General features: G+C 31.6%; 113 protein-coding genes, 5 tRNA genes and 1 other RNA gene (2 of these 119 cut by a window edge). 59 read left to right on the forward strand and 60 right to left on the reverse strand.

Going from position 1 to position 115343, the window contains the following annotated elements; translation table 11 throughout:
* Together folK and G0Q09_RS15120 are read left to right on the forward strand one after the other, a co-directional pair.
* Positions 1-9, forward strand: partial view of a 2-amino-4-hydroxy-6-hydroxymethyldihydropteridine diphosphokinase gene (gene folK, locus G0Q09_RS00610; RefSeq protein ID WP_019975839.1) — the 3' portion only. It extends 402 nt beyond the left edge of the window; the window shows 9 of its 411 coding nt (coding positions 403-411); the start codon falls outside the window, past its left edge; its stop codon occupies positions 7-9.
* Positions 10-91: 82 nt separating this feature from the next.
* Positions 92-1477: an OmpA family protein gene (locus tag G0Q09_RS15120; RefSeq protein WP_219033635.1), complete on the forward strand. Its 1386-nt coding sequence runs from the start codon at positions 92-94 to the stop codon at positions 1475-1477.
* Positions 1478-1546: 69 nt separating this feature from the next.
* Here the strand turns inward: G0Q09_RS15120 and G0Q09_RS00620 are convergent, their stop codons facing one another.
* The 8 genes from G0Q09_RS00620 to putP all read right to left on the reverse strand — a co-directional run bounded on the left by G0Q09_RS00620 (position 1547) and on the right by putP (position 11039).
* Positions 1547-2920 (reverse strand): exonuclease domain-containing protein, encoded by a 1374-nt coding sequence (locus G0Q09_RS00620; protein ID WP_219033636.1) that lies wholly within the window; start codon positions 2918-2920, stop codon positions 1547-1549.
* 4 nt (positions 2921-2924) lie between these two features.
* Entirely contained in the window at positions 2925-4454 is a 1530-nt protein-coding gene (locus tag G0Q09_RS00625; RefSeq protein ID WP_125348700.1) for a helicase HerA-like domain-containing protein, read from the reverse strand.
* A 33-nt stretch (positions 4455-4487) separates the two neighbouring features.
* Positions 4488-5528: an endonuclease/exonuclease/phosphatase family protein gene (locus G0Q09_RS00630; RefSeq protein WP_257467980.1), complete on the reverse strand. Its 1041-nt coding sequence runs from the start codon at positions 5526-5528 to the stop codon at positions 4488-4490.
* A 1-nt stretch (position 5529) separates the two neighbouring features.
* Positions 5530-6417, reverse strand: a complete 888-nt coding sequence (locus tag G0Q09_RS00635) for a rhomboid family intramembrane serine protease (RefSeq protein WP_219033637.1) — start codon at positions 6415-6417, stop codon at positions 5530-5532.
* A gap of 3 nt (positions 6418-6420) precedes the next feature.
* Complete coding sequence (locus G0Q09_RS00640; protein WP_219033638.1) at positions 6421-7164, reverse strand: rhomboid family intramembrane serine protease; 744 nt, start codon at positions 7162-7164, stop codon at positions 6421-6423.
* Positions 7165-7168: 4 nt separating this feature from the next.
* Complete coding sequence (gene mutL / locus G0Q09_RS00645) at positions 7169-8953, reverse strand: DNA mismatch repair endonuclease MutL (protein WP_219033639.1); 1785 nt, start codon at positions 8951-8953, stop codon at positions 7169-7171.
* A gap of 205 nt (positions 8954-9158) precedes the next feature.
* Positions 9159-9440, reverse strand: a complete 282-nt coding sequence (locus G0Q09_RS00650) for a DUF2750 domain-containing protein (protein ID WP_219033741.1) — start codon at positions 9438-9440, stop codon at positions 9159-9161.
* Between the two features lie 99 nt (positions 9441-9539).
* Positions 9540-11039: a sodium/proline symporter PutP gene (putP, locus tag G0Q09_RS00655; RefSeq protein WP_219033640.1), complete on the reverse strand. Its 1500-nt coding sequence runs from the start codon at positions 11037-11039 to the stop codon at positions 9540-9542.
* 76 nt (positions 11040-11115) lie between these two features.
* Between putP and G0Q09_RS00660 the strand changes: the two genes are divergently transcribed.
* Genes G0Q09_RS00660 through G0Q09_RS00670 form a run of 3 tightly spaced genes read left to right on the forward strand, consistent with a single transcriptional unit; the run spans position 11116 to position 14630 of the window.
* The gene (locus tag G0Q09_RS00660) at positions 11116-13119 is read left to right on the forward strand and encodes a thioredoxin domain-containing protein (RefSeq protein WP_219033641.1); all 2004 of its coding nucleotides are present in this window, start codon (positions 11116-11118) and stop codon (positions 13117-13119) included.
* A gap of 18 nt (positions 13120-13137) precedes the next feature.
* Positions 13138-13692 carry a DNA-3-methyladenine glycosylase I gene (locus tag G0Q09_RS00665; RefSeq protein ID WP_219033642.1) on the forward strand — a complete coding sequence of 185 codons (555 nt, stop codon included), beginning with the start codon at positions 13138-13140 and terminating at the stop codon, positions 13690-13692.
* Between the two features lie 50 nt (positions 13693-13742).
* The gene (locus G0Q09_RS00670; protein WP_219033643.1) at positions 13743-14630 is read left to right on the forward strand and encodes a DMT family transporter; all 888 of its coding nucleotides are present in this window, start codon (positions 13743-13745) and stop codon (positions 14628-14630) included.
* A gap of 60 nt (positions 14631-14690) precedes the next feature.
* On the opposite strand, the gene G0Q09_RS00675 is transcribed toward G0Q09_RS00670, so the two are convergent.
* From G0Q09_RS00675 to G0Q09_RS00690, 4 genes are read right to left on the reverse strand one after another with little or no spacing between them, the layout of a single operon-like run.
* Positions 14691-15629, reverse strand: coding sequence for a hypothetical protein (locus tag G0Q09_RS00675; RefSeq protein WP_219033644.1), 939 nt, complete (start codon positions 15627-15629; stop codon positions 14691-14693).
* A gap of 1 nt (position 15630) precedes the next feature.
* A complete protein-coding gene (locus G0Q09_RS00680; RefSeq protein WP_152606089.1) occupies positions 15631-16566 on the reverse strand; it encodes an SGNH/GDSL hydrolase family protein in 936 nt (311 codons plus the stop codon).
* Positions 16566-17018: a GNAT family N-acetyltransferase gene (locus G0Q09_RS00685; RefSeq protein WP_038331925.1), complete on the reverse strand. Its 453-nt coding sequence runs from the start codon at positions 17016-17018 to the stop codon at positions 16566-16568. Before G0Q09_RS00685 ends, G0Q09_RS00680 begins: the two co-directional genes overlap by 1 nt.
* 3 nt (positions 17019-17021) lie before the next feature.
* Positions 17022-17822: an SDR family NAD(P)-dependent oxidoreductase gene (locus tag G0Q09_RS00690; protein ID WP_219033645.1), complete on the reverse strand. Its 801-nt coding sequence runs from the start codon at positions 17820-17822 to the stop codon at positions 17022-17024.
* A 121-nt stretch (positions 17823-17943) separates the two neighbouring features.
* On the opposite strand from G0Q09_RS00690, the gene G0Q09_RS00695 reads away from it, so the two are divergent.
* From G0Q09_RS00695 to G0Q09_RS00725, 7 genes are all read left to right on the forward strand, one after another.
* Positions 17944-18837, forward strand: a complete 894-nt coding sequence (locus G0Q09_RS00695; RefSeq protein ID WP_219033646.1) for a lysylphosphatidylglycerol synthase transmembrane domain-containing protein — start codon at positions 17944-17946, stop codon at positions 18835-18837.
* Between the two features lie 126 nt (positions 18838-18963).
* Positions 18964-19038 (forward strand) — tRNA-Val (locus G0Q09_RS00700).
* Between the two features lie 43 nt (positions 19039-19081).
* Positions 19082-19156 (forward strand) — tRNA-Val (locus tag G0Q09_RS00705).
* A 41-nt stretch (positions 19157-19197) separates the two neighbouring features.
* Positions 19198-19272 (forward strand) — tRNA-Val (locus G0Q09_RS00710).
* Between the two features lie 43 nt (positions 19273-19315).
* Positions 19316-19390, forward strand: a tRNA-Val gene (locus G0Q09_RS00715).
* A 42-nt stretch (positions 19391-19432) separates the two neighbouring features.
* Positions 19433-19507 (forward strand) — tRNA-Val (locus G0Q09_RS00720).
* A gap of 120 nt (positions 19508-19627) precedes the next feature.
* Positions 19628-20119 carry a hypothetical protein gene (locus G0Q09_RS00725; RefSeq protein ID WP_219033647.1) on the forward strand — a complete coding sequence of 164 codons (492 nt, stop codon included), beginning with the start codon at positions 19628-19630 and terminating at the stop codon, positions 20117-20119.
* A gap of 112 nt (positions 20120-20231) precedes the next feature.
* On the opposite strand, the gene G0Q09_RS00730 is transcribed toward G0Q09_RS00725, so the two are convergent.
* From G0Q09_RS00730 to ileS, 4 genes are all read right to left on the reverse strand, one after another.
* Complete coding sequence (locus G0Q09_RS00730; protein WP_219033648.1) at positions 20232-20468, reverse strand: hypothetical protein; 237 nt, start codon at positions 20466-20468, stop codon at positions 20232-20234.
* A 69-nt stretch (positions 20469-20537) separates the two neighbouring features.
* The gene (locus G0Q09_RS00735; protein WP_038331916.1) at positions 20538-21182 is read right to left on the reverse strand and encodes a lipoprotein signal peptidase; all 645 of its coding nucleotides are present in this window, start codon (positions 21180-21182) and stop codon (positions 20538-20540) included.
* Between the two features lie 9 nt (positions 21183-21191).
* Positions 21192-21578 (reverse strand): TraR/DksA family transcriptional regulator, encoded by a 387-nt coding sequence (locus G0Q09_RS00740; RefSeq protein WP_038331914.1) that lies wholly within the window; start codon positions 21576-21578, stop codon positions 21192-21194.
* A gap of 4 nt (positions 21579-21582) precedes the next feature.
* Positions 21583-24990, reverse strand: coding sequence for an isoleucine--tRNA ligase (gene ileS, locus G0Q09_RS00745; protein WP_219033649.1), 3408 nt, complete (start codon positions 24988-24990; stop codon positions 21583-21585).
* Positions 24991-25203: 213 nt separating this feature from the next.
* Between ileS and G0Q09_RS00750 the strand changes: the two genes are divergently transcribed.
* Genes G0Q09_RS00750 through G0Q09_RS00760 form a run of 3 tightly spaced genes read left to right on the forward strand, consistent with a single transcriptional unit; the run spans position 25204 to position 28649 of the window.
* Positions 25204-26823 carry a DUF4836 family protein gene (locus G0Q09_RS00750; RefSeq protein WP_219033650.1) on the forward strand — a complete coding sequence of 540 codons (1620 nt, stop codon included), beginning with the start codon at positions 25204-25206 and terminating at the stop codon, positions 26821-26823.
* Positions 26813-27454, forward strand: coding sequence for an ATP-binding cassette domain-containing protein (locus tag G0Q09_RS00755; RefSeq protein ID WP_219033651.1), 642 nt, complete (start codon positions 26813-26815; stop codon positions 27452-27454). The genes G0Q09_RS00750 and G0Q09_RS00755 overlap by 11 nt, the downstream gene beginning before the upstream one ends.
* A complete protein-coding gene (locus G0Q09_RS00760; protein WP_219033652.1) occupies positions 27438-28649 on the forward strand; it encodes a transporter in 1212 nt (403 codons plus the stop codon). The genes G0Q09_RS00755 and G0Q09_RS00760 overlap by 17 nt, the downstream gene beginning before the upstream one ends.
* A gap of 76 nt (positions 28650-28725) precedes the next feature.
* On the opposite strand, the gene G0Q09_RS00765 is transcribed toward G0Q09_RS00760, so the two are convergent.
* The 3 genes from G0Q09_RS00765 to G0Q09_RS00775 all read right to left on the reverse strand — a co-directional run bounded on the left by G0Q09_RS00765 (position 28726) and on the right by G0Q09_RS00775 (position 33876).
* Positions 28726-29388, reverse strand: coding sequence for a porin family protein (locus tag G0Q09_RS00765; RefSeq protein WP_219033653.1), 663 nt, complete (start codon positions 29386-29388; stop codon positions 28726-28728).
* 203 nt (positions 29389-29591) lie between these two features.
* Entirely contained in the window at positions 29592-30101 is a 510-nt protein-coding gene (locus G0Q09_RS00770) for a hypothetical protein (RefSeq protein WP_219033654.1), read from the reverse strand.
* A gap of 190 nt (positions 30102-30291) precedes the next feature.
* Positions 30292-33876 (reverse strand): glycosyltransferase family 117 protein, encoded by a 3585-nt coding sequence (locus G0Q09_RS00775; RefSeq protein WP_219033655.1) that lies wholly within the window; start codon positions 33874-33876, stop codon positions 30292-30294.
* Positions 33877-34127: 251 nt separating this feature from the next.
* Here G0Q09_RS00775 and guaB point away from each other — a divergent pair, with 251 nt between their 5' ends.
* Positions 34128-35588, forward strand: coding sequence for an IMP dehydrogenase (gene guaB / locus G0Q09_RS00780; RefSeq protein ID WP_115002117.1), 1461 nt, complete (start codon positions 34128-34130; stop codon positions 35586-35588).
* Between the two features lie 64 nt (positions 35589-35652).
* On the opposite strand, the gene G0Q09_RS00785 is transcribed toward guaB, so the two are convergent.
* The 3 genes from G0Q09_RS00785 to G0Q09_RS00795 form a co-directional block, all read right to left on the reverse strand.
* The gene (locus tag G0Q09_RS00785) at positions 35653-36369 is read right to left on the reverse strand and encodes a hypothetical protein (RefSeq protein WP_219033656.1); all 717 of its coding nucleotides are present in this window, start codon (positions 36367-36369) and stop codon (positions 35653-35655) included.
* Positions 36370-36469: 100 nt separating this feature from the next.
* The gene (locus tag G0Q09_RS00790) at positions 36470-38068 is read right to left on the reverse strand and encodes a SusD/RagB family nutrient-binding outer membrane lipoprotein (protein ID WP_219033657.1); all 1599 of its coding nucleotides are present in this window, start codon (positions 38066-38068) and stop codon (positions 36470-36472) included.
* A 13-nt stretch (positions 38069-38081) separates the two neighbouring features.
* Entirely contained in the window at positions 38082-41225 is a 3144-nt protein-coding gene (locus G0Q09_RS00795; protein WP_219033658.1) for a SusC/RagA family TonB-linked outer membrane protein, read from the reverse strand.
* A 102-nt stretch (positions 41226-41327) separates the two neighbouring features.
* Between G0Q09_RS00795 and rnhB the strand changes: the two genes are divergently transcribed.
* Positions 41328-41924 (forward strand): ribonuclease HII, encoded by a 597-nt coding sequence (gene rnhB, locus G0Q09_RS00800; protein ID WP_219033659.1) that lies wholly within the window; start codon positions 41328-41330, stop codon positions 41922-41924.
* A 61-nt stretch (positions 41925-41985) separates the two neighbouring features.
* Here rnhB and coaD read toward each other — a convergent pair whose 3' ends face one another.
* Both coaD and G0Q09_RS00810 read right to left on the reverse strand, forming a co-directional pair.
* A complete protein-coding gene (gene coaD / locus G0Q09_RS00805; RefSeq protein ID WP_219033660.1) occupies positions 41986-42447 on the reverse strand; it encodes a pantetheine-phosphate adenylyltransferase in 462 nt (153 codons plus the stop codon).
* Positions 42435-43424: a D-alanine--D-alanine ligase gene (locus G0Q09_RS00810; protein WP_219033661.1), complete on the reverse strand. Its 990-nt coding sequence runs from the start codon at positions 43422-43424 to the stop codon at positions 42435-42437. Before G0Q09_RS00810 ends, coaD begins: the two co-directional genes overlap by 13 nt.
* A 91-nt stretch (positions 43425-43515) precedes the next feature.
* On the opposite strand from G0Q09_RS00810, the gene G0Q09_RS00815 reads away from it, so the two are divergent.
* From G0Q09_RS00815 to G0Q09_RS00825, 3 genes are all read left to right on the forward strand, one after another.
* Positions 43516-44484: a PASTA domain-containing protein gene (locus G0Q09_RS00815; protein ID WP_125348649.1), complete on the forward strand. Its 969-nt coding sequence runs from the start codon at positions 43516-43518 to the stop codon at positions 44482-44484.
* 11 nt (positions 44485-44495) lie between these two features.
* The gene (locus G0Q09_RS00820) at positions 44496-45587 is read left to right on the forward strand and encodes an RluA family pseudouridine synthase (RefSeq protein ID WP_115001543.1); all 1092 of its coding nucleotides are present in this window, start codon (positions 44496-44498) and stop codon (positions 45585-45587) included.
* 76 nt (positions 45588-45663) lie between these two features.
* Positions 45664-46899 (forward strand): DEAD/DEAH box helicase, encoded by a 1236-nt coding sequence (locus tag G0Q09_RS00825; protein WP_219033662.1) that lies wholly within the window; start codon positions 45664-45666, stop codon positions 46897-46899.
* A 62-nt stretch (positions 46900-46961) separates the two neighbouring features.
* Here G0Q09_RS00825 and G0Q09_RS00830 read toward each other — a convergent pair whose 3' ends face one another.
* The 6 genes from G0Q09_RS00830 to lipA form a co-directional block, all read right to left on the reverse strand.
* Positions 46962-48122 carry a dicarboxylate/amino acid:cation symporter gene (locus tag G0Q09_RS00830; protein WP_125348645.1) on the reverse strand — a complete coding sequence of 387 codons (1161 nt, stop codon included), beginning with the start codon at positions 48120-48122 and terminating at the stop codon, positions 46962-46964.
* Positions 48123-48294: 172 nt separating this feature from the next.
* Positions 48295-49554, reverse strand: a complete 1260-nt coding sequence (locus G0Q09_RS00835; RefSeq protein WP_219033663.1) for a CinA family nicotinamide mononucleotide deamidase-related protein — start codon at positions 49552-49554, stop codon at positions 48295-48297.
* 55 nt (positions 49555-49609) lie between these two features.
* Complete coding sequence (locus G0Q09_RS00840; protein WP_219033664.1) at positions 49610-49810, reverse strand: hypothetical protein; 201 nt, start codon at positions 49808-49810, stop codon at positions 49610-49612.
* Between the two features lie 48 nt (positions 49811-49858).
* Positions 49859-50368, reverse strand: coding sequence for a GLPGLI family protein (locus G0Q09_RS00845; protein WP_219033665.1), 510 nt, complete (start codon positions 50366-50368; stop codon positions 49859-49861).
* Between the two features lie 5 nt (positions 50369-50373).
* Entirely contained in the window at positions 50374-51147 is a 774-nt protein-coding gene (locus tag G0Q09_RS00850; RefSeq protein WP_115001555.1) for a GLPGLI family protein, read from the reverse strand.
* An 80-nt stretch (positions 51148-51227) separates the two neighbouring features.
* The gene (gene lipA, locus G0Q09_RS00855) at positions 51228-52097 is read right to left on the reverse strand and encodes a lipoyl synthase (RefSeq protein WP_038331870.1); all 870 of its coding nucleotides are present in this window, start codon (positions 52095-52097) and stop codon (positions 51228-51230) included.
* A 135-nt stretch (positions 52098-52232) separates the two neighbouring features.
* Here lipA and G0Q09_RS00860 point away from each other — a divergent pair, with 135 nt between their 5' ends.
* Positions 52233-52724: a copper resistance protein NlpE gene (locus G0Q09_RS00860; RefSeq protein ID WP_219033666.1), complete on the forward strand. Its 492-nt coding sequence runs from the start codon at positions 52233-52235 to the stop codon at positions 52722-52724.
* A 46-nt stretch (positions 52725-52770) separates the two neighbouring features.
* Here the strand turns inward: G0Q09_RS00860 and G0Q09_RS00865 are convergent, their stop codons facing one another.
* Positions 52771-53277, reverse strand: a complete 507-nt coding sequence (locus G0Q09_RS00865; RefSeq protein ID WP_219033667.1) for a methylated-DNA--[protein]-cysteine S-methyltransferase — start codon at positions 53275-53277, stop codon at positions 52771-52773.
* A gap of 85 nt (positions 53278-53362) precedes the next feature.
* Here G0Q09_RS00865 and G0Q09_RS00870 point away from each other — a divergent pair, with 85 nt between their 5' ends.
* Entirely contained in the window at positions 53363-53818 is a 456-nt protein-coding gene (locus G0Q09_RS00870; RefSeq protein WP_219033668.1) for a copper resistance protein NlpE, read from the forward strand.
* A gap of 54 nt (positions 53819-53872) precedes the next feature.
* Here the strand turns inward: G0Q09_RS00870 and G0Q09_RS00875 are convergent, their stop codons facing one another.
* From G0Q09_RS00875 to G0Q09_RS00885, 3 genes are all read right to left on the reverse strand, one after another.
* Positions 53873-54277, reverse strand: coding sequence for an NUDIX hydrolase (locus G0Q09_RS00875; RefSeq protein WP_219033669.1), 405 nt, complete (start codon positions 54275-54277; stop codon positions 53873-53875).
* Positions 54278-54280: 3 nt separating this feature from the next.
* Entirely contained in the window at positions 54281-55294 is a 1014-nt protein-coding gene (gene galE, locus G0Q09_RS00880; protein ID WP_219033670.1) for a UDP-glucose 4-epimerase GalE, read from the reverse strand.
* Between the two features lie 96 nt (positions 55295-55390).
* The gene (locus G0Q09_RS00885; protein WP_219033671.1) at positions 55391-56506 is read right to left on the reverse strand and encodes a DegT/DnrJ/EryC1/StrS family aminotransferase; all 1116 of its coding nucleotides are present in this window, start codon (positions 56504-56506) and stop codon (positions 55391-55393) included.
* Between the two features lie 100 nt (positions 56507-56606).
* Between G0Q09_RS00885 and G0Q09_RS00890 the strand changes: the two genes are divergently transcribed.
* The 9 genes from G0Q09_RS00890 to G0Q09_RS00930 all read left to right on the forward strand — a co-directional run bounded on the left by G0Q09_RS00890 (position 56607) and on the right by G0Q09_RS00930 (position 67601).
* Entirely contained in the window at positions 56607-57863 is a 1257-nt protein-coding gene (locus G0Q09_RS00890) for a 3-deoxy-D-manno-octulosonic acid transferase (protein WP_219033672.1), read from the forward strand.
* Between the two features lie 147 nt (positions 57864-58010).
* Positions 58011-58646 (forward strand): porin family protein, encoded by a 636-nt coding sequence (locus tag G0Q09_RS00895; protein WP_052217537.1) that lies wholly within the window; start codon positions 58011-58013, stop codon positions 58644-58646.
* Positions 58647-58780: 134 nt separating this feature from the next.
* Positions 58781-59158 (forward strand): BlaI/MecI/CopY family transcriptional regulator, encoded by a 378-nt coding sequence (locus tag G0Q09_RS00900; RefSeq protein ID WP_038331851.1) that lies wholly within the window; start codon positions 58781-58783, stop codon positions 59156-59158.
* Between the two features lie 84 nt (positions 59159-59242).
* On the forward strand, positions 59243-60877 hold the full coding sequence (locus tag G0Q09_RS00905; protein ID WP_219033673.1) for a M56 family metallopeptidase: 1635 nt from the start codon (positions 59243-59245) through the stop codon (positions 60875-60877).
* Between the two features lie 54 nt (positions 60878-60931).
* Positions 60932-61546, forward strand: a complete 615-nt coding sequence (locus tag G0Q09_RS00910) for a porin family protein (RefSeq protein WP_219033674.1) — start codon at positions 60932-60934, stop codon at positions 61544-61546.
* A 129-nt stretch (positions 61547-61675) separates the two neighbouring features.
* Complete coding sequence (locus G0Q09_RS00915) at positions 61676-64786, forward strand: UvrD-helicase domain-containing protein (RefSeq protein WP_219033675.1); 3111 nt, start codon at positions 61676-61678, stop codon at positions 64784-64786.
* Positions 64786-66594 carry an excinuclease ABC subunit UvrC gene (gene uvrC, locus G0Q09_RS00920; RefSeq protein WP_219033676.1) on the forward strand — a complete coding sequence of 603 codons (1809 nt, stop codon included), beginning with the start codon at positions 64786-64788 and terminating at the stop codon, positions 66592-66594. Before G0Q09_RS00915 ends, uvrC begins: the two co-directional genes overlap by 1 nt.
* Entirely contained in the window at positions 66575-67015 is a 441-nt protein-coding gene (locus G0Q09_RS00925) for a hypothetical protein (RefSeq protein ID WP_257467985.1), read from the forward strand. The genes uvrC and G0Q09_RS00925 overlap by 20 nt, the downstream gene beginning before the upstream one ends.
* Positions 67016-67103: 88 nt before the next feature.
* Positions 67104-67601 (forward strand): DinB family protein, encoded by a 498-nt coding sequence (locus G0Q09_RS00930; RefSeq protein WP_125348619.1) that lies wholly within the window; start codon positions 67104-67106, stop codon positions 67599-67601.
* 113 nt (positions 67602-67714) lie between these two features.
* Here G0Q09_RS00930 and G0Q09_RS00935 read toward each other — a convergent pair whose 3' ends face one another.
* The 3 genes from G0Q09_RS00935 to G0Q09_RS00945 form a co-directional block, all read right to left on the reverse strand.
* On the reverse strand, positions 67715-68593 hold the full coding sequence (locus tag G0Q09_RS00935; RefSeq protein ID WP_219033677.1) for an IS982 family transposase: 879 nt from the start codon (positions 68591-68593) through the stop codon (positions 67715-67717).
* A gap of 282 nt (positions 68594-68875) precedes the next feature.
* Positions 68876-69952 carry a glycine cleavage system aminomethyltransferase GcvT gene (gene gcvT, locus G0Q09_RS00940; protein ID WP_219033678.1) on the reverse strand — a complete coding sequence of 359 codons (1077 nt, stop codon included), beginning with the start codon at positions 69950-69952 and terminating at the stop codon, positions 68876-68878.
* A gap of 78 nt (positions 69953-70030) precedes the next feature.
* On the reverse strand, positions 70031-70393 hold the full coding sequence (locus G0Q09_RS00945; RefSeq protein ID WP_219033679.1) for a hypothetical protein: 363 nt from the start codon (positions 70391-70393) through the stop codon (positions 70031-70033).
* A gap of 43 nt (positions 70394-70436) precedes the next feature.
* On the opposite strand from G0Q09_RS00945, the gene G0Q09_RS00950 reads away from it, so the two are divergent.
* Together G0Q09_RS00950 and G0Q09_RS00955 are read left to right on the forward strand one after the other, a co-directional pair.
* Entirely contained in the window at positions 70437-71111 is a 675-nt protein-coding gene (locus tag G0Q09_RS00950) for a YiiX/YebB-like N1pC/P60 family cysteine hydrolase (RefSeq protein WP_257467987.1), read from the forward strand.
* A 75-nt stretch (positions 71112-71186) separates the two neighbouring features.
* Complete coding sequence (locus G0Q09_RS00955) at positions 71187-71369, forward strand: hypothetical protein (RefSeq protein ID WP_219033680.1); 183 nt, start codon at positions 71187-71189, stop codon at positions 71367-71369.
* Here G0Q09_RS00955 and G0Q09_RS00960 read toward each other — a convergent pair.
* From G0Q09_RS00960 to G0Q09_RS00975, 4 genes are read right to left on the reverse strand one after another with little or no spacing between them, the layout of a single operon-like run.
* On the reverse strand, positions 71366-71818 hold the full coding sequence (locus tag G0Q09_RS00960) for a peroxiredoxin (RefSeq protein ID WP_219033681.1): 453 nt from the start codon (positions 71816-71818) through the stop codon (positions 71366-71368). The genes G0Q09_RS00955 and G0Q09_RS00960 overlap by 4 nt on opposite strands.
* The gene (locus G0Q09_RS00965) at positions 71815-72225 is read right to left on the reverse strand and encodes a 6-pyruvoyl trahydropterin synthase family protein (protein WP_125350508.1); all 411 of its coding nucleotides are present in this window, start codon (positions 72223-72225) and stop codon (positions 71815-71817) included. Before G0Q09_RS00965 ends, G0Q09_RS00960 begins: the two co-directional genes overlap by 4 nt.
* A gap of 12 nt (positions 72226-72237) precedes the next feature.
* Complete coding sequence (idi, locus tag G0Q09_RS00970) at positions 72238-72753, reverse strand: isopentenyl-diphosphate Delta-isomerase (protein ID WP_115001587.1); 516 nt, start codon at positions 72751-72753, stop codon at positions 72238-72240.
* Between the two features lie 27 nt (positions 72754-72780).
* Positions 72781-73494 (reverse strand): biotin--[acetyl-CoA-carboxylase] ligase, encoded by a 714-nt coding sequence (locus G0Q09_RS00975; RefSeq protein WP_219033682.1) that lies wholly within the window; start codon positions 73492-73494, stop codon positions 72781-72783.
* Between the two features lie 93 nt (positions 73495-73587).
* Here G0Q09_RS00975 and rsfS point away from each other — a divergent pair, with 93 nt between their 5' ends.
* The 6 genes from rsfS (at position 73588) to G0Q09_RS01005 (ending at position 78572) form a co-directional block, all read left to right on the forward strand.
* Positions 73588-73956 (forward strand): ribosome silencing factor, encoded by a 369-nt coding sequence (gene rsfS, locus G0Q09_RS00980; protein WP_038331822.1) that lies wholly within the window; start codon positions 73588-73590, stop codon positions 73954-73956.
* A gap of 22 nt (positions 73957-73978) precedes the next feature.
* Positions 73979-75991 (forward strand): ATP-dependent zinc metalloprotease FtsH, encoded by a 2013-nt coding sequence (gene ftsH / locus G0Q09_RS00985; protein ID WP_219033683.1) that lies wholly within the window; start codon positions 73979-73981, stop codon positions 75989-75991.
* A gap of 130 nt (positions 75992-76121) precedes the next feature.
* A complete protein-coding gene (locus tag G0Q09_RS00990) occupies positions 76122-76727 on the forward strand; it encodes a hypothetical protein (RefSeq protein ID WP_219033684.1) in 606 nt (201 codons plus the stop codon).
* A gap of 2 nt (positions 76728-76729) precedes the next feature.
* Positions 76730-77578 (forward strand): phosphatidate cytidylyltransferase, encoded by an 849-nt coding sequence (locus G0Q09_RS00995; protein WP_219033685.1) that lies wholly within the window; start codon positions 76730-76732, stop codon positions 77576-77578.
* A complete protein-coding gene (locus G0Q09_RS01000; protein WP_219033686.1) occupies positions 77575-78225 on the forward strand; it encodes a phosphatidylserine decarboxylase family protein in 651 nt (216 codons plus the stop codon). The genes G0Q09_RS00995 and G0Q09_RS01000 overlap by 4 nt, the downstream gene beginning before the upstream one ends.
* 83 nt (positions 78226-78308) lie before the next feature.
* A complete protein-coding gene (locus tag G0Q09_RS01005; protein WP_219033687.1) occupies positions 78309-78572 on the forward strand; it encodes a hypothetical protein in 264 nt (87 codons plus the stop codon).
* Between the two features lie 19 nt (positions 78573-78591).
* On the opposite strand, the gene G0Q09_RS01010 is transcribed toward G0Q09_RS01005, so the two are convergent.
* Positions 78592-79662, reverse strand: coding sequence for a glycosyltransferase family 2 protein (locus G0Q09_RS01010; protein ID WP_181816328.1), 1071 nt, complete (start codon positions 79660-79662; stop codon positions 78592-78594).
* Between the two features lies 1 nt (position 79663).
* A complete protein-coding gene (gene recR / locus G0Q09_RS01015) occupies positions 79664-80278 on the reverse strand; it encodes a recombination mediator RecR (protein ID WP_180905071.1) in 615 nt (204 codons plus the stop codon).
* 107 nt (positions 80279-80385) lie between these two features.
* On the opposite strand from recR, the gene G0Q09_RS01020 reads away from it, so the two are divergent.
* The 8 genes from G0Q09_RS01020 to G0Q09_RS01055 all read left to right on the forward strand — a co-directional run bounded on the left by G0Q09_RS01020 (position 80386) and on the right by G0Q09_RS01055 (position 88090).
* Positions 80386-81924 carry a sodium:solute symporter gene (locus G0Q09_RS01020; RefSeq protein WP_219033688.1) on the forward strand — a complete coding sequence of 513 codons (1539 nt, stop codon included), beginning with the start codon at positions 80386-80388 and terminating at the stop codon, positions 81922-81924.
* 25 nt (positions 81925-81949) lie between these two features.
* Complete coding sequence (proC, locus tag G0Q09_RS01025) at positions 81950-82732, forward strand: pyrroline-5-carboxylate reductase (RefSeq protein WP_038331802.1); 783 nt, start codon at positions 81950-81952, stop codon at positions 82730-82732.
* A gap of 2 nt (positions 82733-82734) precedes the next feature.
* On the forward strand, positions 82735-82980 hold the full coding sequence (locus tag G0Q09_RS01030; RefSeq protein WP_038331800.1) for a hypothetical protein: 246 nt from the start codon (positions 82735-82737) through the stop codon (positions 82978-82980).
* Positions 82981-83125: 145 nt separating this feature from the next.
* Positions 83126-83971: a transketolase gene (locus G0Q09_RS01035; RefSeq protein ID WP_125350518.1), complete on the forward strand. Its 846-nt coding sequence runs from the start codon at positions 83126-83128 to the stop codon at positions 83969-83971.
* 24 nt (positions 83972-83995) lie between these two features.
* Positions 83996-85462, forward strand: coding sequence for a hypothetical protein (locus G0Q09_RS01040; protein ID WP_219033689.1), 1467 nt, complete (start codon positions 83996-83998; stop codon positions 85460-85462).
* A 22-nt stretch (positions 85463-85484) separates the two neighbouring features.
* Complete coding sequence (locus tag G0Q09_RS01045; protein WP_180905074.1) at positions 85485-86189, forward strand: hypothetical protein; 705 nt, start codon at positions 85485-85487, stop codon at positions 86187-86189.
* Positions 86189-87130, forward strand: a complete 942-nt coding sequence (locus G0Q09_RS01050) for a transketolase family protein (protein ID WP_219033743.1) — start codon at positions 86189-86191, stop codon at positions 87128-87130. Before G0Q09_RS01045 ends, G0Q09_RS01050 begins: the two co-directional genes overlap by 1 nt.
* A 186-nt stretch (positions 87131-87316) precedes the next feature.
* Complete coding sequence (locus tag G0Q09_RS01055; protein WP_219033690.1) at positions 87317-88090, forward strand: LuxR C-terminal-related transcriptional regulator; 774 nt, start codon at positions 87317-87319, stop codon at positions 88088-88090.
* On the opposite strand, the gene rnpB is transcribed toward G0Q09_RS01055, so the two are convergent.
* The 3 genes from rnpB to G0Q09_RS01070 form a co-directional block, all read right to left on the reverse strand.
* Positions 88090-88399, reverse strand: an RNA gene (gene rnpB / locus G0Q09_RS01060) — RNase P RNA component class A. The two genes, G0Q09_RS01055 and rnpB, sit on opposite strands and share 1 nt — an antisense overlap.
* Before the next feature lie 83 nt (positions 88400-88482).
* Positions 88483-91008 (reverse strand): ATP-dependent Clp protease ATP-binding subunit, encoded by a 2526-nt coding sequence (locus G0Q09_RS01065; protein WP_219033691.1) that lies wholly within the window; start codon positions 91006-91008, stop codon positions 88483-88485.
* A 119-nt stretch (positions 91009-91127) separates the two neighbouring features.
* Entirely contained in the window at positions 91128-91778 is a 651-nt protein-coding gene (locus tag G0Q09_RS01070) for an NRDE family protein (protein ID WP_115001619.1), read from the reverse strand.
* Positions 91779-91828: 50 nt separating this feature from the next.
* On the opposite strand from G0Q09_RS01070, the gene G0Q09_RS01075 reads away from it, so the two are divergent.
* The 3 genes from G0Q09_RS01075 to G0Q09_RS01085 are packed head-to-tail and all read left to right on the forward strand — an operon-like array spanning position 91829 to position 94156.
* Positions 91829-92326, forward strand: a complete 498-nt coding sequence (locus G0Q09_RS01075) for a hypothetical protein (RefSeq protein ID WP_125350525.1) — start codon at positions 91829-91831, stop codon at positions 92324-92326.
* A complete protein-coding gene (locus G0Q09_RS01080) occupies positions 92323-93303 on the forward strand; it encodes an ATP-grasp domain-containing protein (protein ID WP_219033692.1) in 981 nt (326 codons plus the stop codon). Before G0Q09_RS01075 ends, G0Q09_RS01080 begins: the two co-directional genes overlap by 4 nt.
* A gap of 46 nt (positions 93304-93349) precedes the next feature.
* Positions 93350-94156, forward strand: a complete 807-nt coding sequence (locus tag G0Q09_RS01085) for a rhomboid family intramembrane serine protease (RefSeq protein ID WP_219033693.1) — start codon at positions 93350-93352, stop codon at positions 94154-94156.
* Between the two features lie 31 nt (positions 94157-94187).
* On the opposite strand, the gene G0Q09_RS01090 is transcribed toward G0Q09_RS01085, so the two are convergent.
* Together G0Q09_RS01090 and obgE are read right to left on the reverse strand one after the other, a co-directional pair.
* Positions 94188-94508 (reverse strand): YbaB/EbfC family nucleoid-associated protein, encoded by a 321-nt coding sequence (locus G0Q09_RS01090; protein WP_219033694.1) that lies wholly within the window; start codon positions 94506-94508, stop codon positions 94188-94190.
* Positions 94509-94531: 23 nt separating this feature from the next.
* Entirely contained in the window at positions 94532-95518 is a 987-nt protein-coding gene (gene obgE, locus G0Q09_RS01095; RefSeq protein WP_115001628.1) for a GTPase ObgE, read from the reverse strand.
* A 209-nt stretch (positions 95519-95727) separates the two neighbouring features.
* Between obgE and G0Q09_RS01100 the strand changes: the two genes are divergently transcribed.
* Genes G0Q09_RS01100 through G0Q09_RS01110 form a run of 3 tightly spaced genes read left to right on the forward strand, consistent with a single transcriptional unit; the run spans position 95728 to position 97585 of the window.
* Complete coding sequence (locus G0Q09_RS01100; protein WP_181816329.1) at positions 95728-95904, forward strand: hypothetical protein; 177 nt, start codon at positions 95728-95730, stop codon at positions 95902-95904.
* 10 nt (positions 95905-95914) lie between these two features.
* Entirely contained in the window at positions 95915-96508 is a 594-nt protein-coding gene (locus tag G0Q09_RS01105; RefSeq protein ID WP_219033695.1) for a hypothetical protein, read from the forward strand.
* 45 nt (positions 96509-96553) lie between these two features.
* Entirely contained in the window at positions 96554-97585 is a 1032-nt protein-coding gene (locus G0Q09_RS01110) for a quinone-dependent dihydroorotate dehydrogenase (protein ID WP_219033696.1), read from the forward strand.
* Between the two features lie 118 nt (positions 97586-97703).
* Here G0Q09_RS01110 and G0Q09_RS14900 read toward each other — a convergent pair whose 3' ends face one another.
* From G0Q09_RS14900 to kdsA, 4 genes are all read right to left on the reverse strand, one after another.
* Positions 97704-98282 carry an adenylate kinase gene (locus G0Q09_RS14900; protein WP_125350758.1) on the reverse strand — a complete coding sequence of 193 codons (579 nt, stop codon included), beginning with the start codon at positions 98280-98282 and terminating at the stop codon, positions 97704-97706.
* Between the two features lie 6 nt (positions 98283-98288).
* Entirely contained in the window at positions 98289-98825 is a 537-nt protein-coding gene (hpt, locus tag G0Q09_RS14905) for a hypoxanthine phosphoribosyltransferase (RefSeq protein ID WP_038333090.1), read from the reverse strand.
* A gap of 60 nt (positions 98826-98885) precedes the next feature.
* On the reverse strand, positions 98886-100247 hold the full coding sequence (gene hemN, locus G0Q09_RS01120) for an oxygen-independent coproporphyrinogen III oxidase (RefSeq protein ID WP_219033697.1): 1362 nt from the start codon (positions 100245-100247) through the stop codon (positions 98886-98888).
* 73 nt (positions 100248-100320) lie between these two features.
* Positions 100321-101130: a 3-deoxy-8-phosphooctulonate synthase gene (kdsA, locus tag G0Q09_RS01125; protein WP_115001635.1), complete on the reverse strand. Its 810-nt coding sequence runs from the start codon at positions 101128-101130 to the stop codon at positions 100321-100323.
* A 76-nt stretch (positions 101131-101206) separates the two neighbouring features.
* Here kdsA and G0Q09_RS01130 point away from each other — a divergent pair, with 76 nt between their 5' ends.
* Together G0Q09_RS01130 and G0Q09_RS01135 are read left to right on the forward strand one after the other, a co-directional pair.
* Positions 101207-101440 carry a uroporphyrinogen decarboxylase gene (locus G0Q09_RS01130; RefSeq protein WP_219033698.1) on the forward strand — a complete coding sequence of 78 codons (234 nt, stop codon included), beginning with the start codon at positions 101207-101209 and terminating at the stop codon, positions 101438-101440.
* An 18-nt stretch (positions 101441-101458) separates the two neighbouring features.
* Positions 101459-102577, forward strand: coding sequence for a glycosyltransferase (locus G0Q09_RS01135; RefSeq protein ID WP_219033699.1), 1119 nt, complete (start codon positions 101459-101461; stop codon positions 102575-102577).
* A 21-nt stretch (positions 102578-102598) separates the two neighbouring features.
* On the opposite strand, the gene G0Q09_RS01140 is transcribed toward G0Q09_RS01135, so the two are convergent.
* The 4 genes from G0Q09_RS01140 to rpmH all read right to left on the reverse strand — a co-directional run bounded on the left by G0Q09_RS01140 (position 102599) and on the right by rpmH (position 105552).
* Positions 102599-103411 (reverse strand): 2OG-Fe(II) oxygenase, encoded by an 813-nt coding sequence (locus G0Q09_RS01140; protein WP_219033700.1) that lies wholly within the window; start codon positions 103409-103411, stop codon positions 102599-102601.
* A gap of 10 nt (positions 103412-103421) precedes the next feature.
* A complete protein-coding gene (locus G0Q09_RS01145; protein WP_219033701.1) occupies positions 103422-104504 on the reverse strand; it encodes a glycosyltransferase family protein in 1083 nt (360 codons plus the stop codon).
* A gap of 113 nt (positions 104505-104617) precedes the next feature.
* On the reverse strand, positions 104618-105310 hold the full coding sequence (locus G0Q09_RS01150) for a cell division ATP-binding protein FtsE (protein ID WP_038333079.1): 693 nt from the start codon (positions 105308-105310) through the stop codon (positions 104618-104620).
* A gap of 83 nt (positions 105311-105393) precedes the next feature.
* Positions 105394-105552 (reverse strand): 50S ribosomal protein L34, encoded by a 159-nt coding sequence (gene rpmH / locus G0Q09_RS01155; RefSeq protein WP_019974979.1) that lies wholly within the window; start codon positions 105550-105552, stop codon positions 105394-105396.
* Positions 105553-105916: 364 nt separating this feature from the next.
* Between rpmH and gyrA the strand changes: the two genes are divergently transcribed.
* Positions 105917-108490: a DNA gyrase subunit A gene (gene gyrA / locus G0Q09_RS01160; RefSeq protein ID WP_219033702.1), complete on the forward strand. Its 2574-nt coding sequence runs from the start codon at positions 105917-105919 to the stop codon at positions 108488-108490.
* 3 nt (positions 108491-108493) lie between these two features.
* Positions 108494-109690 (forward strand): tetratricopeptide repeat protein, encoded by a 1197-nt coding sequence (locus G0Q09_RS01165; RefSeq protein ID WP_219033703.1) that lies wholly within the window; start codon positions 108494-108496, stop codon positions 109688-109690.
* An 82-nt stretch (positions 109691-109772) separates the two neighbouring features.
* On the opposite strand, the gene surE is transcribed toward G0Q09_RS01165, so the two are convergent.
* Entirely contained in the window at positions 109773-110540 is a 768-nt protein-coding gene (surE, locus tag G0Q09_RS01170) for a 5'/3'-nucleotidase SurE (RefSeq protein ID WP_219033704.1), read from the reverse strand.
* 193 nt (positions 110541-110733) lie between these two features.
* Here surE and G0Q09_RS01175 point away from each other — a divergent pair, with 193 nt between their 5' ends.
* Entirely contained in the window at positions 110734-112806 is a 2073-nt protein-coding gene (locus G0Q09_RS01175) for a carboxy terminal-processing peptidase (RefSeq protein WP_219033705.1), read from the forward strand.
* Positions 112806-113918 carry an ABC transporter permease gene (locus G0Q09_RS01180; protein ID WP_219033706.1) on the forward strand — a complete coding sequence of 371 codons (1113 nt, stop codon included), beginning with the start codon at positions 112806-112808 and terminating at the stop codon, positions 113916-113918. Before G0Q09_RS01175 ends, G0Q09_RS01180 begins: the two co-directional genes overlap by 1 nt.
* 339 nt (positions 113919-114257) lie before the next feature.
* Here the strand turns inward: G0Q09_RS01180 and G0Q09_RS01185 are convergent, their stop codons facing one another.
* The 3 genes from G0Q09_RS01185 to G0Q09_RS01195 all read right to left on the reverse strand — a co-directional run.
* Positions 114258-114626: a GxxExxY protein gene (locus G0Q09_RS01185; RefSeq protein ID WP_219033707.1), complete on the reverse strand. Its 369-nt coding sequence runs from the start codon at positions 114624-114626 to the stop codon at positions 114258-114260.
* A 180-nt stretch (positions 114627-114806) separates the two neighbouring features.
* Positions 114807-115190, reverse strand: a complete 384-nt coding sequence (locus G0Q09_RS01190) for an HU family DNA-binding protein (protein ID WP_219033708.1) — start codon at positions 115188-115190, stop codon at positions 114807-114809.
* Between the two features lie 145 nt (positions 115191-115335).
* On the reverse strand, positions 115336-115343 hold the end of the coding sequence (locus G0Q09_RS01195; RefSeq protein ID WP_219033709.1) for a serine hydrolase domain-containing protein. Its footprint extends 1261 nt past the window's final position; the window shows 8 of its 1269 coding nt (coding positions 1262-1269); its start codon lies beyond the right edge, outside the window; its stop codon occupies positions 115336-115338.

Raw genomic sequence — 115343 nt, forward strand, 5'->3', positions numbered from 1 at the left:
TTTTTTTAAGATATTAATTATTAAATCATTAGTTTTGTAAAATATATTAGCAACGCTTTATATATTATTAGTTATAAAATAATTCTAACCTATGAAAAAACTTTTATATTTATTATTTTTGAGTTCAGTTACCTATACATCTGCTCAAAACAGTCAAAATGACTTAAGTAAAGAAAGAGAGTTCAACAGCTGGTCTGTATCTGTATTTGGAGGAGGAAATCTAATTCAAAATTCAGATTTAGTATCCTTTGATGGAGGATATTTAACACCTGGTTTTGATTTTCAGTTCCAAGTTAATAAACAATTAACTCATGCATTTGGTGTTAGTGCTCAATTTCAATTGGGTGAAACTAGACAAAAGGGAACTATTTATGATAATACTCCTTGGGGAAACGCATATTCTGGGAAAGTTCGAGGAATTACTCAGTATCATGGAGTTTCGTTACTAGCTGACATTAATGCTTCAAATCTTTTAAGAAGAACTGATAGTAAACATGAATTTAAATGGGCTGTACACTTATATGGTGGAGTTGGTATTTTAGGATATAAAGCTAAAAGAAATAATTGGTACGGTTCAGGTAATAACTATGAAGTTGTTACGGATCAAAAAATGGATGAAAAATCAGTTTATTCTCAAGTAGGTGCAGGTTTAAGATATAAATTAAATAGTAAATTTGATTTTGAATTAAGAGCTATGTATGTATTGACTGGTGATGAAGATTTTGATGGTTCAGGAAAACCAGAACCTGGTTACTGGACTGCTGCAGATACTCAACCAGATAGAAACGACAATATGATTACTCTATCTTTCGGTTTACATTATAAAATTGGAAAACATAAAGAAGCAGTACAATGGGTTTCACCTCTTTATAGACAACCACTTGTACCTAATGCATTTGAATGTATTGATGAAGATAATGATGGTGTATGTGATCAATGGGATAAATGTCCTGGAACACCTGAAGGTGTAAAAGTTGATGGAGCTGGTTGTCCATTAGATTCTGATGGTGATGGAATTCCGGACAGTGAAGATAAATGCCCTACAATTCCTGGCCCACCAACAAATGGAGGTTGTCCTGAAAAAGTTGTAAGAATATCTGGAGACGAAGTTGCAACTACAATTAATGCTTACTTAGAAGGTATCGAATTTGACTACGATTCTGATCGTATTAGAGAGCAATCGTATGAAAAATTAAATCATGCGGCAGAAGTATTATTAGCAAATCCTGACTTTAAATTTATGGTTGAAGGTCATACAGATGCTGCTGGAGGTGTTGATTATAACCAAAAATTATCTGAAAGACGTGCTGCTTCTGTTGTTCGTTATCTAGCAAATAAAGGGGTAGATACAACAAAATTATCTTCAGTAGGAAGAGGTAAATCTGATTTGAAATGGGCAGAATGTAATCCTGTTACAAATTGTCCGGCATGGAAAAATTTAGAAAACAGACGAGTTGTCTTCAAAGAAATTAAATAAATATTCCGTATATAATAAAAAAAGAGGTCCGTTTAGAACGGACCTCTTTTTTTATTATATTTTGTTTTTTTATAATTCATCTAATACGATAATTTGATTAGGATTAGATGAAACTTTGTAAAGGAAATATTTTAGCATATTTTTTATTTCATCTGTTTCTTGAATCGGAATTAAAATATTATGAATCTTTTCTAATGATTTTATTTGATGATGAAATTCATAATAACCATATCCTTTAAATTCTCCTTTTTCAACTAAATAAAAAGATTTCTCTGTCCCTTTTCTACCTTTATCAAGTATTAAAAAAGTATCAGATGGATATTCAGTTGTTAGAATAAAATCTTCAATTCTTTTATTATAAACATCTCTTGATTCCTCTTTTATACAGGCTCCATTACATTTATTCACTTTGTATTGAAAACAAGAGTCATCAGACTTAACACCTGCATTTACCTGTTTGCATAAATTATAATCATTAACAATTTTTTCTAGAACCTCCTTTGCACGTTCTTTTGTTTTGAATTTCAAAACAGGTTGCACTTTCCTAACTTTTCCAATTTCTAACCTTGAATAACCTCTTTTAGATGCTAAAAGATATAATCCGAAAGGATAGACTTTATTCTCAACCAATTTTGTATTATACATAGGTTGATTGTTTAAAACTTCACTATTCTCTTTTATCGCTGAAAGAAATCCACTTCCGGTCTCTTCATACTTTATAGAGCGTGTATACCGCTTAAGCTTATTAGCCTTTAATGTTTTAGAAGTGAAAATTTGATTGACAGATCCCGCAATATTATTGCTTCTACTAATATAAATTAATTGCTTTTTGCTATTATATAAATAAAAGACACCTATTGAGTTAGGCAGACCCTCTAAAAGTTTTTGATATTTTGAATGTGCTTTTTTAGGTTGATTTAACCCTGTTTTTTTTATGATAATTTTTTGGGAATCTTTATCTATAAGCATCTTAAATAATGCCACTGTTGCACGAGCATCACCAGAAGCTCTATGACGATCCGTCACAACAATTCCCAAAGATTGACATAGTTTTCCTAAAGAATAAGAAGGCAATCCCGGAATTAGTTTTTCACTATATTCAAAAGTATCTATCCACTCTTTCTGAAAATTATAACCAAGTCGGTTAAACTCTTGTTTCAACATCCGATAATCAAACATGACATTATGTCCAACTAAAATACAATCATCTGTAATCTCAACTATACGTTTTGCTACTTCGTGAAATTTAGGCGCTGTCAACACCATTTTATCTGAAATATGCGTTAACCTTTGTACATATTGATCAATCTTTTTTTCGGGATTAACTAATGATATAAACTGATCGACAATTTCTTTTCCATCATATTTATACACCGCAATCTCTATGATTGACTCTTCCCCCACTTTTCCGCCAGTCGCTTCTATATCTAAAATCGCGTACACGTGCTTATTTTTTTCCTTTTAAAAAATTAGTTAACATTTTCATTCCAAAATCCATCAATTTTCGAGTTGCAGTACGACTTACATCACGCACAACAGGATTATCTGTCCAATTTTTTTCTTTAGGAATACTTCTTGTTGAAGTTGCTTTTGGAACAGGTTTCTCTATATTTTTTTGTTGTTCTAATTTTTGTGATAAAATTTCATTTGCAGATTCACGATCAATATCTGTCGCATATTTTGTCACTAAATCTGAGTTTGAGGTAATCGTATCGATTTCATTTGAAGTCAAGATATCCATTCTCGAATTTGGCGCTCGCATATATGTATAAGCCAAAGGAGTTGGAATACCTTTTTCGTCTAAAGCAGTCACAAAAGCCTCTCCAATCCCTAATTGAGTGATTACTTCACTTGCTTTATAATAGGTAGTTGTCGGATAATTCTCAATTGCTTTTGTTATTTCTTTACGATCTTTCGCAGTAAAACCTCTTAACGCATGTTGAACTTTAAGACCTAATTGACTCAAAACTGCATCAGGAACATCTCCAGGAACTTGCGTTACAAAATATAATCCCACACCTTTTGATCGAATTAATTTTACCATTGTTTCAATTTGATTCAACAAAGCTTTCGTAGCTTCCTTAAAAATCAAATGTGCTTCATCAATAAAAATCACCAATTTCGGTTTATCAGAATCTCCAGATTCAGGGAATTGAGAATAAATTTTATTCAATAAACTCAACATAAAAGTTGAAAATAAATTAGGTTGATTTTGAATATCAATCAAACGAATAATATTTACAATTCCTTTTCCGTCTTTCGTTTTCAATAAATCCTGAACATCAAAACTTGGTTCTCCAAAAAACTTTGTTGCACCTTGCTGTTCTAATGCAACAATTTTGCGCAAAATAGCTCCCAAAGAAGCTGGCGCAATTGTTCCATAATTCGAATTTAATTCAGATTTTCCTTCATCAGAATCTGTCACATATTGCAAAACACGTCGAATATCCTCCAAATCAATCAAAGGTAAATTACGATCTTGACAATATTTGAATATAATTGAAATAATACTTTCTTGTGTTTCATTCAGTTCCAAAATTTTACTGAATAAAATTGGACCAAAATCACTTACAGTTGCACGAAGTTTTGCACCTGGTTCATCAGAAATAGACAAAAACTCGACAGGAGAAGCTTGCGGATCAAAAGGTAAATTAAGCGCCTCCATTCTTTCTTGCGCATTTTTATCTTCCGAATTTGCAGCAGCTCCAATTCCAGATAAGTCTCCTTTGATATCCATCAACAAAGTTGGAACACCTTTCAGAGAAAGTTGCTCGGCGATAATCTGCAAAGATTTTGTTTTCCCTGTTCCAGTTGCTCCACCAATCAATCCGTGACGATTCATTGTTTTTAATGCTACTGAAATTTCAACTTCTTCTACAATTTCGCCATCTAATTTGGCTTTGCCTAAAATTATTTTATCGTTTTTAAAAGAATAACGACTTTGTATCTCTTGAATAAAGCTTTCTTTCTGGTTCATTTTGATTGATTATTGAATAAATATAGAAAAAATTTATTCTGAAATTTTATATTTTACAGCTACTGGATAATGATCCGAGAATTTTTTTCGAATAACATGTGCCTCAATAGGTTTAAATAATTTAGAATGAAATAAATAATCAATTCTAATTGGAAATTTAAATCCATGAAAAGTTGTCGCATTTCCTTTTCCAACTTCTATATAAGAATCGTGAAGATATTTTTTTAACTTCTCATATTCGTAAGAAACTGGAGTCGAATTAAGATCCGTTCCCAAAATAACAGGATGGCGCGAAGATGTGATATATGGAATAATTGCTTCTAACTGTTTTTGATGTTTTTGCATTCCTTGCACCAATTTTAACTCAACTTTTCGACTCGAAATTTCGGCAGTTCTCGAATCATCGGATTGAATAATTTCTTTTACCATCGCTTTATCAATGTACATTGGTTCAAGATAAACATTAATTACACGAATCGTATCATTCCCTAAATCGATATCTGCATATGCGGCAAGACCATTCAATTCATCATTATCATCAGGCGTTATTTTTTTGGTTTGAATAATAGGATATTTACTATAAATTGTCAATAAACCATAAAATTCTGAATAGTAATTTTTGAATTCTTTATTTTTTAGACTTTTCTGTTGACCTTCATACGCTTCTTGAAGCAGCATAATATCTGCCTTATTCTTAATCAAAAGTTCTTTTGTTCCTTCTTCTTTAAAACCATGTACATTATATGTCAATACAGATAAATCAGCTTTTTTATCTTTAACTTTATTGAATTGTACAATTGGATATGAAAGATAAATTGGGTAAAATAATCCGGCTGAAAGAACTAAAATTAACAAAAAGTGTCGCCAGCTAAACAGTAACCAATACAGTAAAAACATTGCTCCAAATGCAAATAATATTGGAAAACCAATCGAAATAAAGTTAAAATATGGAATTTCTGTAGGCGTAAAAATTTTATTTAAATAGACACAATAAGCCACTAACAAAAAAACGATATTAATTGTTAGTACTAAACGATTGAAATAATTTAGTTTAAACTTACTGATTATACTCATTTTACCTACCTTCTCTAAACAGAAAGTCTTTTTCTTCTTTGGACAAACTCTCGTAACCTGAACGAGAAATCTTATCTAAAATTACATCAATTTTCTTTTGTTTTTCAACTTTTTGATGATTAAAATCGTAATCATCTTTCGGAACATTTGATCGCGAAGAAGTTGAAGAAATATTTTTATATGTTTTGAAAGTTGATTTCTCTTTTTTCTTAAATAACTCCTCTATTTTGAAAATAAAGTTACCTAAAAAATCATTTCCTCTCTCAAATTGTTTCATATAAAGATAACCAAAAATAGCACCTCCCAAATGCGAAATACTTCCGCCTGCATTTTGATTAGCAATAATATTATACACATCGAATGCGATAAATACATAACCAACATACAACAATGGAAATGAAGTTGGAATCAACAACAAACGAACGGGCATTTTCGGATTATACGAAATCATAGCAAAAAAAACTGCGTAAACCGCTGCCGAAGCACCAACTAATAAATGTGAATAATTGAAAACGTTCTGAAACAATAAAAAGAAAATTCCGCCAGCGATCCCTCCAAAAATATAGAATGTAACTAAATTTCGGTTTTGAAATTGTTGCAAAAACATTTGTCCAACAAAATACAACAAAACCATATTCATTATCAAATGAAAAAGATTGCCATGTAACCAAGAATATGTTAGGATTTGCCAAGGTCTTACAATCAAATCATCGAAAGATGACAAAGCAAACAAACCAGTTGTTGTAATCGTAGAATTTACTATCGTTCGAAGAACAAAATCAACAATTAACAATGTAAAAAACACCACAACGTTAATGTAAATCAACTTTGTTGCACTATTTCCTGATGAATATTTTAATTTTAAATCGTCTAAGATATTATTTGCCATTTTTTAATTCCATCTATATAAATTCTTTTTCCAATGTCTTGTTAACAAGAAGCCAATCAATCCACCTCCTAAATGTGCAAAGTGAGCTACATTTCCAATGTTTTGATATCCCATATAAAACTCAATTAATACCATAATTGGAATAAAATATTTTGCTTTTACAGGAACTGGGAAAAAGATTAACATTAATTTTTCATCTGGATATAATACTGCGAATGCTAACAATAAACCATATATAGCTCCAGAAGCACCAACCATTGGTGTTACATAATTTGTCAAAAGTTCTGATGCAGCTTGGTTAGTTTGAATAATTGAATTGGTATGATACCCACCTTGCATATTCAATTTTGCAGCTTCATAAATTTGACTAAAACCTATTCTTTTCGCCTGAACTGCTTCTTTTAGCTGCTCTATTTGAAAGTAATTAACTGCATTAAACAATATAAAACCGCCTAAACCAGCTAACAAATAAAGCGTCAAGAATTTCTTTGGCCCAAAGGTTTGCTCTACAACAGAGCCAAACATCCACAACGCAAACATATTAAACAATATATGTGTAAAATCTGCATGCATAAACATATGCGTCAAAATTTGCCAAAATTTGAAGTTGGGGGACTCAGGATAAAAAGCACCTAAAATCACTCTCAAATCGATTTGCCTAGTCTGCATAAAAACAAAAGTCGCTAGAAAGAACAAACCGTTTATAATAAGTAAATTCTTTGTAATCGGTGGTATAGATTGTCTCATTCGTTTATTGTAATGTTTTTTTGATATCAGCCGTATTCATCTGCACAAAAATTGGGCGTCCGTATGGCGTATAATTCGGATTTGGTAGTCTTAACAATTCTTCAACCAAAGTTTGCATTTGTTCAGATTTTAATGAAACTCCTTTTTTAACAGCCGCATTTTTTGCTAAAATTTTTGCAAACGTATTTTCTAATTCAATTGATTCTTGGTATTCTAATTCCTCGATAAAATCCATAAAAACAGACACTACATCCTCTTGTTGCACATCAACAGGAATCGCATTAATCTGTATTGCTTCTTCATCCAACGAAATATCAAAACCAAAACTCAACAATTGATGCTCTACATTGATTAATTTCTGACGATCATTTGGCGAAAGTTCCAACTCAATCGGGAAAAGCATTTGTTGTACCAAAGCACTTCCATTATTTGAATGTATAAATTTTTCGAATAATATTTTTTGATGCGCGCGATGTTGATCGATGATTAACAATTCGCCACGATATTCAACAACCAAATATTGATTCATCCATTGAATTACTTCAAAACTATCATGAAAATCTTCAGATTCAAATAATTGATGCGCATGATTATTTTCGATTTCTAACTCAACAGCATCTTTATAAAAATCCATATTCGCACGAATATCAGACGGTTTCGGCGCTCTTGTTTGTTGATGCTCGAAAGGGTTAAAACTAGAATCAACCGTAATTTCTGGCATTTTAATTTCTGTATCTTCCGTCGCAGATGGAATAAATGCCCAGTTTGGATCTTGTTCAAAATCCAACGAAGGAATTACATTAAATTGTCCCAAAGCGTGTTTTACAGCAGCTCTAAGAATAGTAAAAATCAATGCTTCATCCTCAAATTTAATTTCTGTTTTAGTTGGATGAATGTTAATATCAATTTTTGACGGATCAATTTCTAAATACAAAAAATAAGAAGGACTATACCCCGTTGGCAACAAACTCTCAAAAGCATCTACGATTGCATTATGCAAATATCCACTACGAATAAAGCGATTATTCACAAAGAAAAATTGTTCGCCACGCGATTTTTTTGCAGCATCTGGTTTCCCCACAAAACCTTTCACTTTTACAATTTCTGTATCTTCTTCAACGGATATAATTTGTGAACTTAATTTTTTTCCGAAAATTTGAGCAATACGTTGTTTCAGATTTCCGGCTTTCAAATGATAAACCTCTGCATCATTGTGATGTAAAAAGAAACTAATGTTTTCGTGCGCCATCGAAACACGTTGAAACTCATCTTGAATATGACGAAATTCAACCTGATTAGATTTTAAGAAATTACGACGAGCAGGCACATTATAGAAAAGATTTTTGACCGAAATAGACGTTCCAACTGGACAAACAACAGGATCTTGATTGCGAACTTCTCCACCTTCAATCACCAATTGCGAACCAACCTCATCCTCTTCTCGACATGTTTTCGTTTCTACTTGCGCAACAGCTGCAATCGACGCTAAAGCCTCTCCACGAAAACCTTTTGTATGAATATTATAAATATCCTCTGTCTTTCTTATTTTTGAAGTTGCGTGACGTTCAAAAGCCATTCGAACATCTGTCACACTCATTCCCGAACCATTATCAATCACTTGAATCAAGCTTCTGCCAGCATCTTTTACAATTACCTGAATAGAAGTTGCACCAGAATCCACCGCATTTTCAATCAATTCTTTTATCACAGAAGCTGGTCGTTGTACAACTTCTCCTGCGGCAATTTGATTGGCTACATGATCTGGCAGTAATTGAATAATATCGTTCATATTTTCGTATAAATTGATTTAATTTTGACTATTTTTTTAATCAAACTTTACAAATATACAAACAAATCTCTCTTTTGACCTTATTCTCTATAAGTGAAACTTATCAACAATTGTTGATGTTTTAAGTTTTAACTTTTGAATAATAAATTCATAATTTTTAACAATAAAAAAGGTAGACAAATGCCTCTACCTATTTTTTTATATTTCATTGATATTGTTCTAATTCATCTTTTAAGTCCCTAGCGAATTCTTCTAAACTAACGACAAAACCAGTTTTATCTGTAGGAAAAACATTTATCAATAAATTATTTTCATCAATATAATAGAAAAGAGTTTCTTCGAAATCATCTAAAGTCAATTTCAATATTTTGCAATTTTCCCAACCATCATTTTTTGTTAATTCAGCAAATTCTTTCGCTGACCAAATTGGAAATATTTTTTTATCATTAATTATAGAAATAGCATAATTACCATCAGGAAAAATCATTATATAAGCAGTTTCCCCGTCAGCAATTTTTCGAATAAATATTGATAGCGCTCAAAATGATTTAACTTTAATATATTTTCCATTTCTTTTGGATGCATGTTAATTCTCTTTCAAAACAGCTTTCATTTCATCAAATTCTTTGTCAATTTCTTTATTAGGTTTTTGAGTCATTAACGAAACGACATAAATTGCGATAACCGAAGATAAAAACCCAGGTATCATTTCATACCAATCTTTGTAATCGTGATTTACATAAACCCAAGCTAAGACAACAATTCCTCCTGTTAACATACCTGCTAAAGCTCCTTGCCAAGAAGTTTTTTTCCAAAAAAGAGAGAAAACGATTACTGGTCCAAATGCAGATCCAAATCCTGCCCAAGCATTTCCAACTAAATTTAGAATAGAATCTTTTGGTGTTAATGACAACAACACCGCGATTAATGCTACAATTAAAACCGATAAACGACTTGCTGTTAATAACTGTTTTGGTGTTGCTTTTTTGTTCAAAAATGCTTTGTAAATATCTTCTGTTAACGAACTTGATGTTACTAATAATTGTGAAGAAATTGTACTCATTACAGCTGCTAAAATTGCTGATAATAAAAATCCACCAACTAATGGATGAAACAAAACACGTGAAAAATAAATAAAAATCGTTTCTGCTTCTGTTTTAGACCCATCAAATTTTAACATTGTTGTTTGATCAAATTTCATTAAATATGCGATACCAACTAAACCAACTAAAAGTGCTCCACCTACTGTAAAAATCATCCATGTAATTCCAATATCTTTAGCTTTCGCTAAATCTTTCGGGTTTCCAATCGCCATAAAACGTACTAAAATATGGGGCTGACCACAATATCCTAACCCCCAAGCCATCAAGGATAATATACTAACTGTTGTTGTACCTTTAAATAAATCTAAATATTTATCGCCTTTATCATTAATCAACGAAAAGGTTTCACCAACTCCACCAATTTCAGAAATTGCTACAATCGGAACAATAACCAAAGCCAAAACCATAATCGTCCCTTGTACGAAATCAGTTAAACTTACCGCTAAAAAACCACCTAAAAAAGTGTATAATACAACTACAAAACTTGTCATCCAAAGTCCAGTCATATAATCTAATCCAAAAGCAGATTCAAACAATTTGCCTCCAGAAACCATTCCAGCAGAAGTATATAATGTAAAAAATATTAAGATTAATATTGAAGAAACAATTCTTAATAAACGCGATTTATCTTTGAAACGATTTTCAAAAAATACGGGTAGTGTAATCGAATTTTGAGCGATTTCTGTATAGATTCGTAATCGTGGTGCGACAAAAATATAGTTCAAAAAACATCCTGTTGTCAATCCAATTGCAATCCAAGCACTCGACAAACCTGTAAAATACATTGCTCCAGGAACTCCCATTAACAACCAACCACTCATATCAGCAGCACCAGCAGAAAGCGCCGTTACAGCTGCTCCCATTTTCCTTCCTCCGATCAAAAAATCTTCTGAGTTACTTGTTGATTTTCGGTAAGAATAAATCCCGATTCCAATCATCAGAGCCATATATGCACGAATAGAAATGTATTCGTAAATGTTCATGTGTTTTAATTTTTGTCGAAAATATAATTTTTCATCCACAAAAATTGTACGAACTTTAAATTTCTAAACAAGAATCATGAATTTTCAACAAAATAATCTAAAATCAGCAACAAGTCCGTATTTGAAACAATACGAAAATAATCCTGTTTGGTGGCAAAGTTGGAATGACGAAGTTTTGAATCATGCAAAAAAAGTCAACAAACCTTTGCTTATTTCAATTGGATATTCGGCTTGTCATTGGTGTCACGTGATGGAACATCAATCTTTTGAAAACGATGAAGTCGCAAAAGTGATGAATGATAATTTTGTTTGCATTAAAATTGATCGTGAAGAACGTCCTGATTTAGATGCTTTATATATGAATGTTTCGCAATTAATTCATCAATCTGGAGGTTGGCCACTCAATGTTTTTGCTTTGCCAGATGGTCGTCCTTTTTATGGCGGAACTTATTTTCCGAAAGTTCAATGGATTGAACTCTTAGAAAATATCAATCATTTATATCATCAAAATCAAGCTAAAACAATGGAATACGTCAACTCTATTGCTGATGGTTTGAATAAAATGGAGGCGATCGAATTGAAATCTTCTTCAACTTTTTCAACAAATAAAATTGATGAAACATTTGAGTTTTGGCAACAACAATTTGATGATGAATGGGGAGGTTTTAATCGTGCACCAAAATTTATGTTACCAAATGCCTGGGAAACCATTTTGCGATATGGTACACAAACAAAAAATAAAAATTGTTTGATTCAAACAAAAATAACATTGGATAGAATGGCTTTTGGTGGAATTTACGACCAACTAAAAGGTGGTTTTTCGCGCTATTCAGTTGATCCATATTGGAAAGTTCCTCATTTCGAAAAAATGCTTTACGATAATGGGCAATTACTTTCGCTTTATTCAAATGCATATAAAGTTTTTGGAGAAGAAGAATATAAAACAGTTGTAGAAGAAACAATTAATTGGTTGAAAGATGAAATGCTTTCGCCTGAAAGTGTTTTTTATTCTGCTATTGATGCTGATTCTGAAGGTGAAGAAGGAAAATATTATGTTTGGAAATCGGATGAATTGAAAACAATTTTGAAAAATGATTTTGACTTATTTCAGCAATATTACAATGTTGATGAATTTGGAGAATGGGAACATGGTAATAATATTTTAATGCGATTGACAGATGACGAAGATTTTGCTACGAAGCAGAACATTAAAACAACAGAACTTCAAACCAAAATTTCTCAATGGAAAAAAATTCTTAATCGAATTCGTGAACAGCGCATAAAACCTCATCGCGACGAAAAAGTTTTAACTTCTTGGAATGCGCTAACCATAAAAGGTTTGTGTGATGCATTTATCACTTTTGAAAATGATGAATATCTTGATTTAGCAAAAAATGCAACCAATTTTATTTTAGAAAATCAATGGAATGGTGAAATTTTGTTCAGAAATTATAAAGACAACCAAACTACAATTCCCGGATTTTTGGATGATTATGCCTTAATGATTGAAGCGTTAATTAAGCTTTATGAAGTCACTTCGGAGATGCATTATTTAGAAACTGCCCAAACATTAACGGAAGAAACTTTTAATCAATTTTATAATCACAAGAATAAAATGTTTGCATACAAATCGCATTATGACACACCTTTGGTTAATGAAACATTTGAGATTTATGACAATGTTATTTCATCATCAAATTCGGTAATGGCAAATAATTTATTTAAATTAGGAAAAATTCTCAATCAAGAAAAATACATTGAACAAGCAAAACAAATGTTAACCAATATCGAAGAAAAAATTCACGATTATCCAACTGGTTTTGCAAATTGGATTCAATTATATCTAAATTTCGCTTATCCATTCAAAGAAATTGTAATCGTTGGCGAAAATGCATTAAAATTTTCGAAGCAAATTCAACAATGTTATGTTCCGAATGCAATTTTTGTTGCTTCAAAAACAGAAAATTTAGAAATCACTCAAAATCGATTCATCGAAAATAAAACATCTATTCATATATGCGAAAATTATACATGTCAATTCCCCGTTTATTCGGTTGAAGAGGCTTATAAAAATATTTAGAAATTACAATAAAAAACCATGGAAAAAACACGTTGCGCTTGGGTAAATAAAGACCAAGATTATATCGATTATCACGATAACGAATGGGGAAAACCTGTAAAAGATGATAAAATTTTATTCGAATTTTTGATTCTCGAATCTTTTCAAGCAGGATTAAGTTGGTTCACAATTCTGAAAAAGAGAGAAAATTTTAGAAAAGCTTTTGCTGATTTTGATGTCAAAAAAGTAGCCAAATTTGATGAAACTAAAATTGATGAATTGGTCCAAAATGAAGGAATTATTCGTCATCGAGGAAAAATTTCGGCAGCAATTAATAATGCAAAACTATTTATAGAAATTCAGAAAGAATTTGGTTCTTTCTCCGATTTTATCTGGAAATACGTTGATGGAAAACCAATTATCAACAATTGGAATTCGATAAAAGAAGTTCCTGCAACAACAGAAATTTCAGATCAAATTGCAAAAGATTTGAAAAAACGTGGCTTCAAATTCTTTGGTTCAACCACTATTTATGCGCATATGCAGGCGGTCGGAATGGTAAATGACCATACAACAGATTGTTTTTGTAAATAACAGCTCAATAAAATCATCTGAAATGTGCATCTTTGCGCAAACTTAGAAAAATGAAAATCGAACTAAAACATTGGATCATCCTTGGCGTTTTGGCGCTAACTTGGGGAAGCTCGTTTATTCTCATCAAGCAAGGATTGGTCGCGTACACGCCATATCAAGTTGGAGCATTACGACTAACAATTGCAGGAGGAATTTTGGCTATTTGGGGAATTCCAAGTCTATTTAAAATTCCGAAAAACAAATTAAAATACGTTGCATTGGCTGGTTTCTGCGGAAATTTCATTCCAATGTTTTTATTTCCAATGGCGCAAACACACGTTTCTAGTTCAACGGCTGGAATTTTAGATTCTTTAGTTCCATTATTTATTTTACTATTTGGAGCCTTATTTTTCAATATCAAAGGAACTAAAAATCAAGTTTTGGGAGCAATAATCGGATTTATTGGAGCTGTTTTATTAATTGGTGGCGATGGTTTTTCTGGCGAAAATAGCCTTTTACATTGCTTATTAATTGTATTAGCAACCGCGCTTTATGGTTTAAATAGTTTAATCTTAACACGCTATTTAAACGACGTCCCATCATTTCAATTATCATCAGCTTTGTTTACAATTTGGTTATTACCTTCAGTTCTAATTTTAATTATTTCAGGATTTTTTGATGTATTTGAAGGAACAGAACAACAATTAAAAAGTTTAGGATTCGTTGCTATTTTAGGACTTTTAGGAACTGCTTTAGCCATGATATTATTCTACCGATTGATACAATCAACAGGTTCGATGTTTGCCTCAATGGTGACTTATTTAATGCCCGTAATTTCTGTATTTTGGGGATTTTTAGTCGGTGAAAAAATCTCATGGATCCATTTATTTGGATTCGGAATGATTTTATCAGGCGTTTATTTAACACAGAAAAAAGAAAAAGAAATCGAAATAATTTAGATCAACTATTTCTTCAACAATAACTAAAAATCTCGCAAACCAAATAGTTTGCGAGATTTTTTATTTAATATTTTTTTTCAAATCTTTTGCTAATTCTTTTGTAAAAGCATCTGCACCTTTGTAATTCATGTGCGTTGTGTTGTAGAAATATTTTTGATCAAAACTAATCGAATCGCTCGAATAATCTAATAAAGGAAGATGATGCTTTTGCAATGTTGTTTGATAACGATTAATCACTTCATCTCGATTCAACATATAATCTTGACCTTTATAAAATTCGGGTGCAATTGTAAAAACTAACTGAATATTTTCTTGTTCACATTTTGCAATTAATTCTTCTAACAAAGCATAATCTGAAAAGTCAAAATCAGAGTTTTTCTTTTTCATTTTTTCCCAATCAACATCCCATTTTCGGTTATACGATTTGAAACCATCATCACGAAAAAGCCCATCTTTATGTAGTTTTTCCTTCTTCGATTTTGCAATTTGATCTTTCCAATACGTTTGATCTCTGTAACGATAAAGCGGTACAATAAAATCGACCAATTTCGTGTCTTTATATTCTTTTAATGCACCATAAAGTTTAAAATTCCACAACATAAAAGGCGTATATTGATTTGGCTGAAAAACTTCATCAATGTGTGAAAACGAAAAAGTATCTAAATTCCAAACAACTATTTTGGGTTTTGGATTATGTTGTAAATACAAATTAAAACGATACAATTGCATTTTGAATTTACTTCCGTTTAATCCAAAATTATGCGTAGTCAGTTTTAAATCTTGTTCTAAAATATTCGGATTAATTTGAATAAACGCCCTCGAAGAACCAAAAATAGCCAATTCAACATTCGTTTTTCCTTCTTTTATTTGATTCCATTCTTGTACTTCTCCGCTAAACAAAGCTATTTTTTTGAGCTGATTCGAATAATAGACATCAACCAAAACCAATGCAATGAAAGCTGAGAATAAGGTAATAAAGAAGTATTTTAAAAATTTCATTTTATTTTAAATATGGTTTTATATCTTCAGCTAATTTTTTTGTAAAAATATCTGCCCCTTTAGAATTTAAATGAAGTTTATCTGCAAAATATTGTTTATCCATTATTTCAGGCATTCTTGAATAATCAATAAAAAGGATATTATTTTCATTAGAAATCTTCTTCACTTTATCAATTATAAAATCATGATTTTTTTGATGATGAATAAAATCAATATAAGTAGGTGAAGTAACTAGTATTAAATTAATATTTTTCTTTTTGCAATCATCAATAATTTGCTTTAGCAAATTAAAAATATTTTCATCAAAATCTATAATTGAATTTTGAGATGTATATTTTTCTTCTTTCCATTTCAAATCCAATTTACGATACCCATTAACTTTAAATGTTTTCGTTTTAGAATATGCAAAAACCTTATATAGTTCTTTAAACCAATTATTTTCATTATAATTTTTAAAATATCTTATTAGAGGAATATAAACATCATAAATTTTATAATAATCAATACCTTTCTGAATATTGTAAAGTTTTATATTATATAATAGGATTGGTGATAATTGATCTATTTTAAAGATCGTATTGTCTCGAAAAGTAAAATCATCAAGAACTAAAATAAAATTTTTTGCATTTGTTTTACTTTCACTAACGTCTATCCTATATTTTATTAAAGGCAGATTTTGAGCATTATACCCTAAATTATATGTTGATTTATTTGTTATTGATTTAAAAATTACAGGATTAACATGTGCCATCGCTCTTGACGAACCGAAAACTAAAATATCTTTATCTAAAATATCATTATTAATTACACTCCATGTTTTCAACTCATCATTATATAAACTACTTTTTAATAATGATTTTGAGATAAATACATCTAACATCAATGCAAATAGATATAAACTCAGTATTCCTAATAGAATTCTTTTAATCCATTTCATTATTTTCTCAACATTTCGATATGCGGAATATCGTCTTCTAAATATTCTTCCGAAACTTGCTCAAAACCAAACGATGAATAAAACTCTTTCAAATAAGATTGAGCAGAAATTCTGATTTCAGATGTTTTAAATTGATTTTCGATGACTTGAACCGAATTTTTCATCAATTGTTTTCCTAATCCATAACGACGAAACTTTTGATTGGAAATTACGCGACCAATCGACGGTTCGTTTTCATACGAAATTCCTTTCGGAACAATTCGAGAATATGCCGCAACCTCATCGCCAATCGTTGCCCAAAGATGTCCACAAACCAAATCCTTATCATCACAATCTTGGTAAATACAATCTTGCTCAATCACAAAAACCTCGTTGCGCAATTGCACTATTTTATATAGCTCTTTCGATGTTAAATCATCAAAAGATTTGTAATGCCAAATAATTTCTTCCATGAATTAATCTAATTTTGAATATTTTGCAATAATATTTTCGAACATTTTTTGAGGTAAAATATTTTTCAAGGTTACAGAAAATTTCTGCATCGATTTTCCAATATAATAATGTGGTTTCAAACTCTTCTGAGCCAAAATATTTTCGATAATCGGAATCAAATCTTCTGTTGGTGTACCATCTTGCACTTCGTGATCGATATCAGCAACCATTGCATCATATCTTTTTTGATAAAATTTTGAAACAAAAGTTTTCACACGACCTTCTGCAATATTGGTTTTGATATCACCAAAATTCAATGTTGCAATTTCCACTCCTGTATGACGATTTTCCAAACGAGCCGATTCAATCAAACGATCAATCATCGCCTTCGAAGCCGAATAATATCCTCTAAAAGGCAAACCATTGTTACTCGCAATCGACGAAACATTCAGGATATAACCGTTTTTTTGAGAACGCATTGTAGGCAAAACCTCTTGCATTGTATAAATAGGTCCGTACACATTAACATCCAATAATTTCTCGATATCAGCTTTCGAAGCATCTTCCACAGCGCCTAACATTCCAATTCCTGCATTGTTAATCAATACATCAATTTGATTGTTCGTTTCCGAAAAAATCTGCTGAAAACTACGTTTTACATTTTCTTTATCCGAAACATCTGTCGCAATATGTTTAAATTTTTCTTGACCTTTAGCTGTTCTTGATAAACCATAAACTTGATGTCCTTTATCGTGAAAATAATTTGCCAAAGTCAATCCTACACCCGAAGAAGAGCCTGTAATTACAATAACTTTTGATTGCATGATTCGATTAATTTAACCGCAAAACTACATAATATCAGGCAAATATTGGTAGATAAATAATTTTTTGAATGGTTATTAGAAGATTCTCTAAATTTGTGCGTTAATTATCAAAAGATTTCAATTGAATCCAAAAACTAAAAAATATATTATAACAGGAATTAAATTAACGATTAGTATTGCGTTAATCTATTATATCTTCTTTGTTAAATTACATATTTTTGATATTTTCAGTCATTACAAAAATGCGAATTGGGCGTATATTTTTATAGCTGTTATCCTTTATGTTCTTTCGCAAGCCTTGTCTGTTTTTCGATTAGATTATTATTTCAGAGATATTAACCTCGATTTATCGTACAAATCAAATGCACGATTATATTTCTTAGGAATGTTTTACAACACCTTTGTTCCAGGTGGAATTGGTGGTGATGCATACAAAGTTTATGTGTTGAATAAAAACTATAAAATCAGTCTGAAAGAAATTTCGCAGGCGGTTTTTCTTGACAAAATTATCGGTCTTTGTGCAATGTTACTCATCATCATCTTCCTAATATTTTTTTCAAATCTGACTGATTATCCTTGGATACAATATGGATCATTAATCCTTTCTTTAGTTGGCTTTATAGCTGTTCCATTTATTTTAGGAATGATTTTCCCTATTCATAAAAAAACTTTCTATAACTCGATGATTTATTCGATTGTATTACAATTGATACAAGTTGGTATGTTGTATTTTGTTTTGGAAGGATTGAATATTCATCCAGAGAATTTCAGTATATATTTATTGATCTTTTTAGTTTCAGGAATTTTATCCATTATCTCTTTTAGTGGATTTGGAATTAGAGAAGCTGTATTTATGTACGCTGCACATCGATTCAATTTTGATGAAACTTTAGCCACAAGTGCAGCATTTATTTTCTCTATCATCACCATTTCGATCTCATTTATTGGGATTATTTACTTGTTTAAAGGGGTTAAAATTGAAGAGAAAAAGAAAAAGACGAATATTTCTTTTTAAAATCTGAAAAATTATTTCTTTGAAATGAAAAGAGTTAAGTCCTAACATTAAATTTTATTTAATTTTTTTCATTTTAACTATTTGGATTATTCAAAAACAGCCCTATATTTGCAATCCAATTACGAAGGTCTCTTAGCTCAGTTGGTTCAGAGCACCTGCCTTACAAGCAGGGGGTCACTGGTTCGAATCCAGTAGGGACCACATAAAGACAATAGAAAGTCTTTCAAATAAAATTCTAAAATAAGGTCTCTTAGCTCAGTTGGTTCAGAGCACCTGCCTTACAAGCAGGGGGTCACTGGTTCGAATCCAGTAGGGACCACATAAAGACAATAGAAAGTCTTTTAAATAAAATTCTAAAAAGGTCTCTTAGCTCAGTTGGTTCAGAGCACCTGCCTTACAAGCAGGGGGTCACTGGTTCGAATCCAGTAGGGACCACTTTAAAGACAATAGAAAGTCTTTTAAATAAAATTCTAAATAAGGTCTCTTAGCTCAGTTGGTTCAGAGCACCTGCCTTACAAGCAGGGGGTCACTGGTTCGAATCCAGTAGGGACCACATAAAGACAATAAAAAGTCTTTTAAATAAAATTCTAAATAAGGTCTCTTAGCTCAGTTGGTTCAGAGCACCTGCCTTACAAGCAGGGGGTCACTGGTTCGAATCCAGTAGGGACCACAACAGAACTTCTTTCAAGAAATTGAAAGGAGTTTTTTATTTATTATTTTTTGTAATTTTATATAAATCAATTCTTATGAAAATTACAAAACTAGTATTACCATTATTTCTTTTACTTTCATGTTTCACTTTCTCCCAACAAAAAAGAAAACAACTTTACCTCCACCTAAAATAAAGAAAGTTCCACCTTTACCAGCTCCTCCAAAAGCTAAATTATACGAGCCAACTTTTGACTACGAATACTTTATTTGGAAACTAGAAAAAGACACGTTATTACCTGCTGAATCCCCTTATGAAATAGTTTTACAAGTCAATGATTACTCAGCTTTTATGAGAATAAATAGTTACCCAGAAGAAACTGAATATAAATCAAAAGTAGTATCCATTAAAAATGGTGATATTATCTCTAGAACAATATTAATGCAGGCTAATAATTATGACGTTGAAATAAAAAATAATATTCTAGAACTGAAAAATCGGAAAACGAATGAAGTTGTAAAGTTTAAAATTATAAAAAAGAGTGGAAAAATTATACAGTTACAAGATCTTAACTCTAAATTAATCTTTACAAAAGATGATAAATACGAATATTACGCTCCGCCTTCTTTGTAACTATAAAAAACTCCGATAACAAACTTCCTTCATTTAACTTGTTCTGAATTGATTAATAGTTGATTTTTCATTTCTTCATTAATATTAAAGATTGTTTTGTAGACCAAAAGGATTATATTACGATTAAATCATTCGTATTATTTTGCTTTATTGCTACGAATATTTCTAAAATATCATTTTGAATATCAATAGAACCTTTATTAACGATTGAAATTATATCGTCTAAAGAAATACTTTTATTTATAAAACTCTCGTCATAAGAACAGCTTTTGACATGATAGATTGCAACATATTTAGATAAATCATTCATGTCACAACTTTCAGTCAAAAGATTAAACCAACTATTCATCAAAATCAATTCTTGTACAAATAAATATAATAAAAAATCCCTCAGCGCTTGAACTGAGGGATTATCTTTTTAAAATCTTAATCTTACACCATTTTCGGTTGTAAATGCTTTTTTACGGAAAAGAAACAAAGTAAGTCCTCCAATAAAAATAGCCGAATCTGCGATATTAAATACAGGCTGAAAGAACTTATAATGTTGTCCGCCTATAATTGGAATCCAAGAAGGCCAATCGAACTCCACAATTGGGAAATAAAGCATATCTACGACACAGCCTGTAAACCAACCAGAATAACCAGCAAAGTTTGCTTGTGCGACACCTTGATATCCTACCCAATCCTGAAACATTTCATTGTAAGTAGTTCCTTTATCGAAAATAACGCCATAAAAAATTCCATCAAGTACATTCCCTATTGCACCTGCCAAAACAAGCGCAATCGGAATGATAAAGAAGTTATTATTTAGTTTTTTCGACCATGCATTAATATAGTAGATAATCATTCCGATTAGAGCAATTCGTAGAAGTGATAAAACAATTTTACCAGTTTCTCCTCCGAAATGCATACCATATGCCATTCCAGGATTTTCTACAAATGCTATTTTAAACCAACCCAAAACATCTACGTCTTCACCTAAAAAAAAGTGTGTTTTTACGTAAAATTTTGAAATTTGGTCTATGATTAAAACCAAAATGGTAATGAGTACTACTTTTTTCAAAATACTTGATTAACGTTGCATATTTTTAGCTTCGATGCTTAATGTTGCATGCGGAACTAATTTCAAACGATCTTTGTTAATTAATTTTCCTGTTACACGGCAAATACCGTATGTTTTGTTCGAAATACGTAACAATGCATTTTTCAAATCACGGATAAATTTATCTTGGCGTGCTGCTAATTGTGCATTTTGTTCTTTCGACATGGTTTCAGAACCTTCCTCAAACGCCTTGAACGTTGGAGACGTATCGTCAGTACCATTGTTACTATCGTTCGTGTAAGCTTCTTTCAATAATTCGTAATCTTTTATCGCTTGATCTAATTTGTCTTGAATTATTGCTCTAAACTCTTCCAACTCTGCATCAGAGTACCTTACTTTTTCATCTGTTGTTGCCATACGCTTACAATTTAGTAATCGCAATTTGCGTCATCAATCCATTAATTTCAACCTCTGCCCCATTTGCAACTTGGTCTTGTAAAACAAGATCTTCTGCTAATGTCTCAGAACAAATGTAATCTTTGTTTTGCTCGACTGCATTTACGATTGATTCATCATTTTTTAAGTTAAGTATAATTTTGTCGGTTACTTCTAGTCCGGTTTCTTTACGTAGATTCTGAATTCTATTTACCAATTCACGTGCAACACCTTCATTAATTAACTCTTCTGTCAATTGTAAATCAAGTGCTACTGTCAATGTAGAATTAGAAGCTACAGTCCATCCTGGGATGTCTTTTGTAGCGATTTCAAAATCTTCTAAATCTAAAGTTAATGTTTTGTTGTCAATTAACAAATCTATTTTACCTGATTGCTCTAATTTAACAATTTCTTCATTCGTCAATTCTGCTGTAGCAGCCGAAATAGCTTTCATTTCTTTACCATATTTTGGACCTAAAGTCTTGAAATTAGGTTTAATAGATTTTACTAAAAGATTTGATGCTTCTTCGTTTGTTAAAAGTTGAATTTCTTTAACGTTAACTTCTTGTTTCAATAATTCTGATACAGCTTCCAAATTAGCTTTCATCGTATCATTCAATACAGGAATCATTACTTTTTGTAATGGCTGACGTACTTTGTTATCACTCAATTTACGAAGTGATAAAATCATACTTGTAGCCGTTTGTGCTAAATGTGTTTGTTCTTCTAATTCTGCTTTAATTAAAGATTCCTCTACAAGTGGAAAATCTGCTAAATGCACAGATTCTGCAGGATTTTTACCTGTAGCTGCATTCAAATCTTTGTACAAACGATCCATGAAGAATGGTGCAATTGGAGAACCTAAAATTGAAACCGTTTCTAAAACTTTGTACAATGTTTGGTAAGCTGCAATTTTATCTTTCGAATAATCACCTCTCCAGAAACGTCTTCTTGATAAACGTACGTGCCAGTTTGATAAATTATCTATCACAAATTCTTGAATAGCACGAGCCGCTTTTGTTGGTTCATAATCTGTTAAAAAGGCATCAACTTTTTTCGTTAATGTATTCAATTCAGAAATAATCCATTGATCTAATTCAGCTCTTTCATTTACAGGAATTTCTTCTTCTTCAAATGTAAATCCGTCCACATTCGCGTATAATGCGAAGAATGAATAGGTATTATATAATGTTCCGAAGAATTTACGACGAACTTCGTCCACTCCAGCAATATCAAATTTTAAGTTTTCCCAAGGTTGCGCATTCGCAATCATGTACCAACGTGTTGCATCAGGACCATAAGTTGCCAATGTATCAAATGGATCGACAGCGTTCCCCAAACGTTTTGACATTTTTTGACCATTTTTGTCTAAAACCAATCCGTTTGACATTACATTTTTGTATGCTTTCGAATCAAAAACTAATGTTCCGATCGCATGCAATGTATAGAACCATCCACGTGTTTGATCGACACCTTCTGCAATAAAATCAGCTGGATACATTGTTCCATTATCAATCAATTCTTTATTTTCGAATGGATAGTGAACTTGCGCATAAGGCATTGCTCCAGAATCAAACCAAACGTCAATCAAATCCGCTTCGCGTTTCATTGGTTTTCCTGATGCAGAAACTAATGTAATTTCATCTACTACATTTTTGTGTAAGTCGATTAAATCATAGTTTTCTTCTGTCATATTTCCAACTTCGAAATTTTGGAAAGGATTAGAAGTCATTACGCCTGCCGCAATTGATTTTTCAATTTCAGCAACTAATTCTTCTACTGAACCAATTACTGTAACTTCATCCCCTTCTTCAGTTCTCCATATTGGCAATGGAATTCCCCAATAACGAGAACGAGATAAGTTCCAATCGTTGGCATTTTCTAACCAGTTTCCGAAACGTCCTTCACCAGTCGCTTTTGGCTTCCAATTGATTTCTTTGTTCAATTCAACCATACGATCTTTTACATCCGTTACCTTGATAAACCAAGAATCTAATGGATAGTATAAAATCGGCTTGTCCGTTCTCCAACAATGTGGATAACTGTGTTTATATTTCTCTACTTTGAAAGCTTTGTTTTGCTCTTTCAATAAAATCGCGATTTCGACATCAACCGATTTTTCAGGAGCAGTTCCATCATCGTAATATTCATTTTTTACATATTTACCTCCATAACCTTCTGGTAAATCAGCCACAAAACGACCTTGTAAATCTACTAAAGGAACAGCATTTCCATACGTATCTAATACCAACATTGGTGGAACACCAGCTTCTTTTGCAACACGCGCATCATCCGCACCAAAAGTAGGCGCAGTATGTACGATACCTGTACCATCTTCTGTTGTTACGAAATCTCCAGGAATTACTTGGAAAGCATTCTCTGCATTTTCGTAAGGCAACGCCCAAGGTAATAGTTGCTCATAACGAGTTCCAACAAAATCAGCACCTTTGTATTCTCCTACAATTCTATAAGGAATTGTCTTATTTCCTGCCGCATAAACTTTAAAATCTTCTTCTGTTTCTGCTAAGAAATATGGTTTACCGAATTGTTTAGCAACCAATGGTTTTCCTAAAATTACGCGAATTGGCTCGAATGTATATTGATTGAATGTTTCAACTACAACATAATCGATATCTGGACCAACTGTTAACGCTGTATTTGATGGCAACGTCCAAGGTGTTGTTGTCCAAGCTAAGAAATACACATCTCCATCAAAATCATTGAATAAATCTGTAGAATCTTTGTTTACTTTAAATTGAGCAACAATCGTTGTATCTGTAACATCTTGATAAGTTCCTGGTTGATTTAACTCGTGTGAAGATAAACCTGTACCAGCTTTAGGAGAATATGGTTGAATTGTATAACCTTTGTACAACAAATCTTTGTTATAAATTTGCTTCAACAACCACCAAACAGACTCCATATATTTTGGTTTATACGTGATATATGGATCTTCCATATCCACCCAATAACCCATTTTTTCAGTCAAATCATTCCACAAATCTGTGTAACGCATTACTGTACGTTTACACGCTTCGTTATATTCTTCAATTGAAATTTTAGTTCCAATATCTTCTTTGGTAATTCCTAATTCTTTCTCAGTTCCCAATTCTACTGGTAAACCATGCGTATCCCAACCCGCTTTACGAAAAACTTGTTTTCCTTTCAAGGTTTGGTAACGACAAAATATATCTTTGATAGAACGTGCTAAAACGTGGTGAATCCCTGGCTTTCCGTTTGCAGAAGGAGGACCTTCATAGAACACAAAAGATGGATTTCCATCACGCGTAGAAATACTTTTTTCGAAAACATTATTTTGTTTCCATTCTTCTAACGTTTCTTTTGAGACTTGTACCAAGTCTAAGTGCTTATATTCTCTAAACTTTTTTGCCATCGAATTCTTTCTTATTTCTTCTAAATCAAGGAGTGCGAATATAAGAAATTTTTACATATTTTTATTGTTATAGAAACGAAAATCATATTAATAATTGCTTAAATTTATACCAATATTATAGATTTAACAATTCTTGAATAAAAATCAGATGATTTCAGATTTAATTCAGGATTAAACAAATAATTAACAACAATTTTTAAAGATATTTTTTCGATGAAAAAAGGCTTCAAATATTACTCAATTCTATTTCTAATTTTGCTTTTTGCAAGTTGTTCCAAAAACGAAGATTATACGGTTTTGATTCCTACAGATGTAGATTTTGTTGCGTTGATAAATCCAAAATCAATTGCAGAAAAAGGTAATTTTCAGAAATTAGAACAATATAAAATTTATCAATTAGCCGAAGGCGAACTTAAAAATCAAGATCCAACTTTTGATCAATTATTAAATGATATCAAAAACAATCCGACTTCAGCAGGCATAGATATTATCAGCCCTATTTACATTTTTGGACAAAAAATTAATGAAAAAAATATGGTGGCGTTGATTACAAATATGCGTGACAAAGATCAATTTGAAAAACATTTATCAACCATTTACAAAGGTTTATACAAAAAAGATATTTCGTTTGAAAAGAAAGATGGTTTTACAACAATTTCTGGATTCAATAAACCGTTTATGGCTTGGAACAAATCTCAATTTTTATTGATTGTTTCTGAATTTGGTGTTGGAGAAAAAGCGATTCAAGATTATTTCGCGAAAATTATCAACGACAAACATTCACTTGCGAAAGAAAATAACAGCTTTGGAGATTTTGTTAAAAACTCGCAGGATATCAACATTTGGTACACTGGAAATTTCTTGAAAAACTTCTCGAAACATGAAAGTTCTGAAAAGAAAAACCTTGATTTCACAAAAAGTTCTTGGGTCAATTTTATTTCATTTACTTCGGACGGAATTAGTTTTACACAGAAATTTCATCCAGATGCGATTACAAAAGTTAAATTACAAAAACATCCGATGTGGAAATCAAAAATCAATACTGATTTTTTCAAGTATTTTCCTGCGCAAAGTTACATGAACATTGGACTTGGAATTTATCCTGCCAACACGCGTTATGTGTTCGAAAATCAGAATTTCTTGACTACTTTTTTAGAACAATATGACATTGATTTGAACAAATTAGAACAAAGTTTTGAAGGCGAAGCTTTGTTTAGTGTATATGATTTTGAGATCGGAAAAGCATTTAATCCAAATGACTTTTTTGGGAAGAAAGAAGCTTTTATCAAGCAAGTTGTTTATCCTCAATTTGTTTTGGGAGGAAAAATGAAAAACGATCTTTTCTTCAACGAATTTATTAAATCTCATCAAGAAAATATTCAGAAAATTGGACCTTATTACATGTTACCAATTTCGACAAATATGAAGATTTATATGACATACAAAAACAATTTGATGTACATCACAAATAATCAATCGATTATGAATCAATATTTGAACAAAATGGTAAGTTCTTCAAATTTTGTTACATCAGAATATGCTACAAACGCTTCAAATCCGATGTTTGGTTACGTGAATTTAAATTTTGATCAATATCCAAAAGAAGTTCAAAATTATATTTATCAACAAATTCCGTTCGGAAATACGAAAGAAATGCAAACGGTTTTATCTTATTTTGATTACGTCGATTACCGCGTTTCGAATGAATACACAAAAACAGGAAAAATACATATGAAAAAGACGGATAAAAATAGTTTGGAAGTGATTTTCTTGCTTTTAGACCAAGCTTATTCACTATTTTTCAATCAAGCTGCACAACAAAATGGAAATTAAAATCAGTCAACTTGTTCCGCATCCTTTGAAGGAATTTGGGTTCGAACAATCTGAAATTTGGAAAAATACATACACTTTTTCGAGCGGAAATATTTATCAAATCGTTGCACATTCTGGTGTTGGAAAATCGACGTTGATTAATATTTTGTACGGCGATAGAAAAGATTATGACGGAGAAGTTTTATTTGATGGACAAAATATTAAGAATTATTCTTTGAATGATTGGACAAAAATTAGACGTGAAAAAATTGCGTATGTTTTTCAAGGTTTACATTTGTTTGAAGAATTGACTTTGATGGAAAATATTCAATTAAAAAATGTATTAACGCAACATCAATCCGAAAATCAAATTATTGAATGGATTGAAAAAGTTGGTTTAAAAAGTCATTTACATCAAAAAGCGATTCATCTTTCTTATGGTCAACGTCAAAGAATTGCTGTGATTCGTGCACTTTGTCAACCATTTGATTTTTTACTTTTGGACGAACCTTTTAGTCATTTAGATGAAGTAAATCAACAACTTCTGATTGATTTGGTTACCGAAGAAGCTACAAAAAATAACGCTGGAATCATCTTTACAAGCTTACACGAAATTCACGATAAACGCCTTTCAAATGTCATTCAACTCTAAAACTTTAATCGAAAAATTAGTTCGTAAAAATCTAAGTTTCTTACGAATTACAACCTTTTGTTTTTTCTCAATCATTGGATTTTTTATCTTGATTTTAGCTGGAACAATTTATTTGGATTATGCCAAAAATTTTGGAGAAGATAGCTCAGTTTGGAAAGCAAATTATGTGGTTTTGAATAAAAAAATATCGTCTTTACAAACGTTGACTGGAGAAAAACCAAGTTTTAGTGAAAATGAAATTAACGATTTGAAATCGCAAAATTTTGTTGAGAAAGTCGGAACATTCAAAAGCAGTCAATTCCCTGTAAAATTACAAGTTGGTGGAGTTGCTGGAATTCGTGGTTTTTCGACTGATTTATTTTTCGAATCTGTTCCAGAAGATTTTATTGATGTAAAAGAATCAGATTGGAAATGGCAAGAAGGAGAAGATTTTATCCCGATTATTATTCCGAAAAGTTATTTGAATTTATACAATTTTGGTTTTGCAACAAGTCAAGGTTTACCACAAGTTTCGGAAGGATTATTTACTAAAATTCCTTTTCAATTGATTTTAGGAAAAGGAGAAAATCAGAAAGTATATCAAGCGAGAATTGTCGATTTTACAACAAAAATTAATACGATTTTAGTTCCTGAAAACTTTTTGGAATGGGCAAATCAAACTTATGCACCTCAAAAAAATACAGAACCTTCACGAATTGTTGTTGAAACGAAATCTCAAGGAGATGAAAATGCTTCGACTTATTTTGAGCAACAAAATTATGATATCAACAAAGATGAATTGAAAAATAATGAATTGACGTATTATCTGAAATTAGCTTTTTCGTTGGTTTTATTTATTGGCTTAATCATTGTTTTTGCAGCGATTTGGTTGATGATTATCAATTTTCAATTGATGATTGAAAAGAATAAACACAAAACAAAGGATTTATTTTTGATTGGTTACAACATCAACCAACTGGCTCGTCCGTATCTGAAATTTTCGATTATATTTATGTTATTCAGTTATATTATTTCTATTCCGTTAGTTTATTTTGTTTTAGATATCATCAAAGAAAAAGTCGGTAAATTTATGGCAACAGAAACTTCGCATGTTTGGGAAGTGATCGGTTTTGGATTAATCATCGTGATTATTTTATTCATCATTAATAAAATAATTTTGACACAATCCGTCAAAAAAATTGCTTTGAAAGATTAATACTAAATTTTATAAAAACACAAAAAAGGATTCTGAAAATTTTCAGAATCCTTTTGTTTATGCTTAATATTCTCGATTAGAACGAATATCCAACTCCTATAGAAAACGAATGATTTTTTACATCTCCAACTTCTACATTGTTGTTGTTTTTATTATCTCCTATTTTAGTTAATCCCATATAATATCTCGCTCCAACATTGATATTGTCTGTTACATTATATCCCAAACCGAAGTTAACACCAAAGTCAAAGTTTTTTACATCATCTTTTACATCAAACTTTTGTTCTGTTGTGTAAACGGTATTATTCGCATATGTACTTGTAGATTGTTTGTTGCTCGCATACAGATTAAATCCAAATTGTGGACCAGCCTCTATATTAAAACGAGATGCAGCAGGATAGTATTTGAACATGATTGGAACTTGAATATAATCTAAAGTCGTTTTATTGTAATTTTTGACCGTCGTGTTTCCAACTTCTGTTACGTCAGTTTTTTCTCGTCCCCCCATTCGTGTAAAATTTACCTCTGGTTGAACAGCAAATTGATCATTAATTGGAAAGTGTCCATAAAGACCTGCGCTAAAACCTACTTTATAATCATTATCATTTACATCTTTTCCATTGAAAGAAGACATATTTACACTGGATTTAATACCAAATTGTGGCGATGTAGTTTTTTCTTGTGCGCTCAAACTTACAACTCCTAACATTGCAGCAGCAATAAAAAATATTTTTTTCATCTTTTAAATTTTATAGTTCTAATTATGATGTATGCATAATTTCAAGTCTTGTGCCAAATAATGTTAAAAAAGAGTACTACAAATATTAATTAACTCATTTTAAATATATTAATTATTTGATTTTAACATTCATAAAAGCATATTAATAAAAAAAAGCTACATCTTTCGATGTAGCTTGTATCAAGTATAAGTTGTTCTTGTTATTAGAATTTATAAGCAAATCCTAAAGAAACTGCATCTGCATTAGACTTTTTATCAAATCCATAGTTATTACTTGAAGCAATTCCTTTATATCCAGCATATACATCAAAGTTAGCTCCTGAATAACCAAATTTTGGTTGCCAGAATAAACCTCCGTCCATATCACTTTTCGTAGCAATTGCATAACCTAAATCTCCACCAATAAATAAATTGTTACTGAATTCGTATTTTGCAGTTGCTGCTAATGGAATAAACCCAAAATCTTCTCCTCCTAAATCTTTAAAATCACTTTTAGCAATAAAATGGTCATACCCGACTTTCGCTCCTAATTTGAAATTATTTGCAATAGGATGTAAGTAAGCTAAGTCTACTCCAAGGTTAAAAGAAGAAACATCTGATGCATTACCTACTGGAAAACCCACGTGTACTGTACCTTCTACTCCTGACGTTTGCGCTGAAACTCCTACCATACCTGCTACTGCTAAAGCAGCTGTTAATAACACTTTTTTCATTTTTATAATGTTTTAAAATATTTACAATTTTGTTAAACTTATTTGCATAATTTCAATTTATGTGCCAAAGTTAAAAACTAAATAATGATAAAACACACTAAAATTAACAATAACCTAATATTCAGAACTTTATATTACATAAAAAGCTCCAAAATAATTTTTGGAGCTTTTCTGTTTTTATTGATTTGACTTATTGTCCGACCATTTTGTATAAAATATTCTGTTGTTGTTTCGCATAATTGGTATCAATTTCTGCTGCTACACCAATCATTTCGTCTAAATAATTAAACTGATTCATGATTTTTGCTTGATCAGCTGCGTCAACTTTTCCATCTGCCACAACTTCTTTATATAAGGTTTCGAATTTCTTCAAAACAGGATTATAAGCAGATTCGAAAACTTTCAATGCTTTTTCTTTATCACCTCTTTCACCTAAAGCGGAAGCTTCATTGTAGATTGACATCATCAAATCATTTTTAGCCGCGGCTAAATCTGAACCAATTGAATATCCTTTCCCTGAAGGCAACGATTCGAAGAAAGCAATTTTCGCATTCGCTTCTTTACGAACGTGCGCGAACAATTCTTGCGCTTTTTTATCCTCCCCAGCTTTCAAATAAATTCCAGCAATTCTACTTACACCATAACCAATATCGTATTTCGCTAAAGCAGGAATTTCTAACATCACTTTGTCTAAAACTGCAATCGCTTCTTTTTTACGTCCAGCATTCAATAAATCATCAGCCAAACGAACAGCAGTATTTCTATAAGAAGATGTATAATTACGCTCTGTCAAACTAAATGAAGCATCAGGGTTATTATATCCAGACCATTTATACGAATTGAATGTTCTTAATAACATGTCATTATCAGAAGCACCAATAATTCCTCCTTTACCAAAAGGCGTATAAATAGGAACTAATTTATAACTCATTCCAGCATTCAATAAATAATCATTCATGTAGAATGTATTTTCTGGATCAGAAATTCCTCCTCCACTAAAGTAGATAGGTCGATCCCAATTGTATTTCGCCATCATTGACAACAACAACAAATTGTTTTTGAATAAACTTGACGCTTTGATATTAATTGTGATTGAATCAACCATTTTATCTGCATCTTTTGCACTTACAATTCCGTATTTTAGCGCATTTGCTTTATTTACAGGAACAACAATTTTTGAAACAGGTAAATAATTTGCTCCACCAATTGGATAACCAAAATAATCTGCTAAAGCTTGTTTCTCTGGTGATTTATTATCTAAAATAAAATCCATCGCTTCTTTAGCTGTCATACTATCTGTTGTGATATATTTTTGCAAAGGTTTTAAACTTTTATAAACTGACATCACTTGGTTTGGATCAATTTCAGGATCAGATAAATATTGACCAACTTGCTCGATTGGCATTTGACTTAACGTTTCTAATGTTTGATTAGACCCTGGTTTAATGAAACTATTCAATTGATCAAAAATATTTTTGATAGAACCTCCTACCACAAAAATTTGATCGTTAGTTCCAGATTGATAATCTTTCGGTTTCAAATCACTTGGAAGAGGCGCTGCATTGTACGTTCTACGTAACAATTGTTCTAAATTCCATGGAGAAGCAGCCAACGTTAAATTCGCAATTTTTACATCATCACGGAAATTTTCGGTTTCTTGTAATCCCCAAAGTGGATAAGTATCATTGTCACCATAGACAAAAAGAATAGCGTTTTTATCGAGCGGATTCAGATAATTGTAAGCTAAAGAATAAGCTACAGAACGCTCTGAACGATCGTGATCATCCCAGTTTTGAGCTCCCATTAAAATTGGAATACCAGCTAAAATAACTGTCGTTCCAATTGCTAAAGATGGTTTCAATTCTTGCTTCATCAATTTCTGAAGTAATAAATAAACTCCTTGTACACCCAATCCTGCCCAAATCGCAAATGCATAGAAACAACTTACTAATGCATAATCACGTTCACGAGGTTCGAAAGGTTTTACAGATGTATAAAAGATGATTCCGACACTTGTTAAAATAAACAATGACAACAATGACCACCAGTTAACAAAATTTCTGTTTAATTGTGTAAATAACCCGATTAAACCTAAGAATAATGGTAACATGAAATATACATTTGTTCCATCATTTCTATATTCATCTGGTAATTTTGATTGATCTCCTAAACGTGGATTATCAATAAATGGAATTCCTGAAATCCAATTACCTTTTGTAATCTCGAAATTACCTTCTAAATCGTTTTGGCGACCAGAGAAATTCCACATAAAGTAACGGATAAACATATAGTTGATTTGGTAATCAATAAAGTAATTAAATTGTTCACCAAATGTAGGTGGTTCGATATCTAAAATCTCACCATATTTCTTAAGTTCTGCAACTTTTAATTGTCTGTTTTGACGTTTCTCAACCAATTGCGCGTACATTTGTTGCGCTTCTTTATCACCCGCATATTGTGCATTCAAAGAGAATTTTGGAAAAGCATAAACTGCCGCATAATTCTCCATCACACCTGGGTCTGGACTGAACATTTTAGGGAAAAACTTCACATATTTATCTTCATATGTATAATCTAAACGATCCGAAACTTTCAAATATTTTCCTGTACGTTTATCCTTGATATATTCAGAACTACGAACTGTACTTTCTGGCGCTCCATTAGTATCACGCTTAATTCCGTCACTTGCAATATGAGCCGTAAAAACTGGTCCGTACATCACAGGCCAAGAACCATATTGTTCACGATTAAAATAATCTAAAACACCCAAAGCTGTATCAGGATCATTCAAATTCATGTGAGGATTTGCGTTTGCACGAATCGGAATAACTAACCAACATGAGAAACCAATCAACATAAAAATCACACACCACGAAATTGTATTCAATAATGCTGAACCATATTTCTGAGTTAATTTAATCGCAAAATAGAAAACTGCGATTAAAATGATAGCGGCGATAATTGTCCCAGAATTGAAAGGCATTCCCAAATTATTGACTACATAAATCTCTGTTCTACCAAAGAAAGTCATTACAACTGGGAAAATTATTTTGAATACAAAAGCTAAAATAATCAATGTAATAACATTTGCGATTAAGAAACTTTTGATTGTAAATCTATATTTTCGAGCATAGTATACAAAACAAACTGCTGGAATTGCTAACATTGCCATTAAGTGAACACCAACCGATAAACCAATCACCAACGAAATAATTACCAACCATTTGTTTCCTCTAGGTGTATCAGCGACTTGATCCCATCTTGTAATCAGCCAAAATAATAACGCTGTGAAGAAAGATGCCATTGCATAAACTTCTCCTTCTACCGCAGAAAACCAGAATGTGTCGCTAAACATAAAAATTGCAGCTCCAACTAATCCACTTCCTAATGTTATAATTTTTTGAGAAGCATTTAGTTCAATCGCATCAACATTCATTGGATCTTGCGTTTTTGCAAACATTTTTCGAGCAAAATATGTAATTGTCCAAAACAAAAACATAATTGTTCCTGCACTATACAAGGCAGATGTACTGTTGATTAATATGGCGTATTTGCTTCCGTCACCAAAAGCTAAACCAGACCAAACTGCTCCCATTATTTGGAACAAAGCTGCCCCTGGTGCATGCGTAATTCCCAATTTTGCTGATGATACAATGTACTCACCACAATCCCACAAACTCAGGTAACGCTCCATCGACGCCAAATACAATATTGTCGCTATCAAGAACATCGCAACACCCAAGATGTTGTTCCACTTTTTGAAATTTATATCCATTTTGTTTTAATAAACTATCTTGCGAAAATAAGATAAAAAATTGATATAGCTTAGGATTGAAATGATTAAATTCTGATTAGAATCTCATCTAAACAATATAGATTTATCGAATATTTTAAAATTAATTTTAAAGTTTCTAATCGATTCATTTACATATTAACAAAACATCAAATCCTACAAAATAAAGATACATTTTATCAAATAGTTTTGATTCTAAACTTTTTTCATCTAAATTTGCAATGCAAAAAGCAATGCCTTTAACAGACAAAATTCTACAAACGGGCTTCACTTTTGACGATGTGTTATTAGTGCCAGCCTACTCAGAGATATTACCGAACCAAGTATCTCTACAAACAAGATTCACAGACAATATCACACTTAACATTCCGATAGTTTCTGCTGCGATGGATACTGTATCCGAAGCAAGATTAGCGATTGCATTAGCGCGTGAAGGAGGTTTATCTTTCGTTCACAAAAATATGTCAATCGAAGAACAAGCGAATGAAATTGATATGGTAAAACGTTCGGAAAACGGAATGATTTCTGATCCAATTACTTTATCTCGTCATCACAAACTGCAAGACGCCGTAAACTTAATGGAGAAATACAAAATCTCTGGTTTACCAGTTGTTGAGGAAGATAGAACATTGGTTGGAATTATTACAAATCGTGATATTCGTTACCAAGAAAACTTCGATCAATTAGTAGAAGACGTAATGACAAAAGAAAATATTGTAACTTCTGATATTGATACTGACCTTAAGAAAGCAAAAGAAATTCTTTCTCGTTACCGTATCGAAAAATTACCAATTGTTGACGAAAACAATAAATTAATCGGATTAATTACGATAAAAGATATTGACAACTTAACTGAATTCCCTAATGCATGTAAAGATACAAAAGGTCGTTTACGCGTTGGAGCAGGAGTTGGTGTTGGTGCTGATACATTAGAACGCGTTCAAGCCTTAGTAAACAAAGGTGTTGATATCGTAGCGTTAGATTCAGCTCACGGACATTCAGCTGGAGTTATTAGTAAAGTTGCTGAAGTTAGAAATGCATTCCCTGAATTAGATATAGTGGGAGGAAATATTGTAACTGCAGAAGCAGCAAAAGCTTTGATTGATGCTGGAGCAAATGCTTTAAAAGTTGGTGTTGGACCTGGTTCTATCTGTACAACTCGTGTTGTAGCTGGTGTTGGTGTACCTCAGCTTTCTGCTATTCATGATGTACATTCTTACGCAAAAACAAGAAACGTTTCAATTATTGGAGATGGTGGTATCAAATTATCAGGCGATATTGTAAAAGCTGTTGCTGCTGGTGCAAACTTGGTGATGTTAGGAAGTTTATTTGCAGGAACAGATGAAGCGCCAGGAGAAGAAATTATTTTCCAAGGTCGTAAATTCAAAGCATATCAAGGAATGGGTTCTTTAGCTGCGATGAAACGCGGCTCTAAAGATCGTTATTTCCAAGCTGATGCGAAAAAATTAGTTCCAGAAGGAATCGAAGGTCGTGTTCCTCACAAAGGTTCTATTGCAGAAGTTGTTTACCAATTATGTGGTGGATTACGTGCTGGAATGGGATATTGCGGAACTCCAACAATTCAAGATTTAATTGAAAACGGAAAATTTGTACGTATCACAGGTGCTGGTTTACACGAATCTCACCCACATGATGTTGTCATTACAAAAGAGGCTCCTAATTATTCGAATTAAGAATTATCAATATATTAAACAAAATAGCAAGCCAATTGGCTTGCTATTTTGTTTAATATTCATCTTAAAGCTTGTTCATAAAATCAACAAGTTTAATTTTATCTTTCTCTAAACTTAGATTCAAATTATTCTTATTTACAAAATCTACTAATTCAGGACTATTTTGAATTTTATTTAATTGTTTTTCATTTGTAGGAAACTCATAAAACTTATCTTCTTTATATCTAATCAAATATAAATCACTATCATTTACTAATGAAAATTTTGTATTTGCTTTATTGGCATTATTTTTAAATTCTCCATGAGTTATTATCTTTTTATTTCTTTTATACAAAGAAAATTTATCTTTATCATATACCAAAACTTCTAAATAACCTTCAATTTGACCATTTTTAGTAGGATATTTAAGAAATTGATATTGAGTTAACGGGAAATAAATCATCAACTCAGGAACTTTGGTTAAATTAAAAATTTTACCTTCTTTTTCAAATTCCATCTCATCTGAATAAGCATTATATCTCAATTTAGAAAAGTCAAGATTAAATCCTTTAATCTCTATGTCTTCAAAATTTGGATTAAAATATTGGCTTCCTTCGTATTGTTCTATGACTTCACCTTTATTTCTTAAAGCAATTTCATTTTGAATATTACTCATTTGATAAGACATCTTTTCAGTTAAAACTCTATCGACTCCATCTGATAAAACGAGTGGTTGTTGAGCTTGTAGATTATTAATAAAACATATTACAAACAACCAAAATAAATTTCTTTTAAGTTTCATAATTCATATTTATACTAAGTTACAATCTTTTTTTAAAAATAAAAAAAAATGGAAACCAATGGTTTCCATTTTTTTTATTTACTTTTTTTAAAAAATAATCTTATCGTGTCATCCACCATAACTTTCCATTAATAGGATCTTTACCTCCATAAGCTGAAACTGCAGCATTCCAGTTAGCTGAATTAAGTGTTTGTTCACCTAGAGGATAAGCAATTCTAGAAGGAAGATCTGTCATTCCAGCAACTAAAGGCGTGAATACATAAGGAGTTCCATCTATTTCATAACCTGTTTGACCAGGCAATAATAAAATTGATCCATTAGGATATCCAGTACGTCTATACTCTACCCAAGCAGTTTGAGGTTGCATATATAAAGCAATATACTTTTGCGTAATTACATGCTCTTTACTAGCAGCAGGTAACTTAGCTACATAAGCATCAATTTTAGCTTGATCAACACCCCATTTTTCCATAGAAGCTTTTACACCATTTACATAGTTTGTTTGATTCCATCCATTTGCTTCTGATAATAAGAATTCAACTTCAGAATATTCCATCAATACCTCTGAATAATCAGCAGAGAAAATAGTTTTAGAAAATGGAGAAATTTTCGAAACTTGATTATTAGATGCTAAACGATCTGATGGTAAACCATAAGGAATACCTTGATACTTAGTAATATCATCAGTTTCAACATAATTACCAGCTCCTGCATTTGCTTTAGAAGTTCCTAATGGTGCAGCAAATTTTTGTAAACGCGGGTCTATTCCATAAGTTCCTGATTGACCTTTTAATAATCTTATTAATTGATTATTAACATAAAAGTCATTTCTATTTCGTACAAAAAATTCATACCAAAATGGAGATCCTTCTACAGCAGAAGTACCATAGTGTTGTAAAGCATTGTCATCATTAGATGTAAATACTCCTTTTGCAATTGCATCAGTTATTTCTGCTTTTGCGTCAGGATATACATCTTTAATTTGATTTGCTATTCTTAAACGTAATGAGTTTGCGAATTTTTTCCATTTAGATGCATCTCCGAAATAAATTTGATCTCCAATTTTATTTTCAGGACTGGTAAATACTCTATCTTCTGTTTCATCAATTTGAGCTTCAGCTTCTTTTAATTCTTGTAATAAGTTTTTGAAGATTTCTTCTTGCTTAACATATTTAGGCTGAGCATATGTATCAATCTGTAAAGCTTGAAAATCAGGATTTTTAGCTCCACTTAATGACCAATAAGGCACATCACCGAAATAATTTGTCAAATCCAAGAATTCGTAAGCCATCATAATTCTCGCTACAGCAATCTGTGTATCAACATCTCCGTAAGCAGCTTGTTGTGGTCCTAAAACAGGGTCTGTACAAATACTTATTACCTTTTTTAAATTAGATAATGATCTATAAGTCGCATTCCAGGCTTGGTCTCCTGTTGTTGTACGATAAGCATATTTATCCTCTTCTGTATAGTTTCTCTGTGCTGAATATTGTACCCAAGGCAATAACATACGTCCAGACACCCATCCATCTCTCATTTTATCAACAAATATTTTAGTTGCAATTGGAAAGATTGTATATGTAGGCGCATTTTCGGGTGCATTAGGACTAATATTCATTTCTTCAAATCCATTATCGCAAGAAGATAATAAAGCACTTCCTAGTAATGCTGATAATATAATTGTTTTATTGATTCTCATAATAATTTAATTTTTAGAATTGTAACTTAAGATTCATACCATAAGTTCTTGTAGAAGGTAATGAACCTCCTTCAATTCCTTGTACATTTCCTGATCCATAAGAAGCCATTTCTGGATCAAATCCTTTTTTATCCAATCCCCAAGTAGCTAAATTTCTACCAAATGCTGATATTGTTACATTAGCAAATGGACCTGCCCATTTTTTAGGGAAAGTATAAGACAATGTTACTTCACGCAATTTTATATAATCTGCATCAAATACATTACGACTATCTACTCCATTGTAATATGCTTTATAGTAATCGTATGCCTCTACATTTTTAGTATTTTCTACATAAGTTTTTGTATTAGCATCCCAAACTACTCCTTGAGCAACAACTCCGTTTTCACGTACTCCGTTAGCAGCAGTTTCTTCTAACATACCAGAGTACATACCCCACATATGAGAAGTAGAGAAGAATTTACCTCCTTTTTGAATGTCAATTAAAGCTGATAAAGCAACACCTTTGTATGTAAATGTATTTCTAATACCCATGTTATAATCAGGAATAATTGATCCTAAATTCTTAACTTCAGATTTTTCATAGAATCCATTTGCATCTACTACTTTATTACCTTGATCATCATAAACAAAGTCTGTACCTCTTAACTGTCCATACTGTTGACCAGATAAAGCCCAAAGTTGAACACTAAATGGTGCAGTTGATAAATTGTATGAATCCATTTCATCAGAAACTTTACCTACTTTATTGTTGTTTTTAGCAAAATTCCACGTTACTTTCCATTCAAAATCTTGATTTCTTAATGGAACAATATTTACTAATGCTTCAACACCTTCGTTACTCATCTCTCCTGCATTCAACCACTTATATCCATTTCCTGTAGACCAAGAGTGCTGAACTGGCACTAATAAATCTGTACGTTTCTCATTATAATAAGTCACATCAAAACCGAAACGATTATTAAACATAGATGCTTCTAAACCAACTTCCCATGTATCTTTAATCTCAGGTTTTAATAACGGATTCATCTTAGTATTTGACTGAATAAATGTAGGCGTTCCATTAAAGTTTATACTTGAACCTAATACATCCCCTGTTTGATATGGAGTTAAATCAGACGACACTTGCGAAACACCTGCTCTTAATTTACCAAAATTTAACCAACTTGGTTTAAATACTTCAGAGAATACAAAACTCCCTGTGACAGATGGATAAAAATAACTATTATTTATTATAGGTAATGAAGAAAACCAGTCATTACGGCCCGTTGCCTCTAAGAATAACATATTCTTATATCCCAAAGAGATCATACCATATATAGAGTTCACTTCTGAAGTTTCTCTAAAACTCGATGTTGTTGGATTATCTAAACTATTTCCAATAAAATAATAATTAGGAACAACTAATCCACCATTTGTAGAAGATGATAATCTACTTTGTGTTTTGTGTCTTCTGTTCACCCCTGCAAAAGCATTTAAGGAGAAGTCTCCCCATTTTTTATCAAAATGTATACGTCCTTCATAGTTCATCTCAGTAAACTTATAGTACGCTTCAGAATACTTTGACATTGCTTGAGAACCTACCGCTACACGCTCAGATATTTGCATATCATAAGTATCCCCCATTACATTTGCAATTGCATATAATCCTGGAGCTATATCATATTTAAATTCCACATTTCCGTAGAAACGATCTCTTTTATCTTTTGATGTATTTTCATTCACTACCCAGTATGGATTATCAGAATAAGCTGGTGTACCATCATCCCAAGAAGTTCTATTCCAAGAACGTTGGTTACCATTCGCTAATTTATAATCTTTTAATTTATTATAATCCAATTGTCTTTGCCCCCATTGGAACATTTTTTGAGCTACTGAGTTATCTCCATATCCAACCTCTGGTCTATTGAAACCGTCAGTTCTAGTATAAGTTAAATTAGTTGTTACAGTAAATACATCACTAAATTTATTTGATAAGTTAATACTTGCTGTCGTTTTCTTTAAACTAGAATTTGGAACGATACCTGTTTGGTTAACATTAGATAACGAAACTCTTAAATTAGTAGCCTCATAAGATTTTGCAAACGATACACTATTCGTATATGCGACTCCTGTATTAAAAAATGACTTTACATCATTTTTTGAAGCTCTCCAAGGCGTTGTTTTCATGTAATCGCTAGCAAATTCAGGATCAAAAGCATACCATTGTAAAACTTCTTGATTGTTAAATCTTGGTCCCCAAGATTCATCTGTAGCATAATCTACAATTTGATAATCTTTACCTCCTATGTTAACTGTTTCAAATTCACTTGAACCTCCACCTCCATATAAACTTTGTAATTTTGGAATTTGGTTAATAGACTCAAAAGCAACACCTGTATTTACAGTAATTTCTTCTCTACCTTTTTTACCAGTTTTCGTTTTGATCATGATTACACCATTCACAGCACGAGAACCATATAAAGCTGATGCAGGACCACCTTTCAAGACGTTGATAGACTCTACGTCATCTGGGTTAATATCAAAAGCTCCATCACCATAATCACGTCCTCCAGCACCACGTTGAGTATTAGTATCATTAACATTATTATTAGCTAATGGAATACCATCAATAACAATTAACGGTCTATTTTCTCCTGTAATAGATCCAATCCCCCTTAATGTTATACGAGTAGATCCTCCTAAAGAAGAAGGTGCAGTAATTTGAGCTCCAGCCACGTTACCAGATAAAGATTGTAACGCGTTACTTCCTCTACCTGCCTGAATAACATCTCCTTTTACTTCTTGAGATGCATATCCTAATGATCTTTTATCACGAGTAATTCCTAATGCTGTTACTACAGCCCCTTCTAACTCTACCGTTTCAGAAGGCTTAAGAGTTACTTTATATTCTGAACCAGTACCAACTGAAAAAGTTTGAGTTGGCAATCCCATTGCTTCTACTGTTACTAAATCTCCTTGCTTAGCTTCAATACTAAACACCCCATTTTCGTCAGTGTAAGCTTCTTTTCCTGATGTTGTTTTTACAACAGCATCAGCTACTGGAAGTCCATCAGAGTCTGTTACAGTTCCTGTAACTGTCTTTTCTTGCGCATATAAAGAAGCTCCTAAAAGAAGTCCTCCTAATACAAACAAGTTTTTTAAATTTCTCCTCATCTGTTAAAACATTTTTAAAACTTTCATAAACTTAAGATTTCTCTAACATTTACAAAATTTTTTTATGCTAAATTTTGATAACTTTGTTAAAAAAATAAAAAATTGTATAAAGTTTTATCAAATCACGAATATGAAATAGGTTGTGATGAAGCAGGAAGGGGTTGTTTGAGTGGTCCTGTTGTAGCAGCAGCCGTTATTTTAGGAGAAGATTTTGAAAACAATATTATTAATGATTCAAAACAATTATCTGAAAAGAAAAGAAATTCGTTGAGAACATTTATAGAAGAAAATGCTAAATATTGGGCAATTGGAATTGTTTGGCCAAATGAAATTGACGAAATAAACATCTTAAACGCTAGTTTTTTGGCCATGCATAGAGCAATAGATCAATTAGATTGTCCGAAAGATTTGATTGTTGTTGATGGAAATCGTTTTAATAAATATCATGATGTCCCACACAAATGTATTATAAAAGGTGATTCAAAATATATGAATATTGCGGCAGCATCTATTTTAGCAAAAACGTATCGTGATGAATATATGGAAAAAATCCATGAAGAATTTCCAATGTACGATTGGAAAAAAAACAAAGGTTACCCGACAAAAGCTCATCGATTAGCAATAAAAGAATTTGGAGCTACTCCTTATCATAGGATGACATTTAAGTTATTACCAGATCAATTAAGTTTAGATTTATAGAAAATAAAAACGAGAGCATTATATAAATGTTCTCGTTTTATATATATAATATAACGTTATTCTAAATCCTCACAACATCTGGAACTAATATCTCATATTTCCCTGCGTTTCGCATGACATCACGCACAATGCTTGAACTGATGTAAGCTTTACCAGAAGATGTTAATAAAAAGATTGTTTCAATATTATGATTTGTAATTGCTCGGTTTGTGTGCGCAATCGCTTTCTCAAATTCGAAATCGGCTGGATTACGAAGTCCACGTAAAATAAATTGTGCATTTACCTCATCACAAAAATCTACAGTCAGACCTTTATAAGCCATCACTTCTACATTTTCGAATTTCGCAACAGAATCTTCAATAAACTTAATTCGTTGCTCCAAAGAAAACATATAATTCTTCGATGAATTTGTTCCAATGGCAACAATAATCTTGTCAAATAAAGGAACTGCACGCTCTATAATATCTAAATGTCCTAAAGTAATTGGATCAAAAGACCCAGGAAATACGGCTACTCTATCCATGCTGAAGGTCTATTTAAAGCAAATTCTATTTCACTATCCATCAAATCCTCTAATGCAATTCCTGCATGAGCAGCTTGCTGAGGAAAAATACTTGCAGGAGAAAAACCTGGTAACGTATTCATTTCAATAAAATGCGGTTCTCCATTTACAATAATATATTCTGAACGAGAAAATCCAGACATATTAATACATTTATATGCTTTAGCTGCAATTTCTCTTACTCTTGCTTCAACTTCTGGCGTTAAACGAGCTGGCGTAATTTCGTCAGACAAACCGTTATATTTTGCATCATAATCAAAGAATTCTGTGTGCGAAACAATTTCCGTAATTCCCAACACCATTGTTTCTCCTTTGTAATTTAAAACTCCAACCGAAACCTCTGTTCCATCTAAGAAAGATTCGATCAAAACTTCTTTATCTTCAAGAAAAGCTTTTTGCATTGCTGCCTCAAATTCTTCTTCTTTATGAACTTTAGAAATTCCTAAACTTGATCCTGAACGATTTGGCTTCACAAAACAAGGTAAACCAACTTGATCGATAATTTCTTTTGCAGAATATTGATCTCCTTGATTAAGATAAATTGATTTCGCGTGCGGAATTCCATATTTACTCAATACTGCAATACAATCTTTTTTATTAAATGTTAAGGCAGATTGATAAAAAGGACATCCATTGTATGGCAAATCAATCATTTCAAAATACGCTTGCAAATAACCATCTTCGCCTGGCGTACCATGAATTGTATTAAAAACGACATCAAACGTAATTTTTTCTCCATTTTTTTCAAATGAGAAATCACCTTTATTGATTGGATATTTTTCGCCTTCAATTTCGGCAAACCAACCTTCTTTTAAGATTCGAACCCTTGTTCTGTCGTACTTTTCTGGATTTAGACTTGAGTAAATTAACTCGCAACTTTTCAACGAAATCACGCTTTCATCCGTATATCCACCTGCTACAACTGCTACTCTTAACATGTTTAATTTAAAATTTATTCAAATATAGAACTTTGACATCAATCATAAATATTATTTTTAAACTATATTTGTGCGACAATTTATCATTTCAATGAAAGGAGTAAAATCAATCATTCAAGTTTTGCTGAATGTAGCTATTGTAATAGCGCTATCATTTGGGCTTTACCATTTTATTTTTAACGTTTGGTTAGATTCGTATACAAATCACAATGAATTTGTTGAAGTTCCGGATTTATCAAAAATGAATATTACTGATGCTACAGCTAAGTTAGAAGAACTTGGTTTGACATACGAAGTAGATAGTTCTCGTTTTGATCCAAATACGAAACCTTTTGCAATTATGGATTTTTATCCAGCAGCAGAATCGCGTGTAAAAGAAGGTCGTCGTATCTTTATTAAATCAAATCCGAAAACATATCGTCCAGTTGAATTACCAGATTTAGTTGGAAAATCAAAACGTTTGGCCTTTACTCAATTAGAAATTTCTGGCCTTAAAATCGGAAAAATAATTTACGAACCAGATTTAGCAAAAGATGCAGTTCTTAAAATATTATACAACGGAAAAATTGTAAAAGCAGGTGAACAATTACCTCGTTTTGCAACAGTTGATTTGGTATTAGGACGCGGAATGTTATCTGGTGTTAGAATGCCTAATTTGGTTAATTTAACATTAACAGAAGCTAAAAAATCAATCAAAGATAATTTCTTCGAGATTGGTCAAATCAAATTTATTGGAGCTTCTCATGATACAATCAACGCAAGAGTTGTTTATCAATTCCCATTTGCTACGGATACTTACGATCAAGGTCAACCAATTGATATTTGGTTATCAACAGAACCTCGCGATAAAATTAGAACGCAGTTAAAAGAATTGGATGTTCAGTACAAAAACTTTGGCGAAGATACAATTAGCGGTTCTCAATATAGAGATATTATAACACAAAAAGCTGAACAGCAGATCAAAGATATGCAACAACAGCAACAACAAAATAATCAGCCTACAGAGCAACAAAAGCCTACAGAAGCGCCTAAAGCTCCAGAAGAGATTATTATAGAATAGAAAGAGAATAAATGACAGAAGATTTAGAAGATTTCTTACAAGAGGAAAACGACAATAAATTATACGAGCATTTTTCAATAACGGTTGACAAAGGTCAATCGTTATTGCGTATAGATAAGTTCTTAATGATTAGAATTGAGAACGCAACAAGAAATAAAATTCAACAAGCAGCCGATAACGGAAACATTTTAGTGAACAATGAATCTGTAAAATCGAATTACAAAGTAAAGCCTGGAGATTTTATTCAGATTATGTTAGAAACTCCTCCACGCGAGAATGAAGTTATAGCAGAAGATATTCCAATCAAAATTATTTACGAAGATGATCAAGTTGTCGTAATTGATAAAGAACCTGGAATGGTTGTACACCCTGGACATGGAAATTATACAGGAACTTTGGTAAATGCCTTAAAGTTTCATTTTGATAATTTACCATCAATGTCAGATCAGATGGAACGTCCTGGTTTGGTACACCGTATCGATAAAGACACAAGCGGACTTTTGGTTATTGCGAAGACAGAAGTTGCGATGACAAGTTTAGCAGAACAATTTGCAGCTCACACAACAGACCGTTTATACAATGCTTTGGTTTGGGGAGTTTTGGCAGAACAAGAAGGAACAATTACAGGACATATTGGTCGACACTTAAAAGATCGTATGCAAATGGCAGTTTTTCCTGATGGAGATCAAGGTAAACATGCTGTGACACATTATAAAGTAATGGAGAATTTTTCTTATGTTACATTGGTCGAATGTAAATTAGAAACTGGTCGTACACATCAAATTCGTGCGCATTTCAAACATTTGGGTCATCCATTATTCAATGATGCTCGTTATGGTGGAGATCGCATTTTGAAAGGAACAACATTCAACAAATACAAACAGTTTGTTGACAATTGTTTCGCTGCTTGTCCTCGCCAAGCTTTACACGCACGCACATTAGGATTTGATCATCCTACAACAGGAGAACGTATGTATTTCGAATCCCCGATGCCTGCTGATATGATAGATATTTTAGAACGTTGGAGAAATTATTCGGCAAACTCTGTTCATGCAACAGAACCTGAGGAAAAAATTGATCGCAACGCAAAAGAAATGGAATAGATTTATTTTTAATTATAAAGCACTTCTACGGAAGTGCTTATCTATTTCTATATAAAAACTTACACGATTTTAATCAATGAATTTTTCAGAATTAAATATAATTGAACCAATTTTAAAAGCAATTGATGAGGCTGGATATACAGAACCAACCGAAATTCAAGAGCAATCTATTCCTTTAGTTTTAGAAGGAAATGATATTATTGGTTGTGCACAAACAGGAACAGGAAAAACAGCATCTTTCGCAATTCCTATTCTACAAAACTTAACAAATTCTCCGAGTAAAGGAAGAAAAATTAGAACATTAATTTTAACGCCAACACGTGAATTAGCCATTCAAATCAACGAAAGTTTTAAATTATATGGTAAAAATTTACCATTAAAACATTTAGCGATTTTTGGAGGTGTTAATCAAAATCCACAAATTGGAGCCATCAAAAATGGTGTTGATATTTTAATTGCAACGCCTGGTCGTTTGTTGGATTTGATTGGACAAGGACATTTAAAAATTAATCAAATAGAGATTTTTGTTTTAGATGAAGCCGATCGTATGTTGGATATGGGATTTGTTCATGAAATCAAAAAGATTTTAGAAATCATTCCAAAAGAAAGACAATCACTTTTCTTTTCGGCAACAATGCCAAAAAACATTCGAAAATTTTCTCATTCAGTTCTTCGTCGTCCAAAAGAAGTCAGCGTAACACCTGTTTCTTCGACTGCCGAAACGGTTGAGCAATTTGTTTATCATGTAGACAAAGACATGAAAGTAAAACTTTTGGTTAGCATTTTAAATGAACATCCAGAAGATCGTACCTTGATTTTTACACGTACAAAACACGGCGCAAATCGTTTAGTAAGACACTTGGAAAAAGTAGGAATTCCAGCTGCTGCAATTCATGGTGATAAATCTCAAAATGCTAGACAACGTGCTTTAAATGATTTCAAAGAAGAAAAATTAAAAGTATTAATTGCGACTGATATTGCTGCTCGTGGAATCGATATTGATCAATTACCTTATGTGATCAATTACGAATTACCGAATGTTCCTGAAACCTATGTACACCGAATTGGACGTACTGGTCGTGCAGGACGTGAAGGAAAAGCTATTTCTTTATGTGCTGCTGACGAAAGAGGAGATTTGGCAAATATTGAGAAATTAATTGGTAATTATGTAACAGTAATTAAAACGCCAAAAGAGTTTTATAAATTACCTGACGCAAATAGTAACAATAATAATTTCAAGAAAAATAATACAGGTTTTAAACCCAAAAAAGATACGAAACCAAAGAATCCTCATCGAGGAAGAAGAAAATAAAGCAAAAAAAAATCACTTCGAGACGAAGTGATTTTTTTTATATTTTCATAGTTGAGTTAAAATTATTTCTCTTCAGCATATTTATCTACAATCATGCTCAATGCGCCATCAGTTGTAATATTACACGCCGTTCCAAAACTATCCTGCAATGCGAAAATAGTCAAGATCAAAGCTACTCCAGCTTCATCAAACCCTAAAACATTTGAAATTAATCCTAACGAAGCGACAACTGTTCCACCTGGAACTCCTGGTGCACCAACTGCAAAAACGCCTAAAAGCAAAACAAAAGTTACCATTGTTCCTAAATCAGGAATATGACCATACAATACTTGCGAAACCGTCATCACAAAGAAAACTTCTGTCAACACTGATCCACATAAATGTGTATTCGAGAAAAATGGAATCGTAAAATTAGCAATCGTTGGTTTGATTACTTTACTATCGTCAACTGCTTTCACAGCAATACCCAAAGATGCAGCAGAAGACATTGTTCCAACAGCCGTTAAATAGACAGGAGGATAATGTTTTAGTAGTTTGAATGGATTTGTTTTATGATAAAACCCTGCGATTGTATACATTAATGTCATCCAAATAAAATGACCAATAATAACGATTAAAATTACTTTCAAGAAAACTGGTAATTGTTTTTCAATAGAACCTTCATAACTCAAAATTGCAAAATTTGCAGCAATGAAAAAAGGTAAAATTGGAATCAAAACTTTATTTACCAAAAGAATTACAATGTCTTTAAATTGATCAAAAATATTTTCTAATTCCTTCGCTTTTGTAATCAAAATTCCCATTCCTAGCATCAACGAAATAACCAACGCTGTCATCACCGAAAAAATTGGCGGAATATCTAATTGAAATAAAATTTTTGGAACTTCTCGCAACGAATCCACTGAAGTTGGAATAGATAAATTTGGAATGATTTGATAACCTGCAATCATCGAAAATAACCCCGCTCCTATTGAAGATAAATATGCAATTAATAATGAAAAACCTACTATTTTAGCAGAGCCTTCGCTTAATTTCGTAATTGAAGAAACGATAAAACCAATCACAATTAACGGAACCAAAAAGAAAATTAATTGCCCTGTAAAATATTTTAAGGATAAAACAACTTGAATTGTATTTTCGTTCAGATAATTTCCTAAAACCAAACCGGCAATCACACCCAAAAGCAATCGAAATAATGTATTGCTCGCAATCTTTTTTAACATTTGACACAAAATTTGCGACAAATATAAACTCTATTAATTTAATAGACTAAATATATTTTTGGAAATATTTAAATTTTTTCACTAAATTATATGACATTAAAAAATACACTATCACTCTGATTTCTATTTATAATCTTTTCATATCACTCTGGTTTGCCCAAGAGTCATTATTTTAACACTCCTCTCTCACAAACTGAATTGCTAAATTCAGCGCATTATTGGAAACAATTTTAATGAATTCTTCTCGATCTAAATAGGGATAAAAATATTTTTTATTCAATGTTGAATGACCATTTGTAACAGAAATCCAAACCGTTCCAACTTCTTTTCCATCTTCGCCTTTGTTTGGACCAGCGACACCAGTTGTAGAAATACTAATATCCGTTTTTAATTGATTTCGAACACCTTTTGCCATTTGTTCAGCAATCTGTTCCGAAACTACTGTAAATTCATCAATATCAGATTGATTCACATTTAGCAAATTTACTTTTACAGAAGTGTTGTACGAAACAATTGTTCCAAAATAATAAGTAGAACTTCCCGAAACAGACGTGATCAAACTTGCTATATTTCCTCCAGTACAACTTTCGGCAGTCGAAATTGTCAATCCTTTTTCTTTTAAAATATCACCCAAAATTTGCTGCGCATTTCCTGAATTTTCAGAAACTAGAAATTCTCCTGCAATTAATTTGAATTGATTGATTTGATGCTGAATTTCATTTTGTAAAAATTCTTTATCTGTTCCAAACGCTGAAAATCGTAAATCAATAGAAGTTCGATTCGGTAAATACGCCAAATGAATAAATTCGGGCAAATTATTTTCCCATTCTTCTAACAAAATTGCTAAATCACTTTCTGGAATTCCACTCACCAAAATATCACGATGAACAATAGTTTCTGATTGAAATTGGTTTTGTAATCTCGGAATAATTTCATCACGCATTAAACCTTTCATTTCAAAAGGAACACCTGGCAAATTGATGATAATTTTATCATTAATTGTAGTCCAAAGACATGGCGCTGTTCCATATTTGTTCTGAATAGATATAGACTTTTCTGGAACAAATGCTTGATCTTGATTCAAACTATTTAACTCTTTTGCGTAACCTCTTGTTTGAAATAATTGAACAATATTTTCTAAAACTTTAGGCTCCTTAACTAGTTCACAATCTAAAAATTGACACAAAGCAGTCTTTGTTTTATCATCTTTTGTTGGTCCTAAACCTCCTGTTACAATTACAATATCTGATTTTGATATGCCACGTTGAAATCCTTCAATTATATGTTGCAATTCATCTTTTACAGAAATAATTTCTTCCACTTCAATCCCAATCGTATTCAATTGTTTGGCGATAAATGCAGAATTTGTATCCACAATTTGTCCGATAAGAATTTCATCACCAATTGTGAGTAATGTCGCTTTAATTTTCATACATAAAAAAACTTGCTTAAAGTTAAGCAAGTTTGATTTCATTATTTATATGATTTTATTTTCTATCTACACCTTGATTATGTAATTCGCGCTGTTTTTGATTATCCTCTTCAATCATTCTCATAAATTCTGAATAGGATACCTTTTGTAACTTATTATTTATTGTAAAAATTGGTGCTTTTTTTAATTCTTTTTTCTTTGTCGCATTCCATGAAATCAATACTTCTACATCATCTTTCGTGTATTTATAATGCAATTCTAAAATCAAACCTTTTGTACCATAATATTTATCTGGCGAATATGACTAAGGAATTGAAGGCGCATACCAAGCAATAACATCAACATCTTTGTATTTCCCGATTGCTTCTTTGGTTTCGATTCCAAGAATAGTTTTACTTTTTCCAGTATCAGTAAAATTTACATAATTCAGCGAATCATAAATGATCATTTTCTTTACAAACAAATCTGTTTCATTGTAAAAAACTTTCTCTTTGTAATCAAAAATTGGTTTTTCTCCTATATCTGGACTAATTCCCATTGAGCCTCCTTGTGCTTGTTGAGAATTATCTATTTTTTGAATATTTACTGATTGACTTTGAGTTTTATTATAGGAAAATTGATAATTAATCGAAGGAATATTTTTAGACATTTCTAAAACTTCGTCTCTTTGTTTTTGATCTGGATAATATTGCTTCATCTCTTCTAAAGCTTTATCCGTAAAATGAATTTGAGGTTTTACTTCAAAATCTATTTCATAAAATTGTGCTTGTACAAAACTTGAAATGAGAATGATTAGTATTAATAGTTTTTTCATGTTAATTATTTTTTATCAACTCCTTCGCTATTGTTTCTCAATTCATTCATTTTTTTATTAGCTTCATCATAAATTGCATCAGTTTGATTTGCTTTTACCTCAATTCCTTTTTTAGGCACACTTATTTTAGGCGATTTTTTAGATTCTTTTTTAGCAATTGCTAACCAAGAATTGATCATTTCCGAATTATCAAAATTTAATTTATAGTGTAACTCTAAAATAAAACCTTTTGAAGTCGTATAAATATCAGGTGTATATAAATATGGAATATCTTTTGTGTACCAAACAATTATATCTATATCGTTTAATTTCCCTGTAGCTTCATAAGCTTTAAAACCAATAATATCCTTTGTTTTTCCTGTATCAGTAATATTAATCGGTATTAAATTATCTTTAACTAAATAATTTTTACCATAAACGTCTATTTCGTATGAGAATTGATTCAATTTATAATCATTTACAACAATCCCTCCCATATTCATTGGTACTTTAGAAATCATAGATTCATTATCTTGATTATTATTTATACGACGAATATATTCCGATTTACTTAACGATTCATTGTAAATAAACTTAAATGTTTCCTTTGGTGGATTTTGATTCATCTCAATCATTTTCTTGATTTCCAGCTTATCACCGCCAACTGCTTCTTCAAACCATTTTAATCCTTCTTCATTGTAATGCGTTTGAACTTGTGTTTCGTAAGTAATTTCATAAAACTGCGCTTGCGCAAAACTTGAAATAATAATGATGATAATTAGTGTTAATAGTTTTTTCATAGTAGTTTAATTAAGATTTAAATATAACAAAAAAGAGACACAATAACTTGTGTCTCTTTAAAATATGATAATAAATCTATTTATAAAATATGTTTCTCTGCGTGATAAGAAGAACGAACCAATGGGCCAGATTCTACGTGACGGAATCCTAATCCACGTGCGAAATCTTCGTATTTCTTGAATTGTTCTGGCGTAATAAATTCTTTCAAAGGCAAATGCTTTTTCGTTGGCTGTAAATATTGACCAATTGTAATGACATCTACATTTGCATCAGCAACTTCCTGAATTGTTTCGAAAACTTCGTCTTCAAATTCACCCAACCCAAGCATAATCCCTGTCTTTGTACGACGTTGACCTGCTTCTTTTGCATAACGTAAAACTTCTAACGAACGATCATATTTTGCTTGAATACGAACTTCGCGCGTTAAACGACGAACCGTTTCCATATTATGAGAAAGCACTTCTGGAGCAGCTTCTACTATACGATCGATGTGTTTTTCGACTCCTTGAAAATCTGGAATCAATGTTTCCATCGTTGTTCCTGGGCTAATTCTACGAACAGCATGTATTGTTTCTGCCCAAATAATAGAACCCATATCTTTTAAATCATCACGGTCAACAGAAGTTAAAACCGCATGTTTTATTTGCATTAATTTGATAGAACGTGCTACTTTTTCTGGTTCTGCCCAATCCACTTGCTCTGGACGACCAGTTTTTACACCACAAAAACCGCATGAACGCGTACACACATTTCCCAAAATCATAAATGTTGCAGTTCCTTCACCCCAACATTCGCCCATATTAGGACAACTTCCACTTTGGCAAATGGTGTTCAATTTATACTTATCTACTAAACCTCTTAATTCGCGATGTTTTTTCCCTGTAGGCAATTTTACACGCAACCATTCAGGTTTTTTTACTCTTCCATCTGGTAATAGCTCAACACTCATACATTACTTTTCTGATTGGCTAATTTACAAAGTTTTTTCGAAAGCTATTACATCCTAAATAAATGAAATAAAAATATAGTTTTTAACATTTTTTGGAATATTATTTGGATTTTAATCAGTTAAAATCAATAACAAATGAAAAACTCAATTATCCTTACACTTATTTTTAGCTCAATAATTTATAGTTGCGAAACAAAGACAGATAAAGATCTTATAAAAACTGAAGAAGCAACAACTGAACATAAAGATTCAACTATTCAAAAAGAACCAATAAACTCGTCAGACACACATATTATTGATACGCATAACGCGAAAACTTCTATTGATTGGGTAGGAACTTATGAAGGAATTTTACCATGTGCTGATTGTCCTGGAATTAAAACAACTGTAACTTTAAATAAAGATGAAACTATAAAAGTAGTTTCTGAATATATGAAAGGTAACCAAAAATTAATAGATGAAGGTCGTTTCCAATGGACTGCTGATAATAATGCTTTGTATTTAGATACAAAAGATAAAAATCGACATTTTTATAGAGTAGGTGAAAATAAACTAATTATCCTATCTCAAGAAGGTGAAGATATCAAAGGTCCATTAGCAGATAAATACATTTTATTAAAAAAGTAAGATTATTAAATCAATATGAAAGACAGTAATTAAGCTGTCTTTCATATTAAAATAAGTTTAATTGTTGCGATTCTAATTCCAACAAAAATTGTTTACGTTTCTTTCCGCCTGCATATCCAGTTAACGAACCATCTGAGCCAATTACGCGATGACAAGGTACTACAATTGCAATTTTATTCTTTCCATTCGCATTTGCAACTGCTCGTATCGCTAATAAATCTCCAACAGCTATCGATTGTTCTTTGTACGATCTTGTTTCTCCAAACGGAATTTTAATTAATTCGTTCCAAACTTTTTTCTGGAAATCTGTTCCAATCAAATCAAGTGGAATGGTAAATTCTTTTAAATTTCCTTTAAAATAATCGTTCAATTCATTTTCTAAACGATTCAAAATATCATCATCTTTTTCCAAAATTTCACCCAAGTTTTCTATTTCTTTGAGTTGTTTTTCGGTCGATTTTCCATCAAAAAACTCTAACATACAAAGTCCTTTTTCCGACTTTATTGCAAGCATTTCTCCAAGAGGTGTTTGTATTTTTTTTGAGTGAAACATTTTATAAAATTTTAGTTGAAAGTTAGAAAAATATAGTCGTAATTTGGTATCAAATTTGTTGTTAAAAATATCATAAAATTAATTTATGAAAAAATCTATATTCGCGAGTATTTTCGCATCCTTCATTATATTCTCTTGCCAATCAAAAGGTGTTCAACAAGAACAAAAAAACAATAGTATTGATAATGCTATTCCTGCTATTGTAGCTATGGCAGAACATAATTCTAAAAACTCTTTGAATTGGGTAGGAAAATATGAAGGAATTTTACCTTGTGCCGATTGCGAAGGAATAAAATATATTGTTGAATTGAAAAAAGATGGTAACTTTTTTATTGAGCAAGAATATTTAGGAAAAGAAACAGTTTATCAAGACGAAGGATTTTATAAATGGGATGCTTCTGGAAATGTTTTACATTTAAATTCTAATGTAAGTCCATTAGTGTTGAAAGTTGAAGAAAATAGATTGAAAGTTTTGGATCAACAAGGAAAAGAAATTACAGGAAATTTGAAAGATAAATACATCTTGAAAAAGACTAAATAATAAAAAATAAAAGGCAATCTCGATTACGGATTGCCTTCTATTTTTGAAATTATTTTAGTTCAATAAATGATCTTTTGTTAATTTTTCAAAAACTTTAATTACACCAATTACTTGAATTTCTTCTTGTAAATATTCTTCAAAAGTAAAATAGTTGTAAGCTTCAATTTCATTTGTTGGTTTTATTTCTTCGTTCAAATCGTACAGAAAACAATCTTGTTCCATCAAAAGGTTCTGTTCTCCATATGCTTCAGCTGTAATATGACAATAAAAATTGAGCTCTTCTCTTACCAAATCCAAACTCAATTCTTCTTTTATTTCTCTTACCAAAGCTGTGTCAGAATTTTCACCTTTATCAATTTTTCCACCTGGTAAATACCACGCTTTTTTATTTTTGCTAAATGTCAAAAGCAGTTTATTATTTTTAATAACTAATAAACCCGCTGTTGGTAATTGAATCATCTTTTATTTTTCTAAACTTTTTTGCCATTCCCAGGCAGTACGCATACTTTCTGATAATTTTGTTTCAGGTTTCCAACCCAATTCTTTTTCTGCTAAAGAGTTATTTGCATAAGCTTCGATAATATCTCCTGCGCGACGCTCTTTGATTTCGTATTTCAATTTCAAATCATTGGCATCCTCAAATGCGTGAACAACTTCTAAAACCGTAGATCCTTTTCCAGTTCCAAGATTAAAGAATTCTAGCTTTGCTTTATTTTTATTTTCGATCAAACGAGTTACGGCTTTTACGTGTGCATCAGCCAAATCATTTACATCGATATAATCACGAATTGCCGTTCCATCACGCGTTGGATAATCATCTCCCCAAACTGATAATGCTTCTCTGATTCCAGCCGCAGTTTGTGTAACATAAGGAATTAGATTATTTGGAATTCCTTTTGGTAATTCTCCAATTTTAGCTGTTGGGTGTGCACCTACGGGATTGAAATAACGTAAACAAATCACATTTTTATCAAATGCTGCTGAGAAATCTTCTAAAATTTCTTCCCCCATTTGTTTCGTTTTTCCATAAGGAGATTCAGGTTTTTTTAGTGGAGTTTGCTCATCAATAGGCATTTTATCCGCTTGTCCGTAAACTGTACAAGACGAACTAAAAATAATATTATCTGTATCAAAATCTTTCATCGCATCCAAAAGATTAATCAAACCTAAAATATTATTACGGTAATACATCAACGGTTTTTCAACAGATTCTCCAACTGCTTTATGCGCTGCGAAGTTGATAATTCCGTCTATTTTATTTATTTTGAAAAATTCGTTTACTTTTTCTTGATCTTTTAAGTCAATCTCGAAATAAGTTGGTTTTGTTCCAGTAATAGAAGTAATTTTGTCCAACACGCCAATTTCTGTGTTCGACAAGTCGTCTATAATCACAACTTCATAACCTGCATTTTGTAAAGCTACAACTGTGTGCGAACCAATGTAACCCAAACCTCCAGTTACTAATATTTTACTCATTTTTAATATTTAGTTTTTATAGTGAAATCAAATTTAGGAAAATAAAAAAGCTTCTGAAACTAATCAGAAGCTTTTTCGTATTATTTTTAGGATAAATTATTTTCCAAAAAATTCGCGAACAGCAGAAGTGATGTAAGCCAATTGCTCCTCATCTAACTCTGTGTGCATTGGTAAAGACATTACTTCTTCTACCAATTTGTTTGTATTTGGGAAATCTGCATCATTATAATGCCCGTTATCATACGCTTTTTGTTTGCGTAATGGAACAGGATAATAAATCATCGCAGGAATTTCTTTCTCAGTTAAAAACGCTTGTAATTCATTACGTTTTCCATTTGTTACACGTAACGTATATTGATGGAATACGTGAGTTGTATCTGCTCCTTTTACTGGCGTTAATAATGCATCAATATCTTTAAAAGCTTCTGTATAATAAGCCGCAGCTTTGTTACGAGCAGCGTTATAATCATTTAAGAAAGGTAATTTACGACGTAAAACTGCTGCTTGAACAGAATCTAAACGAGAGTTAACACCAACTTCATCGTGGTAGTAACGTTTGTACATTCCGTGATTTACAATTCCACGTAAACGATGTGCAATATCATCATCATTTGTAAAAATTGCTCCACCATCACCATAACAACCTAAGTTTTTTGAAGGGAAGAAAGATGTACAACCAATATGACCAATTGTTCCAGCTTTTCGACCTTTGTAATCCGCTCCAATAGCTTGCGCAGTATCTTCTACAACATATAAATTATGTTCTTTTGCAATTGCCATAATCTCGTCCATATTCGCACATTGACCAAATAAATGAACTGGAATAATTGCTTTAGTTTTTGGCGTAATTGCCGCTTTCAATTTTTCTGTATCAATTGTAAAAGTATCATAATCAACGTCAACTAAAATTGAATTTAATTTCAATAAATCAACAACCTCTACTGTTGCAGCAAATGTAAAATCTGCCGTAATTACTTCATCACCTGGTTCTAAACCTAAAGCCATCAAAGCAATTTGCAACGCATCAGTTCCGTTTCCACAAGGAATTACGTGTTTTACATTTAAGTAATTTTGCAATTCAGTTTCGAATTGTTTTACTTCTGGTCCATTAATAAAAGCAGCCGAATCCAAAACATTCAAAATTGCTGCATCAACGTCTCCTTTTATTTTTTGATATTGACTTTGTAAGTCAACCATTTGTATTTTTTTCATAACTTAATGAATCTTTCAAAATCTACAACTTTAAAAAGTCGTTATTATTACAACAAATGTACAAAAAAAGCTCATTCTAAATTTTTAACTTTGCAACATTGTGCAAGGATTTTATAACACATCAATTAAGGCGTACGGAATGGCGCTAAAATTGGCTTCGAATTTTAACGAAAAAGCAAAACTTTGGGTAGATGGAAGAAAAAATTGGGAAGAAAAAATAGCTTCTAAAATTTCAGAAACCGATAAAGTTTTGTGGGTACATTGTTCATCTTTAGGCGAATTTGAACAAGGTAGACCAGTGATCGAAGCATTGAAAGAAAACTATCCAACACATAAAATTGCTGTTTCATTTTTCTCTCCTTCTGGTTATGAAATTAGAAAGAATTATCAAGGCGCAGACGTTATTTTTTATTTGCCTTTGGACACAAAATCAAATGCAGAAAAGTTAATAAAAGTGCTTCATCCAGAAATTTTGATTTTGGTGAAATACGAATATTGGTTTAATTTGATTATCGAATTACATCAGCAAAACATTCCTACAATAGTGGTTTCGTCAATCTTTAGAGAGAGTCAAAATTTTTTCAAAAAAGACGGAAATAATTGGTTTGCGAAAAAATTAAGTTTGATAAATCATTTCTTTGTTCAAAATCAAAAATCAAAAGATTTACTGGATTCAATCAATATCACACAAAATACAATTGCAGGCGATACGCGATTTGATCGTGTCAAACAGATCATTCATCAAGATAATGAATTGGATTTTATGAATGATTTTAAACAAAATTCGAAATTAATTGTTGTTGGAAGTTCTTGGCCAAAAGATGAAGAATTATTTGTGAATTTAATCAACCAAAAATTAAATAATGATTGGAAAATTGTTTTTGCACCACATAATTTGAATGATGCTGAAATCAATTCTTTTCAGAATAAAATCAACCAAAAAGCAGTTAAATTTTCTGATTTAGAAAAAACATCCAAGCAAGAGTTAATCGATTCGAAAATATTTATTCTAAATACAATTGGTATTTTATCAAAAGTCTATTCTTATGCAGATATTACCTATATTGGCGGAGGTTTTGGTGCAGGAATTCATAACACGTTAGAAGCTGTAACATTTGGAAATCCTGTCGTTTTTGGTCCTAAATACAAGAAATTTCAGGAAGCTGTGGATTTGATAGAAGTTGGCGGAGGATTTTCTATTGCTAATCGACATGAATTTGATACAATTATGAATCGTTTGATGAATGATGAAAATTTCCGAAAAGAAAGTGGAAAAAAAGCTGGAGATTTTGTTCAAAATTCACCAAATGCGACTAAAATTATTTTAGAATATTTAGATGATATTTGTAAATCTTAAAATTTTATCAATTTTTAACAAAAAAGGCACAGAAATTGTGAATCAAAAAAGTATTATTGATTTTTTTAAGTGTAAATCAATCTTCAGTATGAATAAAACTTTACTTTTGAATTAAATATTATAACTCAGACTTAAGTAATAAAAAAAATGAAAAAACTAATCTTAGGAATAGCACTTTTTGGTGGATTAAGTGCAGCAAACGCGCAAATTGATTTAGGAGTAAAAGGAGGTCTTAACTTTCCAACTTTATCTGGTGATTCTAGAAAAATTTACTCTGATAGTCAAGGAAATGGTTTAGGGACTAAATTAAGAACAGACTTTTATGTTGGTGGTTATGCAAACTACAAAATAACGGATCAAATTAGTTTTCAACCAGAACTTCTGTATTCTAAACAAGGAGCTGGATTAAAAACAAATGACAATTCAAAAGCTAAATTTGTAACACATAATATTAATATTCCTTTAATGGGACGTTATGAAATTATGGATGGTTTAAATGTTGAGTTTGGTCCGCAATTAGGATTTTTAGTTTCTGCTAAAATGAAAACTGAAGAAGGAAAAACAGATACTAAAATAAAAGCTACAGACAATTTCAAAACATTTGATTTTGGTTTAAACTTCGGAGCTGCATACAAAATTACTGATGAATTAGAAATTAATGCTCGTTTTACAAAAGGATTATCAAACATTAATGATTATTATCCAACAGGAATTGATAATAACTTTAAATTGACAAATACTTACTTTAGCGTTGGTGTAGCATATAAATTAGCTGAAATGTAATTTATTTCGAATTTAAATATAGGAAGGAGCTTTTTTGCTCCTTTTTTTGTGCTTTATCGTTAAATAATTCTAAAAAAACTTTGTCATGTTAAATTAAATTCTATATTTGTAGTAGTGAAAATACAGTTGTAGATATGAAAGTTAAATTATCAAGAAGAGAAGAGGAAGTGATGGAAGTTATCTGGAGCGGAAAACAAGTTTTTGCGAAAGATATTATCGATTCTTATGACGATCCAAAACCTGCGAATACTACAATTTCTACCTTATTAAAGAGGATGCACGACAAAGGTTATATTGATTACGAGCAAATGGGAAACTCGCGTCGATATTATGCTTTGGTAAAAAAAGATGATTATTTTTCGAAAGAAGTAAAAGGAATGATTTCCAACTTTTTTAATAATTCGGCAACACAATTTGCTTCATTTTTTGCTAAATCGAACAATATGTCGGTCGAAGAATTAGAAAAATTACGTGACATAATTGACAATGAAATAGACCGTAAAAAGAAATAGCCTATGGTTGCGTTTTTTATAAAATTTATTCTTTGTTCCGGATTTTTATATTCCTTTTATAAACTTTTTTTGGAACGTGAAAGCATGTATAAAATCAATCAATTTTATCTGTTGTTTTCGTTGATATTTTCGTTAATCGCGCCTTTGTACAAAATTGATTTGCCTATCACAGCGACAGAAACAAATATTTCGCCCGAATTATTGGCTTTTCTAATGCAAAATCCTGAATTGTTGCAACAAGAAAAAGGAATCAATTTTGGTGATATTTTGAATGTTATTTACATTTTTGTTGGTGTAATATTTCTTGTAAGATTTATCTACAATTTGTACGAATTGATGTTCAAAATTAAAACTGAGGAAAAAATCAAAGATCAAGAAATTACATATATTCTTGATTTAGATTCGAATCAGCCGTATAGTTTTTGGAAATATATTTTTATTCCGAAAAAGCAACTAAAAAGCTTACATCAAAATTTAATTGATCACGAAAAAGCGCATTGTATTCAGAAACATAGTTTGGACATTTTGTTGATTGAAATTTTTCAAATTCTTTTTTGGTTCAATCCGTTTATTTATTTCTATAAAAAATCAATCAAACTAAATCACGAGTTTTTGGCAGATGAATATGTATTGAAAAGAAACTCAGATTTAAAAACTTACCAACATCAAATTTTGGATTGTATTGCAACGCAAAATCCATCTATGATGGCAAGTAATTTCAATTTTATTCTAACTAAAAAACGCCTACTTATGATGACAAAAAATACATCAAAACGAAAAGTAAAAATTCTGTCTTTTGCTTCGTTGCCTTTTATATTGAGTGCTTTTGTACTTTTTAGCCAAAAATCGTTCGCGCAAGAAGTTGAGAAAAAAGCTCAAAAAGTGGAACAAGCGTTGGAAAAACCTGTTCAATCGCAAGCCGAAATTCTACTTGATCAAGCAACTACTTTAAGAGATTCGCTTCTCAAAACAGATCAAGCTAAAAAAACAACTCCAATAGAAAAAGTGATTACGAAAGATGAGTTAAAAAAGATTCTAAAAAGTAATCCACAAAACAAAATTATCTTGAATGATGCTGGAGATATCATTCTGAATGATTCTATCAAAATAAAAGATATTGTTTTGAAAAAAAATATGGTTCCTACAGTTTTATATGGAACGGACGGAAAAGTTTTGCAAAAAATTGATCCAAAAGAAATAGAAAAAGTTTTTGTAAGAAAAAGCGGAGATGAAAATTTCATTGAAATTATTAAAAAAGATTCAAGTATCATCAAAATTTTCAAATCAGAAAAAGACATTCCGAATATTGATAAAAAAGTGACAACAGCTAAAATGCCGACGGTAAAAAATAATATTACGTTGAAAAATGGTTACTCTATTTATACAGATAAAAATGGTGTTGAGCACAAAATTATTAGTTCTGAAATTGATAAGGTTTATATTACAAATAATAAAAATGGTGAATTTGATTTATCCAAATCTCCTAAAACAATTACAAGTTTAAAAGTTGATAATAGAAATAGTGATGATATGAATATTACGATTCTTCCAAAGAATGGATATTCAGTAGAATATAAATTTACGGAATCTAATGAATCATTATCTAAACAATTAGATAAAAAGCTAACAGAGTTGAAACTTGATGAGCAAAATACTAAAAAGCAAATAAAAGAAATCGAAATACTACAAAAAGAAGAGCGTAAAAAGAATAAAAGTTAGTACCTTTTTTACATTATTGTTATATCTTTACTCAAACTTTAAAATTTTACTTATATGAAAAAATGTTTATTTTTTATTCCATTATTAGCTTTCGCTATTAATACAAATGCTCAAACTAAATTTGGAGCTAAAGCAGGTCTTAATGTATCAAATTTATCTGGAGATAACCAAAATGCTGATGCAAAAGTAGGTTTTCATATTGGAGGTTATGCTAATATTAAATTTGCTGAGAAATTTGCGTTTCAACCTGAATTGTTATATTCTACACAAGGAGCTAAAGAATCTGGAGAAATTTATGTTAATGAACAAATTGGTAACGTAAATGCTGACGTAAAGTATAAATTAGATTATATTAATGTTCCCTTAATGTTTAAATTTTATCCTACACAAGGTTTTAATATTGAAGCTGGTCCGCAAGTAGGCTTTTTAGTAAGTTCTAAATTAAATGTAAAAACTACTGCGCTAGGACAAAAAATTGATGAAGATGTAGATATGAAAGATTACTTAAAATCTATAGATTTCGGATTAAACATTGGATTAGGATATGAGTTTTCAAATGGTCTTAATGCAGGAGCTCGTTACAATTTTGGGCTTTCAAATATCTCTGATGAAAACGGAGGAGATATCAAAAATTCTGTATTTTCTGTTGGTTTAGGATATTCATTCTAATCATTCTTTTATAACATATTTATAAAAATAAGGAAACTCGTTCGGGTTTCCTTTTTTAGTACGTCATGTTTTGGCATTCTGATTTTCTATTTTTGAGAAGATTGTTTAACTTTCCTAAAAATTCAGAATTTGTTACAAGCAGGCGATTTCAAAATTTACAATGCTTCCGCTGGAGCAGGTAAAACTTACACATTGGTAAAGGAATTTCTTTCGTTGTTATTAACCAATGAAAGCGATTATCATTTCGAGCATATTTTAGCCATTACGTTTACCAATAAAGCGGCTGGCGAAATGAAGGAACGTATTATCGAAACTTTAGAAGAAATCGCCAAAAATCCTAATCCAAAAGAAGATCAATATATTCTAGAATTAGCTTCGGAGCTGAATTTGAAGCCTGAAATCATTAAGACAAAAGCATACAATATTCTGATTGCAATTCTTCATAATTATTCTAAATTTTCGATTTCTACGATTGATAAATTTAATCTTCGATTGATGAAATCTTTTGCGCAAGATTTGGGTTTATCAATGAATTTTGATGTCGAAATGAATACAAATGAAATCATTAATGAATCCGTTGATTTGTTGTATTCAAAAATTGGTGAAGACGAAAAACTAACGCAAACAATGATCAAAATTGCGTTGGATAATATGGACGAAAATAAATCGTGGGATATTCGAAAAACGCTTTCTTCAGACACTTCAGACATTTCTAATGATCGTCATTTACAAGATTTAGAAAAGTTAAAAAACATTTCGTTAGACGAATTTATTCGTTATCGAAAAGTTATTTTTGATGATATAAAAACTTTGAAAGATGGCTTGATTACAATCGGAAATGAGTTTTTCGAATTGCTTGCAAACAAAGGAATTTCGGTAAATGAATTACCAGGAAAAAGTCGAGGAATTGCTGCTTTTTTCCAGAAATTAAAAAACTTTGATGGTTTTGGTTTGATTTTACCAACCGATGCGAATACAAAAGATATTTTGGAAGAAGGATATCTCTCGAAAGTGAAAGATGCAATTGCTGAATCTATTTTTCCTCAAGTGAAAGATTTGTTCGAAAAAGCTGCAAATATCAACGATCACTTACTTTTATTAACTTCGATTCAGAAAAATATATCTTCGATCTCACTGATTAATGAGGTTGAAAAATCATTGGATTCGATCAAAAAAGATTCAAATGTTTTGTTGATTAATGAATTCAATACCATTATCAGTAAAAATCTGCAACAACAACCTGCCAATTTTATTTATGAGAGAATCGGTTCCCGTTACAATCATTATTTTATTGATGAATTTCAAGATACATCAACGTTACAATGGAATAATCTGAATCCGTTGGTCGAAAATGCACGCGCGCAATCTGATACGATTATGTTGGTTGGTGATGCAAAACAGTCCATTTATCGTTGGCGAGGTGGAAATCCTGCACAAATGATTGATTTAATTGATCGAAAAGAGGAAGAAAATATTAAAGTTGAAGAATTAGAAAAAAACTGGCGAAGTCACGAAAATATTATTCAATTTAACAATGAATTGTATTCGTTTATCGCGCCACAACTCAATTTGCCGAGTTTTCAATATTTGTACGAAATCGGAAATAAACAATTGACCAATCATCAAAAAGATGGGTTTGTCAAAATAAACTTCATTGAGCAAGAAGGTCGTTCGAAAGATTTATTTAAAGAACAAAATTTAGAATTGGTTTTAAAAACGATAGAAGATTGTCGAGCAAATGGTTTTTCTTTAAATGATATTGCAATTTTGGTTCGTAGTAATGCGCAAGGGATTTTGTTAGCGAAATATTTGACCGAAAATAACTTGGTTGTAATTTCAAATGAAGCTTTGTTGTTAAAAAATTCTTTCGAAATTCAATTGATTGAATATTTGTTCAAAATCACATCAAATCCTCAAGACGAGCAATCGAAAATTCGTTTTTTGATGGTGGCTTATGAATTAGAATTATTCAAAACGAATGATTTAACAATCACAGTTGAAAAAGCATTAAAAGGTGATTTGCCTAAGTTTTTAAAATTAACCAAATCAGTTGGAATTGATTTAGATTTTATTCAAGATCAAAACCTTTCATTATACGATTTCACCGAAAAAGCGATTCGAACTTTACATTTACAAGAGCGTTCACCAGCTTATATTTTGAGCTTTTTGGATGTTATTTTAGAATATTCATCAAAAAACGAATCTGATCTTAATTCATTTCTTGAGTTTTGGTCAACGATCAAAGATAAAGCGAGTATCAAAACACCAAAAGGTGTCGATGCAATCCAGATTATGACGATTCATAAATCAAAAGGATTGGAATTTCCAGTTGTAATTTTACCATTTTTGGATTGGCAAAGTAAGAATTCTAAAATTTGGATTCCATTACAAAAAGATGAAGAAAATCCCTTCGAAACATTTTATGTTGGAATTAATAATGAATTAAAATCAATCAAAAATGAAGCGATAAAATCGAAGATTGACGAAGAAGAGAATTTGGTTCAATTGGATGAAATTAATACGCTTTATGTTGCAACAACGCGCGCAAAAGAGCAATTGTATATGATAGCGCTAAAACCAAAAGAATCTTCGAAATCAAAAAATATTGCAAACTACTTGCACGAATTTGTTTTCAGTAAAGGTTTTTCTGAGGATGAAGTTATTTTGAAAGGTTCTCCAGAACGAATTTCAACCCCTAAAATCATAGAAAACTCTTCAGCTGAGTTAAAAATTTATTCTTCGGATTGGAATACGCGTTTAGTGATTAACACCAATTCAGAAAAAGCGCAAGAAAAGTTAAAATTCACCGAATTTGGAAATACAGTTCATAACATTTTATCGCAAATTGTTACACAAAATGATTTACCAAAAATCATCGAAAGTGAAAAACAGCGTGGTACAATTTCAGTCGAAAATGTAGAACATCTGCAAAAAACCTTGCAAAATTTATTACAAGATGCTAAATTAGTTCCATATTTTGCTGAAGGTTTAACGGTTTTGAATGAACGCGATTTTATTGATGAAAATGGACAAATTTTCAGAGCAGATCGTGTAGTAATTGATGCAGAAAATAATTGTTCGATTATCGATTATAAAACTGGTCAACCCGATTTAGATCATCATTTTCAAGTGAATAGATATACAGATTTTTTTAGAAATTTAGGTTATAATATTCAGACCAAAATCTTGATTTATATTGATGATGAACAGCAAAAAATAAATGTTGTAGAGGTATTTTGATGAATGAAAATGTAAAATTAAAATTAGCGAGTTTACCCGAAACGCCTGGTGTTTATCAGTATTATAACAAAAAAGGAGATTTGTTATACATTGGCAAAGCGAAAAACTTGAAACGTCGCGTGAATTCGTATTTCAATAAACAACACGATTCAAAACGTTTGCGTGTTTTGGTGAGTAATATTGATAACATCGAAACAATCAACGTAAATTCTGAATATGACGCGTTGTTGTTGGAAAATAATTTGATTAAAGAGCATCAACCACGATATAATATCCTGTTAAGAGATGACAAAACCTATCCTTGGATTTGCATCAAAAATGAACGATTTCCACGAATTTTTTCGACTCGCAATGTAATCAAAGATGGTTCGGAATATTTTGGACCATATTCTAACGGAAAAGCGATGAAAGTTTTGTTAGGTTTGATCAAAGAATTGTATCAACTAAGAACATGTTCGTATGATTTGAGCGAGAAAAATATTGAAAATCACAAATTTAAAGTTTGTTTGGAATATCATATTGGTAATTGTCTTGGACCTTGTGAAGCTTATCAAACCGAAGAAGAATACAACGAGCAAATTTCGGCAATTCGTAATATTATCAAAGGAGAATTTAATGAAGCAAAACAATATTTGGTCAATCAAATGACGAAATATGCATCGGATTTGAAGTTTGAAAAAGCGCAAATGATTAAAGAAAAAATTGAAGCGTTGCAGAATTATCAATCTCGTTCTACAATTGTTTCGCCTACGATTACCAATGTTGATGTTTTTTCGATTACGTCGGACGAAGAATATGCCTATGTCAATTTCATGAAAATTTATCACGGTGCAATTATACAGTCGCATACAGAAGAATGGAAAAAGAAATTGGATGAAACAGACGAAGATTTATTGGAACGTGCAATTATTGATTTTTCAGATCGATTTAATTTAACTTCGAAAGAAATTTATGTCCCGTTCGAATTGAGTTTAGAAATTCCGTTCAGAAAAATTACAGTTCCAAAAATTGGCGATAAAAAACATATTGTCGATTTATCGTTAAAAAACACACGGATTTATCGTTTAGAACAGCTCAAACAAACTAAAATCGTCGATCCTGATCGTCATACAAATCGAATCATGAATCAGATGAAAGTTGATTTGCGTTTGCCTGTAGAACCTCGACATATCGAAGGTTTTGATAACTCTAACATTCAAGGAACGAATCCAGTTTCGGCTTGTGTAGTGTTCAAAAATGGAAAACCAAGTAAGAAAGATTATCGCATTTTCAATGTCAAAACGGTTGAAGGACCTAATGATTTTGCAACAATGGAAGAAGTGATTGAAAGACGATATTCAAGAGTTTTGGCTGAAGGAGAATCTTTGCCTCAATTAATTTTGATTGATGGTGGAAAAGGGCAATTAAGTTCTGCTCTAAAATCGATTGATCGTTTAGGGTTACGTGGAAAAGTTTCCGTGATTGGAATTGCGAAACGTTTGGAAGAAATTTATTATCCAGACGATCCTTATCCGTTATATTTGGACAAAAATTCTGAAACCTTAAAAGTGCTTCAACATGTGCGAGATGAATCGCATCGATTTGGAATTACGCGTCACCGAAATCGTCGAAGTAAAAACGCTTATAATTCGGTTTTGGAAGAAATAGAAGGTGTCGGTCCGCAAACAATTAAAGAATTATTAACAAAATTTAAATCGGTCGAACGAATAAAAAATGCATCTTTGTTAGAATTAACCGATTGTATAGGAAAATCTAAAGCAAAAAAAATAAAAGATTATTTTTCGAATGATGAAAAATCTACTAATTGACAGAGATTTAACGTCTCTTTTGAACAATCCAAAGTTACAAGCTACTTTGGCAATTGTTCCTATCACTTTATTTATACTTGGCTTGTTAAGTTATTTTGGAATTTTTTATTCGATGTTTAGCACGCTCGATGCGCAGCTAGGACATTTAGGAAGTTCTAAATCACTATTGAGTGCCTTATTAGGAAATCTTATCATTTTTATCTTTTTGGTATTGATGAGTTTTTTCACTGGTGTGATTTCTTTTGTTTACTTTATTGTGCATGCTTTAAAGAATCCAAATTTGATAAAAAGTGATGATCGTTTGGTCTGGATTACGATTATTATTTTTGGAAATGGAATAGGAATTTTTGTCTATTGGCTAACTCAAATCAAGCGAAAAAAGCCTCGTCCAATTATTGATTTATACACAGACGATATCTAAAAATATAAACTGTTTTACTAAATTGTAAAGCAGTTTTTTTATGAATTATTTCAAAAATTTGTACCTTTTAACTACAAATCAAAACAACATGAAAATAGTAGAATTATTAGCAAAAGAATTGCAAAACGAGTATCAAATTACCAAAGAATTTATTGCAAGATTTCCTGAGGATAAAACGACATACAAACCTCATGAAAAAAGTATGGATATTACAACTTTAACAAATCATGTGGTTGAAATATTTGCTTGGCCAGCTTTGATCTTAACAACTGATAAATTAGATTTTGCAGCAGGGGATTACAAACCGACAAAATTTACCTCTATTGAAGATTTACAACAAAAATTGGATGATGATTATGAATTAGGAAAAGCGGCGTTAGAGAATGTGAACGAAGATCATTTATCAAAAAGATGGCAAGTTACAGAAGGAGAAACTGTTTTTGCAGATTTTACAAAATATGAAGCAATTCGTCATGCTTTAAATCAAATTACACATCACCGCGCTCAATTGGGAGTTTTTTATCGCTTACTTGGAATAGATTTACCTTCGAGTTATGGACCAAGTGCTGATTCTCAAAAGTTTTAAAAAATAAAAAAGACCTCTAATAGAGGTCTTAAAATCATAATTAGTGTTAATTGTATTACTGATCAGTAATATTATTATCTCAAAAATATAACATATATCACCCGTTGTGCATTTTAAATAATTTGAGTTTTTAGATTATTAATATTTCGATTAAAGTATGTTTTATTAATGTACTGAACCAAAGTAAGTGCAGTAGTTTTAGCTAAAATTCTGGTTTTAAACCCTTCGAAAGTCTTTGCATAATTTCGTCTAATCATAAACTGATCACATAGTTGAGAAAATAACGTTTCAATTCTTTTTCGGTACTTTTTGAATGGATAAAACTGAGGTTTATACTCTTTTTGATTGGATCTTTTCGGTGTTTCTAATCGAATATTAGCTTCATTAAATAAGTCAATTTGAATTGTTTGTGACAAATATCCTTTGTCTCCAAGTAGCAAACAATCATACATTTGAGTTTTAACATCTTTCAAAAAATGAATGTCATGAACAGATGCGGGACTGATATCAATACTCTGGAAAACACCATTTAAAGAACAAATAGCATGAAGTTTATAGCCATAAAAAGACATTTGCTGAGAAGCACAAAAACCTCTATTTGGTGCACTATACTGATGTTCTTTGCAAATTTTCGAGCGATTAATTCTTGCTATTTTACACACTTCCAACGGCATACTATCAACGATGAAACAATTTTCAAATTCATTAAATTCTTTCGCTAATTTGAGGCGAATACTATTAATTTGCTCTGATAATCTACGTTTTCTACGATTGTAAATACTACGCTCAATTTTACAACTTAGCGTTTTAGGAAGATTTCGAAATAAATGATTTTCACTATCAATACCCATAAATTCAGCTGTTAAGACAAGACTGATGAGTTCTAAATCAAAAAGTTTAGGTCTTCTACGTTGATAAATTAAAAGTGTATCTGTTGATATTTTTCGAAGAACTTCCAATATTCTTTCGTAATTTGCAATAAAGTTGTTCATTGTAAATGTTTTGTGGTTAAAACAATTTACTGATTTTCAATCAAATGAACAACTTTATTCTTTATTAATCAAAATGCACAACGGGTCATATATCATATTTAAGCAAATCTAAGTTATGTTTTTTTTAAGAAATATTAACAATTTTATAATATTCGTAGTTAATAATCTATTTTATTAATTTTATCTAAAAAAGACATCAATAAATGTATCAATTAATATGAATTCATAAAAAAAGCTTTCGAAATCCTCGAAAGCTTTTTTGTATTTTGACTTTATATTGTTTTAAACAAAAGGAGTTTTTACAACTTCTGCTAATACATTTTTATCACGAATTTGAATTCTAATTGTTGTTCCAACTTTAGCAAAATCTGTATGAACATATGCTAAACCAATTCCTTGTTTCAACATTGGAGACTGCGTTCCTGAAGTCACAATACCGATTGTATTCTCGTTGTCATCTACAACTTTATAATCGTGGCGAGGAATTCCTCTTTCGATCATTTTGAAACCAACTAATTTCTTCTCAACTCCAGCTTCTTTTTGAGCTTTTAAAATATCAGATGAAATAAAATTTGTGTCCAATTTCGTTACCCAACCAAGACCAGCTTCTAATGGAGTTGTATCATCATTGATATCATTTCCGTATAAGCAGTATCCTTTCTCTAAACGCAATGTGTCACGAGAAGCTAAACCGCAAGGCTCAATATCGAAAGATTTTCCAGCTTCCATTACTTTGTCCCACATTTCGTTTGCTTGCTCATTCGCGAAATAAATCTCGAAACCTCCTGAACCAGTGTAACCAGTTGCAGAAATAATCACATTTTCCATACCTGCAAACGTACCAATTGCGAAATGATAAAACGGAATTTCAGCTAAATTAACATCTGTCAACGACTGCATTGCTTCAATTGCTTTTGGACCTTGAATTGCTAACAAAGACATCTCATCAGATTTATTTGTTAACTCTGCACCAAACGTATTGTGTTTGTTCATCCATTCCCAATCTTTATCGATGTTAGATGCATTTACAACTGCCATCCACTCATCATCAGAGATTTTATAAATGATTAAATCATCTACAATTCCTCCTTTTTCGTTTGGCATTGCATTATATTGAGCTTGACCAATAGTAACTTTCGTTACATCATTCGTCAATAAGTGTTGTAATAAGTCTGTTGCTTTTTCTCCTTTTACAAAAAATTGTCCCATGTGAGAAACATCAAAAACGCCAACTTTTTCTCGAACAGCAAAATGTTCTTGGTTAACACCTGCGTATTGCACTGGCATTTCATATCCAGCAAAAGGAACCATTTTCGCACCTAAATCTTTGTGCTTTTGGTTTAATGCAGTTACTTTCATTGTTTGTTTGCTTTGATAAGTTTATAATTCTCCCAAAAATAAGGAATTAATTGTTAGGAAAATTTCTTTAATAGAAGATTATCTAATTTTATGAATAATTTTTAAATTCCCTTCCGTCGCTTTATACGGCTCGAAACGCATAACCGATTTTCCTTTACCAAATTTGTTCATAAACTTTTCGTTTATTTTTCCTGATAATTTCAATGGTTGACAACCTTCGCAAGGAATAATCAAAATGGTATCGTTTGTTTTACCTTTTACTTTTACAATTTCGTACGAATAATCTGTATCCAAACGAGAATTAATAACATTTTCAATTGGTTTATTAAAGCTCTCAATAAAGAAAACGCGTCGATCTTTGTTGCTTCCAATAATAATTGCAGCACCAACTAAAATCAATAAAACGACAATTGATATGGTCAAAATTTTTTTAAAATCCATCTTTTTGGTTAATTCGTAGATTAAAAGTAATAATTCATTCCGAATGAAAAAAATATTCGTTTTATTTCCTATCTTTTTACTTCTATTTACATTGACAATGAATAGTTGTACAAAAGCAAAAATATTAAAAGAAAAACATTCAATTTCATTACAAAATATCCAAAATGGAGATTTGATTTTTGTTGGTGCGCAAACAGAAGAACTTTCGGGCGCGATAAATAGAGTGACAAAAATAAATGACGAAACCAATTTTGATCATGTTGGTTTAATCGAAAAAACTGATGATTCTATTTTTGTTCTACATGCTGCTCCAATGGGCGGATCGCAACGAGAGGAAATTCATCATTTTTACATTTCTCAAACCGAAAAGAATAATAAAATTGTCATTTATCGTCTCAAAAATGAATATCAATATACAATTCCTCATGCAATTGAAAAAGCTAAAACAATGCTCGGAAAACCTTATAATTGGTTATACATTTTGAATGATGACGAATTATATTGTTCAGATTTTGTGGAAAGAGCTTTTCGTGATGATACTATTTTTGAATTGATTCCCATGAATTTCAAAAACAAAGAAACTGGAATTATTGATGATTTTTGGATAGATTTCTATCGTAAAAAAGGAAAAAAAGTTCCGCAAGACGAACCAGGAACAAATCCAAATCAATTGGCAACTTCTAAGAAATTAATTAAGGTTGGTGAGGTGAAGTTTTAAAATGAAACTCTGAAACAAATTCAGAATGATTCATAGAATCTTTATAACAAATAAATTAATTCCTACTTTTACCACATGAAACAAAATATCATTTATAGTATCATTTTCTTTTTCGTGTTATTTGGACTAAAATATTTGTTCGATAAAAGCGATGTGCAAACAATGTTGGTTTATTCGGCAATTGGAACGGTTATCTTTTTTATTTATCGAGTTGTCATAAGAAAAATGTTATACAAACAAAAAGACCAAGAAAACTAATTTCCTTGGTCTTTTTTTATTGCTTGCATTGCTTCTTCAATGTGCGTTTCGGCTACATTTGAAACAATGTGTTTAATTAATTTTCCTTGTTTATTGAATACAAAAGTTTCTCGCGGTGTGATTAAGCCAAATTTCTTTTTGATTCCCAACAACTTCGACAACTTTGCTCCTTTATCAGAAAGCAACGGAAAGTTTAATTGATGTTTTGTATAAAACTTCTCGTGAGAAGAAGTTGATTGTCCATTTATTCCGACAATCACAGCGTCTAAAGCATTGAAATCTGCATTTACATCACGAAATTGACATACTTCTTTTGTACACATTGGCGTAAAATCCATCGGATAAAAGAATAAAACAAAATATTTTTTGTATAAAAATTCGTCCGAATTAAACCAATTTCCTTTGTTATCCTCCAACGAAAAGGTTGGAATGTGATCGCCTAATTTCATTCGCCTGCGTATTCTACAAAATTACGTGGAGTTTCGTATAAGGTTACTTTCAATTCTAAATCGGTCGCTAATTTTGCTCTAATTTTATTCCAAATCAAAATCACAATATTTTCGGCAGTTGGATTGATAGTTTTAAATTCTTCAATATCAACATTCAGATTTTTATGATCCAAATAATCTTCAACTTCAATCGCAATAATTTTTCGTAATTCGTCCAAATTCATCACAAAACCAGTTTCTGGATCAACTTCGCCTTTCACCGCCACAATAATTTCGTAATTATGCCCGTGATAGTTTGGATAAGAACATTTTCCGAAAACTTCAAAATTTTGTTCGTCGCTCCAATTCTTGTTAAACAATCGGTGCGCAGCATTAAAATGTGCTTTTCTGTTGACAGTAACTTTCATCTGTATAAATTTTTATTCTTCGATATACGAAACGTAATGTTCAAAAATTATTTTGAACCAAGCTGTATAATTCTGAGGATTTTTTTCCATATCTTTTTTCAAATCATCCAATTCTACCCAACGATAGGCCATCACTTCATCAGGATTTAGCTTTGGTTCATCATCAAATGTTCCGATAAAAACATGGTCTAATTCATGCTCGATCAAATCATTTTCTAAATGCGCTTTGTAAATGAAATTAAATTTATATTCTAATTCGCAATCAAATCCCATTTCTTCTTCCAAACGTCTGTGCGCCGCTTGTTCGTAAGTTTCGTTATCGCGCGGATGACTACAACATGTATTCGTCCACAACGTTGGCGAATGGTATTTGCTCGCAGCTCGTTGCTGAATCATTAATTCTCCTTTGGAATTGAATACAAAAACAGAAAATGCACGATGCAACAAACCAGCTACATGAGCCTGTTGTTTCTCCATCAATCCTAATTTTTGATCGTCCTGATCAACTAAAACTACAAATTCTTCCATTAAACAAAAATAGCCTTTTCTATAGGATTAAAAAAGAAGTTCGATTTCTTTGTGCTTAAATTCTCTCAATTCTTGATTGATTTCTATCAGTAAATTTCCCGCTTCATTTACATCTCTAATAATTCCGTCCACTTCTACTCCATCCAATCTAAAATGCGAAATTTCATCTTTTCTAAACAGATTATCTAAATAAGTTTGATGAATTTGTTCAAAATTTTTCTCTTCTAAAATTGAATATTCATTTTCGAAATAATGTATTAAATCTGCCAAAATTTCCTCGATGTCATATTCTTTGTCAGTTACTTTTCGAATAGATGTTGCTTTTGGTAAGTGATTAAAATCAGCTTGATTGACATTAATTCCTATTCCGATTACAGAATTCATAATTCCATTGGAACGATGATTTTCGATTAATATTCCACAAACCTTTTTATCATTTAAAATGATATCATTTGGCCATTTTACGTTAGATTTTGGATGAAATTGTTTTAAAAATAGACAAATAACATTCGAAATCCATTCATTAAAATAAATTAATTCTTGAAAACTATAATCCGTTTTCAGCAAAAAACTAAAGGTTAAATTTTCTCCAGCGACAACTTTCCACTCATTTCCTGCGTAACCTTTTCCTTTTGTTTGATTTTTAGCATGTATGACAGTCCAACTATTGGCATCTTTTTTGGACAAATCCACCAAGAACTCATTCGTATTAGGCAAAGAATCAAAACTAATTAAATACATTTTTTTTACTATTTTTATAGAGTGGTTAAAGTTATTTTAAAAAGTTTAAACTTTAATAAGGATTCACTAAATTTGCGAATTACAAAATAAAAGATGATAGATACTCAATATACAAAAGACTTGCTAGATAGCATTGTTGACGGAATTACAAATGTTAAAGGAGAAGAAATTACAATTCTAGATTTACGCGAAATTGAAAATGCATTTTGTCAATACTTCGTTATTTGTACCGGAAACTCGAATACACAAGTTAGTGCTTTAGCAGGTTCGATTGAAAGAACTGTAAAAACAGAAATGTCAGAAAGACCTTTTCATGTAGAAGGAACACAAAACAATCAATGGGTTTTGTTGGACTACACAAATGTTATTGTCCATATTTTCCAAAAAGAATACAGAGAATATTACGATATCGAAAGTCTTTGGGGTGATGCTGTAGAGACGCGTATCGAAATGGAATATTAATCATAACTGAAACCAAAAAAAATTGAAAAAAAATAATTTTAAACCTTCGGGGTTTAATCCTACATGGATATATGCCATTATTGGATTATTGCTGATTGCCTTTCTATTATTTTCTGATAACATTGGAGGTGCCGGCGGAACTACTAAAAATATAGACCGTACGACTTTCCTTTCTTATGTAGAAAAAGGTTACGTAAAAGAAGCCAATCTAGAAAAAGAATCAGGACGTGTAAGTGTATATTTAACGGACGCAGCTCTGAATACTGAAGAATTTAAAAAGTTTAAAAAATCAAACGAAACTTTAAATCCTTTTGCTACAGGTACTCCAAACTTTATTTTCAATGTTGCTGATGCAGGAAATTTTGAAAAAGATTTTTATGCTAACGTAGAAAAGAGTCCAAATAAAACTGCCGTTCTTAACACACAAATTTCAAATGGTTTTGGAAGTTTGTTTATGAATCTTTTCATTTCATTAATTTTCTTCGGATTAATCTACTTCTTACTATTTAGACGAATGGGCGGAGGCGGATCTGCTGGAGGTGGCGGAGGAATTTTCTCTGTCGGAAAATCAAAAGCGAAATTATTTGAAGGTGATGATCATATCAAAACAACTTTCAAAGATGTTGCAGGTTTAGAAGGTGCAAAAGAAGAAATCGAAGAAATCGTTGAATTCTTGAAACATCCAGAAAAATTTACAAAATTAGGTGGACGTATCCCAAAAGGAGCTTTATTAGTAGGACCTCCAGGTACAGGTAAAACCTTATTAGCAAAAGCTGTTGCTGGAGAAGCAAAAGTTCCTTTCTTCTCATTATCAGGATCAGATTTCGTAGAAATGTTTGTGGGGGTTGGTGCATCTCGTGTACGTGACTTATTCAAAAATGCAAAAGAAAAATCTCCTTCAATTATCTTTATTGATGAGATTGATGCAATTGGTCGCGCACGTGGAAAATCAAACTTTACAGGCTCTAATGATGAACGCGAAAATACATTAAATCAATTATTAACAGAGATGGATGGTTTCGGAACAGAATCTAACGTAATTGTGATTGCTGCAACGAACCGTGCTGATGTATTGGATAAAGCATTGATGCGTCCAGGTCGTTTTGACCGTATTATTCATGTTGATTTACCTGAATTAAACGAACGTAAAGAAATCTTCGCCGTTCACTTACGTCCATTAAAATTAGGTGAAGATGTTGAAATCGAATTTTTAGCAAAACAAACTCCAGGTTTCTCTGGTGCAGATATATTCAATGTTTGTAACGAAGCAGCTTTAGTTGCTGCTCGTAAAAACAAAGACGTCGTAGAAAAACAAGACTTTTTAGACGCTGTTGACCGTATTATTGGTGGATTAGAGAAGAAAAGTAAAGTGATTAAACCTTCTGAGAAAAAACGTATCGCTTATCACGAAGCTGGTCACGCTACAATTGGTTGGTTAACAGAACACGCTGCTCCATTGGTTAAAGTAACTATAGTTCCTCGTGGACGTTCGTTAGGTGCCGCTTGGTATTTGCCAGAAGAAAGACAAATTACAACGACAGAACAATTGTTAGACGAAATGTGTATGACAATGGGTGGTCGTGCTGCTGAGGAAGTTGTTTTCAATAATATTTCTACTGGTGCATTAAGTGATTTGGAAAAAGTTACAAAACAAGCTTCTGCAATGGTTAGTATTTACGGATTGAACAAAGAAGTTGGTAATGTTTCTTATTACGATTCATCTGGACAAAATGAGTATGGTTTCAGCAAGCCTTATTCAGAACAAACTGCTCAGGTAATTGATAAAGAGGTAAAAACAATGATCGAAGCTCAATATGATAGAGCAAAAGATATTTTACGTGAACATCGCGATCAATTAGATGTTTTAGCTCAAAAATTAATTGAGAAAGAGGTGATCTTTAGAGAAGATTTGGAAGAAATTTTCGGACCAAGAAAATTTGTAAACGAATTAGATCAAATCGAAGAAAAACAAGAAGAGGCTATAGAAGCTGATTCAGAACAAGTTGTTCAACCAGAATCTGGAAATGATATTTAATCAAATTCATTCAAAATAATAGAAAAAATCGTCCAAATAGGACGATTTTTTTTTTACTTCTTATTATATTGTTAAAATTTATTACCTTTAGGCTGTAATTGATTAATTTCATATAAAATCATGAGTTTTCATGTGGAAAGCAATTAAAAACCTACTTAAAAAAGCTACTGAAAAATCAGCAGAGAATTCAGATGATAATCAAATTGATTTATTTCATCCAAATTATGCTGACCAAAAAATTTCTATAGATGAAGTATTTGCTACAAATTTTAATGTAGGTGGTGGACATTTTTTATTTTGTGATAATATAGAGGAGGCTTCTAAAAACCTTAAAGAGATTGTCAATTACGAAAATGTAACCGAATTAATTTGTCCTGATCCAAATTTACAACAGGTTCTTAATTCAGTCAATATTCCTTTTGTCGAAAATCCATGCGACTCTCGTTATACGCTTAGTTTTCTTAGTTGCGAATTTCTGATTGCTTTTGATGGAAGTATTATGTTATCGGCGCATCAAACTTATGGTAGAAATATTGCTGATTTTCCGTCAAATTTTATTATCTATGCACGCCCGTCACAATTAGTGGAAAATGTGAGTGTGGCATTACAGAAATTACGAACATTAAAAAAAGATAACCTTCCATCTAAAATAACTTCGATTCGAGGAAAAAATATGCACAAATTTCCCAACGTAGACAACGCGAAGAATATTTATTTGTTATTGGTTGAAGATTAGCTATGAAAAATTTAGCAATTAGAGCTTTCTCTGGACTTATTTACGCACTTATTATATTTTTCGGGACAACGATAGATCCAAAAGGTTTGATTGTTTTGATGATGGTTTTTGGACTTTTTTGTTTGTACGAGTTTTTTAAAATCACTAATCTTACCAATAAACTTTATCAATTAGGAGCACTTTTAGCTGCCTTAGTTGTTTTTGGATATTATGGAAAAGAATTTTTAGAAGCTTTCGAAACTTCAAATCATTACTATTTTCATTTAAAAAGTTTGTACTTCATCATTCCAGTTTTATTTGTTTTTAGTATTTATATTATTTTCAAATCAACCAATGAATTATTGAACGATTTTGGAAAAGCTACTTTAGGTTTAACATACGTTATCGCACCATTTGTCTTAGCATTAACTTTACCTAGTTTTGATTATAATTTAGGCGAGAAAGTGATGCATTACGAAGTATTTTTCGTTTTCTTATTACTTTGGTGCAGTGATACATTTGCATATTTAACAGGAAACTTAATTGGAAAACACAAATTAGCACCTAAAATTTCGGGAGCAAAAACGTGGGAAGGTTTTTTTGGAGGAATTATTTTCACTATTATCGCTGGATTCTTAATTCAGAAATATTTTGGAGAAAACTTGCACGGAAACTGGATGATTATTGGTTTGATCGTTGCTGCATTAGGTCCATTAGGAGATTTGACAGAATCTAAATTAAAACGATTTTTTAATGTAAAAGACAGCTCTAACCTTATTCCAGGACATGGCGGTTTTTTAGATCGATTAGATAGTTTTATATTTGTCGTACCATTTGTTTATTTATATTATTTATTAGTATATACTTTATGAAACTTCACAGAGAAGGAACAGCAATTTTGATAGGTTGCTTAATTTTATTTGCAATCGCTACAGGAGTATTACATTACTTTTTTCCTGTATATGGTTTTTACTTTGCCTTACCATTATGGATACTTTACGGATTTATCGTTTGGTTTTTCAGAAACCCAATTCGTGAATCAGATTCGTCAGAAAATTGCGTAATCGCACCAGTTGATGGAAAAGTTGTTGTATTAGAAGAAGTATTTGAAAGCGAATTTTTGAATCAAAAATGTATTCAATTATCAATTTTCATGACGCCTCTTAACGTACATGTAACGCGTTATCCTGTGAATGGAAAAGTGATTTATTCGAAATATCATCCAGGAAAGTTTTTGGTTGCATTTCATCCAAAATCATCAGAATTGAATGAAAGAACAACTGTTGTTGTAGAGAATGCAGATCATACAAAAGTTCTTTTCAGACAAATTGCAGGTGCAGTTGCACGAAGAATTGTTTGTTACAGTAAAGAGAATGACGATGCTGTTGCGGGTAAAGAATATGGCTTCATCAAGTTCGGATCGCGTGTTGATATCTTTTTACCACTTGATACAGAGATCAGTGTAAAGGTTGGAGATAAAACAAAAGGTGGAATTCAGAAAATTGCACAATTGAAATAAATCAGTTAGTTGAACTCAATGTTTTTAACTAATTTTGTCAAAACAATTATAATAATATACCCATACAATAAATTTTGTAAGACATGAAAAAATTAATTCTTTTAGTAGCTGTTGCAGCATTCGCTACTTCTTGTAACTCTAAAGCAAGTGTAAATCACGGAGTTCTTCCAATTGTTCACGAACCAGCTACTGCAGAAGAAATGCACCACAAATCTGAAGCTACTCACGAAGGTCACGGAAAACATGAGGAAGCTGTTGAAGAAAAACACGAAGAAGTGAAAGATTCTACAAAAACGGCAGAAACTCCGAAAGTTGAGAAAAAAGATACTGTAAAAGCTGGTCATTAAGATTCAGCTTTTTTTGTTTTTATAGATTTATAATCAGTTTATCATCACCTATTAAATAATTTTTATTTTTAGGGCGAATATAAAATGAACGTGAAGAAGAGTTGTTTTCAGAAATGATTGATAATATCTCTTGATAAGTAAAAAAACTTGCATCAATTGCAATTTCATTATTTGATAAAGATTTGAAATCTGATTTCTTATCAATCCAAAATAAATTTTCTGCTTTTACTTCTATTTTAGAAGTATTATTAGGTGAATGTAAAGAAAATTTAAATAATTGAATTAAATATTTAATCAAAATTCCCGAACGTAAAAGTTGATAATGCAACCAATTTTTTTGATAATATTTTGCTAAGAAAATCATCATGGCTTCAAAAAAATGTTTATAATATTTTTTATCTTTTTTCGTACTTTCTCCCTTGTAATGTAAAACCGTTATATCTCCTTTATAATAATTTTTATAACCAGCCAATTCTGCACTAAAAGACAAATCTATATCTTCTCCATACATAAAATAACGTGGATCAAATCCTCCAATTTCCTGATAGATTTTCTTCGTGGTGAACATAAAAGCACCAACTAAAATTTCGCAAGGAGCAATTTCAAATTCATCAACTTCTAATTTGTAATAATTATTTTTCTTTGAATGATTAAATCGACTATACAACTTAGAAAATGAATTTTTAGCTGTCGGAATATTACGTTTTGATTCTGGATGAAAATTTCCGTTTGTATCTATCATTCGTACTCCCACAAAACCTATTTTTTCTTTTGACTGATGAAATTCAATCAAAGATTCGAATAAATTCTCTGGAATAATTGTATCTGGATTAAGAATCAGAATATATTCTCCCAAAGCATTCTCAACCCCAATATTATTCGCTTTTGCAAAACCAAGATTTTCATTCTGAAGTAAAAAATTTACAGTAGGAAAAGTTTTTTTTAGGAATATAAAATCAATTTCCGATGAATCATTATCAATTACAATTATTTCGCCATCTACATTTTTTAAAGCTTCCTGACACGAATCAAGACAAAGCTCTAAATGTTTTGGCGCATTATAACTAACAATAATTATCGATAATTTCATTTTAAAATTTATTTTCTGAATATGGGATTCGATGTTGTATAGAACGAACCAACGTCGCTTCGTCTGCATATTCTAACTCATCTCCTACACCAAGACCTCGTGCAATGGTCGAAAAAATAATTTCGGCATTCTTTAATTGTCGATACAAGTAAAAAACAGTTGTATCTCCTTCCATTGTCGAACTTAAAGCAAAAATTATTTCCTTCACATTTTCATTTTGAACACGATCAACCAACGTTTGGATATTCAATTGACCAGGTCCAATACCTTCCATTGGAGAAATCTTTCCTCCTAAAACGTGATATTGTCCTTTAAATTGTCCTGTATTTTCAATCGCCATCACATCACGCACATCTTCCACGACACAAATTATAGTTTCTTCTCTCAATGGATTGTTGCAAATATCACAAACCTCATCATCAGAAATTGTATGACAATGTTGACAATATTTAACATCATCTACCAAATGAGAAAGCGCTTCGGACAAAGCCGTCGTTTGAGATTTGGGACGATTTAACATATGTAAAACAAGTCGCAAAGCTGTTCTCTTTCCTATTCCTGGCAAATTTGACATCTCTTCTACAGCTCGCTCTAAAACCTTGCTTGGGTAATTCATTCGTTCAAAAAATTATAGACAACAAATTTACAATTTTATCTTCGGAAAATTAATCTATCATCATTCACTCAAAAATATTAAATTTGGGCTTATTTACTAAATAAATTATGAACTCAACAATTTTACTACTTTGTGTTATCGTATACTTTGTAGGACTTTTAGTGATCTCTTACTTCACCAGTCGAAATTCTGACAATCAATCTTTTTTTAACGGAAACAAAAAAAGTAAATGGTGGTTGGTGGCTTTCGGAATGATTGGGACAAGCCTTAGTGGCGTTACTTTTATTTCGGTTCCGGGTACGGTCGGAAAATTAACTGGTTCCGAATATATTTATGGAGGATTCGAATATTATATGATGGTTATCGGATTTTTTCTTGGTTATTTTATCGTCGCGGGGGTATTACTTCCACTCTATTACCGAATGAATCTAACCTCAATTTACACCTATTTAGGAAAACGTTTCAATGTTGAAGCACATAAAATGGGATCGGTTTTCTTTATTATTTCTCGTGGAATTGGCGCAACAGCACGTTTATATTTAGTTGTAAATGTGTTACAAATATTTTTATTAGACAATTTAGGCGTACCATTTTGGGCAACAACATTTGTCTTATTATTGATGATATTATTATACACGTTCGAAGGTGGAGTAAAAACAATTGTCGTAACCGACACCTTGCAAACATCGTTTATGATCATTAGTTTGATTGCTTGTATTTGGTTTATCCTTTCGCATCTTAATTTATCTGTTGGTGAAGCTTACGATAGGATGCAAGCCAAAAATTATACGCATTTCATTAACTTTGATCCAAATTCGAAAACATATTTCTTAAAAACAATTTTGGGCGGAATGTTTATCACAATTGCGATGACTGGTCTTGACCAAGAAATGATGCAAAAAAATATTTCTGTTGATAATCTTCAAAACTCAAAAAAGAATATGTTGACGTTCGCTGGAACATTATTGATTGTGAATTTAGCGTTCTTATTTTTGGGTGGATTGCTTTATTTATACGCAATGAGTGAAGGTGGTTTTTATACTGCTGATGGTTTCTTTATGGAACAAGGCGGACAAAATATTATGGGTGATGATATGTTTCCTGCGCTTTCGCTTTTAGGACATCATTTCCCAATGATTATTTCTGTAATTTTTATTATCGGATTAATTTCTGCTTTATTTCCTTCTGCTGACGGAGCTTTAACAGCCGTTACAAGTTCATATTGTGTCGATTTATTAAACATCAACGAGGACAAAGAAAAGTCAGAAAAAGAAAAGAAAAAGATTCGTATTCGTGTTCACTTAATTTTCACGGTAGTTTTCTTTATCTTGATTATGGTTTTCAAAATGATTAACAACAAATCAATTGTTTATCTTGTGATGGAAATTGCAGGTTATACATACGGACCGTTATTAGGATTATTTGCTTTCGGAATTTTAACGAAACGTAACATTTACAAAAAATATTCAATTATTACAGTTGCGATTTTAGCGCCTATTTTTACCTATATCATCAACGAATTAGTGATCAATTTTACCGATTACAAAATTGGTGTTGAATTAATCATTCTGAATGGTTTATTAACTTTTATCGGTCTATGGTTGGTAAGTTCTAATCGTCAAAAAGAAACAATTATTCATTCATAATCAGAACAATTAACACTCTACAACTATGAAAAAAATCGCCATTATTGGAGCAGGAAATTTAGGAATTTCTATAACAGAGGGTTTAATTAAGAATAAAGCATTCGATCCAAATCAAATTATCGCTACAAGAAATAATTTGAATCAAATTGAACATCTTAAAAAGCTTGGTGTAACGATTACAAATGATAATCATTTTGCTGTAAAAGAAGCTGATTATATTCTGTTGTGTGTAAAACCGTACAAAGTGGAAGAAGTTTTGACGCAATTAAAAGACAATTTTACGACCAATAAAATATTAATTTCAGTTGCAACAGGAATTTCATTGCAAACGTATCAAAATATTTTATCACAAGGTATGTCAATTTTTCGTGCAATGCCTAATACAGCTGCTTCTGTGGAAGAATCGATTACATGTATTTGTGGAAATTCGAAAGATGAAAACATTTTAAATGAAATCAAAACGATTTTCAATCCAATTGGCGAAACAGTTGTTATAAATGAGGAGTTGATGAATGCAGCGACTGTAATTGGCGCTTGCGGAATTGCTTATGTTTTACGATTTATAAGAGCAATGATTCAAGGTGGAATCGAAATTGGATTTGACACACAAACTGCTACAAAAATTGTGACACAAACTGTAAAAGGAGCTGCTGAATTATTAATAGAAAACGGTTTGCATCCAGAACAAGAAATTGATAAAGTGACGACACCAAAAGGTTGTACGATTGCTGGATTAAATGAAATGGAACATCAAGGATTTAGTTCTGCTTTAATAAAAGGAATTAAAACTTCTTTTGATAAAATATAATTATGGAAAAGAAATTAAAATTAATCTGGGATTTTTATGGTCCCGATGCTATACCAACTGCAAAACATCATGCAGTTCACCTGAAACAATACGCAGAAAAAGAAAAGTTACAAAGTACATTTTCTGAATTTGTAGAGGTTGAACCAGAATATGCAGTTGCTTATTTGGTGGTGGTAGAATCTGAAATGATACAAGTTCGTGACGCTTTGATACCTCATCGTGGCGAATGGCATGTGGAAGAAGAATAAATAAAAAAGACGAAGTTTTGCTTCGTCTTTTTTATTGTTTTAAAAATCGCATAAAATCTCCTCCCCAATTGTAGTGATTTATGTTCTACGATTTTTTTGCCCTACAAAAAAGGATTATTTTTGTTCAAATTTTTATAAACAAACAATGACACTTCAAGAACTTCAAACACAAGTACAACAAACAAGGAGAGATATTTTGAGAATGGTACATGCCGTAAATAGTGGACACCCAGGTGGATCATTAGGTTGTGCAGAATATTTTGCTGCATTATACGGTAAAATCATGACTTACTCTACAGACTTCTCTATGGACGGAAAGGGAGAAGATTTATTCTTCTTATCAAATGGTCACATTTCACCAGTTTTCTACAGCACATTGGCTCGTTCAGGATTTTTCCCAGTTAGCGAATTAGCTACATTCAGAAAATTAGATTCTCGTTTACAAGGCCATCCAACAACACACGAAGGTTTACCTGGAATTCGTATCGCTTCTGGATCTTTAGGACAAGGTTTATCTGTTGCTTTAGGTGCTGCGCAAGCAAAAAAATTAAACAACGACGATAAATTAGTTTACACATTACATGGTGACGGTGAATTACAAGAAGGTCAAGTCTGGGAAGCTTTTATGTATGCTGCTGGTAAAAAAGTGGATAATGTAATTGCAACGATTGACTACAATGGTCGTCAAATTGATGGTGATACAGACCACGTTTTACCATTAGGAGATTTGAAAGCTAAATTAGAAGCTTTTGGATGGATTGTTTTAGAAGAAAAAGATGGAAATAACTTAGAAAAAGTAATTGCTATTTTAGAAGAAGCTAAAACATTAACAGGAAACGGAAAACCAGTTTCAATTTTATTACACACAGAAATGGGTAATGGAGTTGATTACATGATGGGAAGCCACTCTTGGCACGGAAAAGCGCCTAACGACGAGCAATTAGCTTCTGCATTAGAGCAAAATCCTGAAACTGAATTGACAGATTATTAATAATTTCAACACAATCAAAATACTATGAAAACGTTATTTTATTCTATACTTACGCTTTGTTCTTTAACAGCCTTTGGGCAGGAAAAAACATATTCTTTTGACAAAAAAGTATCGTATAAAATCAATTTACCAGAAGAATATCAGACTTATTTAGATGGTCAAAAAGATTTATTTTTTGTAACCTATATTTCTAAAGACGCTGTTTTAGGAACTTCGGAAGGAGGTCCTTATACTTCAGGAAGCTTTAATAAAGATGCTTTCTTTATCAACAACAGCAAGTTTTTCGAAGTATATGCCAATTCATTAGAAAATCAATTATCGATAAAAGCCCCTTATTATTACGAAGGTATATCGGATGATAGTTTAAAACCTTATTCAGATAACTTGTTCGAGAAATTTATTTCAGTTAAAAATCTAAATTCATCTACAACGATCAATGGATATAAGTGTAATGAATACGAATTAACATCTAAAACAGATTTCGAAACAAAATCTTCTACATTATGTGTTGATGAAAAAAATGCAATTAATAACGTTGCGATTATGTTTCCTCAAACAAAATTGAAAGGGCTTTTAATTAGATATGACGCAGGAGATTTTAATGGATTAACGATTCAAAATATTGCAAATTCTAACGTAAAAGTAACTTTTGATGAGAAAAAAGAAATCGAAAGTTTTACTAACGAATTGGCAAAAAAGAAACAAGAATACGATAACATGATGTCGTCTGTAGATACGGCTTATGCAGCCGAAGCAGTAGCTTATTCACCAGACAATCGTTACGAGGATCCTATTATTAATTATTACAATTATCAAACATCAGAAAGTGATAACGTAAATAGTCTTTTTGGAACTGTTGCTTCATTAAATTATAGCTTGATTTATAATGATAGTGATTATGATGGAAATCCTGATATAGAGCGTTCTAAAGCTTTGGCAACTGCGCAAGGTTCTACAAATCAATTGGTAAAACAATTCAAAAAGAATAAATTAGCAAACAAAAGCGAAGTAAAAGAATTAAATAACCTTTTCAAAACGTATTTCGATGATGCTAAAAAGTTTAAATTAACAGAAGTTTCAACAGATTATGATGAAGCGGCTGTAGCAGTAGATTCTGCTGTTGCTGCAACAGAAGTTAGTTTAGCCGAATATTATGATCCTTATACATCTGCTTACAAAACGACAGATATTAGCAAAATCGATTTGGCAATCGACAATCCAGACATTCAAGATTTCATGAAAGTTGCACCAGAACATTGCAAAAATTTGAAAGCTAAAATTCCGACTTTTACAGATAAAGATTTAGGAAATTTGGTTTACAATTACGCAGGACAAGTGTGCGATATGTACATTTATCAAAGCGGAAGTGTTGCTCTTTCGGGAACAATTGATGCAATAAGAAAAAGTGTTTTAGAAATCAATAACAAATATGATAAACTGAAAAAAGAAGACAAAGATAAGTTAACTACTTTCTTGAATTCTTTGGATTAATACTTATCAAATCAATTCGATAATGAAAAAATCAATCAGTTTTATATTAACGCTTTTTACATGTTTAACTTTCGCTCAAATGCAATCGTATAAATTCGAAAACGTTATTCAATATCGTATCAAAAGTGATTTCTATTCAGATTTTTTGGACATTTTATCAACCAAAGATTACAAAGCACATTTGATGATTACGCGAACACCGATGGGAAACTTCGCTTCATTAAAAGTAAACGACAATATGTATTCTGTTTACAGCGAAGAAGAAAATCCGAAGGTTTTTAAAATTGATTTCGAAGGCACAAAAGATTTATTAGGAAATTCTTTTTTAGCGACTAATAATCCAAGTTTAACAAATTCCGCAATCGGAAATAGTTATGTTGCGAATAGAACTGGTCAAAAAGAAACGATTCTAAATAAACAATGTGAAGTGTATAACATTTTCAGAAAAGATAATGACAACGACAATGGTACAGAAATTTGCATCGATACAAATTCTAACATCAACACCGTTCCGTTTATCAATTCTGAACTAAATTTGAAAGGCTTGATTTATCGAGTTGGACATAATATTGTGTTAGAAAATGTTGAAATCTTAGAAAATTGGATAAAAAAGAGCGCCGAAGAGGAAGAAGAAATTAATGTTTCGCCAAATGATTTTATTTATCAATTTGATGAAAAAACAGAAGTAGAAAAATACAAAAACGAATACAAAAAACAAAAACAATGATAGACTTAACATACACAGAAAAAAAAGATACACGTAGTGGATTCGGAGATGGATTGACAGAGTTAGGAAGAACAAATCCTAACGTTGTTGCATTGTGTGCTGACTTGATTGGTTCATTGAAAATGGATCAATTTATCAAAGAAAACCCAGAGCGTTTTTTCCAAATTGGTATTGCTGAAGCAAACATGATGGGAATTGCTGCAGGTTTGACAATTGGAGGTAAAATTCCTTTCACAGGAACTTTCGCTGAATTTTCTACAGCTCGTGTGTACGATCAAATTCGTCAATCTATCGCTTACTCTAACAAAAATGTAAAAATCGCTGCATCGCACGCTGGTTTAACGTTAGGAGAAGATGGTGCAACTCATCAAACATTAGAAGATATTGGTTTGATGAAAATGTTACCAGGAATGGTGGTTATCAATCCTTGTGATTACAATCAAACTAAAGCGGCTACAATTGCAGTAGCTGAATATGAAGGTCCTGTTTACTTACGTTTCGGACGTCCTGCTGTTCCAGTTTTCACACCAGCTGACCAAAAATTTGAAATTGGTAAAGGTATCTTAATGAACGAAGGTTCTGATGTAACAATTGTTGCGACAGGTCACTTAGTTTGGGAATCTTTGGTTGCTACTGCTGAGTTAGAAAAAGAAGGAATTTCTTGTGAGGTGATCAATATTCATACAATCAAACCATTAGATGAAGAAATTATCTTAAACTCTGTAAAGAAAACAGGAAAAATTGTAACAGCTGAAGAACATAATATTTTAGGTGGTTTAGGTGAATCTGTTGCAAGAGTTTTAGCTCAAAAATTACCAACAAAACAAGCTTTTGTTGCGGTTAATGATAAATTCGGTGAATCTGGAACACCTTCAGATTTAATGAAAAAATATGGAATCGATTCTACTGCTGTAATCGAGAAAGTAAAATCTTTACTTTAATTCCATCATAATATTAAAAAGGAGCTAAAAAATTTAGCTCCTTTTTTTATAGGTTAAATATAAAATAGGTTGGTTGAAAAAAGCAAAACTGCTTTAATCCTATATATATTTTGCAAAATTAGTTTATATTACTAACTTAAAAAATACTCATTTAATGGTATTTTATTAACTTTTACTTGTAAGCATATGAAAAAAGCAAATCAAAAATCTATTACTGAATATGCAAGTATTGTAAAAAAACTATGGAGTGAAAATACAGATCGTAGAACCTTAAACGAAAAAAATGAGAGTTTTCAATCAATTAATGATTATTTACAAACTTTAAGAAGTCTTGCACTTGGTGAATCTTTTATGTATTTCATCAATCCTAATTCTGCAACATTCGAATATGTTTCTCCTCAATGCGAAGATATTTTGGGTTATCTTCCTGACGAATATACAGCTGAATTATGTGTTCAAATGGTACATCCCGATGATTTGCAACATGTGATTGATATTCAGCAACGAATTGCAAATTTTAGTATGGAAATTGTCCCTGAAGAAAGAATGAATTATAAATTTACTTATGATTTTCGTGTGATAGATAAAAAAGGAGAAATTCATCAAATTCATTTGCAACATTTCTTTTACGAATTAAGTAAAAATTTTTTACCAAATCGAGTTTTTTGTTTAGCGACTGACATCACACAAATAAAGGTTGGAGGAAAGCCTATTATGCATATTTACAACATCAAAGATGGATTGAATAATCTTCTTAATTCAAAAACAAATTCATCTTTACAACTTACAAAAAAAGAAACGGAGATTATCGAATTTCTGATTAAAGGCTACACAAGTCAGGATATAGCAAACGCTATAGATTTAAGTAAACATACTATTGACACGCATCGAAGAAATATTTTGAAAAAGAACAACTGTTCTAATACTTCAGAATTATTTAGTCTTTACTTCAAAAAATAGAAAAAAGCAAGCCGATAAGCCGGGTTCTGTCACCTTAATAAATCAAGATGCTTTGTCATTTATCTAGTATTTTAGTTACCTAAAATATCAATCTGCCTACCCCCCAGCAACGAACGAGTAGCTCTTAACTGCTGGTATACATGGCATTGCTCCGCATAGAGTTTACCTGGTTTCACTACAGCCGAACTGTACATACTTTCTGTTGCACTTGTCCTCGCCTCTCGACGGACGGGCGTTACCCGCTATGCTTACTCTTTGGAGCCCGGACTTTCCTCTTCACATACATGAAGCGACAAAGTGGCTTGCTGAGCGCAAATGTACGGCAAAAGTTACCGAAATAAAAAAGGCTTGAACAAAAATGTTCAAGCCTTTCTATTATAGAAACTTAGAAATTATTCTGATTTTTCTTCTTTCGTTTTTCCTTTTACAGAAATTTTAACACCATCTTTTGCTTCATTTAAATCAAGAGTTAATTCATCTCCTTCACTAATTACAGCATTGATAATTTCTTCTGCCATTGGATCTTCGATGTATTTCTGAATAGCACGTTTCAACGGACGAGCTCCATAATCTTTATCAAATCCTTTGTCTGCGATAAAATTCTTCGCTTCCTCTGTTAATTCAATATGATAATTTAAAGCTGTTAAACGCTCTATTAAACTTGCCAATTCAATATCGATAATTTTCATGATATCTTCTTTTGTTAATGAATTAAAGAAGATAATATCATCAATACGATTCAAAAATTCTGGCGCGAAAGCACGTTTTAAAGCTGTTTCAATTGTTGATTTTGCGCGTTCATCGGCAGAATCTTTCTTAGATGAAGTTCCAAATCCGACACCATCTCCAAACTCTTTCAATTGTCTTGTACCAATGTTAGACGTTAAAATGATAATCGTATTACGGAAATCAACTTTACGACCTAAACTATCAGTTACATGACCATCATCCAAAATTTGTAATAAAATATTGAATACATCTGGATGCGCTTTCTCAATCTCATCTAACAAAATTACCGCATATGGTTTACGACGAACTGCTTCAGTCAATTGTCCACCTTCTTCGTAACCAACGTAGCCCGGAGGTGCTCCAACTAAGCGAGAAACGGCAAATTTCTCCATGTATTCTGACATATCGATACGAATTAATGCATCGTTAGAATCAAAGATTTCTTTCGCCAAAACTTTCGCTAATTGTGTTTTACCAACACCCGTAGTTCCTAAGAAAATGAATGAACCAATTGGTTTATTTGGATCTTTCAAACCTGCACGATTACGTTGAATTGCTTTCACAACTTTCGTTACCGCTTCATCTTGACCAATTACTTTTCCTTTCATTAACTCATTCATCTGAGCCAATTTTTTCAATTCTTTTTCAGCTACACGATGTACAGGAACGCCAGACATCAACGAAACAACTTCCGCTACATTTTCTTCTGTAACTGTTTCACGATTCTCTTTCGATTCTTGTACCCATTTTGCTTGCTCACGTTTCAAATCACTTTCTATTTGTTTCTCTGAATCACGTAAACGAGCAGCTTCTTCGTATTTTTGAGATTTTACAACTTTCGTTTTCTCTTCGCGAACTTCTTCTAATTTTGCTTCAAGATCTAAAATTTCTTGAGGAACTTTTATATTCTTGATATGCACGCGAGAACCCGCTTCATCTAAAGCATCAATCGCTTTATCTGGCAAGAAACGATCTGTAATATAACGTGTTGTCAAATTTACACAAGCTTGCAACGCTTCATCTGTATAATTTACATTATGATGCGCTTCATACTTATCTTTGATATTATGTAAAATCTGTAATGTTTCTTCTGGAGTTGTTGGTTCAACCATCACATTTTGAAAACGACGAACTAATGCACCATCTTTTTCAATATATTGACGATATTCGTCCAACGTTGTTGCTCCAATACATTGTAATTCACCACGCGCCAAAGCAGGTTTGAACATGTTAGAAGCGTCTAAAGAACCCGTAGCTCCTCCTGCTCCAACAATTGTATGTAACTCATCAATGAAAAGAATAATATCATCATTTTTCTCTAATTCATTCATGATTGCTTTCATACGCTCTTCAAATTGTCCACGATATTTAGTTCCAGCAACTAATGATGCTAAATCTAATGTTACCACACGTTTGTTGAACAATACGCGCGAAACTTTACGTTGTACAATTCTTAACGCTAAACCTTCTGCAATTGCAGATTTACCAACACCTGGCTCTCCAATTAACAATGGATTGTTCTTTTTACGACGAGAAAGAATTTGCGAAACACGTTCTATTTCTTTTTCGCGTCCAACTACAGGATCTAATTTTCCTTCTTGCGCAATCGCTGTCAAATCTCGTCCGAAATTATCTAAAACTGGTGTTTTACTTTTCGAAGTAGGTTTACTTGTAGATGCACGCTCAAAATCGTTATCAGAATCACCTCCATCAAAAGATGGATTTTCTGCACGAGGAGATTGAATTTCCTCATCTTGAAATTGAAATTTGAATTCCTCCTTTACTGTATTGTAATCAATATCCAACTTATTCATCAATTTTGTAATCGGATCGTTTTCATTACGAAGAATACACAATAATAAGTGAATTGTATTTACAGTCGGACTTTTAAACAATTTTGCTTCTAAGAATGTTGTTTTCAACGCTCTTTCAGCTTGTTTTGTCAAACTCAAATTTTTTATATTATTACCTGGAGTTTCTTTTGCTGGGTTTAGGTTTTCTATTTTTTGACGCATTTCGTCTAAATCGACATTCAATGCTTCTAAGACAGAAATGGCTTTCCCTTCACCGTCGCGAATAATCCCCAACAGAAGGTGTTCCGTTCCTATTTGGTCGTGGCCTAATCTCAACGCTTCTTCCTTACTATAAGAAATAACGTCTTTTACTTGTTGTGAGAAATTATCGTTCATTTTATTATTTAAGCTGTCTTTAACAAATATAATTATTCTGATAGACTATAGCATAAATTATGCCTATGTCCGAAATGATTTGATGATTCCTTAAAATAACGAATTATTGTCTATTAATTTCAAAATAGCTGACAATATTTCATATCAATTCTTAAAGAATTCATAATAATTTGAGAGATAGATGTCGTTGCTAAAAAATCGTACAAATCACCTTTTTTCATTTTCAAATCATCGTGAAGTTCTAAAATTTCTTCGGATTTTAAATCATTATTTTGATTAAAAATTTCATCAATTTCATTTCTTCTTTCAGGACTGTACAATGTCGACGAACACCATGTCACAATTTTTTCTTGCGAAATATCTTTTACGCTCAGTTTATTTTCATTCCAAAACAAAAGGTAAGCATTTTTAGTTAGTCTTTCAAAAACAAAAATTGTAAAAGGTGCGATTCCTGACAAATTTTCCGAATTAATAAACTCATTTACAGAATTATATTTCAATAAATCTAATAAGATAATTCCTCTACTTTCTCTGTATTTTTCTTTGAAATGCATTGGTTTTTCGATTCCTCCATTCAAAATACACGCAACATATTGTTCCGAATAAAAAATCCAAGTTCCATTTGCGCGCTCATCTACAGGCGAAAAATAAGTTTTATCAAAACGCTTTTGCTCCACAATCTCTTTAGAAGAAGAACGATTTATTTCCTCATCTCGGTTGTGCGTCAACACAAATTCATCCTCATTTCTGTAAAAACTGATTATACACATCTCATTTTTCAATTTAGTTCAAATGTAAAAATTTATCTTTGCAAAGAATTATGAGTATTCAGAAAACTATAGCGCATTCCTTTGATGAAATGAAATCGATTCTTTTGCAATTTGACGATCTGTCTTTTCAAAAGGAATTAGAAATCATTTCTGGTGCTTCTGTTGGTCAACATTTTCGTCATATTATCGAGTTTTATTCGTGCTTTTTACAAGCGCAAAAAAACAATTGTATTTGTTATGATGATAGAGAGCGAAATCGTGCTTTAGAAAATTCGGTTGTTGAAAGTTTGAATACGCTGAATCATCTAAAATCACAAATAGAACGTTTAGATTTAGAAAAAACAATTCAGCTAAAACAGAATTATTACGGAGAGAATTTCACAATTAATACCACAAATTATCGCGAATTAATGTATTGTTTTGATCATAGCATTCATCATTTTGCGTTGATTAAAATTGCGATCGAAACTCATTTTTCAACGATTAAAATTCCACAAAATTTTGGAATTGCATCTTCTACAATTGCTTTTCAAAATCAAGAAAAATGAATCCGAAAATAACAAAATGGACACGATACGAATTTTGGCCATTCTGGTTATTTTATGCGCCATTGACACCTTGGTACATTTATAAAATCTTTCAAACAGGCGCTCCAGCTTACTTTTGCTCGGCAAATCCTACAATGAAATGGGGCGGATTTATTGATTATTCTAAAATTGATTTGCTCAATCAAATTGATGAAAATTATAAGCCAAAAACTGTTTTTTTTGAAGAATTTACAACACAAGATATTCCGTTTGATTTTCCTTTTATTGCGAAACCAAATCTTGGTGAACGTGGAATTGGTGTTGAATTAATCAGAAATAAAATTGATTGGAAAAATTATTTAGAACAAAATAATCGCGATTTAATTTTACAAGAATATATTCAATCAAACTTTGAGTTTGGTGTTTTCTATGTTAGATTACCAAAAGAAAAAAATGGTAAAATACTGTCGATAACAGCAAAATATTTTTTGACGTTTACGGGTGATGGAAAATCAACTTTGAAAGAATTAATCGAACAAAATTTAAGAGCTTTTTACCGAAAAGATTATTTGTTTAAACGATTTCAAAACGAACTAAATTCAGTTCTTCAAAAAGATGAAAAATTATTGGTTGAACCAATAGGAAATCATAGTCGAGGAACAACTTTTTTAGATGGATCTTCTCTAAAAACGTCTAAATTAGAAGAAACTATAGATCAAATCGCACAAAAAATTGATGGTTTTTATTATGGTCGTATCGATTTGAAAGCAAAAAGTTTAGAAGATTTTCAGAACGGAAATTTTGTCATACTTGAAATTAATGGTGCAAATTCTGAAGCAACTCATATTTACGATCCGAATTTTAATTTGATAAAAGCTTATAAGGAAGTGATTAAGCATTTGAATTACCAACATAAAATTGCTGTTCAAAATCATCAATTAGGCGTGAAATGGACAGATTGGAAATTGCTTGCGAGAGAATTAATAAAACGCTATTAAACTTAATTTGACCAAAATTGGCAGATTTTCTGGAAAGGAATAAAGATTGAAAGATGTTTTCGAAACCAATTTTATGAGTTATCCTTTTCCGAAGAAAACTATTATAATTCCTCTGCTACTGCTTATACCAATGTGGATTATCTTTTTGTTCCAACAAAACGGATACAATTTAGACAGTTGTTATGGCGTTATTCCGAGAACTTTCGTAGGATTGAAAGGAATTCTGCTCTCACCTTTATTTCATTCAGGTTGGAAACACATTATCAGTAATACTTTTCCGTTAGCATTTCTTAGCTTTATCGCACTATTGATGTACGATAGATTAGCTTATTATGTTATTTTTTTTGGTTGGATTTTATCAGGAATTATTCTTTGGATGATTGGAAATCCTCCTTTTTTAGATGATAATGTAAGTTGCCATATCGGAGCAAGTTCTATCGTTTATTTATTGGCTTCGTTCATATTTTTCAGTGGAATTATTAGAAAAGAACGCGGTTTAATGGCGATTTCATTAATCATTATTTTATTATACGGCGGAATGATTTGGGGAATGGTTCCTCAAGAAATTTTACCACAATTAAAAACAGATACAAGTAGTAATTCTATTTCTTGGGAAGGACATTTAAGTGGATTTATTTCGGGTGCATTTTTTGCTTATTTATTTAGAAATATTGGTCCACAAAAAGAAGTTCCGAAATGGGATCAAGAAAATTATTATGATCCACAAGCCGAGCGTTTATGGGATATTTACCAAGAACAAGAACGTTTGAAAGCAGAATATCTTGAATCTTTGGATGAGAAAGATGATAAAAATATTGAACCAAATTATCAAACAAAAACCCCTGAAAATTAATTTTTAGGGGTTTTATTTTTTCAAATTCTTCTTAGAAAGGCATTCCAGGAATGTTTGGTAAATTTTCTTGAGCTGTTTTTTTCGCTCTGTCAATTGCTTCTGTTTTTACTTGTTCCAACGCTTTGTTTAACGTCATCACTAACAAATCTTCAATTTCTTCTTTTTCCATTCCTTCAGCAAGTTCAATATCTTTTATTGTTGCTAATTTAGACATTGTAATTTTTACTTTTCCATCGTTAGAAGTCGTTGTAAATATTTCTCCATCTAATTCATTTTTCAAATCAGAAAATTTATCTTTAAATGAATTGATTTTTCCCATCATTCCCATGATGTCTCCAAAATTTCCAAACATTTGTCTTTATCTTTAATAATTAGTTATTCGTGTAGTTTTTTCCACAATAAATCTTTCAATTCTGTGATTCCTTTTCCAGAAACAGACGAAATAAATATCGTATCAATATCAGTTGGTAATTGTGCTTTAATCTCAGCTTCCAATTCATCATCTAACATATCTGACTTAGAAATAGCTAAAATTCGTTCTTTATCTAACAATTCAGGATTGAATTTTTTCAATTCATTCAACAGAATTTCATATTCTTTTTTATAATCTTCTGTATCGGCAGGAATTAAAAATAATAAGTTAGAATTACGCTCAATATGACGCAAGAAACGATGTCCAAGACCTTTTCCTTCTGCCGCACCTTCGATAATTCCAGGAATATCTGCCATAATAAATGACTGATGATTACGGTATTCTACAATTCCCAAGTTAGGTGTTAACGTTGTAAATGCGTAATCTGCAATTTTTGGTTTAGCAGCCGAAACAGCTGATAATAAAGTAGATTTTCCTGCATTTGGAAAACCAACTAAACCAACATCTGCCAAAATTTTCAACTCCAATGTAACTTGACGCTCGTCACCATCCAAACCTGGCTGTGCATAACGAGGCGTTTGACGCGTTGCAGAACGGAAATGCCAGTTTCCTAGCCCCCCTTTTCCTCCTTGCGCAATAATTAATTCTTGCCCATTTTCTGTTACTTCGCCAATAATATTTCCTTCGTCATCTTTGGCAATTGTTCCGATCGGAACTTCCAAAATAATATCTTCACCGTCAGCACCAGTAGAACGAGATTTACCTCCACGTCCACCGTTTTGCGCACGGAAATGTCTTTTGAATCGAAATTCTAACAAGGTCCAAAGATTTGAGTTTCCAAGAAGCGTGATATTTCCTCCACGTCCACCATCTCCACCATCTGGTCCACCTTTGTCAATATATTTTTCGCGATGCAAACTTGCTGAACCCGCACCTCCATGTCCGGCTCTACAATTTATTTTTACGTAGTCAACAAAATTTGATTGCATAATTTTTCTCTTTTAATTAGTCTGCAAAAGTACAATTTCTAATTTGTTTATTAAAATCTTGTATTATCTATTTTGAATGAATAATTTATAATGACTCAGATTTTTATTTATATTTATTCAATTAATTAACACACTATCATGAATACTAAAAAAATTTGTCCGAATATACTGATGACTAACTTCTGAAAAAGCAAAAACAAACCAAAACAATGGTAATTACTTTTGGATGTTTGATGTTTTTGATTTCTATCTTCTTGGTATATTCAGCAATAAAATCAAAAAATTATGCATTAATTGCCGTTGCTTGCAGAACTTCAACTACTTTGATGCCTTTGGTCATAAGGCTTTCTATGATTAACAAAGAAATAAAATCGCGCCAAAAATAGATTCAATAGTATGAATAACGAACATTTACAACGATTACTTCCTTTTGGTTATATTTATTTAGTCTTCATGGGAATTATTAAAGAATCTATTTTTTATTATCAATTGGATATTAATATTCTGAAATTTTCGAGCATTATGGATATCTTAATTAGTCCAATAGCCGAAATCACCGCACATCCTTTCTTACTAATCTTTTTTATTCTTCTTATTTTTCTACTTTATAGTTTTAAACAGTATTCATTGAAATATCCAGAGAAAAAATTCATTAAGAAATATTACAAGATTAAAGAAACTGATAACCTCACGAATGAAGAATTCACTAAGAAAATTAATCAAAATTTAATTGGATTCTTTTTTGTTATGCTGATTTGTTTCTTTTTAGGATTTGGAGTTGGTGGTGGTAATTTTTTATCAAAACGAATAAAAAATGGAGATTTAAAATTCGAAAAATATGGACAGACCTTAACTTTCAATTCTGGTGAGAAAAAAGAAATTTATTTAGTCAATACGAATAGTCTTTATTATTTTTATGTTGTGAAAGGTCAAAAAACTGTTGAAATTTCTCCAATTAGCACAATACAATCAATCACGAAAAATAAGTAATCAAAACATATTTTTATAATGAATAGGATTGATTAATTTTGCAGCATGTACAAACAATTCAAAAACATTTTATTTCAATTACAACCCGAAGAAGCACATCATTTCGTTACACGAAATCTAAAAAATTATGCTGCATTTCCTGGAGTTGGAAAATTATTAGATAAATTTTATCAATACAATCAACCAAGTTTAGAACGAGAAGTTTTTGGAATTAAATTCAAAAATCCAATTGGTTTGGCTGCAGGTTTTGATAAAAATGCTGAATATATTGAAGAATTGAACCACTTCGGATTTGGCTTTATCGAAATTGGAACCGTTACACCAAAACCTCAACCGGGAAATGATGCACCACGTATGTTTCGTTTGATGGAAGATGAGGCGATTATTAACCGAATGGGATTTAATAACAAAGGTGTTGATTTTGTTGTTTCGAAAATTAGAGAATTAAAAAATCGTGAAAACTATATCATTGGCGGAAATATTGGTAAAAACAAATTGACACCAAATGAAGATGCTGTTGACGATTACATCAAATGTTTCAATGCATTGTTTGATTATGTTGATTATTTTGTAGTCAATGTAAGTTCTCCAAACACACCTGGATTACGCGATTTACAAGAAAAAGAACCTTTATTGTACATTCTTAATTATTTGCAACAATACAATAATCAAAACGAAAAACCGAAACCAATTTTACTTAAAATCGCACCAGATTTAACAGATTCTCAATTGGACGATATTATAGATATTGTATTAGAATCTAAAATTGCTGGAGTGATTGCTACAAATACAACCATTTCAAGAGAAGGATTAAAATCTGATCCAGAAATTGTAAAAGAAACTGGTGGAGTTTCGGGAAAACCACTTAAAAATCGTTCAACAGAAGTGATTCGTTATCTTTCTGAAAAATCGAACAAAGCATTTCCTATCATTGGAGTTGGCGGAATTCATACAGCCGAAGATGCTAAAGAAAAACTGGAAGCTGGTGCAAGTTTGTTACAAGTTTATACAGGTTTTATTTATGAAGGTCCTGCTGTTGTAAAAAACATTTGTAAAGGCTTGGTTGAAGGAAAATAGAAAAGTCATTCTGATGTCGGTTCTTCATTTCACAAAAAGCTACATTCAGAAATGATAATAATAAAAAAATGCTCCTTTAATTAAAAGGAGCATTTTTAGTATTATGTAAAAGTTGTTCTTATAAAACTTCTTTAATTGCTGCGTTCAATTTTTCGGTAATATCTTCAATAGAACCTACTCCATCAATCTCAACCCATTTTCCTTGCGCTTTGTAGTGTTCTGCTACAATTGCAGTTTTCTCGTAATATTCTGTAATACGATCACGGATAATTTTTTCGTCCACATCATCAGCACGACCAGAAGTTTTTCCGCGTTCTAATAAACGTTGAACCAAAATTTCGTCATCCACAACTAATGCTAATGTAATCGAAACTTCGCTTTCGTATTTATCTGCTAAGATTTTATCTAAAGCTTCTGCTTGAGATGTTGTACGTGGATATCCATCAAAAATGTATCCTTGCGCATTTGGATTGTTATCTAAATGATCAACCAACATATTTGTTGTTACCTCATCTGGAACTAATTGTCCCTTGTCCATGTAAGATTTCACAAGAGCGCCTAATTCTGTTTCATTTTTAAGGTTGAAACGAAATAAGTCTCCAGTAGAAATTTGAGGAGTTTGGTACTTTTCTTCTAAAAATTTAGCTTGTGTTCCTTTACCACTGCCAGGAGGTCCGAACAATACAATGTTTAGCATTTTGTTTTAATGTTTTATTTGATAAATATCTGGTAAATTTCTTCCTAATCCGTCAAAATCTAATCCATAACCTACTACAAATTTATCAGGAATAGAAATTCCTACTAAATCTACTTTTAAATCTTTTTTGTAAGCATCTGGCTTAAATAATAAAGTTGCTACTTTTAATGATTTTACCTTTTTCTCTTTCAAGATTCGGTGCAACTCTACTAACGTATTACCTGTATCTACAATATCTTCTAAAATAATTACGTGACGTCCTTCAACATTCATCGGAATATCCATCTCAATAGTAATTTTCCCTGTTGATTCTGTTCCTTCGTAAGATTTTAATTTCAAGAACGAAATCTCACATTCTCCTTGATATTGTTTTAAGAAATCGCTGAAGAACATTACAACTCCGTTTAATACACCAACAAAAATCGGTCTTTCGTCTTTGTATTCTTCGTAAACTTCGTTTGCCATATTTTTGATGGCGTGTTCTATTTCTTCAAAAGCGATGTACGGAATAAATTTTTTACCGTGAATTTCTATTTCTTTCATTGTTTGAGATATTCAAATATATACTTTTTTTGATAAAGTTTAAAACATTTATCTATTTTATTAGATTGTCATTGAGAAAATGCGTGTTTCTGGCTCGTTATCTATCATTCTCTTATCGAATGTCATACACACATTTCGAACGTATGGACGTCCTTCTTCTTTTACGATCAAACCATTTTCTACAAATTCAATCAAATTATCGTCAACCATATCTTGTAACATAGTTTTGATACGATCTACATCATCAAATTTCATGTTATCATCAGCCCAAGAAGTTTCTAAATTACACATTAAATTTAGAATATGACGACGCATAATCAAATCTTCTTCTGATAATATATGTCCTTTGAAAACGGATAATTCTCCGTTATTGATTGATTTTTCGTACTCTTCTACTGTCTTCTCGTTTTGTGCAAAACTATACCAAGAATCACTGATAGAAGAAACTCCTAAACCAACCATTAATTGTGTTTTCGAAGAAGAATATCCCATAAAATTACGATGTAATGTATGGTTTTTCATCGATTGATACATCGAATCTTGTTCTAAGGCAAAATGATCCATTCCAACTTCGAAATAGTTCATTTCCTCGAACATTTTCTTTCCTTCTTCATATAATGCACGTTTCAATTCTGGTGAAGGCAAATCATCGTCCTGAAAACCACGTTGTCCAACACCTTTTATCCACGGCACATGCGCATAACTGTAAAACGAAATACGATCTGGATTTAATTCTTTTGTCAAATTAATAGTTTCCATCATTCCTTCCATTGTTTGATGTGGAAGACCAAAAATCAAATCGTGAGAGATCGATGTAAAACCAATTTCGCGCGCTTCTTCTGTTGCTCTTTTCACATTCTCGAAAGGTTGAATACGATTAATCGCTTCCTGAACTTTCAGATCATAATCTTGTACACCATACGAAATACGTCTAAAACCTAAATCGTATAAGGCTTGTAAATGCTCTTTTGTTGTGTTATTTGGATGACCTTCTAAACTAAATTCGTGTCCTTCAGCTACATCCGAATATTCAAAAATACCATCAATTAATTTCTTCAAATTTTCTGGAGAAAAAAACGTTGGTGTTCCTCCTCCTAAATGAATTTCTTTAATTTTTGGTCGAGATGAAAATAAATCCACATATAATCTCCATTCTTTCAAAACTGTATCAATATACGGAACTTCTACCGAATGTTGTTTCGTAATACGTTTGTTACATGCACAAAACGTACACAACGACTCGCAATAAGGTAAATGAATATAAATTGATATTCCTTCTTCTACATTACTTTCATCGAAAGATCGTTGAAAAGTTTCAATCCAACCTTGTTTAGTAAAATCATCATTGTCCCAAAACGGAACAGTTGGATAACTTGTGTAACGAGGTCCTGGAATATTATATTTCTGAATTAAATTATCCATTATCTAAAAAAATTAAAAATACTTAATCAACTTGACTAAGTATTATTTAATAAATTTTCTTTAAAAATTATTTTTATAGAATTGCCTGACGAACTCTAACTAATTTAGTTAATAAGTCTTCTAACAAATCTAATTGTAACATGTTTGCACCGTCACTTTTTGCATTTTTAGGATCTGGATGCGTTTCGATAAAAATACCATCAGCACCAACAGCAATTCCAGCTTTAGCAATCGTTTCGATTAATTCTGGCTTTCCTCCTGTTACACCTGAAGCCTGATTTGGTTGTTGTAAAGAATGTGTGATATCTAAAATAACTGGTGCATAATTTTGCATCACAGGAATTCCACGATAATCTACCACTAAATCTCCGTAACCTAACATTGTTCCACGCTCGATAATTGCTACATTATTATTACCAGAATCTGTTACTTTTTCTACAGGAAATTTCATTGCTTCTGGCGAAAGAAATTGACCTTTTTTCAACGTAACATGTTTTCCAGTTTGTGCAGCTGCAACCACTAAATCGGTTTGACGAACCAAGAAAGCAGGAATTTGTAGCACATCTACATAAGCCGCCGCCATTTCTGCATGAAAAGGTTCGTGAATATCTGTAGTTGTTGGAACATCAAAAGTTTCTCCAACTTTTTGAATAATTTTCAATGCTTTTTCATCTCCAATCCCTGTAAAACTATCAATACGAGAACGATTTGCTTTTTTGAAAGATCCTTTAAAAACATAAGGAATCTCTAATTTATCAGTAATTGTTACTACTTTTTCAGCAATTCTCAAAGCCATATCTTCACTTTCGATGGCACATGGACCAGCAAGTAAAAAGAAGTTTGGCGAATCTTTGTGTTTTATCTTTGATAAAGTTTCTATCATTGTGCAAATTTACACAAAGTTATCGACTTATTTTTCATAATTTTGCCTATACTTTATCATTCTTATTTATCGTTTTATGGATTTTTTATCTAACATTGGTATAGCTGATATTTTTGGCTATCTTGCTTCAGTCTTTATTGTACTAGCATTCTTTTTTTCGAAGATTACAATTATCCACATTATCAATGCAATTGGTTGTGTATGTTTTGTAATTTATGCTGCTATGATCGAGGCTTGGCCAGTCCTTATTCCAAATGCGATTTTATTTTTAGTTCAGGCGTATTATATCATCTTCAAACCTGGAAAATAATCTTCAAAAACCATAAAATTGAAAATCCTATCTGCTGTACTAAATAATATTGAAACGGATCAAAGATTAGATAAAGTTTGCCATTCTTTGTTAAAATTTGGATACGATGTAGAATTGATTGGCGCGACTATAAACGGTAGACCGAAATTGAATAAACCGTACAAGACATTTTTGATGGAACAAAAGAATCAATCAACAATGAAAAAGTATGCTGAATTCAATTACAAATTATTTTTCACTTTGCTTAAAAAAGCGGATAAACAAACTATTTTACTAGCGAATGATTTAGATAGCTTACTTCCTTTTTATTTGGTAAGTAAAATCAAAAAAATTCCTTTAGTTTTTGATAGTCACGAAATTTATTCAGAATTTCCATCATTACACAATCGTCCTAAAACAAAAAAAGTTTGGAAAACTTTAGAACGTTCTCTTGTTCCAAAAATCAAGTATTTTTATACCGTAAGTGATGGATATGCCAATTGGTTTCGCAAGGAATATGGTGCTAATCCGGCTGTGATTAGAAATGTTCCCAACCGAACAAAACTTAACGATAAACAAGATTTAATTTTCTTTCGCTTACCCGAAAATCCAACAAACGATAAAATATTATTGTATCAAGGCGCAATTAACATGAGTCGAGGAATTGACAGAATGATTAAAGCCTTCAAATACATTGATAATTGTCAATTTTGGATTGCTGGCGAAGGGCCTAAAAAAACTGAATACGAACAATTGGTAAAAGATTTAGACTTAACTAATCGCATTCATTTTTTAGGAAATATTCCCCCAAAAACTTTAAAAACTATAACACCTTTAGCTGATGTAGGAATGAGTATGGAAGAAGATTTAGGATTAAGCTATCGGTACGCTCTACCGAATAAATTATTTGACTTTATTCAAGCTAGAGTACCAATTTTAGCAACAAATTTACCAGAAATAAAAAAAATGGTCGAAGAGTATAAAGTTGGAAAAGTGATTGACAATCACGAACCAAAACATTTGGCTGAAAAACTACAAGAAATCTTAAACGAAGGAAAAAGAAGTTACCAAGAAGACCTTGCAAATGCTGCAAATGAACTTTGTTGGGAAAATGAAGAATTGAAATTGAAGGAGATTTTTGAAAAAATAAAAAAGTAGATTAGAATTTAATCTACTTTTTTATTTTTTATAAATATGTGGATTTTCCACTACTCCTTTTTTAAATACTTTTCTAACACCCATTCTTAGTACATTATCAACTTGCAAAACTTGATCCAAAACCTTTTGCTCTGGGCGACCTCTAAACGATGTCACATGAAAAGAATCTGTTTCCCTTAAAGGTTCTTTAGAAAAATAATAATTTGAAACACATTTTCTAAAACCTTCAAACTTTATTGGAGAAACCGAATGCAAAGAATCATTATGCGTTGCCATTACTGCTAATCGATTGAATTTACTAAAAATTGTAATTTGATCATTTTTCAATCCATTTGGCCAAACTTCTAAATTACCACCATATTCTTCTTTCCAATCTGGCGTTACATAATACAATAAATTCAACACACGCCACAATTCTCTTTTCGCATCGTGAGAATTATCCAAATGAGGCTGCAAAAATTGACGATTTCCCATCATAGACAAACCTCCAGCATACAAAGATGAATCTGGAATAGGTTGTTTTATTTCGCAAATCTCAGCAATCAAATTTACGATTCTTTCATCTTGAAAAGCGTAAATAATTTCTTCTAAAATAGGATGATATTGATCCATTTGAACAGCAATATATTTATCTTCTTTCAAACTTTTTTTCAACACCATTTCTTTTTCTTGTGGAAAAACTTGATTTATCTCCAAAACTAATTCTTCTGGTAATAGATCATCAACCCAAAAATAACCGATCTTATCTTTGCTACTATTATATTGTTGACTTATTTCTTCCTTTTGATCAATTAATCGTTGTAAAATTATATCTGCAAATTGATTTCTGTTCATAATCATAAAGTTAATTAAAAATTTGTTTCAAAATAATTTTGGCATTCAATTTATCATTCAAATCATATTCAAGCGTATCAATATATTCTTCTGACCCTAAAAAAGGTTTATTTTTTAAATGATTAATAGCTTTTATCAACTCTAATTTATTCAAAACTTGAACACAAAGTCCACTAATTTTCTCATCATCTATTACATTTTCATTAATTATCGAAAAACGACTATTGAATAATGCATTTATTACTTTTAGCTTTGTCCCAGATTCCTGAAAAGACCACGCAATATTAAGATGAGCTTTTGCGAAAAGTTTTTTCAAATGATTAAAATCTTTCAATTTAACAAATTGTATATGTGGATGATTTTTAATTTTTGCTTTTACCCAATCCTCTCTAGAACCTGAAGCAATAACGAAAGGATAATCAATTTCTTTAAAAACTTCTATCAAGAAATCGACTACTTTACAATTGTCCGAAGCTCTCAAATCTCCGTGATACAAAGCAAATTCTCCTTTTTCACTTAATGATTGAAAAGTTTCATTTCCATGAAAAACAGGTACAAATTTTCCTTTATTATATTTTTCTTGAATATAATTTTGTTCAAATTTAGAAAGTGTAAAAACTTCATCAAACTGGTGGATAATATTTTCGTATTGGATATATTTTTTTGCCTCAATATAAAACAATGCTTTTTTCGCTAGATTCTTTTCGCTTTCAGCCAATCCGGAAAAATAATTTTGCTCAATATTATGTAGTCTCAAATATTTAGAATAACCTTCAAGAGTATATTTATTCAAAATAAATGTTGTTTTTAGACTTTCAAAAAAAATAGGAGCTTTCAACGATTTAATTCGTTCATACAATAATTGACTATCCCTCGATCTTACTGAAATAGGATATTTCTTAAAAATATAATTAGGCTTTTGATGTATTGGATAAAAATAAACTTCTTTAGCATATTTTCTTAAAACATCGCTTTCTATTTCATTAAACCCAAACAGATGTAAATGAATCTCAATCCCAAGTTGATGAAATGCTTTCAATTTATAAAAAACATCTATAACACCTCCATAATTGGGAGGAAATGGAACATCCATACTTATAAAATGAAGTTTATTACCTTGATACATTAGTTAGTTAATTATTTAACAAAAAAAAGAGTCTACAACTAAGTAAACTCTTTCTTTAAAATTATATTGTGTAATTTATCTTATTCTGATATCGCTTCCGCAACTTCAAATAATCTTCCGTCTTCACAACGCACTTTACGCGCAGGATAGCGACGAATAATTTCATAATCGTGTGTAGCCATCAAAACTGCACAATTATTTTCTTTCGATACCGACAACAATAAATCCATAATATCATTTGACGTTTCTGGATCTAGGTTTCCTGTAGGCTCATCTGCTAAAATTAATTCAGGATGATTTAATAAAGCACGAGCTATAGAAACACGCTGTTGTTCTCCTCCAGAAAGACGGAAAGGCATCATTTTCTTTTTTGACAACATCCCTACCGAATCTAAAACCTCATCAATACGTTTATCGATTGTAGCCTTATCTTTCCAACCTGTTGCTTTCAAAACGAACGTCAAATTTTGCTCAACTGTACGATCTGTTAACAATTGGAAATCTTGGAAAACAATTCCTAAATGTCTTCTAAGATCAGGAATCTTACTTGTTTTCAATGATTTCAAATCCATTCCAACCACAGAACCTTGTCCCGATTGAAGCGGCAAATCACCATAAAGCACTTTCAACAAACTACTTTTTCCACTTCCTGTTTTTCCAATAAGGTAGACAAATTCTCCTTCATTAAGTGTAAAATTAACGTCAGATAATACTAAATGATTTCTTTGATATATAGATGATTGACTTAACTCAATTACATTTTTAGCTTCCATACTTTTCTACAGTCTTTAAAACAAATGTAAAAAAAAAGCTTGAAAGAACGACCTTCAAGCTTATTTTTTATGAATTGTAGCGATTATCTTTTAGCTCTTACTTCACTAACAGTTAATGCTTTTCTTCCTTTCTTTCTACGAGCAGCTAATACTTTGCGCCCGTTTTTAGAAGCCATACGCTCACGGAATCCGTGTTTGTTTCTTTTTTTTCTGTTACTTGGTTGAAATGTTCTCTTACTCATCTTTACTAAGTTTCTAATCCATTACTCGAATGGGTTGCAAATATACAGTTATTATTATTAATTCAAAAATCAAATTGATAGAAAATTACAAAAAAGCTGAATTAATAGTAAACCGCGTTCCGTTCTACACTTTGTAATTTTCGAAGTGCAAATATAAAAACATTTTTTTGTTAAGCAAGAGAAAATTAAAACAATAACAATTAAAACTTATCAACAATATCATTTACGAGGATAAAACAAAGCTATTTTTAGAAGGATTAGAAAAGTTTCCTTAAAACTTTCATAAAACATCAAATATCTTGTTTTTATCAATCTTTTTTTAGCTTAAAATTCGTATATTAGCCACCTTATATAACAAAACAATATGACTGAAGGAGAAAGACTAATCCCAATTAACATTGAGGATGAAATGAAATCCGCTTACATCGATTATTCGATGTCGGTAATCGTATCTCGTGCGCTTCCGGATGTGCGTGATGGCTTAAAACCTGTACACCGTAGAGTATTATTCGGAATGTATGAATTAGGTGTTTTTTCTAATCGTTCTTACAAAAAGTCGGCACGTATTGTAGGGGAAGTTTTAGGTAAATTTCACCCACACGGCGACAGTTCTGTTTACGACACAATGGTACGTATGGCGCAACCTTGGTCTTTGCGTTACTTATTAGTTGACGGACAAGGTAACTACGGTTCTGTAGATGGTGATCCACCTGCTGCAATGCGTTATACTGAAGCAAGACTTCAAAAAATTTCAGACGAATTATTAGCTGATTTAGATAAAGAGACAGTTGACTTTCAACTAAACTTTGACGATACTATCCAAGAACCTACTGTATTACCTACTCGTGTTCCAAACTTATTAGTAAATGGTGCATCTGGTATTGCGGTTGGTATGGCAACAAATATGGCGCCACATAACTTAACAGAAGTTATTGACGGAACAATTGCATACATCGACAATCGTGAGATTACAATTGACGAATTAACACAATACATCAAAGCGCCAGACTTCCCAACAGGAGGTACTATCTATGGCTATGATGGTGTAAAACAAGCTTTCGAAACTGGACGTGGACGTGTTGTTTTACGTGCAAAAACTAATTTCGAAGAAGTACATGGTCGCGATTGTATTATCGCTACAGAAATTCCTTACCAAGTTAACAAGGCAGATATGATTGCAAAAACTGCTGAGTTGGTAAAAGATGGTAAATTAGATGGTATTTCTGAGATTCGTGACGAATCTGACCGTAAAGGTATGCGTATCGTTTATGTCCTTAAAATGGATGCGGTTCCTAACGTCGTTTTAAATAAACTATATAAATTTACTCAATTACAATCATCTTTCAGTGTAAATAACATTGCGTTGGTAAAAGGTAGACCAGAGCAATTGAATTTGAAAGACATGATTTATCATTTCGTAGAACATCGTCACGAAGTGATTGTTCGTCGTACGGAATACGAATTGAGAAAAGCGCAAGAAAGAGCTCATATCTTAGAAGGTTACATGAAAGTAATCGGAACACAAGATGATCTTGATCGTGCAATTAAAATCATTCGCGAATCTGCAACACCAGACGAAGCGCGCACAGGATTAATGGAAGCTTTCGAGTTATCAGAAATTCAAGCACGTGCAATCTTAGATTTACGTTTACGTACATTGACTGGTCTTGAGATTGATAAAATTCGTGAAGAGTACGAAGAAATCATGAAAATGATTAACCATTTGAAAGATATTTTAGCAAACGAAGATTTACGTATGCAAATTATCAAAGATGAGTTATTAGAAATTCGTAAAAAATATGGTGACGAACGTCGTACAGATATCGATTACGCAGGTGGAGACTTAAATATCGAAGATTTAATTCCTGATGAGCAAGTTGTTTTAACGATTTCTCACATGGGTTACATCAAACGTACACCACTTTCTGAATACCGCAAACAATCTCGTGGAGGAGTTGGTAATAGAGCCGCTACAACACGTGACGAAGATTTCTTAGAGTATATGGTTTCGGCATCTAACCACCAATACATGTTATTCTTTACAGAAAAAGGAAAATGTTATTGGATGCGTGTGTACGAAATTCCAGAAGGTTCTAAAACATCTAAAGGTCGTGCAATTCAGAATTTGATTAACATCGAGCCAGATGATAAAGTAAAAGCATATATCCTTACACATGATTTAATGAACGAAGAATACGTAAATAATAATTACGTAATCATGGTAACTAAAAATGGTATCATCAAGAAAACATCTTTAGAAGCTTATTCTCGTCCACGTGTTAATGGTATCAACGCAATTACTGTTCGCGAAGGTGACACATTATTAGAAGCTTTATTAACAGATGGTAAATCTCAAATTATGATCGCTTCTAAATATGGTAAAGCTATCCGTTTCGAAGATGAGAAAGTTCGTCCAATGGGTCGTACTGCTTCTGGTGTTCGCGGAATCAACTTAGGAGATCAACCAGATAATGAGGTTATCGGGATGATTGTTGTGACTGATGTAGAAAAAGAAACTGTATTAGTTGTTTCTGAACAAGGTTACGGAAAACGTTCTTCTATCGAAGATTATCGTGAAACAAATCGTGGAGGTAAAGGTGTAACAACACTTAATATTACTGATAAAACAGGAAAATTAATCGCGATTGAGGCTGTTACAGACGAAGATGATTTAATGATCATTAATAAATCTGGAGTTGCTATTAGAACTGGTTTAGATGAAATTCGTGTAATGGGTCGTGCAACACAAGGTGTTCGATTGATTAACTTGAAAAAGAACGACGAAATTGCAGCAATTGCAAAAGTACAAGTTGAAGAAGAATTGGAAAACGAAGTAGAACTTGATGAAGAAGGAAATCCAATTGTTGTAGAAAACACAAACGAAAACAACGAAACTCAAGCAGAAGAAACGCCTGCTGAGGATCCAAATAATGAATAATCAATGAAAAAATTATTATTTAGTTTAGGATTAGTTTTAGCAATGTCGACATCATTCGCTCAAACTAACACAGAAGAATTAACGACAGAACCTACAGTTTTAGCTGAAAAATATAATAAATCAGCAAAAGAAAACTTAGCAAAAGGTGACGTTACAAAAGCAAGTCAAGATTTAGCAAAATTATCTAAATACGAAAACGGTAAAGTTTGGCAAGTCAAAAATAAAGACTCTAAAAAAGACGAATTTTACTATTCTCAAGCTGATTTAGATAAAGCTACAGCTGGTGGTAATTACGCAAAAGCAAAAGAAGTTGCTTTACAACCAAAATATGGTTTCTTGTTGCAATCTGAAGTTTCTAATTTAGCAAACAAAGAATTAGACGCAGCAAACAAAGCAATGGACGCTAAACAATATACAGAAGCTGGAACAAAATTCTTAAATGTTTTCAACTTAGTTGAAGCTTTAGGTACAAAAGAAGATATCTACAAATATCAAGCAGCAATCTGTTTTTACAACGCAGCTGATTATGACAAATCTTTAACGATTTTGAAAGAATTAGCAGCAAAAGGATTCACTGGGAAATCAGCTAATCAAACAAAAGATTACAACCGTGATATGTATGTTTTAGCTCTTAATGGATTGTATAATGCAAAAAAATATGATGCAATCGTAGAAGAAGCAACTACAAAATATCCAAAAGATGCTGACATCAACAATATCGCAACTGGAATTTACCAAGTTTCTGGAAATGCTGATAAAATGACAAAACGTATCGAAGAAGCGATTAAAATTAATCCAAACGATGCACAAAATTATTACAACTTAGGAGTTTTATATTTAGATGACGCTTCTAAAGCAGAAGAATCTAAAAACTTGTTCAAAAAAGCGATTGAATTAAATCCTAAACATTTCGAGTCTTACAACAATTTAGTTTTAGCTATTTTGCAACCAGACAAAGAAATTGTTGAAACAATGAACAACAATTTAGGAACATCTAAAAAAGAGAAAGAAATTTATAATGCAAACGAAGTAAAACGCAAAGCTTTGTTTACAGAAGCAGCTCCTTATCTTGAAAAAATGTACGAAATTCAACCAGAAAATCGTCAAGTTATTCGTAACTTAATTCAAGCTTACAAAACTTTAGGAAACGATCAAAAAGAAAATTTCTATCGTGACGCTGAGAAAAAATTAGTAAAATAATTATTTCAATATAACACAAAAAAGGACTTCAATTGAAGTCCTTTTTTGTGCTTTATCATTCTGAATGTAGCTTAAGTAAAACTTAAAACAAATCCCAATTTCTTAAATCTGGTAAAAAATGATGGGCTGTCAAATCATAACGAACTGGCACAACAGAAACATAACCTTCCTCTAAAGCACGTTCGTCTGTATCTTCACCTTTGTCAAGATTTTTAAACTCTCCACTCATCCAATAATACGTTCTTCCACGAGGATCTTCACGTTTATCAAATTTTTCTTCCCATTTAGCATCAGCTTGACGACAAACTTTTATTCCTTTTATTTCATGTTCTTTCAACTTCGGAATGTTCACGTTCAACACCACACCTTTTGGTAATTTATGTTTTAAAACTTGATCAATAATTGTTTTAATAAATTCTTCTCCAGCTTTAAAATCTGCATTATAAGCAAAATCACACAACGAAAAACCAATCGCAGGAATTCCTTCAATTCCAGCTTCTACAGCAGCAGACATTGTTCCCGAATAAATCACATTCACCGACGAATTTGATCCGTGATTAATTCCCGAAATACACAAATCTGGTTTACGAGGCAAAATTTGCGAAACAGCCAATTTCACACAATCCACTGGCGTTCCAGAACACGCATACTCTTTTACATCTTCATCAACTTCTATTTCATCGCAAAACAATGTCGAATTTATTGTCACCGCATGCCCCATTCCACTTTGCGGACTATCTGGCGCAACAACATAAACTTCTCCAAATCCTTTTGCAATCTCTATCAACGCTCTTATTCCAGGCGCAGTTACTCCATCATCATTTGTAACTAAAATTAGCGGTCTTTCCATATTTTATTCTTACTTTTATTCATCATTTTTACAAATGTAAAAAACTTCCTTCTAATTTCTTTTTTGTTTTATATTTGAAGGAGTCTTAAATTATTAATTTATATAATACCAACGCAATATGTTAATTAAAAAAACGTATGTATTACTATCGTTTTTATCAATGAGTTTGCTTGCTTTTTGCTTTTGCAAACCCATGTTAGACACAGATGAAGAAAGAGAAAAGTTAATCGTAAAAAATACACGAAACACCCTAACTTACCTACATTACAAACCTGCTACTGTAGATGATAAATTTTCGGAAAATGTTTTCAATAAATATTTAGAATACATTGATCCAAGCAAACGTTTTTTATTGCAATCTGATTATGATCTATTCAAAAAAGATTATCACAATTTAGATGATTATTACAAATCAGAAAACTTAGGTTTCTACAATTCTACCGTTGATACAATCTACAAACGTATTGCTGAAGCTGAAAAATATTCGATGGATGCCTTGTCAAAACCTTTTGATTTTAATCAAAAAGAGAATTTCAACATCGATTATAAAACATCAAAATTCGCGAAAGATAAAACCGAAGCGAAAGATTTGTGGCGCAAGTATTTGAAATACAACGTGATGTTAGAAATCATTTCAATGCAAGACGAATTAAAAGGTCAAAAGAAAGATACATTAGACAACTCTTCTTCTATAAAACCTGTAAAAGATCCTTTGGCAGATGAGAAAAAGAAAATCACAAAAGATACTCCTTTTGCAGAAGTAGAAAAGATGGCGCGTGAAGAAGTTAAAGACTTGATTTCTGACTATTTTCGTCGTATAAAACAGACAAAACGCGAGAATTATTTTTCTATTTACATGAACTCGTTCACAGAACAATACGATCCGCACACAACATACTTCTCTCCAACAAGTAAAGAGGATTTCGAATTCGAAATGTCTGGACAAATGGAAGGAATTGGAGCCAAAATACAAGACAAAAGAGGTTACGCTACAATTGCTGAATTAATTGTTGGCGGACCAGCTTGGAAGAGCAATAAATTAGAAGTTGGTGACAAGATCATTAAAGTTGCACAAGGGAAAAATGGTGAAGCTAAAAACATCGTTGGGATGATTTTAAGCGATGCTATTCGCCTAATTAAAGGGAAGAAAGGAACAGAAGTTGTCTTGACTATTCAGAAAAAAGACGGTTCTCAACAAACAATCTCTTTGATTCGTGAAGTGATTGAATCAGAGGAAGTGTTTGCTCGCTCATCTGTTATTACGGACGAGAAGGGAGATAAATACGGAATCATCTATTTACCTGAGTTCTACACTCCAATGGGAAAAGAAGGCGGACGTTATCCTTCGGATGATATCAAGAAAGAAATTGATATATTGAAGAAAGAAAACATCAAAGGTCTTGTCTTCGATGTTAGAAATAATGGAGGAGGTTCTCTTGAAGAGGTAGTTAAAATCTCTGGATTGTTCATCAATCAAGGACCAATTGTTCAGGTGAGACGTTCGGACGGAATGCTTAAAATTCACGAAGACAAAGATAATTCTATCGCATACGACGGACCTTTAGTAGTAATGGTTAACGAGCTTTCTGCATCTGCGTCAGAGATTTTTGCTGCAGCAATGCAAGACTATGGTCGCGCTGTTATCGTGGGTTCTCCGCAAACCTTTGGTAAAGGTACTGTACAAACAATCTTGCCTTTAGATCGTCAGTCGGGAAGTGATGAGTTAGGCGCTATTAAGTTAACAATACAAAAATTCTACCGAGTAAACGGAGGTTCTACACAATTGAAAGGAGTTCAATCGGACATTGCATTAGTTGATCAATTTACTTACGAAGATATCAGCGAAGCTTCTCGTTCAGAAGCCTTGAACTGGGATCAAATCAAACCATTGGTTATTGCAAAATGGCCTTCTGCTTTCGATTTAGCGAAGATTAAAGCGAACAGTAAAACTCGTTTGGCAAACAATGCACACTTAGCATTAATGAACGAAAGTTTCAAGTTCATCAAATCAATGGAAGATGTAAAAGAGATTCCTTTGAACTTAGAAGATTACAAAACGTACCGTAAAACACGCGAAGATAAAATCAAGAAATTTGAAGCTTTAGACAAGTATAAAAACAATTTCAAATTTACAATGAATCAAAACGATTTGGCAACTACAAAAACAGATACTGTGCTAAAAGCTAAACGTAACAATTGGTTCAAAGGAATGCAAAAAGACTTTTATTTAAACGAAGCTGTTAACGTTTTAAGAGACATTAAATAATGGAACAAGAAAACGGTTCATTTTCTCAAATCATATTCAATAAATTAAGAAAGAACACCCTTGGTGTTCTTTCTTTTAGTGTAATAGTATTAGCTGCAATCATTTCTATTTTTGCTTATGTCTTTGCGTCCGACAAAACGGAAAATGCAAACAGACAGGACCTAACCATTGCATATTCACCTATAGGTTATCAGCAAAAAACAATCGAAATCCCTTTACCTAATTATTCAGGAAAAACGAACTTTTCTGATTTTATATTCGGGAAAGAAATCGATACCGAACAAATAAGTATTACATCTTACAAAAGAGATGGACAAAGCATTACTTATATTCCATATATAGGGAACGGACTAAGTGGTGAAGCAATAAAGATAGATTTGTTAACTTGGACAAAGCATAACATCAAAACGCAAGATATAGAGAAGGATTTTATCTATACAAAAACCTATTTACTTGGAACAGATTCTTACGGAAGAGACTTTTATTCTAGATTAATCATCGGGACAAGAATTTCTTTTCTTATCGGGTTTATCGCTGTTTTCATTTCATTAGTTGTCGGAATTTCCTTGGGCGCTCTTGCAGGTTATTACAAGGGACGAACAGATAACATTATAATGTGGTTGATAAACGTTGTGTGGTCTATCCCAACATTACTATTGGTTATTGCAATTACCTTAGCTATTGGAAAAGGATTTTGGCAGATATTTATCGCAGTTGGACTAACGATGTGGGTAGAAGTTGCACGTGTAGTTCGCGGACAATTCCTATCATACAGAGAAAAAGAATTTGTAGAAGCAGCAAAAGCTTTAGGATTTTCGGACACAAGAATTATCTTCAACCAAATATTACCTAACGTTGTTGCACCTATTATCGTTATATCTGCTGCCAATTTTGCTTCGGCAATTTTAGTAGAAAGCGGTCTTAGTTTTCTTGGAATTGGCGCACAACCTCCTACTCCGTCTTGGGGAAATATCATAAAAGAACATTATAATCATATTATTTTAGGGAAACAACATTTGGCAATTCTACCGGGATTAGCTATTATGTTATTGGTTCTTGGGTTTAATATCTTTGGGAATGTATTGCGAGATATTATGGATATTAAGCAGTAAGAAGCTTATAAAGTTTTATACTTTTCTTTTTTTAATACTTTAAAACACAAGTTATATCTTTATCTATGTCTTTATGTGGTTAATATTTTATCTTTTTTAACCACATAGAGACATAGGTTAAATATTGATAAAGATTTGAATAGACTTATAGTTTTCACAGTAACTTTACTTAAGTTAATAACTGAAAGTTTATAAATAAATCACAATTAATCAATTTCTATGTTTCTATGTGGTTAATATTTTACCAAAACAAAATTAAAAATCTATCTATTCTAATAATATAAATACATGGGTTTAATAATTTGGAAGATGAGTAAAAAACTCATTAACATACGTTTTTTATCCTTCATTAAATATGTTAAAACAATTGAAGTTGATTAGTATTCCTTTTGGACATTTCAGTAGTTTCATATAAGTTAATAATTGAGCTTCATAAGTAGGAAAAATATCTTGCACAGCTTTTAACTCAACAACTATACTATTTTCTACATAGAGATCACAACGAAAATCAAGATCAAGCAGTTTTTCTTTATAGACAACTGGAACCTTCATTTCTGTGAGAAAATTTATTTTCCTATGATTTAATTCTTCTTTTAAGCATTGATGATAAACACTTTCTAATAATCCTCTACCCATTATTTTATGAACTTCTATAGCAGAACCTATTATTTCATAAGTTAATTCATCTAAATATTTTTTAGTTTTCATAGTCTATGTTTCTATGTTGTTAATGATTATTCAATTGAGATATAAATAAACTTTTTATAAAACCTCCTTATCTTTTATATAAAACATAAGGAGGTTTTAAAAAAAACGTCAAGTGGTTTTCATTAAAACCACTTGACGTTTTTTATTTACTTCAATTAGAAGTTAGAAAAAATATCTAAACTATTTCTTTTTCTCATATTTTAAAGTAGCTAAAGTATCTCGTAAATCTAGACCAGGTCTAAAAAGTATTTTAGCACTTTTTATAGAAGCAGAATTTACTTTGTTCATTACATCCATTCCTTCGCTACTAATACTTATTTGAAAAGAACCAAAATCTCCCAAGCGAACAATCTTTCCATCAGACAAATGTTTCGATAACATTTTAGCCAAATCAATCAATGTTGCATACACATCACTCTCACTAATAGATGAGGTTTGCGCAATTTCTTTACTCAAATTTCGAAGTGATACTTCACCATCTGCAATAGAATTTGCGTAGAACTTTTTAGGCGCCATAGGATCTCCTGGATAAGCCTTCTGAATAACGTTGTATTTTACAGCCATAATTAAAAGCATTTATAGATTAAGAGTTAATTATCTCTAAGTTAATACTTTATATTTAATTAACAAAATAAAACTATTGATTATCAATAAAATACATTATATCATAAAAATAAAAAAGGCTTCCTTATATAAGGAAGCCATGCTATTATCTTG

The organism is Empedobacter falsenii, assembly GCF_019308355.1.
GTDB lineage: Bacteria > Bacteroidota > Bacteroidia > Flavobacteriales > Weeksellaceae > Empedobacter > Empedobacter falsenii_B.

Coding starts and splice junctions, on each gene's coding strand:
- G0Q09_RS00925 (WP_257467985.1), top strand. CDS start 66,575: ATGAAAAATCTACTAATTGACAGAGATTTAACGTCTCTTTTGAACAAT.
- G0Q09_RS00895 (WP_052217537.1), top strand. CDS start 58,011: ATGAAAAAACTAATCTTAGGAATAGCACTTTTTGGTGGATTAAGTGCA.
- G0Q09_RS00815 (WP_125348649.1), top strand. CDS start 43,516: ATGAAAGGAGTAAAATCAATCATTCAAGTTTTGCTGAATGTAGCTATT.
- G0Q09_RS00795 (WP_219033658.1), bottom strand. CDS start 41,225: ATGAGGAGAAATTTAAAAAACTTGTTTGTATTAGGAGGACTTCTTTTA.
- G0Q09_RS00750 (WP_219033650.1), top strand. CDS start 25,204: ATGAAAAAAGGCTTCAAATATTACTCAATTCTATTTCTAATTTTGCTT.
- G0Q09_RS00660 (WP_219033641.1), top strand. CDS start 11,116: ATGAATTTTCAACAAAATAATCTAAAATCAGCAACAAGTCCGTATTTG.
- G0Q09_RS01070 (WP_115001619.1), bottom strand. CDS start 91,778: ATGTGTATAATCAGTTTTTACAGAAATGAGGATGAATTTGTGTTGACG.
- G0Q09_RS00995 (WP_219033685.1), top strand. CDS start 76,730: ATGAAAAATTTAGCAATTAGAGCTTTCTCTGGACTTATTTACGCACTT.
- G0Q09_RS01185 (WP_219033707.1), bottom strand. CDS start 114,626: ATGAAAACTAAAAAATATTTAGATGAATTAACTTATGAAATAATAGGT.
- G0Q09_RS01055 (WP_219033690.1), top strand. CDS start 87,317: ATGAAAAAAGCAAATCAAAAATCTATTACTGAATATGCAAGTATTGTA.
- G0Q09_RS15120 (WP_219033635.1), top strand. CDS start 92: ATGAAAAAACTTTTATATTTATTATTTTTGAGTTCAGTTACCTATACA.
- gyrA (WP_219033702.1), top strand. CDS start 105,917: ATGACTGAAGGAGAAAGACTAATCCCAATTAACATTGAGGATGAAATG.
- G0Q09_RS00945 (WP_219033679.1), bottom strand. CDS start 70,393: ATGGATTTTAAAAAAATTTTGACCATATCAATTGTCGTTTTATTGATT.
- G0Q09_RS01150 (WP_038333079.1), bottom strand. CDS start 105,310: ATGGAAGCTAAAAATGTAATTGAGTTAAGTCAATCATCTATATATCAA.
- G0Q09_RS01100 (WP_181816329.1), top strand. CDS start 95,728: ATGGTAATTACTTTTGGATGTTTGATGTTTTTGATTTCTATCTTCTTG.
- idi (WP_115001587.1), bottom strand. CDS start 72,753: ATGGAAGAATTTGTAGTTTTAGTTGATCAGGACGATCAAAAATTAGGA.
- G0Q09_RS00635 (WP_219033637.1), bottom strand. CDS start 6,417: ATGGCAAATAATATCTTAGACGATTTAAAATTAAAATATTCATCAGGA.
- G0Q09_RS01045 (WP_180905074.1), top strand. CDS start 85,485: ATGAAAAAATCAATCAGTTTTATATTAACGCTTTTTACATGTTTAACT.
- G0Q09_RS00860 (WP_219033666.1), top strand. CDS start 52,233: ATGAAAAACTCAATTATCCTTACACTTATTTTTAGCTCAATAATTTAT.
- G0Q09_RS00725 (WP_219033647.1), top strand. CDS start 19,628: ATGTTTCACTTTCTCCCAACAAAAAAGAAAACAACTTTACCTCCACCT.
- G0Q09_RS00885 (WP_219033671.1), bottom strand. CDS start 56,506: ATGAAAAAAATACAAATGGTTGACTTACAAAGTCAATATCAAAAAATA.
- galE (WP_219033670.1), bottom strand. CDS start 55,294: ATGAGTAAAATATTAGTAACTGGAGGTTTGGGTTACATTGGTTCGCAC.
- gcvT (WP_219033678.1), bottom strand. CDS start 69,952: ATGAAAGTAACTGCATTAAACCAAAAGCACAAAGATTTAGGTGCGAAA.
- rsfS (WP_038331822.1), top strand. CDS start 73,588: ATGATAGATACTCAATATACAAAAGACTTGCTAGATAGCATTGTTGAC.
- G0Q09_RS00740 (WP_038331914.1), bottom strand. CDS start 21,578: ATGGCAACAACAGATGAAAAAGTAAGGTACTCTGATGCAGAGTTGGAA.
- G0Q09_RS00625 (WP_125348700.1), bottom strand. CDS start 4,454: ATGAACCAGAAAGAAAGCTTTATTCAAGAGATACAAAGTCGTTATTCT.
- G0Q09_RS01000 (WP_219033686.1), top strand. CDS start 77,575: ATGAAACTTCACAGAGAAGGAACAGCAATTTTGATAGGTTGCTTAATT.
- G0Q09_RS00820 (WP_115001543.1), top strand. CDS start 44,496: ATGACAGAAGATTTAGAAGATTTCTTACAAGAGGAAAACGACAATAAA.
- G0Q09_RS00630 (WP_257467980.1), bottom strand. CDS start 5,528: ATGAGTATAATCAGTAAGTTTAAACTAAATTATTTCAATCGTTTAGTA.
- G0Q09_RS01035 (WP_125350518.1), top strand. CDS start 83,126: ATGACACTTCAAGAACTTCAAACACAAGTACAACAAACAAGGAGAGAT.
- guaB (WP_115002117.1), top strand. CDS start 34,128: ATGCCTTTAACAGACAAAATTCTACAAACGGGCTTCACTTTTGACGAT.
- G0Q09_RS01190 (WP_219033708.1), bottom strand. CDS start 115,190: ATGGCTGTAAAATACAACGTTATTCAGAAGGCTTATCCAGGAGATCCT.
- kdsA (WP_115001635.1), bottom strand. CDS start 101,130: ATGATAGAAACTTTATCAAAGATAAAACACAAAGATTCGCCAAACTTC.
- G0Q09_RS00790 (WP_219033657.1), bottom strand. CDS start 38,068: ATGAGAATCAATAAAACAATTATATTATCAGCATTACTAGGAAGTGCT.
- G0Q09_RS00670 (WP_219033643.1), top strand. CDS start 13,743: ATGAAAATCGAACTAAAACATTGGATCATCCTTGGCGTTTTGGCGCTA.
- G0Q09_RS00765 (WP_219033653.1), bottom strand. CDS start 29,388: ATGAAAAAAATATTTTTTATTGCTGCTGCAATGTTAGGAGTTGTAAGT.
- G0Q09_RS01010 (WP_181816328.1), bottom strand. CDS start 79,662: ATGAAATTATCGATAATTATTGTTAGTTATAATGCGCCAAAACATTTA.
- G0Q09_RS00760 (WP_219033652.1), top strand. CDS start 27,438: ATGTCATTCAACTCTAAAACTTTAATCGAAAAATTAGTTCGTAAAAAT.
- hemN (WP_219033697.1), bottom strand. CDS start 100,247: ATGGATAATTTAATTCAGAAATATAATATTCCAGGACCTCGTTACACA.
- G0Q09_RS00685 (WP_038331925.1), bottom strand. CDS start 17,018: ATGGAAGAAATTATTTGGCATTACAAATCTTTTGATGATTTAACATCG.
- G0Q09_RS00965 (WP_125350508.1), bottom strand. CDS start 72,225: ATGAAAGTTACTGTCAACAGAAAAGCACATTTTAATGCTGCGCACCGA.
- putP (WP_219033640.1), bottom strand. CDS start 11,039: ATGAACATTTACGAATACATTTCTATTCGTGCATATATGGCTCTGATG.
- G0Q09_RS01005 (WP_219033687.1), top strand. CDS start 78,309: ATGAAAAAATTAATTCTTTTAGTAGCTGTTGCAGCATTCGCTACTTCT.
- G0Q09_RS00830 (WP_125348645.1), bottom strand. CDS start 48,122: ATGTTAAAAAAGATTGCGAGCAATACATTATTTCGATTGCTTTTGGGT.
- mutL (WP_219033639.1), bottom strand. CDS start 8,953: ATGAACGATATTATTCAATTACTGCCAGATCATGTAGCCAATCAAATT.
- G0Q09_RS00845 (WP_219033665.1), bottom strand. CDS start 50,368: ATGAAAAAACTATTAATACTAATCATTCTCATTTCAAGTTTTGTACAA.
- G0Q09_RS00935 (WP_219033677.1), bottom strand. CDS start 68,593: ATGAACAACTTTATTGCAAATTACGAAAGAATATTGGAAGTTCTTCGA.
- G0Q09_RS01090 (WP_219033694.1), bottom strand. CDS start 94,508: ATGTTTGGAAATTTTGGAGACATCATGGGAATGATGGGAAAAATCAAT.
- G0Q09_RS00810 (WP_219033661.1), bottom strand. CDS start 43,424: ATGTTAAGAGTAGCAGTTGTAGCAGGTGGATATACGGATGAAAGCGTG.
- G0Q09_RS01105 (WP_219033695.1), top strand. CDS start 95,915: ATGAATAACGAACATTTACAACGATTACTTCCTTTTGGTTATATTTAT.
- G0Q09_RS01165 (WP_219033703.1), top strand. CDS start 108,494: ATGAAAAAATTATTATTTAGTTTAGGATTAGTTTTAGCAATGTCGACA.
- G0Q09_RS01140 (WP_219033700.1), bottom strand. CDS start 103,411: ATGAACAGAAATCAATTTGCAGATATAATTTTACAACGATTAATTGAT.
- G0Q09_RS00730 (WP_219033648.1), bottom strand. CDS start 20,468: ATGAATAGTTGGTTTAATCTTTTGACTGAAAGTTGTGACATGAATGAT.
- G0Q09_RS00770 (WP_219033654.1), bottom strand. CDS start 30,101: ATGAAAAAAGTGTTATTAACAGCTGCTTTAGCAGTAGCAGGTATGGTA.
- G0Q09_RS00755 (WP_219033651.1), top strand. CDS start 26,813: ATGGAAATTAAAATCAGTCAACTTGTTCCGCATCCTTTGAAGGAATTT.
- recR (WP_180905071.1), bottom strand. CDS start 80,278: ATGAATTACCCAAGCAAGGTTTTAGAGCGAGCTGTAGAAGAGATGTCA.
- G0Q09_RS00825 (WP_219033662.1), top strand. CDS start 45,664: ATGAATTTTTCAGAATTAAATATAATTGAACCAATTTTAAAAGCAATT.
- G0Q09_RS00960 (WP_219033681.1), bottom strand. CDS start 71,818: ATGAAATTAGGCGATCACATTCCAACCTTTTCGTTGGAGGATAACAAA.
- uvrC (WP_219033676.1), top strand. CDS start 64,786: ATGAATGAAAATGTAAAATTAAAATTAGCGAGTTTACCCGAAACGCCT.
- G0Q09_RS00680 (WP_152606089.1), bottom strand. CDS start 16,566: ATGAAATGGATTAAAAGAATTCTATTAGGAATACTGAGTTTATATCTA.
- G0Q09_RS01040 (WP_219033689.1), top strand. CDS start 83,996: ATGAAAACGTTATTTTATTCTATACTTACGCTTTGTTCTTTAACAGCC.
- G0Q09_RS00910 (WP_219033674.1), top strand. CDS start 60,932: ATGAAAAAATGTTTATTTTTTATTCCATTATTAGCTTTCGCTATTAAT.
- G0Q09_RS00665 (WP_219033642.1), top strand. CDS start 13,138: ATGGAAAAAACACGTTGCGCTTGGGTAAATAAAGACCAAGATTATATC.
- G0Q09_RS01020 (WP_219033688.1), top strand. CDS start 80,386: ATGAACTCAACAATTTTACTACTTTGTGTTATCGTATACTTTGTAGGA.
- G0Q09_RS00905 (WP_219033673.1), top strand. CDS start 59,243: ATGTATAAAATCAATCAATTTTATCTGTTGTTTTCGTTGATATTTTCG.
- G0Q09_RS00850 (WP_115001555.1), bottom strand. CDS start 51,147: ATGAAAAAACTATTAACACTAATTATCATCATTATTATTTCAAGTTTT.
- G0Q09_RS01175 (WP_219033705.1), top strand. CDS start 110,734: ATGTTAGACACAGATGAAGAAAGAGAAAAGTTAATCGTAAAAAATACA.
- obgE (WP_115001628.1), bottom strand. CDS start 95,518: ATGCAATCAAATTTTGTTGACTACGTAAAAATAAATTGTAGAGCCGGA.
- G0Q09_RS00650 (WP_219033741.1), bottom strand. CDS start 9,440: ATGATTTTTCCTGATGGTAATTATGCTATTTCTATAATTAATGATAAA.
- G0Q09_RS00675 (WP_219033644.1), bottom strand. CDS start 15,629: ATGAAATTTTTAAAATACTTCTTTATTACCTTATTCTCAGCTTTCATT.
- G0Q09_RS01145 (WP_219033701.1), bottom strand. CDS start 104,504: ATGGATGTTCCATTTCCTCCCAATTATGGAGGTGTTATAGATGTTTTT.
- coaD (WP_219033660.1), bottom strand. CDS start 42,447: ATGGATAGAGTAGCCGTATTTCCTGGGTCTTTTGATCCAATTACTTTA.
- G0Q09_RS00690 (WP_219033645.1), bottom strand. CDS start 17,822: ATGCAATCAAAAGTTATTGTAATTACAGGCTCTTCTTCGGGTGTAGGA.
- G0Q09_RS01180 (WP_219033706.1), top strand. CDS start 112,806: ATGGAACAAGAAAACGGTTCATTTTCTCAAATCATATTCAATAAATTA.
- G0Q09_RS00865 (WP_219033667.1), bottom strand. CDS start 53,277: ATGTTTCACTCAAAAAAAATACAAACACCTCTTGGAGAAATGCTTGCA.
- G0Q09_RS00950 (WP_257467987.1), top strand. CDS start 70,437: ATGAAAAAAATATTCGTTTTATTTCCTATCTTTTTACTTCTATTTACA.
- G0Q09_RS01075 (WP_125350525.1), top strand. CDS start 91,829: ATGAGTATTCAGAAAACTATAGCGCATTCCTTTGATGAAATGAAATCG.
- G0Q09_RS00775 (WP_219033655.1), bottom strand. CDS start 33,876: ATGGATATAAATTTCAAAAAGTGGAACAACATCTTGGGTGTTGCGATG.
- G0Q09_RS00870 (WP_219033668.1), top strand. CDS start 53,363: ATGAAAAAATCTATATTCGCGAGTATTTTCGCATCCTTCATTATATTC.
- G0Q09_RS00875 (WP_219033669.1), bottom strand. CDS start 54,277: ATGATTCAATTACCAACAGCGGGTTTATTAGTTATTAAAAATAATAAA.
- G0Q09_RS00955 (WP_219033680.1), top strand. CDS start 71,187: ATGAAACAAAATATCATTTATAGTATCATTTTCTTTTTCGTGTTATTT.
- G0Q09_RS00640 (WP_219033638.1), bottom strand. CDS start 7,164: ATGAGACAATCTATACCACCGATTACAAAGAATTTACTTATTATAAAC.
- G0Q09_RS00785 (WP_219033656.1), bottom strand. CDS start 36,369: ATGAAACTTAAAAGAAATTTATTTTGGTTGTTTGTAATATGTTTTATT.
- lipA (WP_038331870.1), bottom strand. CDS start 52,097: ATGAGTGTTGAGCTATTACCAGATGGAAGAGTAAAAAAACCTGAATGG.
- proC (WP_038331802.1), top strand. CDS start 81,950: ATGAAAAAAATCGCCATTATTGGAGCAGGAAATTTAGGAATTTCTATA.
- G0Q09_RS00900 (WP_038331851.1), top strand. CDS start 58,781: ATGAAAGTTAAATTATCAAGAAGAGAAGAGGAAGTGATGGAAGTTATC.
- G0Q09_RS00835 (WP_219033663.1), bottom strand. CDS start 49,554: ATGAAAATTAAAGCGACATTACTCACAATTGGTGATGAAATTCTTATC.
- G0Q09_RS01110 (WP_219033696.1), top strand. CDS start 96,554: ATGTACAAACAATTCAAAAACATTTTATTTCAATTACAACCCGAAGAA.
- G0Q09_RS01065 (WP_219033691.1), bottom strand. CDS start 91,008: ATGAACGATAATTTCTCACAACAAGTAAAAGACGTTATTTCTTATAGT.
- ileS (WP_219033649.1), bottom strand. CDS start 24,990: ATGGCAAAAAAGTTTAGAGAATATAAGCACTTAGACTTGGTACAAGTC.
- G0Q09_RS00975 (WP_219033682.1), bottom strand. CDS start 73,494: ATGTATTTAATTAGTTTTGATTCTTTGCCTAATACGAATGAGTTCTTG.
- surE (WP_219033704.1), bottom strand. CDS start 110,540: ATGGAAAGACCGCTAATTTTAGTTACAAATGATGATGGAGTAACTGCG.
- G0Q09_RS01080 (WP_219033692.1), top strand. CDS start 92,323: ATGAATCCGAAAATAACAAAATGGACACGATACGAATTTTGGCCATTC.
- G0Q09_RS01030 (WP_038331800.1), top strand. CDS start 82,735: ATGGAAAAGAAATTAAAATTAATCTGGGATTTTTATGGTCCCGATGCT.
- G0Q09_RS14900 (WP_125350758.1), bottom strand. CDS start 98,282: ATGCTAAACATTGTATTGTTCGGACCTCCTGGCAGTGGTAAAGGAACA.
- rpmH (WP_019974979.1), bottom strand. CDS start 105,552: ATGAGTAAGAGAACATTTCAACCAAGTAACAGAAAAAAAAGAAACAAA.
- G0Q09_RS00930 (WP_125348619.1), top strand. CDS start 67,104: ATGAAAATAGTAGAATTATTAGCAAAAGAATTGCAAAACGAGTATCAA.
- G0Q09_RS01130 (WP_219033698.1), top strand. CDS start 101,207: ATGGATTTTTTATCTAACATTGGTATAGCTGATATTTTTGGCTATCTT.
- G0Q09_RS00990 (WP_219033684.1), top strand. CDS start 76,122: ATGTGGAAAGCAATTAAAAACCTACTTAAAAAAGCTACTGAAAAATCA.
- hpt (WP_038333090.1), bottom strand. CDS start 98,825: ATGAAAGAAATAGAAATTCACGGTAAAAAATTTATTCCGTACATCGCT.